The organism is Dysgonomonas sp. BGC7 (assembly GCF_001261735.1).
Classification (GTDB): domain Bacteria; phylum Bacteroidota; class Bacteroidia; order Bacteroidales; family Dysgonomonadaceae; genus Dysgonomonas.
This window is the reverse complement of the sequence record NZ_CVRP01000010.1, coordinates 57,672-173,014: the sequence shown is the minus strand read 5'-3', so window position 1 is coordinate 173,014 and position 115,343 is coordinate 57,672. Positions and strand designations below refer to the sequence as shown.

The window sequence follows — 115,343 nt, the reverse complement described above, 5'->3', positions numbered from 1 at the left end:
ATAATTAAGGAAGAGAGTATGATAAAACGGATTATAAATTTTTATAAAATAAGTACCCCTTCCCCATTTTTTATAGGAAACAAAGAAGAACTAACGAAAAAATATAAGCGATTGCGCATTTCGAGTTTTCTGGCTGCTACTATTGGTTATAGTCTCTATTACGTATGTCGTACCAGCCTGAATGTTGTAAAAAAGCCTATATTGGAGAGTGGGGCACTAGATGCGAGTCAGTTAGGTGTTGTTGGATCTGTATTGTTATTTTCATATGCCATTGGAAAATTCATAAACGGTTTTTTGGCTGACTATAGTAATATAAAACGATTTATGGCTACAGGCCTAATAATCTCAACGGCAGCAAACTTGATAGTTGGCTTGCTGGGACTTGCTGAAATGTCTACAACAGCTATTTCTACATTTACTTTTTTCGTTGCTTTTGCTGTCATGTGGGGTATAAACGGATGGAGTCAGGCCATGGGCGCAGCTCCGGCTATAATTTCGCTATCGCGTTGGTTTCCTCTGAAAGAAAGAGGAACATATTATGGCTTTTTTAGTGCCAGCCATAACTTAGGAGAATTTCTGTCTTTTATTTTTGTAGGAGCCATAGTTGGCCTTTTAGGCTGGCAATGGGGATTTATAGGCTCATCTGTAGCAGGAGTTCTAGGAGTACTGATTATTATTTGTTTTTTGCATGATACACCCCAAAGTAGAGGTCTTCCTGCTGTCGAAGTTCTCGCAGATGAAACTGTCGATTCCTCAGAAGGTAATAAAAAAAAACAAACAACAAAAGAGGTACAGAAAGCTGTACTCAAAAATCCATTAGTGTGGGTATTGGCTCTTTCCAGTGCTTTTATGTATATAAGCCGCTATGCTATAAATGGATGGGGAGTCCTATTCTTACAAGAAGCAAAAGGCTATTCTTTGGCTACAGCTACTCAAATAATATCTATTAACGCTTTATTAGGTGTTATAGGAACTATCTTTTCAGGATGGATATCAGATAAACTATTTAAAGGAAATCGTAATATTCCTGCTTTTCTTTTTGGGATATTAAACACCTTATCCCTATGTCTGTTTCTATATTCAGGGGATAATATATATATCAATATGTTGAGTATGATTCTATTTGGTACAGCTATTGGTGTTTTAATATGCTTTTTAGGAGGTTTGATGGCAGTAGATATTGTACCAAGAAATGCCAGCGGTGCGGCTCTGGGTATTGTAGGTATAGCCAGTTATATAGGTGCAGGAATACAGGATATTATTAGCGGATGGCTTATAGACTCTAACAAGACAATTGTAAATGGTGTTGAATCATATAACTTCACTCAGGCAGGAATCTTTTGGATAATAGCATCTATACTTTCTTTTGTTTTGATACTATGTGTTTGGAAGAAGAATGAAAAAAATAAGGTTTCGGATACTGAATAATTTTATATCTAAAGAAAGTTAATAATAACAAATCCTGCCTGATATATCAATTTATTAGGCAGGGTTGTTTGTCTTGAATATAATAATAGATTAATATGTATATATAAACAAAATAAGTAAAAGTATTAACGAATACAGCAAAGGTAAAATCGCCTTTTTAGATTAATTTTGTTACTCGAAAAAGGATTATCCTTTTTGTATCAAGGCATTTCTGTTAACCCGAATTAATAATAAGATATGAAAAGACAAAAACGACATTATTTTATCCACTATTTTCTAAGGCTGATAATTATAGGACTGGCTTTTTCTTATTCGTGCAATTCTATTAAGGGAACTACAGTGGAAAGTTATAGAATAGAATCTTCGTATAAGAAAAAAGTATTCGATCCTCTTACTATATTCAAAGATCTTTCCTGCTCCGAATTAAAGAGTAATATTACAGACAAAGAGATAAAGAAAATACCGGAGGATTTGTATAAAGATATTGCAACTAAAATTAAATCTGGTAATTATCAGGATAAAGAATATCGTATACAATCTTATCGACCATATCAAAATCCGAAAATATCAGCTGCCAGAACAAAAACTATGCACACATGGGGAGTATTGGACAACGTAACAGGAATATATATAGAAAATCCTGAAGACGAGGTTTGTATTCTAGTTGGAGATACATACGGACAGATAGTAAGGCTCAGAGTACAAGATTATACACAACCCTGGGGTGGCAATACGTTTGAGTTGAAAACAGGTATGAACAGAATAAAACCCGGTACAGGTCTTTGTTATATACTTATTTTTCAGGACGAATATATTCCTTTGAATGCTCGAAGTGAAATAGAGAAAAGTGAAATTAATTCTAAGAAAGTGAATATTCACTTTCTTACAGGAAGTGTAAATGGATATTATGATATTTCTAAAAATGAAGTAAAAGATTCTGAGATTCTTTTAAGTAAAGCTAAGTACTCTTATTTCGACGTGAAAGGAAAATATAGTCAGCTAGTATGGTATACCGAAGACTTTAAGGAAGCCAATACAAATCTTTATAAGACTATTGAAAGCCTCGATCAATTAATTGGTTTAGAAATAGACTTCGCGGGATTATTTAAATATGGCAAACCATACAGTACGCGAATGTTCTTTATGCCTTCTGTATCGGGAACAGGCAATCCGAATGCAACAGTAGAAAGGGTTATTTTTCCCAGATCATATAAAAACTTCTTTGCCAACCCCAGCAGTGATACATTTATGAATCGCATATGGGGATTAGCACACGAAGTAGGACATTGTAGTCAGTCTAATCCGGGTATGAGATGGGGAGGAATGGGAGAAGTAGGCAACAATATGTTTTCCATGTATGTAAAAACACAATTATTTGGCTACGAAAAAAGCAATATGCTTGTAGAAGGATATTATGATAAGGCACAAAGTCTTATTATTGAAAAAAAACTGGCTCATGCAAATCCTAGCATTGCAAACAAACATTTTGAAAGGCTTGTTCCCTTTTGGCAATTACATTTATATACGACCAATGTGAAAGGCTATAAAGATTTATACAAAGACCTTTATGAGCACTATAGAACAACTCCGAATATTGGTACTACATTCGAAAATAGTGGTGAGCTACAGTTAGATTTTGTTCGTACTGTTTGTAATCTTTCAAAAATAAACCTGCTGGACTTTTTTAGAAAATGGGGTTTTCTTACACCTATTGATGTTGTAGTAAATGATTATGGTAAAAGGACTCTGAAAATAACGCAGCAAGATATTGATGCGTTAATAGCTGAGATTGAAGCAAAAAACTATGAAAAACCTACAACGGATATTACAGCTATACGAGACAATAACTTCTTTCAGTTTTAATAAGATAAAGGACTTGGATTAAAACCCATATATAATAAGGTTGAAAGTTGAAATAAATTTTCAACCTTTTATTCTTATCATACTTTATAAACTTTACAACTTCGCTCAAATGTTAATTGCAGTTCCTATTATTCAGTATTATTTCTTTCTATAAGCAGTAGAGTAACTATTTAGTGATGAGTATAAAAATAACATTTATTTAATATTTCAATAAAACTTCAAAAATATGGCATAGGAGATTTTATATTCAAAAAGAATTCATATATTTGCACCTCGGATTCCTGGAACTAAAAATCTTTTACATATAAAGATTAGTAAATATCCAATTACTGTTTATTATATTTCATTATAGCAATCCAATTTACAACTCCTAATTTGATTTATTCTTGTAAATTGTGTCGTATATAGTAATTAATATATGAAAAATTTGGGGATGAAGGAATCAAAATAAAACCTATAAACTCTTGATATAATACATATTTTATCTTCAAAATAAACTTGTGTAAAAAACTACAGGAAAATATATAACTCCTTTTCAAACGAAAATGATTAAATCAATATAATTTAATAAGATATACACATGCGTATATACAACATTCTGGAGCTTAACGAAAAGCTCACAATTGAACTAAGAACTATTGCAAAAGAATTAGGTATCAGACGTCCGGATGCTTATAAAAAAGATGAACTTATTTATAAAATACTTGACGAACAGGCCATTTTAGAAGCTCGGAACAAAAACTCAGAAAGTTACCAGAGCGAAGATAGAATAGAACAGCAACAAAAAAAATCTCATACAGCTGCATCTAAAGCTAAGCAGAAAAAGCAGAACGCAGAAAAAAAACAAGACGTTCCGGCTCCTGTAGCTGCAAAGCCAAAAGAAAAAGTTCAGGCTGAACAACCTAAAAAAGAAGAATCAAAACAGCCAAAACAGGAAAATAAGATAGAGAAGACAGTTTCAGCTCCTGAGAAAAAAGAAGCAACACCTATAGTTGCACCAACTACTGCTCCTGTGGCAGAAAAGCCTTCTCAAAAAGAGATTATTAAAAAGAATAGCACAGAGACAAAAGAGGTTAAAGAAGAAAAAACAGAGCAACAACAAAAGCCTCAGCCTGCACCAGTTAGTAAACCAACCCAGCTAGTATTCCGATCGAATAAAGTTAGAGAAGTTCAGCAAGAAGAACCCGTTCCGGGACTACCTTTGTTGGCTCCGCTCGAGGTGGATGCAGATGTTATCCCTGTGGAAATAGTTACTCCTGAAATTCCTGTTAAAAACAATAAACAGACTCAGCAACAACACAATAACCATTCAAATAATAATAATAATCAGAAAAATAATAACCAGTCGCAAGAAAAGACATTCGATTTCGAAGGCATCTTGAATGCTACCGGAGTTCTTGAAATAATGCAGGAAGGTTATGGCTTTTTACGTTCTTCTGATTATAACTATATGTCATCTCCGGATGATGTATATATTTCACAGTCTCAAATTCGCCTATTCGGGTTAAAGACCGGTGATATAGTGGAAGGTCCTATACGTCCTCCTAAAGAATCTGAGAAGTTTTTCCCTTTAGTAAAAGTTGATAGAATTAACGGGCGTACTCCTGATGAAGTACGTGACAGAGTGCCATTTGATCATTTAAAACCTCTTTTCCCTAATGAAAAGTTTAAACTGACAAAGGGTAGAAACGATAATTTATCTTGTCGTGTTGTCGACTTATTCTCTCCAATAGGAAAAGGACAGCGTGGTCTGATTGTAGCACAGCCAAAGACTGGTAAAACTACATTGTTGAAAGATATAGCCAATGCCATAGCGAGCAATCATCCTGAAGTGTATATGATAGTGCTTCTTATAGATGAGCGCCCCGAAGAGGTAACAGATATGGAACGTAGCGTAAATGCAGAAGTTATCGCTTCTACATTTGATGAACCGGCTGACCGTCATGTGAAAATAGCTGAGATCGTACTAAATAAATCTAAACGTATGGTTGAATGCGGACACGATGTCGTTATTCTTCTCGACTCTATTACACGCTTGGCTCGTGCATACAATACTGTACAGCCGGCATCGGGTAAAGTGCTGACAGGTGGGGTGGATGCAAATGCTCTACACAAGCCGAAACGTTTCTTTGGTGCTGCGCGAAATATCGAGAATGGAGGTTCTCTTACAATAATTGCTACTGCTTTAACTGAAACAGGTTCTAAGATGGATGATGTAATCTTCGAAGAATTTAAGGGTACAGGTAATATGGAATTACAACTTGATCGTAAATTATCTAACAAACGAATATTCCCGGCTGTTGATACTATTGCCTCAAGTACTCGCCGCGACGATTTACTTCTTGATAATGATACTCTTAGCAGAATGTGGGTATTGAGAAACTTCCTATCGGATATGAATTCGGTAGAAGCTATGCAATTTCTTGAAGGCCGATTGAGAAAGACTATAAATAATGAAGAATTTCTAATATCAATGAATGATTGATTAGATAGATTTTATTAGTAAAATATCGAAAGCAAGGGAAAAAAGAATAACTTTACCCTTGCTTTTTTATTTTAATTAATTCTAAATAAACAATAATGAGTCATTCGCACGACAATGATAAACATAGTCACAATCACTCCCATGATCATAAACACAATGCTAATAAGAAAGCTTTATCTATAAGCTTTGTCCTTATTGCAGGCTTTATGTTTGTTGAATTTATTGGAGGATATCTGACCAATAGCTTAGCCCTAATTTCTGATGCCGGACATATGCTGAGCGATGCTGTTGCTTTGGGCTTAAGCCTAAGTGCTTTAATATTTGGAGCAAAAGCAGCAACATCATCAAAAACGTATGGTTATAAACGCTTCGAAATACTAGCCGCATTACTTAATGGTATTGTCCTCGTCTTGCTTTCTATATTTATTTTTAAAGAAGCTATAGATCGCCTGTCGTCTCCGCCACAAGTAATAGGGCAGGGGATGATGATTATTTCGACCATTGGATTGATAATAAATATTATAGTAGCATATATATTACACTCGAAAGGTTCTACCGAAGACAACTTGAATGTAAAAAGTGCTTTTCTACATGTTATAGGTGATCTGTTAGGTTCGGTAGGAGCCATAATAGCCGCAATATTGATAATGCTATTTGGCTGGTATATAGCAGATCCTATAGCCAGTATGATAGTTTCAGTATTAGTCTTGTATAGTGGTTGGAATGTGCTAAAAGACTCTGTGAATATACTCATGGAAGCCAAACCTTCAAATATAGATACACAAGATGTTATCAATCTTCTAAGATCAATAGACGATGTAGAAAGTGTGCACGATCTCCATATATGGATGATTACATCTGATTTCGCTGTTATGACAGTTCACCTAAAGGTGAAAAAAGAAGCCAATAGAGATCAAATTTTAGAGAAAGCAAAACAGTATATTACTGAAAAATTTGGAATTCAACATGTAACCATCCAAATAGAGGGAGAAGACGCTTGTTTATGCGAAATTAATTGTAATTAAATAATTAATATATCTTACTTAAGACAAGCATCTCTGAAAACTGTTCTATCATCTTGGCATATGTTCTTTTTAGGGTTTCGTATTCACTTGGTTGGTATATGTTTTTCTTGAAGATACTATTTGCACTAATTATTACTTTGTCTGCATCTTGATATAATATATAGTCCACTTTCATTAAAGCATCGTTATATGAAAAAGGTTCTGGCATATGATCCACTTTATATCCTTTGGGAATATTAATAACAGACTTATATCCCAAAGAACGGGAATATACCATATCTACATGCAGTGATCGGCTTGTTTGCTTAAATATATTGTCAGTAGGCGATAGATTACAAAATGGGTGAATGAATAGTCTATCAGAAGAACTCTCAACGGGTGAGTCAAATGTAAATAAAAATTGAAATGGCTTATTGAGTTCCGATACTTCTCCTCCAATTTTAATATCATTTTTTGGGGTTATATTATGATTATCTTTGAGGTATTTCAATAGGTTTTCTGATTTTCCTAAATAAGTAGATCGATAGCTATATGCTCTGAAACCTGTAGCAGCAAAAGAAGCATCAACTTCCATTTTATTCTCTTCCGGAATAAGATTTATTGTAAAAGATTTTAGATCCAAAGACATTCCTTTTTGATATATCACACTCCATTCTTCTGTTTTAGGCTTAACAACCAAACCTTCTACATTTATACAACGCTCAGGCACATCCGAGAAGTACAGTAAAGGTTCTGTTGCATCTATATTGTATATCTTTCCGTCGATTTTTGCCTGAACAAGAACATAGTTTAAAAATTGACTAAAAGGATATTCTTTTCTAATAAACCCATTTTCACGGGTACTCAATGCCACCGGATATGCGTCTATACCAGCTGCATTGAGCATACCTGTCAAAAATAAGTTTATATTGGCTACATTACCCGTTTTTCTTTTCAAAAAGTCTGACAAGCTTAATTCTGCAAATTTTCCATACCGTCCATTCCAGTTATAATTATGCTTTACATATTCAACGATCCTTTTAGCCTGATCTAATTGAGAAGTAGCTGTTATATTTAGTTCTGGCAGTATTTTTTTTGCTTCTTTTTCTGATTTTTTTATATATTTTCCAAGGTTGTCGTTTTTCAAGAAACTCTCATTCATGGCTGTCCATGTTGTCATAATATCTTTGCTACCTCCCCGAGGATAATACAATTTAGATAGCTGAAAATTGATACCTATCATATAATCTTCATTCGACGTTATATATTCTTCATCTCTGAATGCAGGTAAATTTTTCATTCCAAAAGTGTATATCATTTCACGATAGACTAGGTTCCCAAATCTCAAGTCTTCTGTCATAGCACTACTCTTAAACTCATCCAGCTTGTCACTTCCTTTCAGTATATATACATATTCATAATATGGAATAGCTCTATAATTTAGTTTGCTGTAGACAACCGGTATTTTTCTTTGAAAACTCCAAGGACGCATATAGAAATAAAAAGGAGTCAATATTGTGTAATTTAGCTCTATTACAGAACCTTCTTTTACATTAGGCAGTGCTATTTTTTTTACATAAAGCTTATCCGATACTTTTTCTTCAAAAATATTCTTTTTATCTAGCGTAGTTTTTATTAATTGTCCACCCTCATAATTATAAATTATAGCTTCCAGTTCCTGTATAGACTCCCAATCACGATTTTCTATATAATATGGAATTTCGAAGTTGGCATAATCCAGTCCTGCCGGCTTTAAAATCTTTATCTTGGTCCTCTTCTTCATTCTCAGAAGAAAGCCTCTGTTTTCATCTCCTATGAAACGATAATCTCCCAAATCATACAATACTACAGCTTCAGCATCTTTGTCTTTATCATATTCGGTCATACTCATTTCATACTGAGTTACCTGTCCTTCATCTTGAGTGTATTTTTCCTGTGCATTAATTAGTACAGATGCAAAGATGAAGAAAAATAAAAAAGTCAGTGTGTTTTTCATATAGATTCTAAATAGTAGTTATTTCTTTCGTGTCTGTTGATCGCAGTCGTAAATTTATAAAAGTCACCATATTGTTCCAATGGATACCGTCCTGCAAATATTGTTATAGATTTATGAACTATCAATTTATTGTCTTTTAATTCAAAATGTTGAGAGTATTCTCCATATTTCGATCTAATGTGTGTATTCTCCGGTACTTTAGATATATTAATTCCTGTCAGATCATACTCCAGTATATCTTTATAACATAATGGATAATTTATTTGAACACTTCTTGTTCTATTTTCGGGAGACTCATAAGTATCAAGATCAATAGGGAAAGGGGATAACAATATGTTATTTCCATATCTCTTATGCAGATTTTGCATTTTAAGCTCCGCATCCATACTTATTTTAACACTATCTCTGCTGTCCTTTAAAAACTTGAAATCAAGAAGATCGTAAGTTCCCGACAATATAGATCTTCTTATATATTTATCTACTGTATTTTTGTCTACATCAGAGGTTAAGTAATTCAACAACTCATAATTATCGCCCCTCTCTATGGCCGAAAGTTTAACTGATGAAGTATTTATGTTTATATATATTTTACGAGTACACAATACATCGTCATTAGACAATTTGGGGATAGAGATCAAACGACTATGTTCTTTATCTGTCAGTAAGGCTCTTCTTCCCTGAATTGATGTACTTATATATCCAAACGGAGTGTTTTTTGATGTACATTCCATATATATTGTATCTTTTGCAAAAGGAATGGTTAATATTACATGATTGAAAGCCTGATAAGGAAAACTATCACTGACATCATTTATTTGAGATGATGCGTTTATTAGTGTGTAATAAGATTTTATTCCAGCATATTCGAGAGCAGCTTTCATATAGTTAGATAGAGCCTTGCAATCTCCATATCTATTAGTACATACATAACTGGCTGGATATGTCTGTAACCCACCTATATCTATGTTAACATTTATGTACCTCATATTATCCTGAAGATAATAATATAGAATTCGGGCTCTATCTTTCTCTTCTGTAGCATCTTTTAATAATACATCTATTCTAATCTTTTCGCTTGGCAATAGATCATTTTTTTTCTCATTTAACCTATATACCCAATTACCAAAATTTTGCCATGTATTGAATTTACCTTCTATCCCGTATCGAAAATCTAAAGGTATAACTCGTATGAGTGGAGCATTCGAAACGTTAGGAGATGTGTTTATTTCGTCTTTTTGAGGAATCTTATAATTATAACTCCAGGTATATCTGACAGTACTTAATAATGTATCTATAAGAGGAGAAATAACATTTTTCTGAAAGAATCTTATAGGTTCTTCTCTCAGAGACTCTACTATTAATAAACCGTCTCGTACAGGTTCTTTTGTCCTGGATAGATCAATGTTTTCTATAATGAGAAATTTATTAATCACTGTCTTTATCGTATAAAATATTTGATAGGGATAACTATTATGTTTCAATTCGAAAGATTTTATGAAATGGTCTTCATAAAGAGAAATATCAGAAATATTGCTACGATCCTCTATTTCTTTGTTTCTCAATTTTCTAATTATATTGCCGGACAAGTCTTTAATATAGGCATTCTCTACCGAAACTTTCATGCCTTTCTTGTAAGGAATATATATCTTTGCATCATAATCTCCTGTGCGGTTATTTATTTGTAAAACAACAGAGTCAGTCCTTTCTATTTTTTCTCCTTTGACAGCGATAAAGGACACTTTTCTTAGAATTTCACTTCTCGTAGTTTGCGAAAAACAATTAAGAACAAACAGTGTAAAGAAGCACATTAGAAAGGTGTTTTTCATTCAGGTCCGATTTAAGATATTTTTACAAATATAGGAAAATGATAGAGATAAAACTTAAATATTTATATAATTTGGATAAGCCTAATTTATTCCGCAAAAATTATAATAAAAGCGCCTGTAATAACAATAGTTTTTATAACTTTGTCCTCCTAAAAATTAGGATATTAACACACCATGTCTTCAGAGAAAAAAATTAGAACAGCGCTAGTCTCAGTCTATCATAAAGATGGCTTAGATGAAATTTTAAAACAGTTGGATTCTTTAGGTGTCCACTTCGTATCTACAGGTGGAACAAAGAGTTTTATAGAGTCATTAGGCCTTCCTTGTGAGGCTGTAGAAGATACTACCGGCTATCCTTCGATATTGGGAGGTAGAGTAAAAACTCTTCACCCTAAAATATTTGGAGGTATTCTGTGCCGCAGAGAGCTTCCTGAAGATATGAAGCAAATAAAAGCATACGATATACATGAGATAGATTTAGTTATCGTAGACCTGTATCCGTTCGAAGAAACTGTAGCTTCAGGTGCTGATGAGCAAGACATTATAGAAAAAATTGATATAGGCGGTATATCTCTCATCAGAGCTGCTGCAAAAAATTTCAAAGATGTTATAATTGTTGCTTCAAAACAACAATATGCTCCATTAAAAGAACTTTTAGACTCAAAAGGCGGCAAGTCTGATTTGGCAGACCGTAAGTTCTTTGCAAAAGAAGCATTTTCTGTTTCTTCATCATACGATACAGCCATATTTAATTATATGGATAATAATGAAGGTTCTGTATTCCGTTATGCAGAAGATAATGCAATGCACCTTCGTTATGGTGAAAATCCACACCAAAAAGGAACTTTCTATGGGAAATTTAACGATATTTTCGAACAGCTGCATGGTCGTGAAATATCATACAACAATCTGCTCGACATAGAATCGGCAGTAAGCCTTATTAGTGAATTTGATGAAACTACAGTTGCTATCTTAAAGCATAACAATGCTTGTGGAATAGCCTCAAGATCTACTACAGTAGAGGCATGGAAAGATGCTTTGGCAGGAGATCCGGTTTCTGCATTTGGCGGTATTATTGTTAGTAATGCAAAAATAGATAAGGAAACAGCCGAAGAGATCAATAAAATATTCTTCGAAATCATAATTGCACCCGAATACGATAAAGAAAGTCTCGAAATATTGGAACAAAAGAAAAATCGTATTATCTTAGTGCAGAAGCAACCAATATCCGATACAACACAATTCAGATCGTTGTTGAATGGTGTTTTGGTACAGGAAAAAGATTTGAGTATACAAACAGCTGAAGACCTAAAGTTGGTGACAAACCGTTCATTGCAGGGATCGGAACTTGAAGATTTACTTTTTGCTAATAAGCTTGTAAAGCATACAAAATCGAATGCAATAATTTTAGTGAAAGATAAGCAGCTATGTGCCGGAGGCACAGGTCAAACATCTCGTGTGGATGCGCTTAAACAAGCTATAGAAAAAGCAGACGCTTTCAACTTTAATCTTAATGGAGCGATAATGGCTTCCGATGCATTTTTCCCATTTCCTGACTGTGTAGAAATTGCAGGAAAAGCAGGAATTACTGCAGTCGTACAACCGGGCGGCTCGATAAATGACAAACTATCTATCGAATATTGTAACGAGCACAATATTTCGATGGTAGTAACAGGCATACGGCACTTTAAACATTAATTGGATTGAAATAGGATTCGCAAAATAAATTGAAAATATGGGACTATTCTCGTTTACTCAGGAAATAGCGATGGATCTTGGCACCGCCAATACCATCATCATACATAATGGAAAAATAGTTGTAGACCAACCTTCCGTAGTCGCATTAGAACGGAAATCGGGAAAGGTAATCGCAGTAGGGGAGAAAGCTCGCCAAATGCACGGGAAAACCCACGAAGATATACGTACAGTAAGACCACTTAAAGATGGAGTGATAGCAGACTTTACTGCTGCAGAACAAATGATCAGAGGTCTGATCAAAATGTTTAATAACAGAAGTCGTCTATTCTCACCGTCTCTTCGTATCGTTATATGTATACCGTCAGGAAGTACTGAGGTAGAAACACGGGCTATTCGCGACTCGGCAGAACATGCCGGAGGACGCGATGTATATATGATATATGAGCCTATGGCTGCGGCTTTAGGTATCGGTATAGATGTAGAGGCACCCGAGGGAAACATGATAGTTGATATAGGTGGAGGTACCACCGAAATTGCAGTAATTTCGCTGGGTGGTATTGTTTCTAACAAATCAATAAAAATAGCAGGGGACGACCTGACTGAAGATATTCAGGAGTATATGGGGCGTCAGCATAATATAAAAGTAGGCGAGCGTACTGCTGAAAATATTAAAATAGCCGTAGGGGCAGCTCTTACAGAATTACCTGAGGATGAAGTTCCTGAAGATTTTGTTGTACATGGTCCTAACAGAATGACTTCCCTGCCAATGGATATACCTGTGTCGTATCAAGAAATGGCACACTGTCTTGATAAATCTATTTCGAAAATGGATTCGGCTATACTTAGTGCTTTGGAGCAAACGCCACCGGAATTATATGCGGATATTGTAAGAAACGGAATTTACCTTACCGGAGGAGGAGCTTTATTAAGAGGACTTAGTAAACGTTTTACTGATAGAATTGGTATTCAGTTTCATGTAGCAGAAGATCCACTTCACGCTGTAGCTAAAGGAACCGGTATCGCACTAAAAAATATTGAGAAATTTAATTTCTTAATGAGATAAGTTTTGCTTATTTCTTTTGTGTCGATATTGTATTACCATATATATAGAAGAATATAGATAAAAACAAATTATGAGAAACTTAATTAATTTCCTATTAAAGAACAGCTCATGGTTTGTTTTTATATTTCTCGAAATAATTTGTTTTTACTTCATTTTTAGTGGGAACTCTTATCAGAAAAGTGTTTTCCTAAATTCTACAAATGAGGTGACCGGACGAGTTTATTCGATATCGGGAAGTATATCTTCTTATTTTGGTCTCAAAAAAGAAAATCAGGAACTCCTTCAAAAGAATTCCGAATTACAGACCGAGTTATCAGAACTAAGAAGTTATTTATTCTCTGTAGAAACAGACTCATTGAAAGCGAATGCTTTTCTTAACGATTCAGTTAATAGGAAAATAAATTCACATTATATTATTGCCCGCGTAGAGAAAAATAGTACTTCTATGATTGAGAACTATATAATAATCAACAAAGGCAAAAATGATGGAGTAACAGATGATATGGGAGTAGTATCTCAGCAAGGCATTGTTGGTGTTGTCAGATCTGCCAGTCCTAATTATGCAATAGTTCAGCCTATCTTGAATCCTCATAGTAAATTTAGTTGCAAAATTAAAAATTCCAGTGCAGATGGTATTTTGATATGGGAGGGTGGGGATTCTAGGTATGCCCGTCTGACAGAATATCCTAAATACGAAAAAATAGAAAAGGGTGATACTATAGTAACCAGTGGCTTTTCAGATTTTTTTCCGGCAGGACTTCAGGTTGGAACTGTAGAAGAGTATCAGAGCGAAGTTGACGATAATTTCTATAGTATAAAGATAAAATTATTTACAGATTTTGGAACTTTGAAAAATGTACTCCTTCTGAAAAGTAATACAGATGAGATAAAAGAATTGGAAAACAAAGTAAAGAATGCTAAAAAGTAATGCGATAAAATATATTATAATATTTGTTCTACTTGTTTTGCTACAAGTATTAGTGCTTAACCGAATTTCGTTTTTGGGCTATGCTGTTCCTTTTGTATATATATATTTTATCATAAAACTTCCCGTTGGCTGTAACAGGAATCTTACTACTTTTTTTGGTTTCTTGATTGGGCTTATAATAGATCTATTTTGTAATACTCCCGGCATAAATGCTGCGGCAAGTACGTTCATAGGATTTATATGTAAGCCATCGCAGAAATTATTTTTCATGACAGATGACTATAATGGCCAAACTCCTAGCTTTAGGTTACTAAGAAGCTCTTTCATGAAATATGCTGTTTTTCTGACATTGATACATCATATAATTTTAGTTTCTATAGAATCATTTTCTTACTTTAATATAAAATTGATTCTGCTACGAATTATTTTATCTGTAATACTCTCATCAATACTCATTTTCGCATTTGAAGGATTCTCTCTTAAGAAGAAAAGCTCATGGCAAAAAGCGGCTTAGACCTTTCTAAAAGACAATATATCATAGGCGGTATAGCCTGTGGTATAATTTTGATATATATAGTACAATTATTCTATCTTCAAATAATAAAAAGTGAATATAAAGAATCTGCCGATGGCAATGCTTTCTTTAATAGAACTTTATATCCTTCGAGAGGTATAATATCTGATAGAAAGGATCGACTTTTAGTATATAACCAACCGACATACGATCTGGTATATATTCCTAGAGAAGTAGGGTCTTTCGATACATTGGATATGTGTAAAGTCATAGATTATACAAAGGAACAGTTTGATAAGCGTATAAGAGATATAAAAGATCGCCGATTAAATCCTGGCTATTCCACATATACTATGCAAACATTTACTACACAGCTCACATCTCAGGAGAGTGGTTTGCTACAGGAAAAACTTTATAAATTTCCGGGGTTTTATATACAGAAAAGAACGTTGCGCCAATATACTCATCCTAATGCTGGTTTGTTACTAGGATATGTGGCAGAAGTAAGTAAAAGTCAACTAGAAAAAGATAGCTACTATGTAAGAGGTGATTATGGAGGGAAATCCGGTATAGAATCATCGTACGAGAAACATCTAAGGGGAGAAAAAGGAGTTGAAATTTTATTGCGCGATGCTCATGGGCGTATACAAGGTAAATACGAAAATGGAAAACATGATATAGCTCCCGCTTCAGGTAAGAATCTTACTTTATCTATTGATATTGAGCTTCAGGCATACGGAGAATATTTGATGCAAAATAAAGTAGGTAGTATAGTTATGATTGAACCATCGACAGGAGAAGTATTATGTATGGTTACATCACCAACTTACGATCCGTCTATGTTATTAGGGCGAGATTTTAGTAAAAACTATCTTGAATTGGAAAATAACCCTGTAAAGCCTCTCTTAAACAGACCAATACAAGGAATGTATCCTCCCGGATCGACTTTTAAAACTACTCAAGGTTTAATCTTTTTAGAAGAAGATATTATTACAGAGAATACAATGTATTCTTGTGCTGGTGGCTATCCTCCATTAGGAGGACGTCCGAAATGTCACCCACACGGATCGCCATTACCTCTGATTCCTGCTATAGCAACATCTTGTAATTCATACTTTTGCTATGGGCTTACGGCTATGCTAGGAAATAGAAAAAAATATGGGAGTACTCCCGAAGCCTTCGAAATATGGAAAAATCACATAGTGGATATGGGTTTTGGATATACATTAGGTGTTGACCTTCCATCCGAAAAGAGAGGATTTATACCTAATAGCAAGTTCTATACCCGTGCTTTTAAGAAAGATACTTGGAGTGCTTCTAATATTATTTCCATTGCTATTGGACAAGGAGAAGTCACAGCAACACCTTTACAGGTTGCCAATCTTGCTGCTACTATTGCAAACAGAGGTTATTATTATGCTCCACATGTAGTAAGAGAAATACAAGATACACCTCTGGATAGTATTTATACTCACAAACACAGTACCGGTATAAAAAAACAACACTATGAGGCTATTGTAGAAGGTATGGCCCGTGCTGTGACGGGCGGTACATGTAGAGGAGCAAATCTATTGCCTGATATAGAAGTATGTGGCAAGACTGGAACTGCTGAAAATCCTCATGGAAGAGACCACTCTATTTTTATGGGGTTTGCTCCTAAAGATAAACCTCAGGTAGCTATATTTGTCATAGTCGAGAATGGAGGATTTGGTGCTACTAATGGTGTACCTATCGGGCGTTTGATGCTTCAAAAATATCTGAAAGGCGAAATTAATCCTAACGACAAAGGGTTGGAAAGTATGATTGCCAGTAGAATTATAATGCCGCAAGTGTTTTATAATTGGACTCGCAGTAATAATAGAAATACTGAAATTGTTAGACCTGCAAATACTCAGTCAACGGATGCAGCTATAGAACCTTTTAAACCGGGAGAAAGCGAATAAGATGTATCAAAGGGAAGACGAAAATATAAAAAAGAGCCTCGATTGGTTTACAATTACGCTGTATATCATACTTATACTTGGAGGATGGTTTAGCATATATGGCGCTAGTTACCAATATGAGCATGCTACAAGTATGTTCGATCTGTCGGGCCGTGCAGGCATGCAACTTATCTGGATGGGAACATCTCTGATTCTGGGCTTTATCATACTGAAACTAGATAGCAATATTTATGATATTCTTGCATATTATATATATGCCGCTTTTATTTTATTACTGCTCCTTACTGTAGTAGTTGCCACAGATACAAGGGGATCGCGATCGTGGCTTAAGATAACGGAAACTATACAAATTCAGCCAGCAGAGTTTGCGAAATTTGCTGTTGCTTTAGCTTTAGCCAGATTACTTAATACATACAATTTTAAATTATTAACTCCTAAGAATCTTCTGTTAGTGGCAGGTATAATTATTTTGCCGATGCTGCTTATCATACTACAAAAAGAAACAGGTTCTGCACTTGTTTATACAGCATTTATCCTGATGTTATATAGAGAGGGATTACCAGGTGTCGTATTATTTATTGGAGTGTCAGCTGTTTTATTTTTTGTAGTCGGACTAAAATATTCAGAAACAGATATTGGCATATTATCAACCGGTGAATTTATTACTATAATTTTGATTATCATTATCAGCTCTATACTCTTATTTAGCTATAAGCAGGATGGTGTTGCTACCCGAAATATATTAATCTCTACAGCCGGATTCTTCGGGATTTCTTATCTTATATCAGAAATGGGAGTAGATATCGATTTCGGGATATTAGCTCTTATAGCTCTTGCTGCATTAGTTGTATATCTGTTGTTTCTTGCGAAAAAGCATTGGTCTAAAGTACATGCTCTAGTAGCTGTATTTGCTATTGGAGGCTTACTTTTTGTAAGTTCGGTAGATTATTTATTTAGTGATGTTATGCAACCTCACCAACAGATGCGTATAAAGGTTACACTCGGAATGGAAGATGATCCTATGGGGGCTGGTTACAATGTGAACCAGTCGAAAATAGCGATCGGATCGGGCGGGCTACTCGGAAAAGGGTATTTAAATGGTACACAAACAAAGTTAAAATATGTACCCGAACAAGATACTGACTTCATTTTCTGCACAGTAGGAGAGGAGCAGGGGTTTGTTGGTTCTGTAATAGTCTTACTCTTGTTTTTTATACTAATACTTAGATTAATATATCTGGCCGAGAGGCAGAAAAATACTTTCGGACGAGTCTATGGTTATTGTGTAGCTTGTATATTTTTATTTCACTTGTCCATCAATGTAGGAATGGTTATTGGTTTAACCCCTGTTATTGGTATTCCTCTACCTTTCTTCAGTTACGGAGGGTCTTCATTGTGGGGATTTACTATTCTGCTATTTATATTCCTACGAATAGATATGGCAAGAAAACGTAGATAACTATCTATTATAAGTTTTTAGAAAACTAGCTAACTCTTCGAAATTATTGAATTGAGAAACAGCCCCTGTTTTTGCTATTTGAATACTCATAGACTGACAATTAATAGCCTTTAAAATAAATAAGCTATCAGATCTTTCTTCTGCTACACTATAATCATTTCTTTCCAGCATATTTTTCGACCAATGATATAGTGTATCATCGGCTTCAATAAATACTTTTCTATCACTCTGTCTCTTAGGAAAGAAATTACCTGTGTTTCTATTGAATATAATGTTATCACCTTTAAAGAAATGATCCATAGATCCTGATAAGACAATATCCTCCGTAATACCACTTGTAAGTCCATGCTCCCGTGACAATAACCATAATCGGTCGGATAGGAGTAAGGCCATGTCGATATCGTGAGTAGATAGTAGTATCGTTTTATTCTGATACATAGCCAAATGGTGAAGTAAATTCATAATTTCTATACGACTCTCTATATCTAGAAATGCGGTAGGCTCATCGAGAAGGACAATAGGACACTCTTGTGACAAAGCCTTGGCTATCATAACTTTTTGTCTCTCTCCATCTGACAATTCTGCTACATAGGAATTTGCTTTATGAGAAATACCTACATCGGCCATAGACTTCTCCACTACTTCTTTATCGTATTTGCCCAACTGTCCGAAAAATCCGGTGTATGGATATCTACCCAATTCGACCAGTTCACGAACAAGTAGGCCTCCTGTCGATGTTTTATCTGTAAGAACAAGACCTATTATTTGAGATAACTCTTTTTCGGAATAATGAGTCATATTCCGATCTGTAAGAAAAATATCTCCGGCAAGTATTGGCTGTGATTTACTGATAGTTCGGAGTAAAGTCGATTTTCCTGCTCCATTTGCACCTAACAAGCAAACCATTTCTCCTGCATACAAATTGAAAGACAGATTTTTATAGAGCATATTTTGATCTCTATGTTTACCCGCATTATAGCCTATGCCGATATTTTTTGCTGATATAATAGCTTCTTTGCTCATATAGACTCAATGAAAATATTGAATTTTCTTCTGGTTGATAATGACATATATAATGACAGGCGCGCCAAAGATCGGTGTAATGGCATTAAGGGGCAGCATTCCCGAATCGCCGGGCAACACACTTACCAGATTGCACAAAAGAGCAATGCACGAACCTGCTAATATGGTTACAGGCAATAGCCACTTATGATTGGATGTGCCCAATAATAATCTCGCTATATGGGGTACAGCCAGACCAATAAATGCTATCGGGCCGCAGAAAGCACAAGTAATGGCCGTAAGCATCCCGGCACATAATAACAGTAAGAAGCGTATTAATTTTACATTCACACCAAGATTGGTGGCATATTTTTCGCCCAGCAATAATGCATTGAGCGGCTTGACTAATAGAATAGCCAACAATAATCCGGCGGTTACTACAGCACAATAGAAAGGTAATTGTTCTCGGGCAACTCCTGCAAAATTACCCATTCCCCACAACATAAATGAATAGGCATTTTCGTTCGTACTCCAAAATTTGAGTATAGATATTATAGAAGAAGTAAGATAACCAACCATAATACCTATGATAAGAAGCATTACACTATTTTTTATAATAGAAGCAAATCCCATTATTATAGCAAGTATCACGGTAGCTCCAATAAAAGCACCTGCTACAATAGAAAGAGAATATGACAAATCGAATCCGGCTACAGACCCAACTGTACCTCCCAATAATAGGATAACCAATGCAACTCCCAAGTTCGCTCCGGCACTTATGCCTAATATTCCGGCATCGGCTAATGGATTTCGAAAAGCTGTTTGTAGCAACAAACCAGAGACAGCAATTGCTCCACCCGTAAATAAGGCTGTTACGGCTTGTGGTATTCTCGAATCTACTATAATATATGTCCATGCTTCTTTTTCCACCTTATTTCCCAACAGTATATCGAGTATAGCATTGTATGGAATAGAGACAGATCCCAAAAATAAGTTAGCTACGAACAGTAATAAAATACCTAATGTAAATATGAAGATATATAATATACCCTTATTCATCGACACTTTTTAATATATGTTCTTTTAAGAAAAGCCCTTCTGAGTAAGAAGGGCTTTAGTATTTTTTTAGTACAATACTTTATACTTATCTCCTGTCTCTTTTACTACGCGCTGATAAAAATCTTTAGGATATCCTACACGCTGTGGAGAAGATGGCTCTCCATGTTCGTTACGGATAAACTCCCCATCTTTCTCTTTACGCACTATTCCATCCATATATTTTATAATGAGGAATTCTCCTAGTTTTTTCCATTTGTCGAAAGCATATTGAGCTTCTTTTTGACTATATTCGGTCAGATATTTAACTGCTTGTTCTGGTGATTTTTTATACAACTCCAAAGCAGCTTTATCTGTTTCGCCTTGTTCTAAGATGAATTTAGTTTCGAGCTCTTTCTGTACTTTCGCTAAATCGGTATGCATATAATCATATTTGTTATATACCATGTTTGATACCCAGTTTTGAATCCAAAAACTAGAAGTCCAAGAAAAAGTATAGAGATCACCATTGCCCACACGATAACACTCGGGAGTCTCTGTAATAGAGCAATATACAGGTGTATACACTGTTTGAGCAGCATCGTCCGTACCGAACCAAAGTACACCACCAATAGGATTGGGTAACCAAGAGCGCATTTCAGATACAAATGTGAATGCTGTTTGCTGAGTAGCTATTGGGCGTTCGTTACAATATTGTATAGAATCCGATTCCCATGTAAGAGGAGCCCAACGGTAAGGTGACTTGAAAGGCCCTGCACCAATATCGTTATTCCAGTCCAATTCTGTACCTTCATAATGATCTCTCATCATTGTTTGCAAATCTGTCAATGATAATTTTTTGTCAGGCTTTATATATAGAGGCATAGGTTCCTGTGTTTTTCCCTGCGCATACGTTACATATTTAGCCATGTCTTTATTGTAACGATTAAAGAAACTCCATACACGTGCTTCACAAAAACGTTGTCCTCCAAAATCTAAAGGATTGTAAGCTTTTGCAAAACTAAAATCTTCATCTTTTCCTGTATAGTATCCTTTTTCTTTTGCAAAGCTTATAACATCTTTCGAGTAAACACAATTGCTAGGATCGTTTAATGGGAATTGTTGTATTCGTGCCTGATTAGCATGGGCCGAAACACAATCGTCGGGAATACGCATAGCAACCCATACAGCTCCTTTATTTTCTTTTCCTTTTCCTATCATTTCCAAGACCCACACTTCGTTAGGATCACCAATAGAAAAAGATTCTCCTCCACTATAGTATCCATACTCAGCTACCAGATCTGTCATCACCTTAATAGCTTCCTTTGCCGTTTTAGCTCGTTGCAAAGTAATATATATAAGACTACCATAATCCATGATGCCATTCGTGTCTTCTAATTCTTCTCTACCACCAAAGGTCGTTTCAGCTATAGTAAGTTGATGCTCATTCATATTTCCCACAACATTATATGTTTGCAAGGCCTGAGCTATTTCCCCTAAATATTTACCTGAATCCCACTCATAAACTTTTAGTTTCTCTCCCTTTGAATATTTTTTGGCAGGCCAATGGTATAGCTCGCCAAATAAAGCATAAGAGTCAGCAGAATATGTAATCATAGTAGACCCATTGAGAGACGCGTTTTTCCCAACTAAAAAATTTGTGCACGCAAATACGCAAATCTGAGAGACTAAAAAAAACGATGTGAATAATAAAATTTTCCTCATTGTTAAATTTTTTACATTATAGGAGTAAAGATACTTTTTTATTTATAAATACAGAAATAATGTATAAATATACATTTGAATAAACGGGGAATCTTGTATACAAAAGTAAATAAACAAAAAGGGTAAACATAAATACACCATGAATACATATGTATACTACAGGTGATGGCATAAAGTAAAGAGTATATACTTTTGTTTCTGTTATTGTATATTACAAATGTATATACGACTTTCAGCCTTTAATACATATAATTTAAGTATAAAATAATCATATATATCAGATACTTATATATAAATATAAAAGTTTAAGTTTAATAAATAAAGGTTATGTAATGCAAAATATGCTTCTAAGGCTTATTATAAGTATATTTAAATGATATAAAGTTCTATTTATAAGTAATATAACTAAATAATATAAAGTAATAGTATATGTGAAAATAATCAAATATACTTTTGTTTACAATAACAGACTAAACAAATGTATCAAGCAGGATACATTTGTAAACAACAAAAGTAAATGGACCTGATTTCCATTTGTAAAATATATTATATACATTTGTTCTATTATAATTTACAATTGATGAAAGACAGGATTAAACAAATAATGGATTATGAACAGCTTACTCCTTCAGCTTTTGCAGATAAACTGCAATTAGGAAGAGCTGTAATGTCTCACATATTGAATGGACGTAACAATCCTAGTTTGGATGTTGTTACCCGTATATTATCAAAAATGAGTTACATTAATTCAGATTGGCTACTTACAGGAACTGGTAAAATGCTTAAATCCGAATTGGATAATGAGAATAAGGTATCCAGTCAGATTTCTACTTCTAATAATATCCAATCAGCAGCACCAAATTCGTTGGATTTATTCTCTCAGAATTATGTATCTCCTCCCATTAGTCAGGATATACCAGAATATCGCAAGGAAAATATAGTTGAGAAAGCAGAAAAAGAGGATAAAAATATTGTAGATGAGACTATTATATATAAAAAATTACCGGAACGGAAAATAACTAAAATAATTATTTATTACTCGGATAATACATTCGAAACTTTTAATGCCGATAATAATCCTTTATAAATAAAAAATCAGAAAAGATTCGTTAGTAACAAACCTTTCCTGATTAAGCTTTCTTTATTTTATTTAAATAAGCTGTTTTATTATGCTTTTTCTAACTCTATTGTAAAATGTCGTAATATATCAGCTTCCCATTTTATTTTAAATCCTCGTTTAATGTCATTACGGCGATCATATATATTTTTTAGAGCAACAGCTACTACATTCATATGATTATCTGTATAAACACGACGAGGAATGGCTAATCGTAACAAATCGAGTCCTTCAAATCGGTTTTCGCGAGTTACGGGATCTCTATCTGCTAGTAAATAGCCTATTTCACATCCTCTGATACCCGCTTCCAGATACAATTCGACTGCAAGCGTTTGTGCAGGAAACTGATCTTTAGGGATGTTAGGCAACAATTTGTCCGCATCCACAAATATTGCATGTCCTCCCACAGGGCGTTGATATGGGATATTATACTCATCCAGTTTTTTGCCTAGATATCCTACTTGTTTGATGCGAGTTTCTAAATTTTCGAACTCGGTATTTTCTTCAAGCCCTATAGCTAAAGCATTCATATCTCGTCCGTTCATCCCTCCGTATGTAATAAAACCTTCGTAAACGATTCCTTTTATTTTACACATATCGTACCAATCCTTTTTGTTTGTTGCAAAAAAGCCTCCCATATTCACTATAGCATCTTTTTTTGCACTCATAGTCATTCCATCAGCATAAGAGAACATCTCAAGGCATATTTCTTTTATTGTTTTAGTCTCATATCCCCCTTCTCTCATCTTTATAAAATAAGCATTTTCAGCAAAGCGAGCAGAATCCAAAATAACAGGTTTTCCATATTTATTTGCCAATATGCGCACTTCTCTTAGGTTATCCATCGACACAGGCTGTCCACCTGCTGTATTATTAGTAATAGTGACTATTACAAATGGAATTTGGTCTCCATATTTGATAAACGCCTTTTCTAACTTTTCTATATCAACATTTCCTTTAAACGGTATTTCCAGTTGTGTATCTCTAGCTTCATCTATAGTGCAATCTAAAGCTATAGCCTTGCGCGATTCTATATGACCTTTAGTTGTATCGAAATGAGAATTTCCGGGACATACATCTCCTTCTTTTATTAAGCACGAAAACAAGACATTCTCGGCCGCTCGTCCCTGATGGGTAGGTAATACATAATCAAAGCCTGTTATACGTGTTATTGTATCTCTCATCTTATAATAAGAAGAAGCACCGGCATAACTCTCATCTCCAACCATCATTCCTGCCCATTGGCTATCACTCATAGCACCTGTACCCGAATCGGTGAGCAAATCAATATATACCTGTTCAGCTCTTAACTGAAACATATTATACTTAGCCTCTTCTATCCACAACTCACGTTCCGAGCGGCTACTTTTTCGGATAGGCTCAATCATCTTTATTTTCCATGATTCTGCAAATGGTAGTTCCATAAATAATAGATTTTAATATACAAGTTGTTATTCTCTCAAATATTCTTAATGAATAGAAATATTTAGACTTATTACACTTTCAAACAACATATTATTATCATTCTGTCAAACAAACTGACTACAATCTCTTTGTTTTCTAACTCTTTTATATCATAAAGATAATTATTTTTTAACCAATAATTAAAGTTGTATAGGAATTTTCTAGTCAACCCAAACTTTATTACCTTTGTACTCAGCAAAACGCAGAGAGTATCTATATCATCTAAAAACTTAGGATTAAATGAAGAAAATGCTGGATTTAGTTGTAACAGAAAATAACCAACTAAACCAAAACTATTGCCTCATAAAACTTACCACTTCAGATAATACACAGCTGCCCGACATGCAACCCGGACAGTTTGTAGAAGTAAGAGTAGATGGTTCTCCTTCTACTTATCTACGACGTCCGATTTCGGTAAACTATATAGATAAGGAGAAAAATGAATTGTGGCTTTTGGTACAAGCAATTGGAGACGGCACTCGAAAAATGTGCGAATATAAAAAAGGAGATATAATAAATCTGCTTCTTCCATTGGGAAATACATTTTCTATACCTCAAGATTTATCAACTGACAGAGAGTTCTTGTTAGTTGGTGGTGGTGTAGGTACTGCTCCAATGTTATTCTTAGGCTCATGTCTGAAAGAAAAAGGATTTTCTCCTAAATTCTTGCTTGGAGCCAGATCTAAGAACGATTTGTTACAACTAGACGATTTTGCCAAATATGGAGAGGTATTCTGTACTACAGAAGATGGTAGTTTTGGCGAAAAAGGATATGTAACAAACCACTCGGTACTAACAAAAAGTAAATTTTCGACAATTTATACTTGTGGTCCAAAACCTATGATGATGGCTGTAGCCAAGTATGCTACAGAAAATAAAATATCATGCGAAGTATCGCTCGAAAACATGATGGCATGCGGGTTTGGAGTATGTTTATGTTGCGTAGAGAAAACTCGCGAAGGGAATATCTGTGTATGCACGGAAGGTCCCGTATTTAATATAGAAAAGTTGACATGGACAAACTAAGAGTAAACATAGGTAAACTGGATTTGAAGAATCCCGTTATGACAGCATCTGGTACTTTTGGCTATGGAAAAGAGTATTCCGACTTTATTGACCTATCACGAATAGGTGGAATTTTCGTAAAAGGAACTACCATTCGAGAACGTCAGGGGAATGATTATCCACGTATGGCAGAAACACCTTCGGGTATGTTAAACGCTGTGGGACTGCAAAATAAGGGTATAGATTACTTTGTTTCGAATATATATCCGGACATAAAAGATTTTGATACAAATGTTATTGTGAATGTATCAGGGTCTACTATCGAAGATTATGTAGAATGTACCGAAAAACTGATAGAATTAGATAAAATACCCGCTATAGAGTTGAATATCTCTTGTCCGAATGTAAAAGAAGGAGGTATGGCATTTGGTGTTTGTGCCGAATCGGCAGCCGAAGTGACAAAAGCTGTGCGGAAAGTCTGGGATAGGACTTTGATTGTAAAATTGTCCCCAAATGTTACAGATGTCACAGAAATAGCAAAAGCTGTAGAGGGAGAAGGAGCTGATTCTCTTTCGTTAATAAACACTTTGCTTGGTATGGCTATTAACATAAACTCACAACGCCCCGTTTTATCGACTGTAACAGGTGGTTTATCAGGTCCGTGTGTAAAACCTGTAGCATTAAGGATGGTGTGGCAAACATATAATGCTGTAAAAATTCCTCTTATAGGTATGGGAGGCATATCCTGCTGGCAAGATGCTATAGAGTTTATTCTGGCAGGCTCATCCGCTATTCAGATTGGGACACATAATTTTATTGATCCGACTATATCGGTAAAAGTAGTAGACGGTATTGCCGAATACTTGGATAAGAATAACATAAGCTCGGTTAGGGAACTCGTAGGAGCTTTAAAAATATAAGTGTAAATCACTTTATATACTTAACAAAAGAGAATATCTTGTTAAACATCTTTTTGATATAACAACATAAACTTAGTAGATATAAATAAAAAACAGGCTGGAAAATCATCTTCCAGCCTGTTTTTTTATAATATGGCAGCTTATTTTATATGACCAACCGCCTGAACTATTGTAATTTCTTGTTTTTCTGTTAGTTTCAACACCTCATGTAACCCCGGTCTGGTAAATGAAGCACGAACAACAGACCCCAATCCTGTAGAAGCACAGTACAGATAAACATTCTGAGCTATAAACCCGCTATCTATGAATCCAGCTTCACGATTAGAAGCTTTGTCCAGGTTTGCAACATATATAAGAGACAACGAAGCATTCTCTGATATAGCAGGTTGTCCAAGAGCTTTTCTCAAATCGCCTTTTTCTATAAGTTTCAGTATATTCTCTTTAGCATCGTAAAGATAAACACCTGTACTAAGCATTACATATACATCCATTTCCTGCTTATTCTGAGATGTAGGTACAGTCCGCTTATCCTCTCTATTAAAGCCATTTGCAGCCCATAAAAGATCAGACAAGTCCTGTGCAGATAAGTCCTTTTTTACAAAAGTACGATGCGACTGTCTTTCATTCAAAGCCTCCATCAGTGGCTTTCCTCCAGATTTAGATGGAGATTGCAGCTTTATATCTTGTGCTGATAAACAATACATTACACCTAGTAAAGCAAGCAATAATAATCCTTTTTTCATAATTAATTTCTTTTTGATTTTATCATAAACAAAATTAAAAAAAATGGACATTTTGACGATATATACCTATTCTTTTTAATTAAAATTCACAACATATCGAAATATTCGTTACATCTTGTTTATTGTTCTATCAGCATATCTCTTATCTTTGTCTGGTAAATAGAATAACAGATGCGTAGACTCATATTCCTTATACTGATTTTTATAGGCTTCTCTAATATTTCTAAAGCTGAAAACGATAATCGTTTCGATCAGACAATAATATTAAGCGATACATCTCAAATAAGCTTACTTACGAGCAACCCTTGGGAAGGAGCTATATATGCCTTGTTTGGTCATACGGCTATCCGGATCAAAGACCCTGTAAAGAATATAGACATAGTCTACAACTACGGTATATTTAATTTCAATGCACCAAACTTCATATTACGTTTTGTAAAAGGAGAAACTGATTATATGGTTGCATCTGTTCCATATCAGTATTATATCGAAGAATATAGAGAGAGGGGGGTCGGAGTTATTGAACAGGTTTTTAATCTGACACAAAAAGAAAAACAAGAAATACTCAATGCGCTGTTCATCAACGCAATGCCTGAGAATAGAATATATCGTTACAATTACTTTTACGATAACTGTTCTACCCGCCCAAGAGATATAATAGCAAAATATGTGGATGGAACAATAAAATATGCACCAACTGACAAAATTCAGACATACAGAGATCTTGTACGCGAATGTACCAACATTCAGCCATGGTCGCGATTTGGTATAGATTTGGTAATTGGTGCAGAAGCTGATAAAACCATTACAGACAGGCAAAAAGACTTTCTTCCTCTTTATTTACTGAATGCTTACACAGGTGCTGTTGTAGAAAATACAGATGGAGAAAAAAGAGAATTGGTAAACAGTGAAAATGTACTACTTACAACACAAGGTACACCGACTCTTCAGTCCTCAATAGATCAGCCTCTACTTATAGGATCTTTATTATTAGTATTCATAATTCTTATTTCGGTATTAATATATAGAAAGAAAATATTTACACTTAGTAAAGTGTTCGATACCATTTTGTTTCTTGTAGCCGGCTTGAGTGGATGTATTATATTCTTTTTGATGTTCTTTTCTGAGCACCCATGTACCAATCCTAACTGGAATATAGTGTGGTTAAACCCACTTCAATTGATAGTTGCTATTTTATTCTTTGTAAAATCACTCTCAAAGTATTTATATTATTATCATTTTATTAACTTTGTGGCACTTTTGGCTTTTCTTTTGGCATGGTCTTTGATCCCACAACAATTAGAAATAGCATTTATTCCTTACATCTTGTCTATAGTAGTAAGATCTGGAATGAATATTTTACAATATAAAAAACTAAATAAGAAAGCTGTATATAGCTTACCAAGAGCAAAATGATAAGAATAATAACCTCATTAGTCGCAGTATTAACTATTACATCAGTTCAGGCACAAACTTCGGTGCGTGAAACTCCAAAGCTAGTAATAGGTATTACTATAGATCAGCTTCGGGGCGATTATCTTGAGCTATTCCAAAATACTTTTTCAGAAAGAGGATTTAAGCGTCTTTTAAATGAAGGATTAATATATCAGAATATAAAGTTCGATTTTCCAAATGTGGACGATGCTTCTGCTATAGCGACCATATATACCGGAACTATTCCTTTCTATCATGGTATAGTAGGAAATAAAAAGTATCTGGCGGTAAAACAGCAAGAAGTTACAACATTCTCAGATCCTTCGTATCTAGGCAATTATACACAAGATAAAGTTTCTCCATTGGCTTTAAAGACATCGACCATTACTGATGAGTTAAAAATTGCTTCGAGAGGATCTTCCGATGTATACTCCTTTACTCCGAATATATCGCAGGCACTAATTACTGCGGGTATATTTGGCAATACAGCATTTTGGGTAGATGACTATACAGGTAAGTGGGCATCCAGTACCTATTATAAGAACTTTTATTGGACAGTAGATCAGGAAAACAGAAGTGGATCGGACTTTGCAGTAAAAGCATGGGGAATGCAATGGAGACCATTGTTGGACGTAAAATCATACAAAGCTTTTCCTTTTATGCAGAGTGTAGCCTCTTTTTCACATCCCATGGGAACTGACAAGGAGACATATATATTGGCTAAACAAACTCCTGCTGTAAATGGAAACATTAGAAGTACAGCAATGAAAGTGCTGGCAAAGGCTGAATTAGGAAGACGTATCAGCCCCGATTTTCTATCTCTAACTTTTTATGCCGGAAACTATGCCAAAACATCTGACTATTCTATCGAGATACAAGATACATATGCTCGTCTCGACCGGGAAATAGAAATGCTCCTCGATGAAGTAGAGAAAACTGTTGGACTCAAAAACACATTAATATTTGTAACATCTACAGGGTATTACAATTCTAATGAACCTGTTTATACCGGAGATCAGGCTCTACCCGAAAATAAGTTTTACATAAATAGATGTGAAGCTTTGCTCAATATGTACTTGATGGCCATATATGGAAAAGATAACAAATGGGTAGATAAGTTCCATAACGGGCAGATATATCTCAATAGAGAGCTTATAAAACAAAAAGAAATCTCACTGCAAGAGATACAAAACAAAGCAGCTGAATTTGTCTTCGAATTTACCGGAGTACAAGAAGTGTATACCTCTTTCCAATTGCAGCATGGGCAATGGAACCCCGTAATGGAATATTACAGAAACGGATATACCCGGGAAACATCGGGAGACTTATTTGTAGAATTGCAACCGGGATATAAAGTAGTAAACGAACAAGATGCTTCGTTTAAGGAAAAACAAGTAAGAAGTAATGCTATAGTCTGCCCTGTTATATTCTTCGGAAATGGAATTAAAGCTGAAAAAGTAAAACGTACTATTAAAGCAACCGAGATAGCGCCTACTGTGTCGTACATTATGCGTATTCGGTCTCCAAATGCAGCAAAAGAAGAAGCTTTATCAGAATTACTTTAAAAGAAGAAGAAAAAACAATAAGAAATAAAACAAATATAAATATATGGGATTCGCTGATTTTTTAACATCACTATTCGGAAATAAATCTCAAAGAGACTTGAAGGAGATCAATCCGTATGTAGACCGTATCAAAACTGTATACCCTGAAATAGAGCGTTTATCGCATGACGAATTGCGAGCAAAAACAGCCGAAATCAGACAGCAGATACAAGATTATGTAGCTACTGAAAAAACACAGATAGAAGAACTGAAGGCTAAAGCTGAAACATTGGAAATAGACCAGCGTGAAGAGCTTTGGGCGGAAGTCGACAAATTGGAAAAAACAGTTACAGACAAATATGAGGAAGTATTAGATAAAGTGCTTCCCGAAGTATTTTCTATAGTAAAAGATACTGCTCGCCGTTTTACTCAGAATGAAGAGATTGTAGTAACAGCAACAGATTTCGACAGAGAGTTAGCCGAAAGCCACGACTTTGTAGAGATAGATGGAGACAAAGCCATATACTACAAACATTGGTTAGCCGGAGGTAATGAAATTACATGGGACATGATTCATTACGATGTACAGTTGTTCGGAGGGGTTGTTCTTCATAAAGGAAAAATTGCAGAAATGGCTACAGGAGAAGGAAAAACTCTTGTCGGTACACTCCCTGTATTTTTAAATGCCCTTACCGGAAACGGAGTACATGTAGTGACAGTGAATGATTATCTGGCAAAACGTGACTCGGAATGGATGGGACCTATCTATATGTTCAATGGGTTATCTGTAGACTGCATAGATAAACATCAACCAAACTCGGAAGGACGTCGCAAGGCCTATCAGGCTGATATTACATTTGGTACCAATAATGAATTTGGCTTCGACTATTTGCGTGATAATATGGCTATTAATCCATCAGACCTTGTACAGCGTAAACACAACTATGCTATTGTCGACGAGGTAGACTCCGTATTGATAGACGATGCACGTACACCTTTGATTATATCCGGACCAATACCAAAAGGAGAAGAACAACTTTTCGAAGAGTTTCGTCCTAGAGTAGAAATCATTGTAAAAGCACAAAGAGATCTTTGTACTAAGCTACTGGCTGAAGCAAAAGCTAAAATGGCCTCTGATGATAAGGAAGAACAAAAGAAAGGAAGTTTTGTACTGTATCAATCATTTAAAGGTTTACCTAAAAATAAACCTCTCATCAAATTCTTGAGTGAGCCGGGAATAAAAGCATCTATGTTGAAGACAGAAGAAGAATACATGGGTGAGCAAATGCGTCGTATGCACGAGGTTACAGATGATTTGTACTTTGTTATCGATGAAAAAAACAACAGTATAGAGCTGACAGACAAAGGTATTGACCTTCTGACAGGAAATTCGGACGACCCTCTTTTCTTTGTTCTTCCCGATATAGGCTCTCAACTTTCAGAGTTAGAAAATACATCACTGAATGATGGTGAAAAAGCTGCAAAGAAAGATGAATTAATGCAGAACTATTCTGTTAAATCGGAACGAGTACATACCGTAAATCAGTTACTTAAAGCATATGCATTATTTGAAATAGATGATGAATATGTTGTTGTAGATAATAAAGTAATGATTGTGGATGAGCAGACCGGACGTATTATGGACGGACGCCGATACTCAGATGGACTTCACCAAGCTATAGAAGCTAAAGAGCGAGTGAAAGTAGAAGCTGCAACACAAACATTTGCGACTATTACTCTGCAAAATTATTTCCGTATGTATCATAAACTATCAGGGATGACAGGTACAGCAGAAACAGAAGCAGGCGAATTGTGGAATATCTACAAACTCGATGTAGTGGTTATTCCGACCAACAGACCTATCGCACGTAACGATATGAATGACCGTATATATAAAACAAAACGTGAAAAATATACTGCGGTTATACAAGAAATAGAAAAACTGGTAGAAGAAGGACGTGCAGTACTAGTTGGTACAACATCAGTCGAAATATCCGAACTACTTGGCAAGATGCTTACCATGCGTAAAATCAAGCATAATGTACTGAATGCTAAACTACATCAACGAGAAGCAGAGGTAGTTGCTTTAGCCGGACAACCTGGTGCTGTAACCATTGCAACCAATATGGCTGGTCGTGGTACTGACATCAAGCTGGCTCCAAGTGTGAAAGAAGCAGGTGGTTTGGCTATTATAGGTACAGAAAGACATGAGTCTCGCCGTGTAGACCGTCAGTTGAGAGGTCGTGCAGGACGTCAGGGGGACCCGGGTTCTTCAGTATTCTACATATCTCTGGAAGACAATTTGATGCGTTTATTTGCATCGGAACGTATTGCCGGAATGATGGATCGTATGGGCTTTAAAGAAGGCGAAATGCTTGAGCATAACATGCTTAGTAAGTCGGTAGAACGTGCACAAAAGAAAGTCGAAGAAAACAACTTCGGTATTCGTAAACGCTTACTTGAATATGATGATGTAATGAACTCTCAACGTGAGGTTATTTACAAGCGTCGTCGTCATGCGCTTATGGGTGAACGTATTGGAATAGATATTGTAAATATGTTCTATGATACAGCAGTAAGTTTGGTCGAACAATATGCAGACAATCAGGATTACGAAGGTCTAAAAATAGATTCTCTACGTGTTTTAGCCATCGAATTGCCATTCGATGAAGCTACTTTCCGTTCTACTAAAGCCGATACTCTAGTGGATATAATTTACGACACAGCAGTTAAAAACTTCAAACAGAAAATGGATCGCCTTGCCGAAATAGCAAATCCTGTAATCAAACAAGTGTTTGAAGAACAAGGAGATAAATTTGAAAATATACTTATTCCTATAACAGACGGAAAACGAGTGTATAATATCTCATGTAACCTAAAAGAAGCATATAATTCTCAATCGAAAGATATTATAAAGTCATTTGAAAAAGCGATTGTATTGCATACTATTGACGAAGAATGGAAAGAACACCTTCGTGAAATGGATGATTTACGCCAATCGGTACAAAATGCGAGCTACGAGCAAAAAGATCCACTTTTGATCTACAAATTAGAATCATTCACTTTGTTCAAATCAATGCTAAACAGTGTGAACAATAAGGCTGTTACTATCCTTATGCGTGGTCAGATACCTGTACGCGAACCAGAACAAGTACGTCAGGCTGCTCCGGAACAAAAAACAGACTACAGTCGCTATCGTACCGAAAAGACTGATGTAGATCAGGAAAATGCAGGACAGAGATCTTCACAACCATCACAGGAATCTGACAGGCAAAAGATAGCTCCCGTACATGTAGATAAGACACCTGGACGAAACGATCCTTGTTTCTGTGGTAGTGGTAAGAAGTATAAAAGCTGTCATGGAAAAGGAGAATAATCAACTCTAAAATAACTAAGACAACAGGTTTTACTATTCTATTATTTTCACCTGTTACTTCAAATATAAAAAGCCCGATAACTTTAGGTTTTATCGGGCTTTTTTGTGAGATTAAATTTTCTTAATAGAAAGAAAATTTATATCTTAGCATGTTTTTTGGAGGCTGCAAAAAGCCTCGTTTGAAACACTTTTACAAACTATTTGAGAATAAAAAATTTATCTTAAAATATAATGGCAGAAGCAGAGGATAGAATTATCAAAATTAACATCGAGGATGAAATGAAATCGGCCTACATTGACTATTCAATGTCGGTGATTGTATCTCGTGCATTACCAGATGTTAGAGACGGATTTAAACCTGTTCACCGTCGTATACTATACGGTATGAGTGAATTAGGTAATGCATCTAATAAACCACACAAAAAATCTGCAAGAATTGTAGGGGAAGTCTTAGGTAAATACCACCCTCATGGAGATTCATCAGTTTATTTTGCTATGGTGCGTATGGCTCAGGAATGGAGTATGCGCTATCTTTTAGTAGACGGACAAGGTAATATGGGGAGTGTCGATGGCGATAGCCCTGCAGCAATGCGTTATACCGAAGCCAGATTGAGCCGTTTGGCGGAAGAAATGCTAAAAGACATAGAAAAAGAGACTGTCGATTTTCAGTTAAACTTTGACGATACCTTAAAAGAGCCAACAGTTTTACCCACAAGGATACCGAATCTTCTTATAAATGGAGCCTCAGGGATTGCCGTAGGTATGGCGACGAATATGCCTCCGCATAATATGACAGAGGTTATTAATGCAATTATAGCATACATCGAAGATAAAGATATTGATATCGAAGGCTTAATGCAATACATAAAAGCTCCTGACTTTCCTTCTGGTGGGTATATTTATGGATATCAAGGTGTTAAAGATGCTTTTGAGACAGGGCGTGGACGTGTGGTAATGCGTGGCCGTGCTGAAATAGAAATGGAAGGTAACCATGAGAAAATTATCATTTCCGAAATTCCATATTTGGTCAATAAAGCTGAGTTAATTAAACATATAGCAGACCTTGTAGGAGAAAAAAGACTTGAAGGCATCAGCAATGTAAATGATGAATCGGATCGTCAGGGTATGCGTATCGTTGTAGATGTAAAACGAGATGCGAATGCCAATGTCGTTTTAAATAAATTATATAAGCTTACTGCCTTACAATCTTCGTTCAGTGTAAACAATATCGCCCTTGTAAAAGGACGCCCTAGAACATTGAACCTCATGGATATGATCTCTTTCTTTGTAGAACATAGAATAGATGTCGTAATTCGTAGAGCAACATACGACCTAAGAAAAGCAGAAGAAAGAGCCCATATATTAGAAGGATTGATTATTGCATCTGACAATATTGATGAAGTCATTGCAATTATCAGAGGCTCTAAATCGCCACAGGAAGCAATTGAAGGTCTCATAGAAAAATTCAATCTTTCAGAAATACAGGCCCGTGCAATCGTAGAAATGCGTTTGCGCCAACTAACAGGACTAGAACAAGACAAACTTCGTAACGAATATGGAGAAGTGCAAAAACTTATAGCTTATTTGAATGAAATTCTATCTAATGAAGAACTGCGTATGACAGTTATCAAAGATGAATTGATTGAAATAAGAGACAAATATGGAGACGAACGACGTACTGAAATAGTATATGCCTCCGAAGAGCTAAATCCGGAAGATTTTTATGCAAATGATGAGATGATATTAACTATTTCTCATTTAGGATATATTAAACGTACACCTCTTTCTGAATTCAGATCTCAAAATAGAGGTGGAGTAGGAGCTAAGGGTTCGGAGACACGCGACGCAGACTTCATCGAACATATATATCCGGCATCTATGCACAACTACATGCTTCTTTTCACACAGAAAGGAAAATGTTATTGGTTGCGCGTGTTCGACATACCGGAAGGTACTAAAAACTCGAAAGGGAGAGCTATCCAGAACTTGTTGAATATAGAATCTGACGACAAAGTAACAGCATTTGTAAGAGTTAGAGGATTTAGTGATTCTGACTTTATCAACAGCCATTATTTAATGTTCTGTACTCAACAGGGAGTAATTAAGAAAACAAGTCTTGAAGCATATTCGCGTCCTCGTCAGAATGGAGTAAATGCTATTACAATTCGTGAAGATGATAAAGTAATAGAAGTATTAATGACTGATGGTGATAGTGAAATTCTACTAGCTAATCGTAATGGTCGAGCCATTCGTTTCCACGAATCCGAAGTGCGTGTTATGGGACGTACAGCTACAGGTGTACGTGGTATGAGAATAGACGACGATGGACAAGATCAGGTTATAGGCATGTTAGCTATGTCGAAAGATGCTCAAAAGACTGATACCATAATGGTTGTATCGGAGCAAGGATATGGTAAACGTACTAATCTGAATGATAAAGACGATGATGGTAATGAAATATTGGACGAAAATGGAGAAACTATACCGGTATATCGTATTACTAGCAGAGGTGGAAAAGGTGTTAAGACTCTGAATATTACAGACAAGACGGGAAAACTTGTTTCTATTAACAGTGTAACGGACGAGAACGATTTAATGATAATTAACAAGTCTGGTATCGCAATTCGTCTAAAAGTTTCAGATATTCGCACTATGGGACGTGCTACACAGGGAGTAAGACTCATTAATTTAGGCAAAAGAAATGATGAAATAGCATCAGTTTGTAAAGTTGAATCAGAACCGAATATCGACGAAAACGATTTAGGAGAAGAGTATACAGATAATACAGAAGAATTGTCTTAAATATAAAAAAGTAACAAATTAAAAAAACAGGTAAATATGAAGAAAGTAATATTAGTAACATCGCTATGCATGCTAGCTGCTTTTTCTTTTGCTCAAAAGAAGGCAGTAAAAGATGCTAAATCTGCGATGAAAAGCAACATTAATGAAGCTAGAGAATTGATAAAACCTGCTCTTACTAATTCGGAAACTGCTGAAGATCCTGAAACATGGAAATTGGCCGGAGATATAGAGTACAAAGCTTTTGATGATCAGCGTACTCTGGAAATGCAAAAGGAAATTACCGGTAAAGGAGGTAATGAAGAAGCTATGTATGTAGGTTTGTACAATATGTACGATCCATATATAAAAGCTGATGAATTGGGACAAGTGCCAAATGAAAAAGGACAAGTTAAAAATAAAGTAAGAAAAGATATCGTTAAGAATATGAGAGATGGCCATAGATTTTATATCAATGGAGGAGTATTCTATAATGACAAACAAGATTATAAAAAAGCCGCAGACTTTTTCGAAAGATATTGGGAATTGCCAACTTTGGCTATGTTTGAAGACTCTAAATCAGATTTCAACACACAAGATTCTACATATCAAACTATTAAGTATTATGCAGTAATTAGTTCTATACAATCGAAAGATCATCCTCGTTCTGTAAAATTATTAAAAAGATTAGCTTCAGAACCTTATATATCAAATAGCACATATAAAGAAAGTGATATATATGAGCTACTTGCAAGCGAATATCAACAATTAGAGGATAGTGTAGCTTTTGTAACAACTTTACGTGAAGGTGCTGAGAAATTCCCTAGTAATAAATATTTTACACCAAATCTAATTAATGAATTTATTAGAGGAGGAAAAACAAACGAAGCTATAGCTTACCTTGATCAGGCTATTGCTAATGATCCTGCTAATACTTGTGACTTAATGAGTGTAAAAGCATCATTATATGCAGAACAAAAAGCTTATGATAAGGCTGAACCTGCATATCTAAGCGCTGTGGCGGCTGATGCAAATTGCGAAAGAGCACTGGAAGGTATTGGGGTATTATATGTATTACAAGCTCAGGATATTAAAGATAAGGCTGGACAAACAACTAATAGAAGAGAACAGGCAGAACTAGATAAAACAACATCTGAATTGTATTTAAAAGCTCTTCCATATCTTGAAAAATATCGCGATATATTAAAAGCTAAAAATGCAGATAAGTTGGATATTAGACCAGCTCTAATGAAACTACAAAATGTATATTATAATTTAAGCTTGCTTAATGTAGACAAATCAGCAGAACTAGATGCTATTGATAAAGAATTAGCAAATTAATTATATAATTTCCATTTTAGGAGCGCTTGAGATAACTTCTCAGGCGCTTTTATTTTCTATGTGGTTCTTTTCTGACAATGTGTAAAATACAGTCTTATCTCAAATAAACATATATGTTATATAATTACTATTATGTTTAATATCAAAGATAAGAAATCTTTACTATCTTTCTTTTTTTTCGTATATTTACATCAAGAATATTATATCCATAAATAAAAAGCAAATATGGACCATATAGAGAATGATGATCAGTTTCATGGATTACGTGTGAATAAAGGAATTGGTGAACAACCAACAGTTAATCCGTATCTGAATAGTTTCAAAAAATATAAAAGGAAAACATATTCAGCATCAGAATATGTAGAAGGTATATTAAAAGGTAATATATCTATTTTAGGACAAGCTGTAACTCTTGTAGAGAGCTCGAAACCAGAGCATCAGGTTATAGCACAGGAAGTTATAGAAAAATGCCTTCCATATACCGGTAATTCAATTAGAATAGGAATTACCGGTGTACCCGGTGCAGGAAAAAGTACATCTATAGACTCTTTTGGTATGCATATACTCAAAGGGAATAATAAATTGGCAGTATTAGCAATAGATCCTTCGAGCGAGGTAACCAAAGGTAGTATACTTGGTGATAAAACCCGTATGGAAAGGTTATCCACAGAGGCAAACGCATTTATCCGCCCCTCTCCTTCTGCCGGATCATTGGGTGGAGTTGCCCGCAAAACAAGAGAGACTATTATACTTTGTGAAGCTGCCGGATTTAATCGAATTATAGTAGAAACCGTTGGTGTAGGACAATCTGAAACTGCAGTACACTCGATGGTAGACTTTTTCTTATTAATTCAGCTAGCAGGAACCGGAGATGAATTGCAAGGAATAAAAAGAGGTATTATGGAAATGGCTGATGGCATAATCATAAACAAAGCAGATGGAACAAATATAGAAAAAGCAAAACTAGCTCAATCTCATTTTCAAAATGCTTTGCACCTGTTTCCCCTACCCGACTCCGGCTGGTCTCCGAAAGTATTAACATATTCTGGATACTATGATATTGGTGTTGACGAAGTGTTAAATATGATAGATGAATATATTGACTTTGTCAAAAAGAGTGGATATTTTGACCATCGGAGAAATAGCCAGTCCAGATATTGGATGTATGAGACTATAAATGAGAAATTAAAGAATAATTTTTATAATAATCTTAAAGTACAGCAAGGGTTAAAGGTCTATGAACAAGATGTTTTGAACTCTAGGTTAAGTTCGTTTGCCGCAGCAAGTAAAGTATTAGATATATATTTCAAAGACTTATAGTTAATAGTTATATCTGAAAATATGCAATGATAGAGGATGATTATCGGAAGTTTTATAAAAAGTTACTCGATAGGCATTAATAGCCTCTTTCTAGTAAATAAAAAGCATATTATTAGCATCTAAAAGATCAATTTTAGGGCAGAATTAATTATATTTGCACACATTTAATCTAAAAATAATTTCGTTGTTGAATTAACATAATAAAATCATGGAAAAACCATATGCTATTGGAATTGATATTGGCGGTACAAACTCTGTATTTGGCGTAGTAGACAAAAGAGGACATATCATCAATCAAGGCTCTATAAAAACTGGTTCTTATAAAGAAATAAACGAATATGTAACTCATCTGTCAGCAGGTGTACAGGAGATTATAGATCAGGTAGGAGGCTCGGGTAATATCAAAGGTATTGGTGTAGGTGCTCCTAACGGAAACTTTTTCACTGGTTGTATAGAGTTTGCCCCTAATCTACCTTGGAAAGGAGTTATTCCATTAGCACAGATGCTAACCGATAAATTAAATGTTCCCGTAGCTTTAACGAACGATGCTAATGCTGCTGCCATTGGGGAGATGACCTACGGTGCTGCTCGAGGAATGAAAGATTTTATAGTTATTACGTTGGGTACCGGAGTTGGTAGCGGTATTGTTGTCAACGGACAGCTTGTATATGGACATGATGGTTTTGCCGGAGAATTAGGCCATACAACAGCTATACGCGAAGGACGCATGTGTGGATGTGGTAAAAAAGGGTGTCTCGAAACTTATAGTTCTGCTACCGGGGTTGCCCGTACTGCAAGAGAATATCTTGAAACAAAAAAAGATTCTAGTTTATTGAGAGAATTAGACGCTTCAGAGATAACATCGAAAGATGTATATGATGCAGCAATAAAAGGAGATAAGCTGGCTAAAGAAATATTTGAATTTACAGGACAAGTTCTTGGAGAATCATTTGCAGATTTTGTAGCATTCTCTAGTCCTGAAGCCATAATTTTATTTGGAGGATTAACCAAATCCGGTAAATTTATATTTGACCCTGTTCGTAAATATATGGAAGAAAACATGCTTCCAATATACAGAAATAAGATAAAACTATTGATGTCTGAGCTTAAAGAAAGTGATGCCGCTGTACTGGGAGCCAGTGCTTTGGGATGGGAAGTGAAGGATTATTAATCATTTATTTTTTATACTTATACAGCCTGTAATTTTATTATTTTACAGGCTGCTTTGTTTTACCATACATATTTTCTAATAAGCCCTATTTTATTAACTTTGTAGCTGGATAAATAAAGAAACCTATATTCAGAATATGAGTGATCAACGGTATAACCAACGTGGCGTTTCGGCATCGAAAGAAGATGTACATAATGCAATAAAAAATATAGATAAAGGAATTTTCCCAAAAGCATTTTGCAAAATAGTACCTGATATACTAGGTAACAATCCGGAATATTGCAATATTATGCATGCAGATGGAGCTGGTACTAAGTCTTCTTTAGCTTATTTGTACTGGAAAGAGACAGGAGACATATCTGTATGGAAGGGAATAGCTCAAGATGCTCTGATAATGAATATAGATGATCTTTTATGTGTAGGCGCTACAGACAATATCCTTTTATCATCCACTATTGGTCGGAATAAGATGCTTATCCCAGGAGAAGTTATATCAGCTATTATCAACGGTACAAATGATCTTTGTGAAGAACTTTCCCAATTAGGAGTAAATATATATCCTACAGGAGGCGAAACTGCTGATGTCGGTGATTTGGTTCGCACTATCATTGTAGACAGTACTGTAACATGTCGGATGAAACGTGCGGATGTAATATCTAACGACAAGATACAAGGTGGAGATGTTATAGTAGGACTATCTTCTTGTGGTCAGTCTACATATGAGAAGGAATATAACGGAGGTATGGGTAGTAATGGCCTCACATCTGCTCGCCATGATGTTTTCGCTAACTATCTGGCTCATAAATATCCTGAGAGTTATGATTCGTCTATACCTTCAGATCTGGTTTATTCTGGTAAGATGAAACTAACTGATGAGATAGAAGGTTTGGAAATTGATGCAGGTAAACTAGTCCTCTCCCCTACCCGCACCTATGCTCCTGTAATAAAACAAATTCTAGAAAGCCTACGTTCTGTAGTACACGGAATGGTACACTGCTCGGGTGGAGCACAAACAAAAGTATTGCACTTTGTAGAAAATGTAAAAATAACGAAGAACAATCTATTCCCTGTTCCGCCTTTGTTTAAACTGATACAAGAACAATCCGGCACAGATTGGAAAGAGATGTATAAAGTATTTAATATGGGGCATCGGATGGAAATATATTTGCCACAAGAATATGCACAAGAAGTTATTTCAATATCAAAATCGTTTAATATAGATGCTCAAGTAGTAGGATATGTAGAGAAATCAAATAAAACTGAACTATTTATAGAAAGCGAATGCGGTATATTTGCTTATTAATTCATATTGATTATAAATAATAACATCACATTTAACTTCTCTTAATATCATCGTAATTGAATAGCTATTATATTTGCAATAGAGTATAATATATGTCTAATTGAAAAAAACTGAAGTATGAAGAAAGTAATAATGTCTATGGTTATGTGTGTTGCTTTGATGGCATCAACTGCTGTAATGGCTCAGGACGCTAAACCTAAAAAAGGTGAATGTTGTAAAGAAAAAACTGAGTGTACTAAAGAAAAGAAAGATTCTGCGACAAAAGAAAAAGACACATCAAAAGATAAAAAAGCTTGTACAAAAGACAATACTAAGTCTTGTTGCAAGAAGGATAAAAAATAATTATTTTTTATATAAACAAAAAAGGATCTCATACTGGGATCCTTTTTTGTTTTAATCATATGAGTAGGTAAGAAATATTCTATAACCGACGTATTATCTAGCCAATAAGTCTAATATTATCTCTCTTTTAACACATTTGATTTCCAGATTAACAGTTAAACTAAATGCAATAAAAAAAAAGGAATATTAAATCATGCCTAAATCTAAATATCTAAATTATGAACCAAATGAAGATATAACTGTTAATATAACTTGAGTTCGAACAAAGATTCTCATCTGTCAGAATAATGACTATATTTTTCTCTAGAATAATGCAATATAACAATGGTTGCGTGAACTATTTCTATTAACAGTTGTTTAGGCAATAGACTCTTTAAAATAATACATTTATATTAACTTCATTTTTATCATCATGCCATATAAAAGGCTTTATCTTAATACAATACTTGATCTAGAAAAAATAATCAATAAAAAATATCAAATAATATTTTCAATAACCTATACAATACAACAAGCTGATTATCACATATATTTATAGATATTACAGTATGAAATAAAATAATGCTACAAATAAGCTATATAAAAAGATTCATACATCTTTAGAGAATGTCTTTTATATAAAGACAAAAAATCGCTTCATAAAAATAAATATATAGATAACAAAAATGTCAAAAAAGTTAACAGAACTATATCTTGAGGCAAAAAATGCATTATAGAAACTATCAAAACAAATAAATGAATATTCAGCCCCAATAACCCACAGATATATACAATTTAAATTAATTAAATACAATATTAGAAAACAACTTAGAAATAATACTCAGAAAAAGGCTGCATACTCCCTGCTTCAATCTTTATTTTTGTAATAATTGACACTGAAACATTCAAAATTAGATACAAAAAAGGATTGCCGGACTTCTTTAAACACTGAGATTATCAAAAAAGTCTTTTTCCTATATTTTATTTGAATATTAATATCAAAAAAAGGAAGTTAAATGAATAATGTAGATTCTAAGCAAGTAAAGGGAATAAATGTGCATGATGAGTTAATTAAAACGATTAGAACAGCAATTACAGAAAAAGACGACTTATCTAAATCCGAAAAAGAAAGAATAGCATCAGTTCTTGCCGATATACTATGTCTGGGAAAAGAGTCAGTATACAGAAGATTGAGGGGGGAAGTACGTTTTTCGTTCGAAGAAGTTGCACTTATTTCACAAGCATTAAATTTTTCTATAGACAATATTGTAGGAGCACAGTCTGATGAAAAGGCTATTTTCGAACTAAATAGAACAGATGCTTATCAGATTAATACTGATTACAAGAAAAGACTTGAAGAATATATAAAATTGGTAAGAAAAGTAAATAAATATCCCGACTCTAAATTAAAATGCGCATTCAATAATTTACCTCTTTTCTTTTATCTTCATTATGATAACTTATCCAAATTCAGACTTTTTAAATGGGCATATCAGATAAAGAGAATTCCTTTATTGCCATTTAAAGATTTTATAATAGACAGAGATATAATAAGTGCACAAAAGATTTTTATAACAGAACTAAAAAAGATAAAACATTCAGGAATAATAATTAGTCAGGATATATTTTCTGCTCTTATCAGGGAAATTAATTATTTTTTCAATCTTAATCTACTTGATGATGAAGATATGAACACATTGAAAGGAGAGCTACTGTATCTACTTGAAGAAATGGAGTTACAGTCTATATCCGGAACCTATGGAAACAATACTGAAATATATTTATATCTCTCTAATGTAAATATAGAAGCGTCATATATATTGATCGGAAATAATAATAGGTACCATTCTCATCTTGAGCTATATGGTATAAATGGAATAAGCTCGTTAGACAAGAACGTATGTAATGCGCATAATGAATGGATTGAGTCCTTAAAACGATACTCTACTCTCATTACATTTGGAGGGGAAATGCAAAGGCATAAATTTTTTCAGGAACAAAGAAAAATCGTAAATTCATTAACGTAATAATTTTATTAGTGAAAATATATTACTTATAAATAATATATTTTCATTAATAAAGGGGCTAGAAATAGCCCCTTTATTAATTATATATCAAATAATAAATATGACATATAGAATAGATAATTATATTTAACAATCTTATTTACAGATACATAAACAACAAAAACACATTTATACAATTAATAAAATCAATACACTTATAATAATTATCTATCAACATCTCTTTGTGTATAAATATAAACTATATATCTTCGTGTCAGTTAAATAAAATTTATAAGTTTAGTATTAATATAAAAAAACATTATTATGCAACCAATCATTAATTTACAATTACCTGAATTTAAAGTACAAGCTTACCACAATGGATCATTCAAAACTGTTACCAATGAAGATGTAAAAGGCAAATGGGCTATTTTCTTTTTCTATCCAGCCGATTTCACATTCGTATGTCCTACTGAATTAGTAGATGTTGCCGAAAAATATGACTATCTGCAATCTTTAGGAGTGGAAGTATATTCTGTAAGTACAGACTCTCATTTTGTACATAAAGCCTGGCATGATGCATCAGATAGTATTCGCAAGATCAAATATCCAATGTTGGCAGATACCGTAGGCGTTCTTAGTCGTGCATTTGGTGTTATGATCGAAGAAGAAGGTATGGCTTACAGAGGAACCTTCCTTATCAATCCGGAAGGACAGGTTAAAATTGCTGAAATACATGACAATGGCATTGGACGTAATGCAGATGAGCTTGTTCGTAAAGTAGAAGCTGCTCAGTTTGTAGCAACTCACGATGGAGAGGTGTGTCCTGCAAAATGGAAAAAAGGTGCTGAGACATTGAAGCCTAGCATAGATTTGGTCGGTAAGATCTAAAATAATAAAGACCGGTGAGTAAACCGGTCTTCTTTTTTTATTAAACAACAATATATACGACAATATGTTAGATACATCTTTAAAAGAACAATTACAATCAATTTTTGCAGATCTTAAAGCTCAATATACATTCGACATCGTTGTTTCCTCTCAACATGAAAGCAGAAATGAGCTACTGGAATTGCTCGGCGATGTTGTATCCAGTTCTCCTAAGCTATCTAGTCGAATAAAAGAGGGTAATGGGCTCGAATTTTCCATACTAAGAGATGATAAGGATACAGGTATCAAATTTAGAGGTATACCTAATGGTCATGAATTTACCTCTTTATTACTTGCTATATTGAATAGTGACGGTAAAGGGAAAAATATCCCTGACGACTTTATTATGCAACGAGTGAGAGCTCTGAAAGGCCTCATTCAACTAACCACGTATGTATCACTCACATGTACTAATTGCCCAGACATTGTTCAAGCACTTAATATAATAGCTGTATCTAATCCGAGTATAACACACGAAATGGTAGATGGAGCAATCAATGAACAAGAGGTAGATGCATTGAAACTTCAAGGAGTTCCTGCCGTTTTTGCTGATGGAAAACTTATACATGTAGGACGTGGTGATTTTGCTGAGTTACTTGCAAAACTGGAAGAAAAATATGGATCAGAAACACAAGATTCAGAGTCTGTAATTAGAGATTATGATGTAGTAGTGGTCGGAGGAGGTCCTGCCGGATCAGCCGCAGCCATATATTCAGCACGAAAAGGATTGAAAGTAGCTTTACTTGCCGAACGTATAGGAGGGCAAGTTAAAGAAACTGTAGGTATAGAAAATCTTATATCTGTAAGCAAAACAACTGGAGAAGAATTATCTGCTAACTTAAAAAAACATATGCAGGACTACCCTATCGACCTTTTAGAGCATCGAAAAGTAGAAAAAGTAGAAGTAGAAGACAATCATAAAATTGTATATGTAAATGGTGGAGAAAAATTTAAAACACCAGCTCTTATTATTGCAACAGGAGCTAGCTGGCGTAAGCTCAATGTTCCGGGCGAATCCGAATACATAGGAAAAGGAGTTGCATTTTGTCCACATTGCGATGGACCTTTCTATAAGGGTAAACATGTAGCTGTAGTAGGTGGTGGAAATTCGGGTATAGAGGCTGCTATAGATTTAGCGGGAATATGTTCGAAGGTAACCGTGTTTGAATTCATGGAAGAGCTAAAAGCCGATAATGTATTACAGGAAAAAGCTAAAAGCCTTCCGAATGTGGAGATAATACTCAACTCTCAGACAACAGAAGTACTGGGTAATGAAAAAGTGACAGGCATAAAAATTAAAGATAGAGGTACACAGCAAGAGCGTGTAATAGAGCTTGATGGTATTTTTGTACAAATTGGTTTAGCTGCAAACAGCAGCGTATTCAAAGATCTGGTTGCTACCAACCGCTTTGGAGAAATTGAAATCGACGACCATTGCAGAACTAATATTTCGGGAGTTTATGCAGCGGGCGACGTCACTACAGTACCTTACAAACAAATAATTATATCAATGGGAGAAGGTGCTAAAGCTTCCCTCGCAGCATTCGAAGATCGTATAAGAGGTAATACTTGGAATGTAATAGATTAATTATAAAAATAAAAAAGGAAGAGTAATATTACTCTTCCTTTTTTATTTTATAGTTTTCTGAAAGGAGGCTTTACAACTTCTGCTTTCAAATTTTTATTTCTTATTTTTATATAGATGGGTGTATTTAGCTTTGTATACTCAGGCTTTATATACCCTAACCCTACCCCAATTTTGGCTGTGGGAGACATAGTACCGGAGGTAACAATACCTATTTTTTCATCATTTTCATTTACGATATCATATCCATGACGAGGAATACCTTTTTCTAACATATGAAAACCACATAATTTGCGAATAACTCCTTCTTTCTTCTGTTTTTCTAAGATAGCGCGTGCTGTAAAGTCCTTATTTTCTACAAACTTAGTTATCCATCCCAACCCCGCTTCTATTGGGGTAGTAGTATCATCCAAATCATTTCCATAAAGACAAAATCCCATTTCGAGACGAAGCGTATCGCGGGCACCTAGTCCAATAGGTTTAATACCAAATTCTTCTCCTGCTTCAAATATCGCATTCCAGATATCTTCACCATATTGAGGATAAAAATATATTTCAAAACCTCCTGCTCCAGTATATCCTGTATTGGATATTATAACATTATCCAAAGCTGATCCTTTCAGGCTCCCAATAACAAAAGAATAATAAGGAACTTTAGTCAGATCTATTTTAGTCAGTTTCTGCAATGTTTCTAATGCCTTAGGGCCTTGTATAGCTAATTGTGCTATATTCTCCGAAGAATTTTCCAGATCTGCAGATTCCTCATTATGCTCTGTAAGCCATTTCCAGTCTTTTTCTATGTTTGATGCATTTACTACAAGCATATATTTGTCGGGCTCGTAGTGATAAATTATAATATCATCAACTATCCCCCCCTGATCATTCACGATTGTAGAATATTGTGCCTTCCCTATTTCCAAAGTAGAAATATCGTTACTCATCAATCTTTGAATAAAAGCCTGAGCCCTTGGACCTTTCACCCATATTTCACCCATATGTGATACATCGAACACCCCGACTCCGGTACATACTGTCATATGTTCGTCAATAATTCCGGAGTATTCGATTGGCATATTATAGCCTGCAAATTCGTGCATTTTTGCGCCAAGTGCAATGTGAATGTCTGTAAATGGTGTTTTTTTCATTTTGGTATTTAAGTATTAAAGTATAAATTATTATTTCTGAACTACAAGTTCTGCGATTTTCACTATTACACTAACTGCCTTTTCCATAGATTGTACAGGTACAAATTCGTAACGTCCATGAAAATTATGGCCTCCTGCAAAGATATTGGGGCATGGTAGCCCTTTAAATGATAGTTGAGCACCATCTGTACCTCCTCTAATCGGTTTTACTATAGGAGTCACCCCTACCATATTCATTGCTTCGAAAGCAATATCTACAATATGTTTAACAGGTTCAACCTTTTCTCGCATATTATAATATTGGTCTTTTATCTCTACAGTTGTACTATTCGGATATATTTTATTTATATAATCTACAGCCTCTAACAGCTGTTTCTTCCTGTTTTCGAACAAATTACGGTCGTGATCTCTGATAATATAACCAACTGTTGCCGCATCTACAGTTCCTGAAACATTAGTCAGATGAAAGAAGCCCTCGTAGCCTGTTGTATGCTCAGGTCTTTCGTTGGCAGGCAACAATGAAATCAGTTTATTTGCAACAAGTAAAGCATTAATCATTTTTCCTTTGGCATACCCTGGGTGTACACTCCGTCCTTGAATATTAATCTTTACTCCGGCAGCATTAAAATTCTCGTATTCTAACTCCCCTACCGGCCCTCCATCCATAGTGTATGCCCATTCGCATCCAAACTTTTCTACATCAAATTTATGAGCACCCAATCCTATTTCTTCGTCAGGATTGAAAGCTATACGAATTTTCCCATGTTTTATTTCCGGATGATCCTTTAGATACTTAATCGCAGTAATAATTTCAGCGATACCGGCTTTGTCATCTGCTCCAAGCAGAGTATTACCATCTGTAACAATAAGATCTTGCCCTATATAATCCAGCATTTCAGGAAAATCGTTAGGCGAAAGAGTCACCTCATTATTCAGTGGTATATTTTTTCCATCATAATTCTTTACAATGCGTGGATTTACATTCTTTCCTGTTAAATCCGGGCTTGTATCAAGATGTGATATAAATCCGATAGTAGGTACAGTTTTATCTGTATTAGCAGGAAGTGTAGCCATCAGATAGGCATTGTCATCAAGAGAAACATCTTCTAATCCCAACTCTTTTAATTCTTTTTCAAGCTCTCTAGCCAAAACCATCTGTCCCGATGTGCTCGGAGTTATACCTGTTTCTGTGTCCGATTCGGTATCAAATCTCACATATTTAAGAAAACGATCTGTTACTGTCATAATCTTTATTTTATTTATATTTTTTATATGAAAACTATAATTTATAACGCTTTGATATCTAGACTTTTCTTTCTACAAAAGACTTTCATACAAATATAGTAAAAGGAAATCAATGGAAAAAATCGAATTCATATTTTGTGGATAAGAAAAATTTATCTACTTTTGTCGCGGGTAAGTCCTATACGGTCAGCTCCCGATTAATCCCCCAGGGTTTGATCGCAGCAAGGGCCGTCGGTTGTAGCGACGCGATATAGTAAGCTTGCCCACTTGCCTCTTTAGCTCAGTTGGCCAGAGCACGTGATTTGTAATCTCGGGGTCGTTGGTTCGAATCCGACAAGAGGCTCAAAAAGACCACCTTTTTATAAGGTGGTCTTTTTCGTTTTTATCCTGAAAAATTATTCTTTTAATAGTATTATATTTGAAAATATTTACATTTTTTTTAACTTTGAAATAAAGATAGTTTATCTAAAAAAGACACTATAATAAAACTACTATAAATCTAAGATTTTTATTCACATAGATAGACTAGAATTTAGACATCTATTGAATATATTTTTATTATGAAAAAAGCTTTGTTTATTGCAATTTGTACATTATTGTACAGTTCTGTTTTGTTTTCACAGGGTGGTATGTGGGTACCATCTTCGATAAAAGAGCGCATAAAAGATATGAAAGCAAAAGGCTTTAAGCTTTCGGCTGAAGATATTTATGACATTGAGAAGGCATCGTATAAAGATGCTGTTGTAATATTCGGATCGGGCTGTACAGGCGAAATGGTATCACCAGATGGGCTCATGCTAACTAATCATCATTGTGGCTTTTCCGAACTTCAAAAACACAGCTCTGTAGAACACGATTATCTTAAAGACGGATTCTGGGCTATGAAAAAAGAAGATGAGTTACCTAATCCGGGGCTGACTGCTAAATTTCTTATCAGAATGGAAGATGTCACCGATATGGTTCTGACCGGAACAGAAGGACATAATGTAGAAGAAGAGAAAGCTATTAAAAGAAAGAATATAGATAAAGTCGTACAAAAATTTACAGAAGGAACAAAATATATAGCCGAAGTAAAACCTATCTATTATGGCAATCAGTATTATATTTATGTATATGAAGTTTATGAAGACATTCGTATAGTTGGAGCACCGCCTTCTTCTATTGGTAAATTTGGAGGCGAAACGGACAATTGGATGTGGCCACGGCATACAGGTGATTTTATGTATTTCAGAGTATATGCAGGAAAGGATAACAAGCCTGCCCCCTACTCTAAGGACAATGTTCCATATAAACCGAAAAAATACTTTAATATTTCAACTAAAGGAATCAAAGAAAGTGATTTTACCATGATATATGGTTATCCGGCACGTACACAACAATATTTATTTTCCAGCGGAGTCGATGATATTCTTAATTACTCGAATCCTGCAAAAATAAAATTAAGAACTATGCGGTTAGACGAAATACGTCAAGTTCGCAAATCAGATCCGGCTATTAGAATTGCCTATGCTTATAAAGAAGCCAATATTGCTAATGCATGGAAAAAGTGGCAAGGAGAAAGCCTTGGACTTAGCAGACTAAAAACGATAGACAAAAAGATAGCTTATGAAGAAGCTTTCGATAAATGGGCAAATACAAAACCTGAGTATAAAAATGTAATCGCCGATTTGAAAACACAATATAGCTTGATTCATGATTATGCACTTGTACAAGACTATTACAAAGAGGCAATCATGGCAATAGAGTTATTACAAGCTGTGGATATAGCTAATAAGTGGCTGAGTAACTCTTCTTCTGCGGCAATACCGAAAATACAATCAGATTTCTACCATGATTATTACCCTGAGGTAGATAGAAAAATAGCAAAGAAACTTCTTGCAGAGTATATGAATAAGATTCCTCCGGCATTTATTCCTCAAGATGTAATCACCGAGGTTCAGCTAGCAGGAAGTGTAGATAAGTATATTGACAATTTGTTTGCTACATCTTTGTTTGTCACTGAAGATAGATTAAAAGCAGGGATAACGAACGGAGCTATTTTTGCTGAAGATCCTGCTATAAAACTTTATTTAGCTTTCAGAAAGATGTATGAAACTAATGTCAGAAAATATTTACAAGAATATAATACAAATATAGAAGCTCTTCAAAAAACGTTTGTTCGTGGACAGCAGGAATACGAAAAAGAGCAAAAAACAGGTAAAACTTTTTTTCCTGATGCAAATCATACACTAAGAATAGCTTATGGCGCAATAAGTGGATATTCTCCGGAAGATGCAGTGTGGTATATGCCTATATCTACACTAGATGGACTTATAGCTAAAGATAATCCGCTTGATTACGATTTTGATATTCCCCAAAAACTACGCGACATATATTCTACATCCAATTATGGAAGATGGGATGTTAACGGAACAGTTCCTGTTTGTTTTTTAGCAAGTAATCATACAAGTGGTGGCAATAGTGGCAGTCCGGTATTAAACAGTAAGGGGGAACTGATTGGAATCAATTTCGATAGAACATGGACTAGTACGATGAGCGATATTGAATTCGATCCTGAAATGTGTCGTAATATAGGACTCGACATCCGTTATGTTTTGTTTATAACCGACAAAATCGGTGGTGCTAAACATTTAATTGATGAAATGGAGATAATCGAATAGTCAGAGATACTTTTATATTATTAAGAATAAAATATAATTCTTCTTCAAATCTCCTTATGTGTAAAATACAGGGTGCATTTGAAGAAGAATTCTTTTATAGAGACACTCATATTGACAGGAAATTAGAAGCGGTTAAATAAGTTGAGTCGTGTATTATTCAGAATAGTTACCGCTATTTACTCTATTTCGGTATATTTCATCCATATTTTCCAAGGCCCAATCCGATAGAGACAAAATATGAGGCAGTAAAGTCTTTGACAATTCAGTTAAGTTGTATTCTACTCGTGGAGGAACTTCAGGATAAACAGTTCGGTTTACAAGTCCATCATTTTCCAGCGATTTTAATGTTTGTGACAATACTTTAGAAGATATATCTCCTAGATACTTGGCCAATTCATTAAACCGAATTGTCCCTTTCGTATCTAGTAATATTAATATAAGGATAGACCATTTGTCTCCTATGGTAGAAAGAATCTGTTTTGCAGGGCATTTCTCATTACTCAGATGCTTTTCGAAGTTAGCTTCTTTTAGATTATCCATCCTATATTTTTTTATGTATCGCAAAGTTAGATTATTTATTCCAATAGCCGGAACTTTTTATAGATGGATTTTGATATGAATATAAAATAAGAGCCTGTTTTAAATTTATGAATAATACAATCGATTCTCAAAAATTAAAACAGACTCTTGCTTTTAGTTATCCATCATAATACTGATGGTTATTACAATATAAATTATAGTTTAATATCCTAATCTTACAAGGATATCTTTCGCATTCTCTGGGATAGGCGCACCTAGACGTTTTCCTTTCGAACGATAAAAATTTACAGATTCTATACCTATATTGGTAAACATACCTTCACACAACTGATAGTATTTTTCCATTGTCTTTTCTTTATCGAAAGTATATGGGTGTATATACATGCCCGATGAATGGATTAGCTCGGATCTCCATCCACTAACCAGATCTGCATAGGTACTTGAACTACCTTCTCCTTCAGTGATTTCTTCGGCTATAGATGGTCCCATAAATTGAGCCCCATTATCTACTCCATAGTTAATCCATTTTGCAAATTCTTCTTTAGTATCAGCCACCATACTATAGTCCGGATCATTAGGATCGAGCCATAATAGTAAACATAGAGGGACTTTACTTGCAAATTGTTTGTTCAATGTTGTCAAGCTTTCACGTGAAAATGTTTGGAATACTACCTTTCCATTAGTATTACCTACATTTATCTTACTGTTTTTGTAAAATTCATTATCAGAAGAAGGTTTGGTTGCAACATTCCATCCCAGTACATCTAATTCATCGTACAATTTTTTCTCAATATCTTGTCCCGGATTTAGTCTAGGCTCTTTTGTTTCTGCATATATTCCGGGTACATTTCCGTGCCATTGATCATCCGAGGTATAACTAATTGTGCCATCTATGCCATAGACAAGACGATTACCCTCCGCTATTTTTACAAGATCTTTGAGTGTCAAAATCTTAAGACCTGCATATGAAGGTCTCCACTCATTTTTGTGATCTTCATTGTTGAACCAAGAGCCAGCATCAAGCTGACGTAACTCGGCTAATGTAAAGTCTTTTACAAGAAACTTAGGATTAGTTGCTGTTCCAACATTTTTTTCAGGAAACTTCTGCATGGCATTTGTTTTGGCATGTATGTTATCATCATGAACTATAACAATAATACCATCTTTTGATAATTGAAGATCAGCCTCCAAGTAGTCTACCCCAGCTTCGCGAGCCCATCGGTATGCAGCCTCAGTCGACTCCGGAGCCCAAAATGCCGTGCCTCGGTGACCTACTATTGCATCTTTAGGTGCATAATTTCTTACTTTAATCATGTCCTCCGATAAAGTTTTAATTTCTACCTCAGTGCCTCCTCCATTATTGTCGTCATCACTACATGCTGTAATAAGCATCAAACTGTTTAAACATACCAAGATGTACATCAATGATTTAATCTTCGTCTTCATGGTCGATTTATTTATTTGTTATTAAGAAATATATACCAACAAACCGAATTGGTTTGTTTCTAATAGTCTGTCTAAGATGAGAGATAAATAAAAATATGTTTTTTCTTAATTCTTATCCGGAGATCATTTAATTAAAGTTATTCGAATAATAAGTGTAAAACATCAATATCGAAATAAATCGTAACAAATTTATAAATAAATGAACTGTTTACAAATATTTTCGAAATAATTATAAGTGTGTTATAATAAATTTTAATGTTATGCTCTATTCATTTACTTCTATTTCTTCCATATATCAAGGATATATATAACTTTGTTCCTATAATATGAAATTAGTTAATTAAAGTTAAATGTAAATTTTGTTGTTTTTATAAATCTCAAATTATCTGCATTACTAACTTTCAGGTAACTGCGTTACTCTCTGGTAATCTCTTTTTTACTTATACTTTATGTAATAAATTTGCTCTCCATAAGAGACCAATAACCCTGATGTATTTAAGGGTAAATTACAAATAACAAAAAAGAAGAAAGTAATATGAAGTATTTAGAAAAAAACATTGATTTAGGATTGCTTATACTACGCATAAGCATTGCAGGTTTAATGCTATTACATGGGGTATCTAAACTATTGCATGGGGCAGGATTTATCGAACAAGTAGTGGTTGGTGCCGGATTACCTTCATTTATAGCTTATGGAGTTTATTTAGGAGAAGTTATAGCTCCATTATTTATTCTCTTTGGCTACGGTACACGAGTAGCCTCAATTATATTTGCAGGAAACTGTTTAGTTGCTGCTCTCTTAGTTCATTCTCAGGATATCTTCTCTCTAAATGAACAAGGAGGATGGTCTGTAGAACTGCTTGGATTATTTTTCTTCGGAGCAATAGCTCTTATTTTTACAGGAGGAGGAAAATATGCAGTAAGCAGTAAACATATTTGGGATTAAAGACTTTTTAGAATTAAATATTAAACAAACAATTAAAAGATAAAGGAAATGAAAAAGATATTTATTATTGCAGCATTGGCGTTAAGCTCACTAGCAGTATATTCGCAAACAACATGGACAAATGATCCCGCACACTCTCGTTTAGGCTTCGTCGTAAAACATCTTACTGTATCTGAAATAGACGGACGATTTGCAGATTTCTCAGTAAAGGTTACAACATCCAAAGCAGATTATTCTGATGCCCAAATAGAAGTTACAGCAAAAGTAGCAAGTATTGATACTGATGTTGAAGCTCGTGACAATCACTTACGTTCAGCAGATTTCTTTGATGCAGACAAATACCCTACTTTGACGTTTAAAAGTACATCATTGAAAAAGACAGCAAAGAATAAGGGAAAACTATATGGTAATCTTACATTTCATGGTATAACTAAGCCTATAGTACTAGATGTTCAGTATTTTGGTTCAGTAGTTAACTCTATGAATAATGCTCAAACCGCAGGATTTCAGATCATAGGAGAAATAAAAAGATCAGATTTCGACCTTGGCAGTAAGTACCCCGAAGCTATGATCAGCAATAAAATAAAAATCGTTGCAAATGCAGAGTTCAGTCCTAATAAATAATAATAGTTATAGTATAAACTTACATATATAATATTGTCATATAATGAAAACAGTAATAGTTCTTGCACATCCCAATATAGAACAGTCTTACGTTAATAAGTCATGGTTAGAAGCGCTGAGTAAGACTAATCCCGAGATAGAAGTGCATGATTTATACAGGAAATATCCGGATTGGAAGATAGATATATCAGCAGAACAGGCTCTCCTAATAGGATATGAAAGAATTATTTTCCAATATCCTTTTCAGTGGTACAACATGCCGCCGCTATTGAAGAAATGGATCGACGAAGTCTTTCTGCAAGGATGGGCCTATGGTCAAGGAGGCGAAAATCTTATCAATAAAGAGATCGGAGTCGCAGTGTCTACAGCAGGAGTTAGCGATGTATATACCGAATCTGTTTTTGGCTCTGTAGAACAGTTACTGAAACCAATGGCATCTACTGCTAAATTTGTAGGAGCTAAATATATAGGACATCACCATTTTCTTGGAGCATATACACCCGATGCCAGCGAAAGATTATTGGCAAATCAAAAAGAATATATCCAATTCGTAACAAAATAATATAGACATTCGGGAGATTAAAATCCGATTCTCCCGAATACTTTTTATCCTCTTAAATTAAAAGCAATGACTATAAACGATTTACATAAAAGCGTATCATCGCAGCGAGATACTCCTATAATGCCAATATTATTTATAGGACATGGATCACCCATGAACGCAATCGAAGACAATGAATTTTCTAAAATGTGGACAGAGTTAGGCAGTAGCCTACCTATACCTCGTGCGATTGTATGTATTTCGGCTCATTGGGAAACAAGAGGAACATTTGTTACAACAGAAAATCAGCCAAAAACTATACACGACTTCTCTGGATTCCCTCGCGAGCTATATCTTCAGAAATATCCATCGCCGGGTGCTCCTTTATTAGCACAGGATGTGATAGATAATATACAAACAACCCACATAGAAGGAGAAAATAAGTGGGGATTAGATCATGGTACATGGACAATATTAAAATATACCTATCCGCAAGCCAGCATACCCGTAATACAGATAAGTATAGACCATTATAAAAATACACAATGGCACTATGATCTTGGTAAAGAACTAGCTTTTCTTCGTACCAAAGGTGTTTTAGTTATTGGTAGTGGCAACATGATACATAATCTTCGAATGATGCGAATAGCAGGAGATGACTTCAATGCTGAATATGGTTATGATTGGGCTTTCGACATAAATAATATTATCAAAAACAACCTGATCGAGGGTAATGTAAAGTCTTTGATAAACTATCATTCGTTACATAAAGATGCTAGCCTTGCAATACCAACACCTGAACATTATATTCCAATGTTGTATATATTAGGAATGAAAAGTAAAAATGAAAGGATAAGGATATTTAATGACAAAGTTATTGCTGCATCGCTGAATATGACGTCTTTTATTGTAGAAAATTAGAAAAATAAAAGGATGAAAACTAAAAGCAAATTAAATGATGTTTGTCCTGTAAGGTCTGTTTTAGATGGCATAGGAGGTAAATGGTCTATACTCATATTAGATATTTTAGGCGAAAGGGGAACATTACGCTTTAGTGAAATCAGTAAAGCCTTAGGAGATATTTCGCAAAAAATGCTTACATCCACTTTGCGCCTACTAGAAGCAGATGGCATTGTTTCTCGAAAAATGTATGCAGAAATACCTCCACGTGTTGAATACGAACTTACAGAATTAGGCCATGATTTATTGCCCAATATCCGTAGTCTGATACAGTGGAGTTATAAGAATATTGAAATAATAAAGAAAAACAGAAAGGCATTTGAAGATAATCTTTAATAGATAGATATTCCATCAAATGATAATCTATATCATAGAAACATTTAACACATAAGGATGTAATCAATGTAGACTTCTTCCCATGCCTGTCTTCTATGATATCCAGTAGAGTGACTCTTGCCTGTGAGTCAAAAGCTTGTAAGCCAAAGTCATCGAGTATAAGCAGGTCTGTGTTCTCTCTATCCTTTTAAGTTCAGTCAGGTTAGTACCTTTGGCTTTGGCCAGTTTAAGTTGTCCCTTCAATTTGGCTGTTGAAGCATATAGCACCCTGTATCCCATCTGACAAGCATGAAAGCCTAATGCCGATGCCAAATAGCTTTTAGATGCCAGATAGCTTTTACCTGTTCCTGTACTGCCTGTAATAAACAGATCCTTGTGTTCCTTGATAAAGTCCAACGAAGCCAGCCTGCGTACTTCATTCTTATCCAAACCCCTTTCTACCGAGTAGTCGAGCTGTTCCAGAGATGCCTTAAAAGCCTTATACATATCAAATAAGCGCATCTGGCATAACTTATTCAATGTTTGATTGTTCATGATTTATTTTTAATTTAAATGTTTACTGATAATAGTCTTTACCTCTGATATTTTTATGATTGGGTATACGTGCAGCTTCATCTTCAAGCTTTACCTATCCAGACGCTTGTTCAGTATCTCTTCTATTACCCTGTAACCGTATTGTCCAAAGGATTGGGCGCAGCGGCAGGCGTCCATCAGACGTTCGTTACCTACACGCCGGGAGAAACTCAGTATGCCCGAACAAGACTTGTAGGCCTGCTCTGGATATATTTTTCCCTCCAGAACTTTGGCTATGTACTCCACCACATCCTCATGTATATCCATGGCCTGGGCGATGAACTTCTCGGCAGACCACTCGGTCAGTAACTGGTGTTGGTTGTATACCGATATTTACGTCTGTTGCGCACATGCTGGGCAATGAGCTCATGCCGGTAGTAAACTTCGACAGACTGCGACGAGTAAAGGACTTTGACTGTTTTACCGATGTATTTATAGGGCACACTATAATAATGGGTATCCACCCCTAAACGTATATATCCGTTCTTCCAGACGGTAAGTTGAGCCTGTTCCTTTAACTCATAGCGGATCGGGTTCAGGTCCTGCAACACATCAGGCTCAATCTCCTCGAACTGCCCTCTGCGGCTGTACTCCCGTTTATACATAGGTGTGTTGTTGTGTATCTCCAAAGCGACCCGGATAGCAGCATTCAACGAACTCAGGTGATAGAAAATACGCTTGTCCAGTTTGGTAAAGATTGTTTTATATACCAGCTTTACAGCGCCTTCGACCAGGGACTTATCATGTGGCTTGTAGGTCCTTGCCGGAAGCACAGTCATTGAGTTATGCTCGGCAAAGCAAGCGAAGGACTCGTTCAATACCGCTTCATATTTACTGCCCTTGGTTACGGCAGTTCTCAGGTTGTCGGGCACAACGCCCTCAAAATAGATAAGGGAGTTCTCACAAACCCGTATCAGGTCTCCTTTCTTCTGGCAGGATACTGCATCCCAGTATAGCAACAAAGACTTCTACTTCTGTCTTGGTTCCGTCACCATTATCCAAATGTAGTTTTTGAGGTGAAAACAGAACACATAATGAATGATGAAGATGATGAAAATTCAGATAATATAGATTAACTTATTAATGTGAGTTTTTTCTATAAAGGTGTGGAAGGTACTTTTATTGGGTTCTATTTATTAAATCAATAATATTAAATGGAGTCCATTTATTATTTGATAATATATCTAAAATACTAGCGTTTACTCTTAATCGTTGATTTATAATTATATCATCACAATAAAGATGTTTTGGACATGCAACTAAATGATATAAACCATTATCTCTCAATCCCAAATGTGTTTTATCAAAAGAGAAAAAACCTTTTTTTGTCATATCCTTAAAATCACTTAAGTAATACTCTAACTCCTCTTCTTTTTCTAATTGTATATATTCTTGAAGAAATGGGTTTAGTTCTATTTCATTATTATCAAACATTTGGGGAGCCTGTAGTGCAACATTTAAATTATTTTCATTTAAATCATTATTCTGAATAATAATATTCGGTATTATACCACCACCTGATGCAGCATGTATATTAATGAATTTTTCATCATAAACAAACCAATCAATATCTCTGGTGTATATTTCAAAAATAGAATAAGCCATATTTTATTTGTCAAAGGTTTCTATACAATTTCTACATATCGGGACAATCTGATTTGTTCTTGGACGTATAGCTTTTGAAAATTGAATATCTCCTAATATTAAAGATTTACTTTTTCGATGACTTGATGACTTCTCAAGACTTTATTTGAAGCTGAAATCTCCGCACAACATCCTAAATAATTTCCATTTATAAGGATCATTAATGATCAGGCAGAAAAAGAAAAAGCATTCAAGGCTCTATCTGACAGAAATTACAATTTCTTTAGAATTGAGTTTGATATGTTTGATAAGCAGTCTTTTATAAATAAAGATATGGCTCAGATAAGAACCATTGGGGATATTTTAGATAATTATTTGGAATTATATAGTTTTTGGGTAAAAGAAATGAGTCGGGTTGTATTATTAAACCAACTTGTAATGAGTAAAGATATGACTCCAAAACAATATATGATCGCCAGAGTCTTAGAAATAGATGGATATGTCTCATTTGAAGTCAATTGCCTTAAAAGAGGCACGGCTAATGCTAGAAGTAGATTATTAAACGAAGCTTTAGAAGTCATTTGTCAGTTTAGTAGTCTTCGAAAATACAATACAATGAAATTCAAGATAGATATCCTTAAGAACTTGAGACGAATTAAAAATAAAGAGGAAAAACTTGATATAGACGCTTTGTCGAAAATACTCTTTAAAACGGAGGATGCTATTAATAGAAAATAATTATACTATATATAATATCCTGTAAATATATAAACCCCTGTATTAAGAAGTAAAATAGAGTTATGATATTCGCAATATACCCTTTGCGCATTATAGAGATAGTCATTGAGAAAAAAACCTAGTACAAGGAATATATTATTGGCCCTTATTGCGAATAGCTAATTATATTGCGAATCCACTATCTAACCACTATAAGAAACCTTGAAGTGCAAAGATTACAATATTGAAGCGCAATAAGGCATACTATTATGGTTGGCTTGTATGAAATATAGCAAACACTATTCGCCAGTAACTAACACTATAATATGGTCTGGTTATAGATTGGTGATAAATGTTTAATCTCTAGAGTCTGTAAAGTATCGAGAGCTATAAGTAAGCACTGTAATTATGATAGAGATTGAAATATATCTTGAAATAAGAAAAATATTAAAACTTATTCAGTAACTATATTTATAGATTGAGCGATAAGGCATATTCCTTGCTTGCTATTGATGTCTATATATGAAATCGAAGGTAGATATAGAAATTGAAGAAATAAAGCCTGTAAAGGATATTCTTTCGTTGGACGATTCAGTCTATTTCTAAGGATGAGTGGAACGAAACCTTAGAAGGGTTTTAATACGAAGTATAGATTGAATTTTCTCGCCCAGTTTTAAAGCGAAATTCAAGCTTTCTTTCTCCTGCGCCTATCGAGGTCGTTTTCGATAGATAAATGCTGTAAACTGAGAGTAAAGATATAATATGAGCAATATAGACAGTAATTGAACTTTATCTATATTCTTCGGTTTTGAACTATCTCAAAATCCGTTTTAAGAAGAAAGCAAGGTACTCCTCTCAGAACTTTATGTATGTCTATTCCATCTTCAATGAAAAAGAAATTTGCACTTGTCTTGAAAATATCCCACTCCTCTGTTATTTCTTCAACTTCATATTTCCTTAGAGCCAGACTATCGAAGGTTATTCTAAGACAATTGGTTTTACCTATACGACAGGACTTAAGATTCCATAAATTATAAACGAGATTTCTGTCAATATTTTCAGGAAAATATATGTCTGTTCTTACAAATTTTTCGTTTTCGTAAAATAAAGATCACCTAAGAATGTGTCTTCTGGCTCATATTTTCGTCTGATAGTTACCATAAGAAGTAATTGCTAAGATTAAGAGGTAAATATAACAAAAAGGTTTAAATTCTTATAAAGATTCAGATAAATGTCAGTTCTAAAGAAATGCTATCTATTCCCTATATGCCCAATATGCGCCTTCTAAAAATAGGCAAACAGATAAATATTTAATAATAAACAAGTTGCTAAATTAATTTAAAGCTCCTTATTTGAATATTTATCTGGTTCTTTTCTAAGCAAATCTAACCATTGCATATACATTTCTTCTGGCATTTGTCGATAGCCTGATTTATGGAGTTCAACATATAAGGATTCCATTTCTGAATACATATCTTTTATGGATTGGTCTGTAAAAAGGGATTCGGGGCTTTTCAGGTTCTTAGCTTTCATTAGCGAATGAATATAATGCTTCTGTGCTTCGGCTTTGGTAAGGATGGCTTTTACGTTTGTAGGATGGTATTCTAAAACCTTATTACAGCATTTGATAACAAATTCGGGGTTATCCTTTCCATATTTATGTTGATAGCCTTGCGCTAAATCTACTAGGCAATTTGCTACGGCTTGTTTGTTACTGAGGGTATCCATATACAGACTATTGCGTATAGCATCTATTGTAACGTATCCCGAAGCGATTATCCATGCGTCAATAGGAAATGTTCCGCTCGTCAGTTCCGTATTGTACCAGCCTGATTTCTCTGAAAACAATTTGATATAGATATGGTTGGGCGCAAAGGCAAGATGACAGGGTATATTAAACTGATCGGCAAGTATCTTATATAAATAAGGTAATGAATGACAGTTGCCTTTACCTTTTTCTAACAATTTAGATACAAACATCTTTGCCCAGTCTGTTTGTCCTAAAGGGTCTTCAAAGTCATAGGTTAATGGCTTATGTTCATAGATAAGCATTGAATCGACAGGAATTAATACTGTATCTGTCAGAACCTTAAATATAGCTGCATGTTTGGTAATTATTTCTTTATCTCGGTCTATATAAGTTATTAATTGGGATTGGGAGAGTCCATTTATTAATCTGCAAAGAGTTTCGTATTCCTCACTTATCATTTGAGTATCTAATCTACCATCATAATAAGCATATTCTGTAAATAATACTGCATCTTTGAAGTTTAGCTCTGTCTTATCTGAAAGCATATTTTCTATATGAGAATAGGCTTGCTCACAGTATGCTTGTTGTGGATAAACTTCTAAATTACAACTATTTACGATTAATATAAATAAAATTCTCTTTATCATGCTATTTTATTCATCAATAGTATTAGTATTATTTTTTTTGCCATTCTCCTAGATTATCGAGAATCGCAGTCTCAAATATTTCACAAACTTCTTTCTTTCTTTCTTTAGTTACAGATTCAATTGTATGAAATTTTGCGCTATCTGTTTTTGCAAACTCTATAAATCCATACAATCCTATTGTAGAATTTTCTCGATAATTATCTTTTTGATGTAAATTTATTATGGTCGATAATATAACTCTGTCTGTAGCAATATAAAATGAAGCATAGTAAAAATTAAGATTGTCTACCTCAGTAGTTGTCTTTATGTTGTACTTCTCTGAGAAAGAACTTATTTTATTAATTAAAGTATCAACATCTGTATGTAGGATATAATATTTTGCATTGCTATAACTACCTGCCCCCCAATTACAGCTATCCCATCCAATTGTCAAAATTAATATAATAAGTATTGCTATGTTTTTTTTCATTTCCATTATCTATTATTTGCCAAATGTAGCCCTAATTCTTTTAGATTGATAGATCCAATTAAACAATATTGCTGTAGCTATAGACCTCCCCCTATCTTTTAAAGATGTTCCTGGATATATTGCATTTGCGATATTAGAACCAACTAAAAACAGATCAGCATCTCTTACTTTCGTATTAAAAAAAGCATCTGTTGAACCCGCTGCCCCTGCTTTATCATAAAGATTATCATGCACTATTGAGCCGTATTCACTCCTATTTCTTGGTTTATATTCATAAGAATATTTAGATTCAATATCCAATGCAGAGTTGCCATATGTCATAGGATTATCTCCTCCTGTATAGCTTGTACCAAGTAGGTTCCCATGAAGAGTTTCTGCATTTACACTATTATCACTTGTCCCAAATATAGTAAAATCCTTTCCGTATATAATATTATCATCAGCCATAAGATTACCATGAGCATCAACTACAGCTCCATATTCATTATTGCTACTTCCATCATTAAAAAAAGTAAATTGAGCTGTCATTTCGCCTTTACTATTATATCTTGTCATACTAGAACCGCTTGATAGATGCATGACAAAATTATCAGTCCCATATTTATTATTTGCATCTTCTTGTGAACGAATATTTCTGTCATAGTAATACTCAGTAACCCCCCATCAACGATACGGACTACCCAATCCATCCCAGTCGGATCAGTTCTTATTATCGGATTATTGCCTACATATACATACGGTGACCAACTATAATACTTCTCCGCCAATGGGTCAACCGTCAGGAAACGGCTTGTTGCTTCTGCCCTGTAAGCTAGTTTTGTAGTATCTTCTTCAAGGAATTTAACCACTTTGTTAGTCAGTGTATTGATTAATACCGTGCCTACCTGCATGACTTCTTCATTGTAAAAGGTTTCCTTGTACTTCCCTTTACTTAACGTAAGCGGTTCTTTTCTAACACCATGCTTTTTGAATATATCCTCTTGCGCCTGCGTGACTAAGCAGGTGACAAACAAAATGATTAAAAATAATGCTGCCTTTTTCACATATAGTCTGATTTAAGTTATTCCATTAATCGTAATGCACTTTTATACCTAATATCGTGTTCTCTTCTTTCTTTTTCTTTATTGACCGAATTAAGCCAGTTTTCATAGACTTCTTTCGGCATCTCAACGAATCCTATTTCATCTAATTTTCGGTATACATTATTTCTTTCCTCATACAATTTATAAATATAAGGATAATTTACTTTCAATGTATCTGGGGGAGGGCTACCTACCTGATGGGCTGCGTGTGACAGGTGTATAGAGTGATAGTTGGATTTCATTGCAAGTGCTGATGTATTTGTCGGTGCATATGCTAAAACAGAGTCTATACATTGGATTACAAACTTATCATATCCATATTTATGGATATATCCCGAAGCTAAATCCGACAGGCATTGTGCTATTACTTGTTCTTTTGTCTGTGGTTGCATATACACGCCATGTTTTATAGCTGCTGCATTGATAAACCCAGAACCGATAATAAAAGCATCTGTTGTCATTACTCCCTGTGTTAATTCAAGGTTATGCCAGTTGTTATTCTTGTCTTTAAACTTGATATAGGAATGTTGGGGAGAAAAAGCTAAGCTTGCTTCTGCTCCGACTTTTTCGCAAAGAATAAGATAGAGTAATGGCAGGGAATGACATTGCCCTTTATGTGAGGATAAAAGCTTGGTAACGAATAGTTTTGAAAAATCCTGTTCTCCTTGAAAGTCGTCAAAATCATATTGCATAGGAAAAGAAGTGGAGGCTCTTTCTTTCATCGGAAATTTTACGCTCAAGGTATCAGCCATAACCCGATATAACATAATATTCTTTGTTATCGGATTATTCCAATTTAAACCGTCCTGTCTTGCTTTTAATCGTGAAATATTAGTCATCTGGGAAATATTCTCCTCATATATCTTTTTATCTAATAATCCCTCAAAATAGGCATTCTCTACAGCGAATACTGCATCTTTAAGATTAAATGGTGTTTTACCATTCAGCATATCAAGTAGTTTTTCTGCTGTCTGGTAATAGTGTTCTGTACCTTGTGTACCAGACCAAGAGGGTAAATCGAATTGTATAGATGAATAACTAGCCAGTTCGTCTTCAAATTGATTTGGCTTTTGAGCCGTACTCATACGCTCGACAGTAAGCCTGTCTTGCTCGTACATATTCAGTTGTTGCTGACTACGATTATTGTTTATTGGAAAAGCGGGTATATTAGAAGCTGTATTATTTGGATTAGTAGTATTTCCTATAACAACGCCACGCGATATTGTAGTAGGCTGGGGTGTCTTCACTACAGATATTTGCCCGAATATATCAACTATACAAGTTGTCAATAGCAGGGATAAGGTGAAATATATCTGCATGGTATCATATATTGCACATTTAAGGCGAATTACACTCTTCTTGTAAAATTAAACATTCTTTAGAATTAATCAAAGGCTTTTGTTAAAATCTTTCTCGTATCTGAATTATTATATTGTAAGAGAATGAAAAAGCCCCGAAACTATTATGAATAATTTCTAGAACTTTATGGCTGTTTTAGCTATTTTAGATCATTTTTTGTTGCCGAAAAGTTTACTCTTTTTCTCGTGATTATCTATGAGTTTTTTAGTATCGTTAAAATATATCATGGTCGTTTTAAAATCACCGTGTCCCAGTAGATTTGATACGAAAAGATGTTGTCTATGATTTTCGAGAATGCTTGATATTTAGATAATATAAAGTTTCAATATATTCTTTATTGAGAGGAGTATAAACCATCAATCTACTGATTAATTAGCACTTGCATAAAAATATATTCCGTACCTCTCGCCGTACCTCCAAAAAATAAAAAACTCCAAAACTGTTATTAATAAACGATTTCGGAGTTTTTCTTGAGGTTCCTGGCGGATTCGAACCGCCGTAAACGGTTTTGCAGACCGGCGCCTAGCCACTCGGCCAAGGAACCTTTTTTGATTAGCGAATGCAAAGATATGAAATTTTATTTACAGACCAAGCTTTTACTATTGTTTTTACTAAAGACTTTTCAGATATAGCTCTTATAAATCGACACCATTACTTACATCTTTATTAAAATAGCTGTTATCAGGTTTAAGGACAGTCCCTATTTTCTTCTTTCCATTTATTTTAACAACTATAGGATTCGAAAAATGAATATGGCGGATATATTCTGTCTCAAAAACAGCAGGTTGATTATCTAAAAAAGCTTCATCAAATAAACCTCCATCCGAAATAAATGGATTGATAGAAAAATATCCTGCTCCAAATGACGTCAGATTCTGAAAAAAATGAGTTCCCTGACTCGGCTCTATCTTATAGTTATCAAGAGCAAGCTCGACCAAAACCTGCACATTGGATATCTGAGGCCATTTCACAGGAATACCCAACCATGAGTCGCTACTCCCCCATCGTCCCGGACCTACTAACACATAATTTGTATTCTTTTTCAGAAATTCAGCATTCAGATTATCTATTTCAACAGCAACCTGATTATTCTTTGCTGCATCGAAGCTCTTTGTTTTCACATAGACGATATCATACACATCGTTAAAAACGCCATGACCAAGAGCATTGTTGCAATGCAGAATCTCTTCTTTGGGCTCTATCTCGGATAAATCGTCCATCTGTAGTTCTTTGTTCTGAACAATAGGTCTGATCTGTAGCAGATAAAAATTTCCTTCGCCTTTATCTTTAAGGTCTGCAGCAAACTCTATTTCAACAGCGCGCCCCATCTCTTTTTGCCCTATTTCTAATATTTGTTGTAGAATTTCGGCTAAAGGGAAAACATTATGTTGAAGCACATTAACAAACGATATTATTTTACGCCCACTATCATAATAACCATCATATATTACCTGATCAACCGGATCGTATGTAGAGGAAATATATCTGATCGAATTATCTTTTTCAGCATCCTTTATGCTTAGTTTCAATAGGTTAAATCCATCATTTGTAGAAAATTCTTTTTGTATATCCTTCATATCCAGAGCATAAAAGAAACGCTGAGTATCTCTCAATGCCAAATCTACGCTGCTCAATTGTATTATATTGTGAGGATGAGCAGGAGAGAACCTTAAACTAACACCACCTTCTACAATATATTTACCCAACCCCAATACAATATTTGCGATTCCTTCTTCCGGTTTTTCATTTCCTACTGGATAAAAGTTAAGAGAACGGGCAACACCCGAAATAGTAGGATAGAAACGATCTCCATATGTAGTACCCACGGCCTCCTGTAGTACTATTGCCATTTTCTCCTGATCTATGAGATTCTGAGTTGCAGCCATATAAGTCTTGCTATCTTTATAAAAGACCGATGCATATACTGCTTTGATTGCTTTACTTAGCAAACGTAACATCTCATACTTATCAGCAATCAACGGAATCATATAAGTAGAATATACTCCTGCGAATGGCTGATAATGTGAATCCTCAAGTAAACTGGAAGAACGTACGGCAATAGGTGCATTTATTGTTTCCAAAAAAGCCATAAAGTCCTCAATCATACTATCTGGAAGGCCTGCTTTGAGAAAGTAACGAAGTATCTCTTCGTCCGGCTTATCCGACAGAGCCACAGGATATAGATCATTCACTTCCATAAACTCATCAAATATATCGGTACACAAAACCACAGTACGAGGTATCTTTACAGGAATATTACTATCTTCATTCAGCTCTAGGTGCTCTTTTACAATATTATCCATAAAAGCTATGCTACGCCCTTTTCCACCTATAGATCCATCACCCATTCGCGCAAAATTAGAGAATTCGTCGAAACGATCTCTATCATATACAGCAACTACCCCCGAATTTTTTACTTTACGATATTTTATTATCATATCATAAATAAGTTGACGAGCCTCGTCCATGCTACTATAATCATTCACATTTATTTTCTTGAGCCACTCTGCCATAGAAAACATAGCTCGGGAATAAAAAAATCTCGAAAAATGATCGTGAGAAAGATGGTATACCAACGATTCGTCGGGTATGCTAAATATATTTTTTTGTAAATCTTTCAGATTCCGAATCCGTAATATCTCCTCTTTAGTTGTAGGATTAATGATAATAAAATCTCCAAATCCGAAATTATTTATAACCTGTCTTTTCAGATCTCGGGGAAAGCTTTTTGAATTTTTATCAATGAATCCACACTCCAATTCATCTACATAGGGTTTATTTGCTATTTCGGAAGAAGCAAATACAATAGGTACAAATCTTTTTTGTGCTCTCACCCATTTAGCAAAGTGATACCCAGCCAATTTATCCTTATCTCCATTGTGAGAATAACTCATATCAGTGACAACACCCAGAATATTATTATAGTATTTAGAATAGATTTCAACGGCCTCTTCATAAGTACGTGCCAGCATAATCTTAGGCCGTCCACGCATGCGTAGCTTCTGCTGATGATCGTTCAGAGCCTCTTTCGAAAATTGCTTTGACTCTTCCATTATTATCTTGAATAACGTAGGTAATGCAGATGAGTAAAAACGTACAGAATCTTCGATAAGCAGAATGACCTGAACACCTACATTTTGTGTATCGTGCTCTATATTCATGGCATCCTCCATTAGCTTTATTATAGCAAGTAACAAATCCGGATTTCCTAGCCAACTAAAGACATAATCTACACCGGACAGATCTTCGTTCGACAATCTTTTCGTTACCTCTCTCGAGAAAGGAGTGAGAACTACAAAAGGAATCTCAGGATATAGATTTTTTATATGCTTTGCTGTTGCAAACATATCAGTCTCATCCATATTAGGCATTTGAATAATCAGCTCATAGTGATTTTCTTCCAGTTCTCTCAAAGCTTCTTCATCTGTAACTACTTGTGTAAACCGTGGAGGATAACTTAGATTGAGCGATGTATATTCATTAAATATCTGTTCATCTATCCGTCCGTCATCTTCCAGCATAAAAGAGTCGTACTTTGTTGCCACTAACAGTACATTGAAAATACGCTTAGCCATTAAGTTGGCAAATGAAGTATCTTTGAACCGGAACGCTTTTATATCGGGTAGTTTTTCCATGACGATTTTATTTATGATGAACAAATATAATGTAAAAAAAGAAGCTGGATAGTATCTTCTATCCAGCTTCTCTGTATTTTGTAAATAATTACTAACGTATGCGATTCAACGATTTCACAAGTTTTTCGTCTTTCTTTATTCTCAATATAGCCAAAACATTAAATATAAGAGCTATAAAAGGTAATACTAATGCAAACTGACAGGATGGTATCATCGATCCCGATACTATCGTTTTCATGTAATATAAGAAATAGACTGCCATAGTAATATAGTAGATGACGATTGCGACAACAGTCAGCCAACCTATATTTATCTGTAACTTACGTTTTTTATATAAGAAAATATTAATTACAGGCATTAAAAACCCTATTATACTGAATGTCAATATACCCCATGTAGGATACGATATCTTTCCTAATTCGGTTCCTATACCCCACGAGTAAAGGACTTGTACTATATCGTTTTTTCCTACAAACTCTATCAATGGAAAAAATGAAGCTATTCCCATCAATAAAGCCGCAATCAGTAAAAATATAGTCTGTATACGTTGTATCATTCTCTTATCTTAGAAGTTATCTTTATCTTTATTCGGATTTCTATAATAAAGTTTTCCTTCTGTATATTCCTGTGCAGCAATGAGGCTTGGCTTTGGTAGTTTTTCGTAGTAACGAGAGATCTCTATTTGTTCTCTGTTTTCAAAAACTTCTTCCAGATTATCATTGTATGAAGCAAACTCTTGCAACTTCTTATCCAAATCCTGCTTCATCTCCACAGAAATCTGATTAGCTCTCTTTGATATAATTCTTACTGTCTCATATACATTTCCTGTATCTTCTGACAAGCTCATCATATCTCTTGTTACTGTATTGCTGGCAGCGTTCGATTTCCTGTAATCCATATTACTTTCTAAAATTATTATATTGCTTTATTTATTTATTTCTTGTTGTACAGCTTCATTTGTAATATTATCCACCTCTTGTCCCAACATTTTTAGGGCCTGACGATAATATTTTTCCGATTCTTTTGTGTATTTTCCGCTAGGGAACATATTTTTATAGTTGAAATGCTCATCCAATAGCTCTCTATAGCGGGTATCTCTTTTGTTTTCGACACTGTAATATGCCAACTCATATCTGGAACGAACAATCAACATTTGAAATTCTTCTGCAAATACAGAGAAAGGATAACTTTTAAGGGCTTCGCGAGATGTAACAATACAAGATTCATAGTTGTTACCCATGTACAGACCTAAATTGTAATAAAGGCGTGCAGCTAAAAATTCTTTATATGCTAATTTCTCTTGCAACTTAAACATTAAGTCTTGCGCTTCGGGAGCTTTCTCACTTTGAGGAAAGTATTCTAAAAACTGCTGAAATTCCTGAATTCCTCTGATTGTACTCGTTTGATCGAGACGGGCATCAGGAGAATCTAAGTATAATCCATAGGCAGAATTATACCTTGCCAACTCTGTATAGTCTCCTTTAGGAAACTTATTATAATATCTGGCATAATACTGAGTTGCTGTAGTATAATCTTTATCGTGGAAATAAGCCTGAGCTAGCAAAAAGAGTATTTCCTGTTCTTTCGAAGACCCTGTATATGGGGTGAGTACCTCTTCTAATAAAGTTATGGTTCTACCATATTTTTTCTCGTCAAAGTATTTCTTAGCATACGTATATTTCAGTTCTGCATCGCGGCTTTTCAATATTTTATTATATTCACCACACGATGCTAATACTAATGCTAGTAATAAGGTACACAGGATTCTGATTTTCATTCTACTCAAAAATTAGTTTGCAAATTTACACAAAGCTTTTATAATTTGAAAATAAACTTTTACTATTATGTTTTTTTTGAGATAAAGGACTAATACTAACCGAACATTGCGACCACTCGCTTCACTCCGTCTACTAATCTGTCAATATCTTCTTTCGTATTGTAGAATGCTATTGATGCCCTTACCGTACCTTCTATCCCAAGCACATCCATAAGCGGTTGAGCACAATGATGACCGGTACGTACAGCTATCCCCATCTTATCAAGAAGCATTCCCATATCGTAATGATGAATATTGCCTACAAGAAAGGATACGACACTACTTTTTTTATCTGACGTTCCAAATATACGAATTCCTTCTATTTGCATCAATTTATCAGTACAATACTGTAATAACTCATCTTCATATACTTTTATTGAGTCGAGCCCTATTTTTTTTATATAATTTATTGCAGTGCCCAAAGCTATCACTCCCGGATAGTCGGGTGTTCCTGCTTCAAACTTGAATGGTAACTCATTGAAAGTAGTACCTTTAAAAGACACCTGACTAATCATTTCGCCTCCTCCTTGATAGGGAGGCATTTGATTCAACCATTTTTCTTTTCCATAAAGAACCCCTACCCCATTCGGTCCGTAAATTTTATGTCCTGAGAAAACTAAAAAGTCGCAGTCCAATTTTTGCACATCTATTTCCATATGTTGTACAGATTGCGCTGCATCTACAAGTACAGGAATATCGTTGCGATGTGCTATCTCAATAATATCCTCTATAGGATTAATAGTACCTAATACGTTAGATACATGCATTATAGAGATTAATCGGGTTTTAGGAGAAATAAGCTTCTTCATCTCTTCTAAATCCAACTCTCCTTTGTCATTTATGGGAATTACCTTAAGAGTGATCCCTCTAATAGATTCTTGCAGTTGCCACGAAACTATATTGGCATGATGTTCCATTTCGGAAATGATAATTTCATCTCCTTTATTACAGAACTGACTGCAAAAACTATGTGCTACCAGATTAATAGATTCGGTAGTCCCTTTTGTGAAAACAATCTCTCTGCTATGCTCTGCGTTTATAAAGTGCTGCACAGTCACACGAGCTTCCTCCGCCAAATCGGTTGCCCGCTGGCTTAAATAGTGTACACCACGATGCACATTGGCATTCGTGGTGTAATATATATTCTCCAATTCTTCTACCACACATCTTGGTTTCTGAGTAGTAGCTCCATTATCTAAATAAACAAGGGGCTTATCATAAACAAAGGATGAGAGTATAGGAAAATCGGCTCTTATCTTTTCTATGTTCATTTTTGTTATTTTATTTACATACTGCACAGTTTCCACAACGGGCAGATTCTCCCTTGAAGCGTTTTTCGACTAAATCAATTAACCTTTCTTTTAGCCGGGGAATACGAACATGCTCAAGAACTCCAGCTGTAAAGGCTTGCATAAGCATAAGCCGTGCCTGATCTACACCTATTCCACGCGAACGCAAATAGAACAGAGCCTCTTCGTCCAACTGGCCGGTAGTCAGTCCGTGCGAACATTTTACATCATCGGCATATATTTCCAATTGGGGCTTTGCATACATCTTAGATGTAGGAGATACGCACAAATTGTTATTTGACTGATAGGCTTGTGTTTTCTGAGCGTCTTTTTCTACAAGAATGCGACCACAGAAAGCTCCTACAGCATCGTCTTGAAGCACATATTTAAATAACTGCGTACTCGTGCAATGAGGTTTGGCATGATCGAGAAATGCGAAATTGTCTACATATTGCTCTTTATCGGCAATAACCATACCGCAAACATAAGCCTCTCCATGTGCTCCGTTAAGCTTTACATTGTAATTGTTGCGACTGCGCCCAGTATTCAATGTTATATTGTTTACCAGCACATTGGAAGACTCTTCCTGTAATACAAATGTATTTGTCAACTGTGTCACTTTCGCAGAGTTTTCCTCCAAATCGTAATAGTCTACAATCGCGTTTTTTCCTGCGTATATTTCTGTTACCTGTGTAGCCAAAAACTGAGAATCGTCTACTGTATGATCACACAAAAGAAGTTTAATCTGAGCATCGTCTTCTGCTATAATGAGAATACGGCGGTTTACAAGATAGCTGAACTCGCTTTTCAGTATATTAATCAATTGTATGGGTTCTTCGACAACGACTCCTTTAGGCACATATACGACAAAACCGTCTTGAGCAAACATTGTATTAAAGGCAATGATGCCATTATTGTTTACATCTGCTATTTGTCCGTAATATTTAGCAAACACATCAGGCTGACTTTCTGCAAACTGTGCCATACGCCCTACAAATACTCCTTTAGGATAATTTACATGCGGCTGATCTTCGGTATGGAATAAGTCGTTGAGTACGAAATATAAATTTGTTGTAAGATTCGGGATTTCACACTTATAGGCAATATAAGGATTACCTTTGAATGGTACACGGTTCAGGTTGAGTCCGAAATCGGGTATAAATTCAGCTGCAACATCGAGATACAGATAATCTTCGAGTTTTTTCGTAGGAAACCCCTGGCTAATGAATGCCTCCAAAGCCTTATCGCGAAGACTATTCATGCCCGCTACAGATTTTTGGTCTATCTTATCTCTGTATTGAGTGAATATGTCTATATATTGAGTCTCTATCATTACTGAAATTCTTTAATAATCCAATCGTAACCTTTATCTTCTAGTTCCAGAGCCAATTCAGGGCCTGCACTTTTCACTATACGTCCCTTGTACAATACGTGTACAAAGTCAGGTTTGATATAGTCAAGCAAACGTTGATAGTGCGTGATAACTACAGTAGCATTGTCTTTGCTACGCAACTTATTAACACCTGCTGCAACTATACGCAATGCATCTATATCCAAACCAGAATCGGTTTCGTCCAGAATTGCCAGTTTGGGTTCCAGCATAGCCATCTGAAATATTTCGTTACGTTTTTTTTCTCCACCCGAGAAGCCTTCGTTTACAGAGCGTCCGGCAAGGTCTTTATCTAATTCCACCAGTTCTCGTTTTTCACGCATCATCTTCAAAAAGTCTGATGCAGAAATAGGCTCAAGTTCTTTGTGCTTGCGTATCTCATTTAGCGATGCACGCATAAAATTTGTCATGCTTACGCCGGGAATTTCTACAGGATACTGGAAACTTAAAAAAAGCCCTTCACGAGCTCTGTCTTCAGGATCCATATCAAGTAAATCATGCCCTCTGAAGTCCACTTCACCTTCGGTTACTTCGAAACTTGGATTACCTACCAACACAGAAGCCAATGTGCTTTTGCCTGCTCCGTTAGGTCCCATTATGGCATGAATTTCGCCTTCATTTACTTCGAGGTTCAATCCTTTCAAAATCTCCTTACCTTCTATATTTGCATGTAAGTTTTTTATGTTTAATAAATTGGCCATTATTATTTTGCTATTGTTAAAAATTAAATTCTTAGCGTTACTCTCCTATTGAACACTAAGAAATGATATATGTTCAATTCCAAATTGCTTTCGTTGACAAAATTAACCATACAATTTGTTTATAACAAATTATCAGTTATTAATTAAATCTATATTGCTTATTGCGTCCCCAATAGAGTCTACAATATTTCCACTAGCTTCTCCTGCTACCTTTACAGTGTTCTCTAATATATCTCCTGTATGTTCTACTATAGAATCCTTTACTGAAATTATCGTTTCTGATATATTATCAAAAACACTAGTATCATCAACTGTATCCTTTGCAGTACTATTGGTTGATGGTAAATTAAGAGATTCTTTCACGATATTTATTGGAATATCCAATATATCTCCGATTGCTCCCGACAAGAAAGGATTGTTTTTCTCTTGTCTGTCTTCTTTATCACCTATATTTTCTTCTTTATTCTGCTCCATATTTGAAAACACAATGTTCAAAAGTCCATTTCAACAACGATAGGACAATGATCTGAGAAGTCAATTTCATTAAGAATACGAGCAGCATTGAGACGAGGCTTAGCAGCTTCCGATATCAAATGATAGTCTATACGCCAGCCTAAGTTTTTGCCTCTGGCTCCTGCCCTATAACTCCACCACGTATATTTCTCAGCACTTTGGTCATATACCCTGAATGTATCAATCAACCCTGTATCTACAAACTCATCAAACCATTGACGTTCTTCAGGTAAGAAGCCTGAGCTTTTGGTATGCCGTTCCGGATGGTTGATATCAATAGGTTTATGGCAGATATTGTAATCGCCACAAATTAATATTTGCGGACGTTCTTTTCTTAGTTCATTTATAAAATTAGTGAAGTCGGCAAGGAAACTCATTTTTACATCCTGACGTACGTCTCCCATTGTTCCTGACGGTATATAAACACAAATAACAGTCATATCGCCATAATCGGCTCGCAAGACTCTGCCCTCTCTATCATAAGCAGGCATGTCCATACCTGATTTTACAAAATCAGGTTTGCGCTTTGTCAAGATTCCTACTCCGCTATAGCCTTTCTTTTCTGCCGGATGAAAATAGTAATGATAACCGAGCGATTGTATGGTAAGTACATCTATTTGCTCCTCCATAGCTTTTATTTCTTGTAGGCATAGAATGTCGGGAGATTCTTTTTCCAACCAGTCGTACAAACCTTTACTTACAGCAGCACGAATGCCATTGACGTTATATGATATTATTTTCATTTCCTATATTTATGTCAGTTTATTGCCTGCATTTTCTGCGGCCTTTACTTTTTTGAAAAGATCGGATGCAAAAACGAAGTCGTTAAAATCTTCGTTAGTAGAACTCATCACTTCTCCACTAGTTCCCTGCCATTCCAGATTACCTTCTTTTATATAATTTATACGTTCGCCTATCCCCATCACGGAGTTCATATCGTGGGTATTGATTACAGTCGTTATATTATATTCCTTAGTAATATCATGGATAAGGTCATCTATAACAAGAGATGTTTGTGGATCTAACCCTGAGTTTGGTTCGTCACAAAACAAATATTTTGGATTAAGAGCTATAGCTCTGGCTATTGCAGACCGCTTCATCATACCCCCACTTATTTCCGACGGATATAAATGTCCGGCATCGGCAAGATTTACACGCTCGAGGCAAAATTGAGTACGTTTAGCCTGCTCTGCCTTCGACATTGAAGAAAACATCATTAGCGGAAAGTTTACATTCTCGAACACAGTCATAGAATCGAACAAAGCTGAGCCTTGAAATATCATACCCATTTCCTGGCGAAGAGCTTTCACTTCCTGTGGTTTCATCTTGGTCAGGTCACGTCCATCATACAGTATTTGTCCACTAGTGGGGCGCATAAGTCCTACCAGATTCTTAAGTAACACTGTTTTTCCCGATCCGCTTCGCCCTATTATCAGATTTGTTTTTCCTGCTTCGAAAAGAATACTTATATCTTTAAGAACTTCTCTGCCATCAAATGACTTATAAAGATTTTTTACTTCTATCATGACATCATCAATTGTGTAAGTAATAAGTCGGCAACCAAGATAAGAATACTACTCATAACTACAGAGTCTGTACTGGCTTTACCCACATCAAGAGAACCACCCCGGGCCGAATAGCCATAGAAAGAAGCAATAGAAGCAATAATAAAGGCAAATATTATAGTTTTTATTATTGCATACCAAACATAAAATTCTTTAAAGAAGAACTGTAGTCCGTATTGAAATGTATCTGCGGGCATCACATCCCCTAATATACATACTCCAAAGCCGCCTATCACTCCAAAAAACATACTTAAAATAACCAAAACAGGAATAAAAGCCATAAGAGCAATAATCTTAGGAAGAATAATATAATTAGCAGAATTAACTCCCATTATCTCTAAAGCATCTATTTGCTCTGTAACCTGCATTGTTCCTATTTCAGAGGCAATATTAGAACCTACCTTTCCGGCCAATATAAGACACATAATGGTGGATGAAAACTCTAATATCAAAATCTCCCGAGATACATACCCTACAGTATAGCGTGGCATAAACGGAGAATCGATATTCAATTTTATTTGCACGACAATAACGGCTCCAATAAAAAAGGATATAATAATCACTATCCAAATAGAGTTTACCCCAAGCTTATTGACCTCAGCCAAAAACTGACGAAAAAAAACATTCCACTTCTGAGGTTTAGCCAAAACCTTTTGCATAAGAAGTGTATATCGTCCTAATTTCTCAAATAAAGATGTTAAAAGCATATATTTTGAGTTCTATTACGCATTAATTTGTAAAACTAGACAAAGATACATTTTTTTTATAAAGTTCGGGATTTGTAAAAATGGATTCTGCTTTCAATAAAGATATTTTATAAAATATAAGACAAATCATCACCTCAGACAGAAGTAAAAGAAAGGGCTCTAATATTGAATAAAAATACAAACAAATCAAGACAAATTGGATGTAGCGCACAAAAATCATTTTGACACAAAATAAATCCATTTTTTATTTTTTTAATTATAATATATACTATCTTTGATGCGTATTAACCGTTCTAATATAACCATTTGCTATGAAAAAAACGATTGTAACAGGAGTTATTGGGGCCGACGTACATGCTGTGGGCAATAAAATTCTGGCATTTGCACTAGAAGATGCAGGATTTAACATTATTAATCTTGGAGTAATGGTATCGCAAGAAGAATTTATTGCAGCAGCACTAGAGACAAACGCCGATGCAATTGTGGTATCTTCCCTATATGGACATGGAGAGATTGACTGTAATGGACTGAGGGAAAAATGCGAGGAAGCAGGTCTTACGAAAATCCCTCTATTGGCCGGAGGAAATCTGGTTGTGGGAAAACAAGACTTTGCAGACGTTGAAAAACGCTTCATCTCGATGGGGTTTACCAGAGCATACCCTCCCGGAACAACAATTGAAACAACGATAAGTGATTTGAATGAACTTTTAAGTTGATTTGAATGAAATACCTGACTGCTGATTTTGGAAGCACATATACAAAACTAACAGTCATAGATTCCGAAAAACACTCGATACTAGGTACAGCTAGTGCCTTCACCACCATAGATACCGACATTATGGTGGGATTTAACAATGCACTACAAAGTCTGGAAGCGAAGATCGGAAAATTTAACTATGATCAATTACTCTGTTGCAGTAGCGCTCGGGGTGGTTTAAAAATGGTTGCGCTTGGTTTTGTACCCGAACTGACTGCAAAAGCGGCTAAAATGGCGGCCTCTAGTGCAGGTGCGAAAGTTGTAAAAGCCTACTCGTTCGAGATTTCCAAAACAGAACAAGACGAAATATATAATATAGATCCGGATCTGATACTTCTTTGTGGAGGTACGAACGGAGGAAATAAAGATGTTATTATTTCTAATGCAAAACGCTTGTGCGAAATAAACCGGGACTTCTCTATTATAATTGCAGGAAACAAAAGTGCATCACATGAGCTGGACACCATATTTAAAAAATCGGAAAAAGATTACATTATAACAGATAATGTTATGCCATCATTCAACAAGCTTGAGATTGAACCGGCAAGAAAGGCTATCAAAGAATTATTTATAAAAAAAATAGTAGAAGCAAAAGGCCTAGCTGCTATACAAAAAATATCAGCAGGAGAAGTTATACCAACACCTTTGGCTGTAATGAACGCATGCGAATTGCTAAGCAAGGGTACTAAGACAAATGCAGGCATAGGAGAATTTATGGCTATTGACCTAGGAGGCGCTACTACCGACATTTACTCTATGGCTAAAGGTGATCCTACAATGGAAAATATGCTTGTAAAAGGTTTGCCTGAACCTTTCAGCAAACGCACTGTAGAAGGTGATTTAGGCATGAGATACAGTCTAAATTCTCTATTTAGCGAACTTGATATTGACACATTCGAGACAGAAACAGGAATAGGTAAAAAAGAAGTAGCAGATTGGGTTGCCTTTTGTACAAACAATCCTAATACAATAACAGAAAGCAACTCCAAAGAGCATCTTATAGAAGAATCTCTTGCCAGAGAAGCTGTGAGTATTGCAGTAGAAAGACATTGTGGATATTGGGAAAGTACCTACTCACCCATCGGCGAAATATATTCAATCATAGGAAAAGACTTATCTGATATCCCTTTGGTTATAGGTATAGGGGGAGCTATTATAAACAGTCATCAGCCAGCTAAAATTCTAGACGGAGTAAAATACAATCCTAAAAAATATAATTGCATGAGACCCAAGAGTCCCCAATATATGCTCGACAAGAAATATATTTTTGCCTCAATGGGACTCTTAAGCATCGTAGATCCCGATCTAGCATTAGATTTAATAAAAAAAGAAACACAACTAATATAACCTGTGGAGGGGTTAAAAAAATGGAAATTAAAAACGTAAAACTTTCTAATGACAACTTCTTTGCCGAGCGCAAAGAAGTGCTTGAACAATGGCCTACAGGTAAAAATGTAGATTTTGACGAGGCAGTGAAATATCAAAATTCCATCCCGATAGGAAAACGATTCGGAGATAAGATGGAAAAAGCGAAGAAAGAAGGAATCACACTGATTCAGCCTCGTGCCGGAGTAGCCCTCTACACCGAACACATCAAACTTTTACAATATCTGGAAACAGAGGGAGAAGCAGACCTGCTGCCAAGCACTATAGATAGCTATACCCGCCTCAACAGATATAAAGAAGCTGAAATAGGTATAGAAAAGAGTAAAGAAAGTGGACGTTCTATGCTCAATGGATTTCCTGCCGTAAACTATGGAGTAGATATATGTAGAACTGTTACCTCTTCGCTTAAGAGTCCAGTACAAGTACGTCACGGAACCCCTGACGCCAGACTTTTGACAGAAATATCCATTGCGGGAGGGTTTACGTCATACGAAGGCGGTGGTATATCTTACAACATCCCTTACTCTAAAAACCATTCACTGGAAAAAACAATAGCCCATTGGCAATATTCCGATCGACTAATAGGGCTGTATGAAGAAGCAGGTATTTCTATCAACAGAGAACCTTTCGGCCCTCTCACCGGCACATTGGTACCTCCATGTATATCTAACTCTGTAGCTGTAATAGAAGCTCTATTGGCTGCAACACAAGGAGTCAAGGACATCACTGTAGGTTATGGGCAATGTGGCAACCTCATACAGGATGTTGCTGCCATAAGATCTCTTAATAATTTGACAAGAATATACCTTGATCGTTTTGGATTCCATGACGTTAAGGTTACAACAGTATTTCATCAATGGATGGGAGGCTTTCCGCAAGACGAATCCAAATCTTTTGCTGTTATCTCATGGGGTGCTGCGGCTGCCGTATTGGCCAGAGCAACAAAGGTTATAGTAAAAACTCCTCACGAAGCAATGGGTGTGCCTACTAAAGAGGCTAATGCGGCAGGGCTGAAAGCTACAAGACAATTAACTTCAATGCTCAAAGATCAAAGCTTTGTAGACATACCGGCCGTAATATCAGAAAGCCGGATTATCGAACAGGAAATGAAATGTATCTTAGATAAAGTAGAAGAATTCGGAAAAGGAGACTATGCAAAAGGAACTATTGCTGCATTCGAAGCAGGTGTAATAGATGTACCTTTTGCTCCGAGTAAATTCAATGCGGGTAAAGTAATGCCTGCACGAGACAATTCCGGAGCAATACGCTTCCTCGATCCGGGTAATATTCCTTTAACAGACGACCTTCGCATATTTCACCGACAAAAACTAGAAGAAAGAGCAGCCTACGAAAAACGAGCTATTAGCTTTCAGATGGTTATAGATGACGTATATGCGATAGGAAAAGGATTTCTTGTAGGAAGACCCAGTGACCATAAATAACAAACTTAAAACATATAACTATGAAAATTGTAGATGTAGTATGCGCTCAGGGAAAAACAGGTTTTTACTTTGACGATCAAAAAGCAATCAAAGCAGGAGCTAAAAATGATGGTTCTTTCTATAAAGGAACACCTGTTACAGAAGGTTTTACTTCAGTAAGACAAGCCGGCGAATCTATTTCTGTATTGTTTATTCTAGAAAACGGAGCTATAGCTCATGGCGACTGCGCTGCTGTACAATATTCGGGAGCAGCAGGGAGAGATCCTTTATTTTTGGCAAAAGACTTCATTCCTATTATCGAGAAAGAAATTGCTCCACTATATAAAGGAAAAGAAATAACATCATTTCGCCAGTTGGCTGATATTATAGATAAACATATCAATCCATCGACCGGAAAAGTATACCATACAGCTATCCGCTACGGAGTAACACAAGCCTGTCTTGATGCTGTAGCCAAAAGCAAATCGAAACTAATGGCTCAAGTGATAGCCGAAGAGTATGGCACTCAGATAGCTGACTCAATCACTCCTATATTTTCTCAATCGGGAGATGACAGGTACAACAATGCCGACAAAATGATAATGAAGGGTGCCGATGTTCTGCCACATGCACTTTTCAATCATGTAGAAGAAAAAGTAGGGTTGGAAGGCGAAAAAATCAAAGCTTATCTCGAATGGCTTAGAAAACGGATTCTCAAGTTTAAACCTTACGAGTCATACAACCCTGTTTTACATATAGATGTATATGGAACACTAGGAATCGTATTCGACAATAATTTTGAGAAAATAGCAGATTATATAATCTCTCTGGAAAAGATAGCCTCTCCTTTCAGGCTCAGAGTAGAAGGCCCTGTAGATATGGGAGAAAAGGAAGCGCAGATAGAAGCATTGAGTTCTATTCGTCGTTTACTTGACTCTAAAGGATCAAAAGTAGAGATAGTAGCAGACGAATGGTGCAATACACTGGAAGATATCAGAGACTTTGCAATGCGCAAAGCCGGTCATATGGCTCAGATAAAAACACCCGATCTGGGAGGTATCAACAATTCTATAGAAGCTGTTATCTATTGTAAAGAAAACAATATGGGTGCTTACTTGGGAGGAACCTGCAACGAAACTAACCGCTCTACCGAAATATGTGCCCATATAGCAATGGCTACTAATCCTATACAAATATTAGCTAAACCGGGAATGGGAGTAGATGAAGGTTATATGCTTGTGTATAACGAAATGCAACGCATATTAGCCCTTAAAAATAAATTGTAATAATCATAAAGCAATACCTAATGGAAGAAATAAGAATCCTTTCACCGACAGCAATACTTGGATATGGGTTTCCGATGGAATCCTTCTCCGAAGGTATGAAACGTAAACCTCATGTTATTGCTGTAGATGCCGGATCAACCGATCCGGGACCTTATTATCTGGGTGCAGAAAAGTCTTTTACCGACTACAACTCAGTAAAAAGAGACCTCGAAATAATGATACCCGCCGCTATAGAAGCCAACATACCTGTCATTATAGGCACAGGTGGAGGATGTGGTGGTCGACCTCACGTAGAATTTTGTATAAAAATAATAGAAGAGATAGCTCAGGAGAAAAAGCTGACCTTCAAGTTTGCTGTCATACAATCGGAGCTTGACAAAGAGCTTATAAAGAAGAAACTGGCAGAAGGAAATGTAGAGCCTCTGCATCCGGCAAAGCCTATTATCGAAAAAGATGTGGATGAAGCAGTACGTATAGTTGCACAGATGGGCGAAGAACCATACATCAAAGCATTAGAAAATGGAGCTAATGTTATCCTTGCCGGCCGATCATACGACCCATCTGTTTTTGCAGCATTGGCCATAAAAGAAGGATTCGACAAAGGACTGGCAATACATCTGGGCAAAATATTAGAATGTGCCTCCATTGCGGCGCTTCCCGGTAGCGGTAGCGACTGTATGTTCGGCTATTTACAAAAAGACAACTTTGTGCTGGAGCCGTTGTCGCCTCTGCGCAAATGTACTACCCTCTCTGTGGCAGCACACACATTGTACGAAAAAACAAATCCCTATATACTTCCGGGTCCCGGAGGAGCTATCGACTTACACAACTGTGAATTTACTCAGATAAGTGACAATAAAGTGAAAGTAACAGGAAGCAAGTTTGTTCCAACCAAGGAGTATTTTGTAAAACTTGAGGGTGTGAAAAAAGTTGGTTACAGAACTATTTCTGTTGCAGCAGTAAAAGACTCTGTGATGATAGAAAAAATAGACGAGATTGTACAAAGTGTAAAAGATAGGGTTGTAAACAATTTTGAAAGCTATGGTATCAAAGATTTCTTTCTCGACTTTAAAATATACGGAAAGAACGGAGTTATGGGATTATTTCCCGGCATAGATAACCGTGTGGCCCATGAACTAGCTATCGTAATAGAGGCTGTTGCTGCAACACAAGATCAGGCCGATACTATCTGTGGATTTGCCCGCAGCACAATGCTTCATTTTGGATACGAAGGACGTATTTCTACTGCCGGAAACTTGGCATTTCCATTTTCACCATCCGACTGTAAGGTAGGAGAAGTTTACGAATTCAATATATATCACTTGATGAAAGTAGAAGATCCTGTAAAGTATTTTCCCATTTCATATAAGCAGTTTGTAGACGGTAATTAAAAGAAGAAGTTATGGAATATAAATTAATAGATGTAGCATCGGTTATACGAAGTAAAAATTCAGGGCCTTACGAACTTACTTTTGACGTAATATTCAAGGACTTTGAAATGTATAACAAAGTGAAAGTAGCCAATGCAATTAACGAGCAGTCATTTGCCAAGTTATACAACATACCGTTGTCAAACATTATCAATCTGGTATATTTTGATCCGGCAAAAGCTGTAAAAATAACAATAGTACGTCCTATTCCGTCAGGAGCTTTGGGCGAAACAGATGTATATGGTGCTCAGCAGCATTCGCCACTAATGAACTATAAATTTCATTTATAAATTATTATGCGTAATCTCATACAGGAATATTCTGTCTTTTCTCAATACTTTGCTCCTCGAGGGAGGGAACGCTTACTTTTCTTGGGGGAGCAAATATCGCAACGTCATCTGCACTACAACGATCGCCTTATAGGTATTGTAGGAGATGCCGGTTCTGGAAAATCATCTCTTATCAAAGGGATGTTTCCGGGACTGGAATTGTCGAACGATGATGACACTTTGAATCCCCGAAAGATAATGCAGGTAAGAGATTTGGCAGAGGATATATATGATTCAACTACATATCACATAGATATGCGCTTTCAAGTAGCATTTACTCAGATGCACGAAATTGTAGATTTTGTAAAAAAAATACTGGAAAGAAAACGTAGAATTATTATCGAACACTTCGACCTGCTATTTCCTGCTTTGGGTATCAATGCCGATATTATTGTAGGTATCGGAGAAGAAATCATTGTCACTCGTCCCAGTATTTTCGGCCCTTTGCCTAAGAGTATTTATGATATAGTGCACGATTCTCTTTGGTATCGTAAAGTAGCACATACAATCGAGGACATAACAATACTTATACTGAATACAGAATTTGGTATAAGTAGTAACCTGTTCTATAGTTCTGATATGAGAAACGGGTTTGTACTGAAATTTATAAAGGAAGTAGATCTTGACTTTGCCAAATTATCGGAAAGGGTAAAACAAAAACTTTCAGAAAATCTCGATGTCAGTTATTACGATGAAGATCATATTATGATAGGAGATGTAATTGTTAAATGTGATGGGCCTCGCTTCCATATAAGGAATACGTCAGAAGTGGAGCATTTTTCTTTTATCAGAAGGTTTATAGAAGATCCCAAAACAAATACATATTGTCTTGTTGGCTGCCTGAGTGATGATGACAATATTGACATACGAAATCTAAATACGATTCATTTCTTAAAAAGACAAAGCTAAATGATAAGAACGATACAGGCCGATGATATAACCAATCTTGTAGAGAAACTGTGTATAGAAGCGAATTGCAACCTGACTGAAGATATTTTTATCTGTTTGAATAATTGTAGATCGAAAGAAAAATCCAGTTTAGGCAAAGAAATCTTAGGGACATTGATTGAAAATGCAGAAATTGCAAAGAGTGAGACCAGCCCTATCTGCCAAGATACGGGTATGGCTGTTGTATTTGTTACTATAGGACAAGATGTGCACATTGAAGGACAACTTCTTGAAAAGGCTGTAAACGAAGGTGTAAGAAGAGGTTACGAGAAAGGTTATTTGCGTAAATCCGTTGTAAAAGATCCCTTAGACAGAGTGAATACGAAAGACAATACGCCGGCGGTTATTCATTACGACATAGTAGAAGGCAATACTTTTAATATAGTGGTAGCTCCAAAGGGATTTGGTAGTGAAAATATGAGTCAGCTTAGGATGTTGAAGCCAAGTCAGGGTATAGAGGGAGTGAAAGACTTTGTTTTAAATACAATATCGGAAGCCGGAGCAAATCCTTGTCCACCAATTATAGTTGGCATTGGTATTGGCGGAACAATGGAAAAAAGTGCATATCTGAGCAAAAAAGCCTTACTCAGACCTGTCAGCGAACACAATGAGAATTCAATGCTTGCCCAACTGGAAGCTGAACTTCTGGAGTCGATCAATTCGTTAGGAATAGGCCCAGCAGGATTTGGAGGAACAACAACCGCCCTCAGTGTAAACATCCTCACCTATCCTACTCATATAGCAGGACTTCCTGTATCCGTAAATATTGGTTGTCATGCAACGAGACACGCAGAAGGTAATTTATAAGCAATTTGGTTATGGAAAATAAAAGAATAGAGATTACAACACCTTTTACTGACGATATAATAAAAAGCCTGAAATCCGGTGATATGGTCTATATATCGGGAATTGTATATACTGCCCGCGATGCAGCACATAAAAAGATGTGCGAACTACTCGATCGGGGAGAAACAATGCCTTTCGACTTTAATGGTGCAGCTATATATTACGCAGGCCCATGTCCTCCAAAACCGGGTAAACCTATTGGATCGGTAGGCCCTACTACCAGCGGCAGAATGGATTTATATACACCAAAACTTATAGAACAGGGGCTAAAAGTAATGATTGGCAAAGGGCTGAGAAGCAAAGAGGTTGTAGACAGTATTGTAAAACATAATGGTATTTATTTTGCCGCAATAGGTGGAGCCGCCGCTCTGATGGGTAAATGTGTAGAAAAAGCTGAAATCATTGCATACGAAGAACTTGGAACGGAAGCCGTGAGAAGACTAATCGTTAATAAACTACCTGTTATTGTTGCTATAGATTCTTTTGGTAATAATATGTACGAGGACGGCCGTAAAGAATATGCCAAATAAGCTCAGGATATTTATATGTTTATTTATAGCAAGCATTTAAGATAACTAATCTTGCTCACTGTACAGTTTTATAATATAATCTTCTTATTTACAAAAGAAAAGCTCCAAAAGTATCAGTTTCATTTTACTTTTAGAACTTTTCTCATATTTTACGCTATAGCATATCCTATCATAGTAGGGGTATAGAAAATTAATTATGTCGCCATTTGTTTTTCTACCATTTGAGAGAAAATACCATTTTTATTTTTCAGATCATCAGGTGTACCCATTTCAGCAATACTTCCATTATCCAATACAATGATTTTATCAGCATTAGCAATTGTTCGCATACGATGAGCGATGATTAAAACAGTTTTATTCCGTACGAGCTCCGAAATAGCAGTTTGTATTTTCGTTTCGTTCTCTACATCAAGTGAGGCTGTAGCTTCATCCAGCAAAACAATAGGAGCATCCTTCAACAAAGCTCGGGCAATGGATACCCGCTGACGCTCTCCACCCGAAAGCGTCTCACCATTTTCGCCTATTACGGTTTGATAGCCCTGTGGCATTTTACGAACAAATTCGTCGCATTGGGCAAGCTGTGCTGCACACATCACTTCTTCATCGCTGGCATCTCGCCTGCCTATCCGGATATTATCCATAACAGAAGCATTGAAAAGAACTACATCCTGAAAGACTACTGAATAATTTTTCAGTAAAGTTTCAGGTTCAACGAGACTAATATCCTGTTTACCCAGTAATATCTTCCCCGATTGAATATCCCAAAAACGAGCAGCAAGTTTGGCTGCCGTACTTTTTCCACTACCCGATGGACCGACCAATGCAGTAATTTCACCCTGTCGGGCAGTGAAAGAAATATCTTTCAATATCTGTTTACCCGATTCATAAGAAAAAGTAACATCATTAAACTCAATATTATAATCGGAAGGGTTAAAGTCTGTGTTCCCTTGCTGAATTGGTAATGCTTCCATTTCATTCATTCGGTTGATACGGATGTCAAGATAGAACAAAGCAGCCAGATTATTAAAAACTTCCGATACAGGAGCATATATCCTCGAACCTATTACCATAAAAATAAGATATGTAAATAGGTCTACATCGCCTGTTGCCAATAATTTAGCTCCAACAATAATTACACTAGCCAATCCGAGTTTCAGCAAACTTTGCGCTCCGTTTACAAGAACTCCTGTCATCAATTCACCGGTAGTCTGACTCTTCTCGTATTTTTTTATTTTTTCATCCAATTTTCCCAGATAATCTGCTTCCTGATTGTAAGATTTTATTTCCTGAACAGCTTCTAAGCCCTCTTGTATGTGTTCGCTTACATTTCGTTTATCCAGATAATTATCTCCGAAATCTTTACGTATCTTCTTTTTGGCTATTAACAAAATTGCAAATGCTAAGGGTACAACCCAAAATAGAGCCAGAGACAATTGCCAATTGTAGAAAAACATTCCGATAGCAATAAGTATAATACTGATTATCGACGCAAAAAGTTGTGGCACAGCATGTGAGAATGTATGCTCCAAATCGGTACAATCGTCCATAATAGTAGATGTAAGATCCGATAGATTCTTTTCGCCAAAGAAAGCTAAGGGAAGTTTTCTCAATTTTTCGGCCAACGATATGCGGCGGTTTGCACTTTCTTCGTACACACTGGTAAAAGTGCTTTGATATTGCCAAAGAGCTATAACATACATGACCAGCATAAAAATAAGAGCAAGAACAATGTAATAAGCTATTCCATGTATTACACTTCCCGAAGGGTTAAGTATCGGACGAAGGTAATCTTCGAGAAAAACGAAAGTAAATACAGCAGGTAACATCAATGCTATATCTAAAAGAGTTGTGAAAAATACTCCTTTACAAAAATCTTTAGCTCCTTTAACCGACAGAGCAAAACGTTGTCTTATCATATCAAGCATTGTGTGCCTCCTTTCCTATTGTCCAGCAAACCGATTGCTGGTATTCGTTCCACATATGTAAATAAATTCCTTGTCTGTTGAGCAGTTCGGTATGTGATCCTTGTTCTGCGATTTGTCCTTTGTCTATTACCAAAATATTATCCGCATCTGCAATACTGGTTAGGCGATGGGCGATTATCAAGACTGTTTTTCCTCTTGTCAGCTCTTTCAAAGCTCTATGTATCAAATGTTCATTTTCGGGGTCTGCAAATGCTGTAGCCTCGTCCAATACTACAATCGGTGCATTCTTCAAGATAGCACGAGCCAAAACGATACGCTGCTGTTCTCCTCCCGACAGATAAGTTCCCTCTACCCCAATTTTGGTTTGTAAGCCTAAAGGTTGTTTGTCTATTATCTCGCGGCATTGAGCCATATCCACAGCCAGATTTACCTCATCTATTGTTGCATTTGGATTACCATATTTTATATTCTCCAATAATGTTGTTTTAAAAAGTTTCGTATTCTGAAACACAAAAGAAATTTTATCCATCAAGTCATCCGAATCAATATCTTTTACATCAAGGCCTCCGATGGACACTTGTCCTTCACCTGCATCCCAGAAACGGGGTATAAGACGGGCAATCGTTGTTTTTCCGCTTCCCGAAGCTCCAACTAAAGCGACTGTTTTCCCTTCCGGAATACTAAAACTTATCTCATCAATAGCCTTTTGGACAGCATCGGGATAAGTGAATGAGACTTTATTAAATACTATATTATATTTTTCTATTTTTCGGGGATTCGCAGAAACAGAGAGATTGGCAAAGGATGTCAGGTTATCAAGCCGCTCCATTACTTCACTTGCTTGTCCGAAAGCCTGTTCCAGATACATACTTTTCATAATACTCTGAGAGAAGACAGGAGTTACCAGAACAAACAAAAAGAAATTAAGTAAAACAGAAGTATAATTCCCTGAATAACCGATCAATAAAATACATACAGGAGCCAGAAAGAAAACGAATCCATTGATGATTACTGTATATAACGACATCGGTTGCTTCCACATGATAGTATAGCCATACACCATATGATTGTAACTCATAATTGCCTTATGAAAGTTCTTAAATGAATAGATTGTCTGCTGAAAAACTTTGACCACAGGAATTCCTCTTACATATTCCACGGCTTCGGTATTCATTTCTTCGAGCGAAGTCATATAGTTTTTCATAAATTGCTGGGATTTACCTCCCATCATAGATGTCATAAGTATAAAAGAAATTATAATGGGTATCATACATGCTATTCCAAGCTGCCAGTCGAAAATAAATATGAGGATAATAGATACAGCAGGAATTATTATTGTAGCAGCAAGATCGGGTAGCTGATGAGCCAGAAAGCTATGGGTAATACTTGCATTGTCATCTATTATTTTCCGAATACGACCGCTGGTATTAGTATCGAAAAATCCGAGAGGCATCTTTATAACTTTTTGCATAGCTTCGCTTCGTATGTTAGACTCCACTCTGAATGCTGCAAGATGTGACGACATCAAAGCAGCATAGTATAGGATAACACCTCCGGCTGCCGATCCGGCAGCCCACCAAGCATAGGTTGTTACATCTTCGCCCGGAATACCTCCCGTTTCCAAAAGACTTTTGACTATGAGCCAAATAGAAATAAAGGGTAACATACCCGCCAATGCACTAAGTGCGGAAAGCAACATGGATACAGGAAGAAGTATCTTTCGGCTACCCATGTAGTGTTGTAGTTTTTTTAATGTATTCATACGATCATATTATATATTTACTAATTAAGTTTAACCAATAGCGAACAATGTCCTGTTTTGTTCAAAAAAGAAGGGAGGCTATCGTTAGCCTCCCTTTATATTCCTGTTAATTCGCGCCATCCGGCAATCTGAAACCGGAAGTATTCTCTGAAAAACTCCCTTATCTTATGCTTATCCATATCATGTGTTACAATTTCACCAACAATACTCACCATAAACGCGCATAGCGTATGAGTGAAAAAAGATGAAACATCATGCACTTGCGGATAATGTTTCTTCACTATTGTTTTATGATTATTTGAAACATCGGTAAGATATTCAGTCAGAATTTCCCGAAAGTTTTCCATCGTAGAACCCTGCGACTGAAAGAGCAATAATCGAATTTCTTCTTTATACTTTATAAGTAGTTGTATATATACATCTACTGTCTCTTCCTGATAAGCGAGAGTAGACATAAAATTAAAGTCTATATACTTTTCGGTATGCTTCTCTTTTACAAAAGAGGATAAATCGTCTCGGGCAGGTGATACAATTTCAAGAAATATTTCATCTTTATTTGTAAAGTAGTTATAAATATTACTCAATCCTACATTTGCTTCCTTTGCAATAGTACGCATGGAAGCATCTTTAAAGCCTTTCTGTATAAATTCCTTTCGGGCGGCTCCTAGTATAGATCTATATTTATCATCTCTTAATACTCTCACTTCAATAGAGAACAATGTTTATTATTCGAATACAAAATAACATTGTAAAAAGAGATTATACAATCACTATTTCTAGGTATTTTAACCTATTCCGATACTATTTAGTGTTGATCTTTTGTTGCTGTAACGATAATAAAAGGACGCGTAACTTTTTGTCCATCTTTGCTAATAGCATCTTCGGTCAATGTGATGTATTGTATATTTATGAAGCCCGAATTATAAAGAAACGCTTCTACTTCATCAATCTCGTAAAAAGTAAAGCCAGTTTGTGTAAAAGGCAATTTCGTTCCAAAAGACTTGGCAATAAAGCTTATACCAACTACCCCACCCTTACTTAAAATACGAAATATTTCATCAAAATATGCTTGAGGGTTGTTCCAGAAGTAAATAGTATTGACCGAAAAACAATAATCGAAAAATGAGTCTCGTAGAGATAAGGATTGAGATTCAATAGTATGCCTAAAAGTAGCTTTACCCAATTTCACTAAAGAACTATTGTTTCTATTAGCTTCTTCGACCATAGCTTCTGAAATGTCAATACCTTCATATATCAGAGTGTCTTCCTTTTCGAACAAATAAGATAAGTGCATTCCACTGCCAAACCCTATTTCAAAAACTTTTGCATAGGGGCGAATATTCAAGACATTTATTGTTTCGAATATCATATTACTGTTCGACTGATACATATTTTCTCCTACCAGACGAGCTTCTGCTCCGGCAGGGCATCGAAGTTGTGCTGACAAATCTTCACTATTGGGCTTCTCTCTCATATATTCTTTGTCTAATTTATGTATGCTCATGTATTTTGTATACCTAAGTATTCTGCCCTTTTCTTTTTCGAAAGTTTTTGAATAACCTCATCAACTGAATGATTAACCAATTCCTTAATTAACTCATTCGGCACATCACTTTCTAAAGTAATCCAATTCCACAAAAGGGTTTTAAAATCGTCAGGATTCACTCCGTTGTATTTCTCTCGTAATTCAACCGACTTATTAGGATCACATTTAAGATATACTTTAAATATACCGTCTTCCGGTTCTAATGGAATATATACAAATATTTTCCCCATTACTTTAAATACTAATATATTGCGAACCTGTAAAGAAATAGACTCTACAGAACCTTTTATAGACAGGCAATGTTCCCTAAGTTCTTCAACATTCATAAGTCTCTTTATTTATCTCTATTTACGTTTCGGTAGAATATTAACAAAGATATGTTCTTCAACTGAATTAATAGTGATTAGATTAGTAGATATAATTAGGGCTATACTTTTTTTACAGAGTATAGCCCTATTAATTTTATTTATCAGATATCTAAGTCTTATTTTATAGGAATACACAAGTCTACAACCCAAGGTGCATCGGGATCCTGAGTATCGCCTGCACAACTCACATACAGTTCATAATGGTCACATGTATCGCATTCGTAGCCTTTTTCGTTAATGACAGTATAAACTTGTGTCCAAGCCTCATGATATTCAGCCATCATTACTTCTACCTGCATCACAAAATATTTACCTCCGCTTATGGTGTAATGCTTCATTCCTGCTCCGGGTTTAATACCGGATAGGTCTTCAAGGCAAGCTTCCGACCTTAATTCTTCGACAGGAGTATACCTCGGATCGTTATGATAAACTCCTGCCATTTTAGGAGAAGCTGCCCAAAGGTTATTTTCCCCTGCCCATACAGCCAATTTCTCAAATACATCACCAATACCTGAGTAATCACCAATATGTGAGATTGCAATTGTTTTTATCGGTTCAAGGCTCTTTATTTCTGTACTATTTATTTTCATAAGTCTAATTTTTGAATGATTTGTTTAATAATATTTTTTACTTCAGTAGGTTTAACCACTGTTGTTGTATCGGCATTTGCCAATACCCATCTAGCCAGACTTTCGAGTGAATAGGCCATATATGTCTGTTCTACTCTTCTATCTGCAAGCTCTTTCTCATGTGTCAGTCCCATAAAATAACATCGGTCAGCATAATGTCTGGCAACTTCTTTACTTGTATGCAAAATAACTTCTGTCAAACATTGTGGATCGTCACATCCGAGTAGGGACTCTAAAGGCGGATGTACCTTTGTATGCTCATCACCTATTGTCTTTATATTTCTGATACGATCGAGTCTGAACATTCGATATTCCTCCCGCAAGTGGCACCAGGCCGACAGATACCAGCGAGGATGTGAATAAGTTATACCTACAGCTTCCAATGCCCGCTTACTTGTATTGTCATCAGCATTAGTATAGTCGATTTCTACAATCTGTTTATCGTTTATGCTACTTAGAATTACTTGCATCAGGTTGGGTAGGCTTTCACCTGCATTCCGGCTTTTATATACTGCAATGGTGTTATCCATATCGTGAAGGTATTTCTTATCCACAGCACGCAATGCAGCACGTATCTTATCCATTCCCTGACGAAAGTAGTTACTATTTTGGGTATCAGTAAGCTGCTCGATGATTTTTTCGGCGGTAAGGAAAGCGATTGCTTCTTCCTTTGTGAACATAAGTGAAGGCAACCTGTAACCTTCGACCAAAGAATAACCGACTCCCGAATTACCGCATATGGGTACTCCTGCTTCCGACAAGGTGCGTATATCCCTATAGATAGTACGTTGGCTCACACTGAAGCGTTCTGCCATCTCAGAAGATTTTACAATCGGACGAGATTGGAGTTGCACCAAAAGTGCCGATATGCGGTCGAGTCGGTTTAAGTCTTTGTTCACTTTGTCAATGTTATTCTATAATCAATGCCCAAAGTACGCCAAATTTATCGACAATCTCAGCATATAGTTTGGCATAAGGTGGCTGGCTAAGTTCACATTTGACTTCTCCCCCGACAGAGAGCTTTCCATAAATATATCTCAGTTGTTGTTCGGTGTCGCAGAATACTGTAATTGTATGCCCTAAAGAACCGAAGTCTGTTCTTGTTCCGGGTATTGCATCTGCCATACTGATGCCACAGCCGTTAAAGTCAAAATCACTGTGGATTATCTTGTCTTTGTATTCAGCCGGGCTTTCCATTTCCTTGTATTCTCCATAGCGACAAATTTCTCTGATAATTCCATTAAATACTCCGGCATAAAAAGTTAGTGCTTCTTCTGCATTGCCATTAAATGACAGGTAAGGTTTAATTTTCATAATTGTAATGTTTTTTAAATTTAACTACAATGCAAATATATTACCCCTGTTTGACAACAGTATGTCAGCATGTTTTTATTGTTGTATAAAAAGATCAGTATTGTATATAAAATCTATGATAAATTAGAATTATTAAAATGTAAAGCAATCCGTTTGCATTAAATATAAAGAAGAATTATTCATTTTGGAACAAAACACATCTTCGAAAGACATAAAAAAAACAAGGACACACTAGATGTATGTCCTTATTTTTATTATCAGTCGAATTAAATCCTCTAAATTATTAGAAAATATTCTATTATTAAATTTTGATGTTATATCGTATTTCTTCTTCGAAATTATTTTATACTATTGAGCAAATTAATTTTACCTTCGTTTACCAATTTGATTATTAATTCGCCAAATAAAGTATTTTGCCAGGCAAACCAAGGACGAGTAAAATTGTAATGATCATTGACATTGAATGACTCGTGCATAAATCCTGTATCAGCATCAGTTTTCATCAAAGTTTCTATACACCATTTTATTTCTTCATCTGATTGGCTGGTGAATGCTTTCATCATAATACTCATAGGCCAGGCCATATCGTATCCTATATGGGGGCCACCAATGCCTTCTCCGTCTTTTCCTTTAAAGAAATATGGGTTGTCTTCGCTCCACACAAAACGACGCGTATTCTGATAGATGGGATCATTGACGTCGATGTCGCCGAGATAAGGCATAGCAAGAAGGCTCGGTACATTGGCATCATCCATTAATAAATAATTGCCAAACCCATCTACTTCAAATGCGTAAATTTCACCATATTTAGGATGATTATATACAGCATACTTTTTTAATGCTAATTCTACTTCATTTGCTAAATCAGAGCATTCGTTAGCCAATCCTCTATTATCATTTACAGTTGTCAGTATTTCGGCTGCTTTTTTTAGTGATGACACAGCAAAAAAATTAGATGGTACAAGAAACTGTAAAGTAGTGGCATCATCGGAAGGACGGAAGGACGAGACTATCAATCCAACAGGCTTTACGGGAGCTCCTTTACCATCATTGTTTAAAGTATCCAAGGCTCTTTCTGTTTTACGCTGAAATGTATAAGGTCCCACACCGGTTTTACGTTGTTGCTCTTTTAATGTATTCAATATATTCTTAATCGCAGCTAACCATTCTTCTTGAAAGATACTTGCATCTCCTGTCTTCTTCCAATATGCATAGGCCAAACGAATAGGATAACACTGAGAGTCTATTTCCCACTTACGCTCGTGTACCCCCGGTTTCATATCAGTTATATCACTGGCCCAATGTCCGACTTCATTTGTATCGGTATAAAATGCATTTGCATACGGATCGAGATTTATAGAATTGAACTGTCGCAGGATTGTACCGACAAGCATTTCCTTTAGAGCCGCATCATCATTGGCCAATTGTATATAGGGATATACCTGAGCTCCCGAATCGCGTAACCACATGGCATGAATATCTCCTGTATACACGCTAGTATCAGGTTTTCCATCTTTTTTCTCGAAACGAACTGTTGTATCGAGTGTATTGGGATAGCAGTTTTCGAACATCCATGCTAACTTTGGATTTTTTAATAGAGCTTTTATTCTTACTATTTCCTTTTCTATAGCAGTCGATTTGAACAAACGGTCTTTGAGTGCAGGGCGTTGGCTTATATATTTGTTACTAATTACTACAGTATTGTCTTGCGGGCATTTTAGATCCATCGCATTGATAGAATTTGTAGCGATAAAGAGAGATGCAAACAAAGGAGCGAATAATAATCTTTTTTTCATATTATTTTTTGTTTATTTTTTTCCACAATTTAGTATTCGTCTCTTTCAGTTCTTTAGAGAAAGAATAAGGAGCATCTGATTCGGCGATACCTCTTTCCTTATTCGGTTCTGATGACATTACAAATTTAACAATAACTCCGTCAGTTAATTGTTTATAAGTTAAAAAGTTTTTCGTGTGGTCTTTGCCATTTACTGACATAGATTGTACATATCTGTTTTTAATGCTATTATTTTCTGATTCGATAACTACTTGTTTTCCATTTTCAAGATTAAGTGTAACTTTTTTAAATAATGGAGAACCAAGTATATATTGATCTGTACCCGGTGCTACGGGATACATACCCATTGCTGAAAATACATACCAGGCGGATGTCTGTCCATTGTCTTCATCGCCGCAATAGCCATCAGGTGCAGCATTGTAAAGCTTATCCATTACCTCGCGTACCCAATATTGAGCTTTCCACGGTTGAGCCGAATAATTATACAAATATATCATATGCTGTATAGGCTGATTGCCATGAGCATAGTTGCCCATATTCATAATCTGCATCTCTCGTATTTCGTGTATTACAGAACCATAATAACTCTCATCGAACAAAGGCGGAACACTAAATACAGAGTCCATCATTTGATTAAAACCTTTATTCCCTCCCATCAAATCAATCAATCCCTGAGGATCATGAAAAACAGACCATGTATAGTGCCAACTATTACCCTCGGTAAAAGCATCTCCCCATTTCAAGGGGTTGAATGGGGACTGGAAAGTACCATCCTCATTTTTGCCACGCATAAGTTTATGCTCGGAATCGTAAAGGTTTTTATAGTTCATTGCACGCTTTGCATATATCTCTATTTCTTTATCGGGTTTTCCTAGTCTTTTCCCAAATTGATAAATACACCAGTCATCATATGCATATTCCAAAGTACGCGCTGCATTTTCATTAATATTTACATTGTAAGGTACATAACCTAACTTGTTGTAATACTCGAATCCTAAGCGACCTGTGGACGAAACTTCGGGATGAACCGCATTTGCTCCGTGTACGACTGCTTTCCACAAAGTTTCAGCATCGTACCCTTTCAATCCTTTCAGATAAGCATCGGCTACGACCGAAGCTGAATTATTACCAACCATGCAAGGTCTATGACCCGGACTTGCCCATTCGGGAAGGAACCCGCTTTCGTTATATGTATTTACCAGACCTTCTTGTATCTTTTCGTTTATGGAAGGATACATCAGATTGAGAAAAGGAAAAAGACTGCGGAATGTATCCCAAAAGCCTGTATCGGTAAACATGTATCCGGGCAATACTTTTCCATTAAATGGACTATAATGTACAACTTCTCCTTTTGCATTATATTCATAGAAACTACGAGGAAAAAGTACTGAACGATAAAGGCAGGAGTAGAATGTTCTCAAGTTGTCGATGTTATCATCTTCAACCACAATCTTCCCCAATACCTCATTCCATTCTCTCCTGCCTTGTTCTTTCACCTCTTCAAAAGTATTGTTGCCCAGTTCTTTCAAATTAAGTTCTGCTTGTTCGAAACTGATAAAAGATGAAGCTACCCTGACATGAACAACTTCTCCTCTTTTTGTAGAAAATCCGATAATAGCTCCGGCATGATTATGCTCTAGTTCCAATAGATTTTCTTTTATATTATTATCTCCAACAGCTGCTTTATATGTAAAAGGCTTATCCATTACAATAACAAAATAGTTTTTGAAATTGTCGGGAACACCTCCGGTATTCTTTGTTGTATAACCTATGATTTTATTCTCTTCGGGAATAATTTTTACGTATGAATTGTTATCGAAAGCATCTATGACCACATACGATTTTTCCTTCTCAGGAAAAGTAAAGCGAAACATTGCCGCTCGTGACGTTGGTACTATTTCGGCAGTTACATCATGGTCTGCCAAATAGACTGAATAGTAATATGGTTTTGCAACCTCTGCTTTGTGTGAAAACCAGCTGGCACGTTCTTCGTCTTTAAATGTCAGCTTACCGGTTATAGGCATTATCGAAAATTGCCCGTAGTCATTCATCCATGGACTTGGCTGGTGGGTTTGTTTAAACCCCCTTATTTTATCCGCATTGTACATATAAGTCCATCCGTCTCCCATTCCATTGGTTTGAGGTGTCCAGAAGTTCATACCCCATGGGCGTGCTATAGCTGGATATGTATTACCTGTGGATAGTTCGCGCTTCGACATACTGCCGACAAGTGTACTCACATAATCAACCGGATCTTTGTCTATGGCTTTTATTTTATTTCCTACAACAAGGGTTATCCCCATCAATAAAATCAAAAGTCGTTTCATCTCTTATTATATTTAAAATTGTTTATCTCTTAATGTAATATATATTCTTTATTTGAATAAGTTTACTTACAATATGTCTATTAACAGAGTATAAGGCTTAGTCGTAATACTTTATAGATATACACCAAGCCTTACACCCTTATATATTGAATATTATGGAACTAAAGCCTCTTTTGCTTCATTATAATTCCATCTTCTGGTTCCACTTCCTACAGGAGTTGCATAATTTATACGTGCTGCTGCTCGTACAAAGACTGTTCTTCCTGCCGGAATAGTTCCACTCGACTGAAGAGTAATAATTTTACCAAACTGAGTATCGAATTCATCACCGCTATATTCTATTTGAGTCGACCATCGTTCGTCACGTGACCTATACCCTACAGATGAAGAGTAGCTTACAAAGAATTGAATATCCGTAAGATTCAAGAAGCTCTCACTATATCCACCCATAGGTTCTATTTTCTCACGGAATGTGTTTTTATCTACACCTCTTTTAACACGTATATGTGCGGTAACTTTACCATCTGATATCGTGGGTTCATCAACCCATTCTATTTTTAAGAAAGGCTGAACCTCAAATTTCACATTCGTAACTCCGGCAATATCGATAGTCTTGCTTTCATCTGCCAATACTGTTCCGTCTTCTGCTTTGCGAGTCAATGGAATAAATGGCCCGGTTAGTTCGATATGATAATTACCTTTAAATAATTTGGTATTTTGAAATGTTCCATCCGCCATACAATAAAAGTCATCATTGTGTTCAACATTCGTACCCCAGCTTAATTCAGTCAAGCGTACCCGAATGCCTTCACTGCCCTGATCGGTAAGTACTCTCTCTCCGGTAGCCACATCAACCACTTCTCCTTTTATTGTTTCTTCCGGTGCTTCATAATTATCTTTTTCGAGAAGATCGCATGAGCAGAGCAAAAGTGGTATACATATAAAAGTATAAAAAACTATTTTTTTCATATTGTATTTCTTTTTATCTATTTGGTTGTTGATCTATTACAGAACTCTTAGCAACCTCATTACTTGGTATTTCAAAATAATAATCGAGAGGACTATAAGAATACTTCTTTGCACTAACCCATTGGTAATGTGCATCAAAGAAGTATTTTCCTGTTGCAGTAGAAAAGAATGGGTATAGTCCGCGAAAACGGAAATCGGCATTGTTGCTATACATGTTTTTATCTCTTTTTTCGCCCCAGAAACCATCGCGTCCATCGTAATGTAATACACGCCAGCGTCTTAGATCCCATTTTGTTTTATGTTCAAAAGCTAGTTCTTTACGACGTTCTTTACGCACTATATCGCGTCCATCTTCTGTAGCAGGGATTGTAGCTGTAAGTGCAGTTGCCCCTGCACGTTCACGAATTTCGTTTACAGCATCAGTTGCTATCTGCTGTAGATCAGATCCGTCCGGAGATACTACTCCTGCCAGTTTTAGTTCGATGGCAGCTTCCGCTGCATTTAGTAAAACTTCTGCATAGCGCATAAGAATAAATGGCTGAGTCGATTTTCCATTTCCTATTTCTGCCGATGGATTTGGATTTAACCACTTACGTCCATAAAATCCGGTTACAGTAGCTTCTCCATTATCATAGAAAGGTCCATTAGCCCCGGCAGCAGTCATCTGATTACCATTGTAGTTTACAAGCTCCTGATCAGCACCTTCTCTTGAGCTTAAATACAATGTTTTAGGTGCTTGAGTATATGCTTTCAACTGTTGGTAGCGTTCTTCTGCATTGGCATAAGAGTAATTTTCAAATAATGGTTTTATTGGGGTATTACCTGTATAAACTCCACCACGAACTTCTATTTCTTTCCCTTTGAACATATCTCCCGGGAAAATAACATAAGCACGTAACCTTGGTTCTGCATTTTTAAAGAAATCCATAGGAGTATCATATAGTAAGTAGTTTCCTTCGGTATTGGAAGCGCCTGAAGTTACTTTAATTGTTCCATTTGGGTAACGATCGAAACCATCAAATAATTCTACAAAATCGAGAGTAGGACATGTTCCTGCCGATAATGGATTTCTGAATATAAAAGGAGAACTATATGCATCATAAGCATGAGCCAATGTAGGATACAGATATTCCTTTACATAGATATTTTCTTCACTACTCAGATCACTAAACATATCGACCATATTTTGATACTGGGCATCTTTATCAGTAGCATTCCATTTCTTCTTATAAAGAGAGTAACCTCCCTCAGTCATTACCTGACGTGCGGCCTTATATGCTTCTGTAAAATATTTCTTATAAGCTTCCTGCCATTTATCATTGTCGAAACCAATTACCCGTACTCCTGTCTTTTTTCCTAAACCTGTTAATCTGCCTGATACCGATTCATTATATTTTGCAACAGATCCAGCATATAGCATTGCTTGCGATTTGAAAGCAAGAGCTACATATTTGTTAGAATATCCCGACTTAAGGCTTTGAGGTTGCATCAACTCTATCGCTTTATCAAAATCATTTAAGATTTGATTCCACGTGTCTTCTTCACTTGCACGTGGAACTTCCAATGTTGATGCTTCTGCAGGATACGGAATTACTTTTGTAACCAAAGGAATGCCACCGAATCGGCGAGCCATTGCATAGAACACTGTTGCACGCACATAGTAAGCTTCACCTAAATAATGGTTGTAAACAGCTTCGGTATGGTTACTCTTATAATTAGGAAGTGTTTCTATCAAGTGGTTGGCATCACGAAGTGTTTCAAAAGCTCTGCTCCAGTAAGTTGTTCTTTCACTGGTAAATGATTTAGAAATACCATCGCGATTTACAGCCTCACCGGTTCCTTCTATTCCGGTAGCAGCCAGCCAACCATTATACTCATATCCCCATTCGGCCATATACTTGAAATCCTCGAAAGGCATATAACTATATAGCCGTGCCATATAAACATCCATTCCCGATTCGTTAGTCAGTAAATCATCATCACTGACTACATTTTTAGGGGTAATGTCTAAATCGACACACGAAGAAAGATAGACACTCCCCAATATGGATAATATAATAAATAACTTTTTCATATGTTTTTATTTGCTATTTCTTATTTTCAATATTAAAATCTAAAAACCAAGAGACAATCCTATAGTATAGGTTTTATTTATAGGATACATTCTGCCCATATCGTCATCCGGATGTTCCGGATCCACAAACTTCACTCCTGTTATAGTAAATATGTTGTAGGCATTAAAAAACACACGTAAATTAGCACCTGATAGTGATCTTAGTTTAGGTAATGTATAACCTAGTTCTGCACTTTTAAGTCGCAGGTATGCTGTACTTACACGATTAAATGCCGAATTTGTTTTTGGATAATGACCCGTATATCCATAATATCCACTTACCCATTCTGTAGCAGGATCATAAGGGTCGGCAGTAGGATCTACCGGATGCCAGCGATCCAAATATTGTTTCAGTGTTCCTCCGCCATTGGTACCCCATATAGAATAAAGTGGCTCTTTATACTCCATTGACCCTAATGCTGAGCCTTGAAATAATAAATTCAAATCGAAGTTTTTATATTGAAAGTTCATATTCAAACTGAAATTAACCCAAGGTGTTTGATCGAAAGCAAAAGGATGTTCATCCTGACTGTTGATTTCTCCATCGCCGTTCCAATCCTGATATTTATAATCGCCGGGTAATACATCTTTTTCTGTATAAATCGGATAATACCAGATATCATTCCAATTATTAAAACGTCCTGCCGATTCGTAACCAAATTGAACTCCTTGATAACGGTTGTTCAGATTATCTTTACGCCATTTATCGTAAGAATTCTTATAAGGCCCATTTTGTACTGCTGTCAGATATTTAGTACGGGTAACAGTTGCAATACCTTTTATGTTATAGGTTAAATCATTGATCTTATTTTTATGTCTCAACTCCAGTTCTAAACCAAACTGACGATCGCTATTCTTGTTCTCATTAGGAGCAGTTGCACCGATCACAGTTGGAAATTCAGACGTATTGCGAGCAAATAGCCCAGAGCGTCGTCTGTCAAAATAGTCTAAAGAGAAACCAAAGAGACTGTTCCATCCATCAAAGTCGACACCTGCGTTGAATGTTTTAGCTTCGTACCATGTTATAGCTTCATTAGGTAATGCTTTGGGAGTAACACCGGTTACAAATTGTCCTCCAAATATGTATCCGGGAGCATAATTATCATAATATCCTTGCTCCGAGTTGTTACCTGTTGCCGGATAGGTATATCCCGGTAACCATTCATAATCCCAGCTATCAGCTAAGTCGTCACCTAATATACCATAACTGGTTCTGAATTTTAATTGTTCAACAAAAGACAATGCTGATATTGACTTGAAGAAGGGTTCTTCGGAAAGACGCCATGCAGCCGATGCTGATGGGAAGAATCCCCATTTATGTCCTTTTGCAAATCGTGATGAACCATCATAACGAAACTGAGCCTCAACAATGTATCGGCTACCATAATCATAATTGAGCCTACCGATAAGTGCCGATTTAGCTTCATCATAATAATCTCCTATTTTAGAAGACATCCCTGTCATCTGTCCCTCTTCTACACCAGCCAAAAGGTGGTCTGTTCCGAATGCCAGATTCTTCAATCCATAGAAATTGTCTCCGTCATTTTTCTGAGTCTCCCATCCTATCAATCCTCCTATTTTGTGAAGCTCATTGAATGTACGGTCATAGTTTAGAACAAACTGACTTAATATCTGTTGTTTATCATAAAACTCACGCTTTATCTGACTTGGAGAACTGTCTCCATAAACTTTTTTGTCGTATGAATTCGTTTTCGAATTATAAGCATACTGATAATACTCTTTTCTAAAAATTGTATTATTGTTTGTATGGTAGTCATAACCAATCAAAGCTTTAGCAGTTAATCCTTTGAGATTACTATCCAATGTGGCGAAATCAAAATTTAATGAAGCTGATGATTGAAAACTTTTCTTCTTATATTTTCTGTAGCCTGAAATATCAGAATCGATCATTGCTACCGTATTTTGCTCCAGATCGAGTCCATCATAGTTTAGCATAGTGTTTTCAGGATCTGCATAAGCAGGATATAATACACCTTGCTTCCAGTAGTTGCGAATAATATTAACCGAACTTGCATAAGGATTATGTTGTTCATCTGCCATTCCGCTTAAGTTTACATCCAATGTTAACCCTTTTACAATCGTTGCATTAATGTTAGAGCGAAGATTGAACTTATTATAATTCAAATCTCCCGATTTGAAAAATCCTTCTTGAAAGAAGTAGCCTGCCCCAAAAAAATATTTCAATTTTTCGTTACCTCCGGAAATACTTATGTCATGCTGCGTTTGTGGAGAATAATCAGAGAATAGCAGAGAAGTCCAATCAGTAGTACGACGTGTTCCGTTACGAAAAGCATCGAACGCATCCTGTCCATAAATAATACTACCTCCATTTACATTATTCATCGACTTTTCGTTGTACAAAGTCATTGCATCATAAGCGTTGGCCAATGTAGGCATTCCCGAAGGTTTCTGAAAAGTATAAGATCCATTGTAAGAGATTTCCATCTTACCCTCTTTTCCATTTTTGGTAGTAACTAAAACAACACCATTGGCCGAACGAACACCATAAATAGCCGCAGAAGCGTCTTTCAATACAGATATATCATCAATGTCATTTGGATTAATACGCTGAAAATCTTCTATTGTACGAGGAATACCATCAATGATAACCAACGGAGTTCCCATACCTCTAATGTCAAAATTTGCACTGTATGATCCCGGCTCCGCACTTTTTTGCCATACACGCACTCCCGATATTTTACCGGTAAGCATATTCTGCGGGTTTTCGTTTTTGGTTTGCAGCATTTCCGAACCTTTTACTCCTGCTACTGCACCACTCAAAGTAACTTTCTTCTGAACACCATAGCCCACAACAACGACATCATCGAATACAACATTGTCAACGAGCATTATAACATTGATTTGAGTGCGTCCTGCTACTTTTTCTTCTTTTGTTCCAAATCCGATATAGCTGAATACCAGTGTGGCATCACTAGCAGCCTCAATAGTATAGCGTCCATCAACATCTGTAACTGTACCAGTGCTTTTATTTGCATTCTTAACTGTTATAGATACTCCTATCAATGTTTCATTGTTGTTATCAACTACTACACCCGATATCTTCTTATTCTGTGCCAAAAGAGACAATGGGGCACAAAGAATTAGAAGCATCAATAAAACTCTACTTCGAAAGTTTTTTGCGCATTGCTTTTCCATCATAATAGCAATATTTTTTAATTTATTTATTGTTCTCTAATTCGTATTTAGACAGGATAGCATATTCGGCTGCAAATGTAAACATAAACATACCTTCTATATTATTGTCATTCTTATTGTTCTCCCAGCCCGACAAAAGGTTTACCGGTAAGAGACCTTCGTATTGGAAGTTCTCATATCCATAATCAAGATTTTGCTGAAAACTATTGATATATGATTTCATATTTATATATGAAGGATATAATTCTACATAGCTGCGCATCAATACTCCATTAAACCAATTATTGAAACCACTGACATCATATGTATAATATCCTATAAGCTCTTTTCCTTTGCCGGCAAAATACTTGAAACTATCGTCACCCATTCTTTTTGCGTCTGCCAAGTATGTTGCATCTTTAGTTACTCTGTATAGGTCAGTCGCTCCTGAAATCATTGTTCCTGTATTGTATGAGTAGGCTGCGCCTTCGCTTCTTGTCAATCTGGTGTTTTTACGGTATTTCACTTGATTTACATATTCATATGCTACATCGCAACTAGGCTCACATCCTCCACGCATATCAAAAAATACACCTTCCGACATCATCAATATTTCTTTCTGCCATTGATATATCTTTTTTGCATAATTAAGATAATAGTTGCTTTTCTTAATCATTTCAGATTTTCGGGTTTTCTTATCGGTAGCATCTATATAACGATATTCGATTTCGTCCGATTTCTCAGCATACAACTCATGCAGCCACACCAGGGGACTAACAATTGGCCCATTACTACATGCATGTTTAGTTACATAACCCGGCCCCCAAGGGATACCTCCATTTTCATTTCCATTCTCATCTCGGGTTGTGTCCCATCCATCTAATACATACGAAGTCAAATATTCAGCTTTTTTCAAATATTCGGCCTTCCCTGTTAATTTATAGGCTTCTATCATTTCGCGAATAAGCCACATCTGATCGTCATACACATTCTCTATGCCCGACACATTTGCCTGACCTTTTTCATTTGCACGATTCACCCCATAAATAGACCACGACTTTTCTTGAGTAAAAGAAGTCAACGTATATGTTCCCATATAGTAATCTAAGTTAGTATACAGCTTAGACAGCAAATCTGAATAACGGCTGAAGTGCTTATCATAAAGAGTTGCGTCTCCTTGACTTTTTTGCGCTTGAAGACCGGCCAGAATAGCATTTACTGCTTCGATAGAAGAGGTATACATCCAAACACTGGCTTTTTCTCCCGAAACACTACTTGTGTATGGATTATAAAACCGTGCCATGGCCGTGCCATCTGCAACAAAATATTTAGTGAATGTATTATCTGCCAACTGTATAGATCTTTCCAAATTTTGTTTAGCAACACTTTGAGGATCCTTTGTGTCAGGAATCTCAGGTTTCTTAGGATCATCATTCGTATTATCGCTACATGCCATTGTTATGGTTGCCACAAACAAACAGCCGATTAAGGTGCTTAATATCTTTTTTATCATATTCTTAGACATTATATTATTTACTGTAAATCAATTTTATATATAGCCAGTTTATTTTCTCCTGAGTTTGGCACACAATTATAAACTCCCAATGTCAATACCACATTTTTCCCATTGAATTGTGATAAGTCGTAAACAAATGAAGCATAACCGGCAGGATCTCCTGCTCCTCCTGATTGGTGTACGAATTTCCAACATCCATCGGCTGCTGCGGATTGGCTCTGAGCATTCGCACTTTGCGGACTAAGATGCGTTACTGTTCCACTTTCTTCTACAGCACTAAGTTTGAAGTAAGTATAATTGCTGCTGAAATTACGTACACGCAAGGTCAATGTATTACGTCCTGAGGCAATAGCAAATTTAGAATACAGATATGATTCAGGAACAGTAGTGCTTATTTCCGAATCGTTGCGGGTCTTGATTATATAACCTTCGGAAGGAAATACTTCTGGGTCTTTCTTTACAGGAACAAGTGACCACTCTCCTGCAACATGACGAACATTTTTCCAAGAACGATAAGCATCTGCATAACTATCTCTATTTCCACTTACCGGACTGATGCCTGTAAATGACTTATTTGATTGAGTCATTGTAGAACGAACCATTTCTTGAGTCAGCTTCCAGCCGTTGACAACTTCTGTTCCCGGCAACCAACCCCATCCTTCAACCTTTCGGTCTGCAAAACGAATAGCACGAAGTACGAGCTGTTTGTAATAGTCTCCTTCCGATTGACGATAAATACCTATAGCTATAACAACTTCTTTTCCGACATAGGCGCTCAGGTCATATTCGAAGTCTTTATAATCACCCGAATGTAATGTATTTGTATTCCCTATCTTTACAGCCGCGGGATCACTTTGAGATAAATCTACAACTTGTACACCAAAATATGCAGGAGCATCACTGCTTGTACTGTGAGTACGAACCCTCAATGACATTATTTTGTTATCTTCTGTTATTAATTTACTACCATAAGTGTAGGAATCAAATACTTCGAGATCTGCCGGGTTACCTTGTTCCACTTTACTGTTTCTTACCTGCAAAGTAGTTCCTTCATTCTGTTCTTCCCATTGTCCTACAAAGCTGAATGTACACATATAATCTGTCGACCAGTCCCAATGAGGGTAGGCATCTCCATTTCGACCTCCTCTATACTCATTATAATACCACTTGTCGGCTTCGGCTAAATCATCGGCAGTCAATCCTCGAAGGAGCTCTACACGCCCCATGAATATCGGCTCTACTGTAGATATTTTATCAATAAAGCTACCTTTAGTAACTTTCTTAGAGATTGTAGTATATCCTTCTTTGGCAAAGGAGATGGTATAATCATTTGTTCTTATGTCTTCTATAACAAACGTACCGTCACTTCCGGTAACAGTTTGTTTCGAAGAGTTTATACTTACTGTCACTCCCGCAAAAGGAACATTATTGTTTTTTGCATTATAAACAACCCCTACAATTTGAGAGGATGCATCCAGCATCGCAACTGTTACCGCTGCTGTATTGCCACCTCCCTTAGCAAAAGTTTTGGCAGTAATAGTAGTGCTTATAGTTTCTCTACCTTTCTTGGTAAAAGTTATACTATGACTCTGAACTGTAACATTACTCACTGAAAAGAAACCTTCATTATCAGTTGTTACTACATTATCTACTCCTGATACAACAACAGAGGCTCCCTCTATGGGGTTGCCAACTTCATCTGTAACTGTCCCCGAAACTGTTCCATGCGCATAGCTTGTAGAATCATCATTGTCATCGCTACAAGAGGTAATTGCAAAAGACACAACAGTTCCCAATAAGACGGCAAACATAAATGCTCGCAAGTTTTTTATTAGTTCCATGTTTTACTTAATGGGTTAAAAAATTAGACATATTAGACATAATTAAGGATAGGTATATTACAATATGGAAAATAAAACCATTTTCTCCATATTCATTTTATGCTTTAATTTTTAATAATATTAGACAGAGATATTTTTCGAGTCCGAATGCATGGATAGACTTTCATGATATTTAATATTTTGATCAGGTATTTAATATTTTTATCAAAAGTCATATCTATCGGTTAAAATTACGGTTAAAACAGGGTTATTAACCAATAAAAAACATTAACCACTCATATTTATATAACGAAATGCCATTAATGAACGAATTGGCTTACCATAAACGATTAGTAATAAAATAAAGTTTTTTCTTTGCCGATATTTTTCTTATTTTTACTTTCATATATAATATTTATATAATTAAAACATATAGAAACAAAAGAATTTCTATCTAAAGTAATTACTAACGATTAACTGAATCTATCTTATACCCACCTCTATGAGATTTTGGCATGTATTTTTTATACTTTACATATTTGTTGTCCAATCAGCTATTGCTCAGGGGTTAAAATTTAGCGGAAATGAACAGCCAATAGATAAACGCACATCATTCGATGTGTTTAACCATAAGTCAGTATCTTTTACTGATAATTTTGATATAGATTTTTTCTTATCATTGGATTATCAGACTAGAGTCGGACATATTGTGCGAATTAAAAATAAAAACGACGATAAAATTTACAACTTTCTTTATGAAGGTCACGAAGGGCATTGTGTATTTAGATTCAACGAAGAAGGAAGAAGCAGCCTGATTGTTACAGAGATAGACAAGAATGAACTAATAAACTTTAGTTGGGTCAAAGTTAAAATTACTTTTGATCTAACAAATAATTCTATAGAATTGTCTATTCATAATCATAAATTCAGAGTAAAAAACTTAAACTTACCAAAGTTGTATGAACCCGAAATAATTTTTGGTAAAAGTGATTATATCATAGATGTTCCATCTTTTGCTATCAAACAATTGTCGATAGGAAATAATAAGAATAATTATGATTTTCCTCTTAAAGAAAATGAAGGTAGTATAGTGCACGATAGTCAAGGAGAAGCTATCGGAGAAGTTTCAAATCCTGAGTGGTTAATTAATGATGCATATCGGTGGAAGCTTATTACATCAGCCAGTTCACAATCTATAGCTGGTTCTAACTACAATGAAGCTAAAAAAGAAATATATTATTTCAATAGAGATTCTATATTTATATTTAATACTAAAACGAATGAAACAAAGAAAATAGCTTTTGAGAAAAAATGTCCTGTAGATCTTGTGTTAGCAACTAATTTTATAGATACAGAACATAATAAGCTTTATGTTTATGAAGTATATTACAACAGACCTTATACAGGATCAACCGTTGCCTGTTTAGACCTGAATTCCTACGAATGGACAGTGGAAAGCCACGACCAGCTGCAACGGGAATTACACCATCATGGTACTTTTTACAACAGCAGCAAGCAAGAACAGATAATATTTGGCGGATATGGAAATAATATGTATAGCAGCAAGTTTTATTCCTATAATGTGGATTCAGCCAAATGGAAAACTCTAGATAAATTTGGAGGGGATATAATTTTCCCTCGTTATTTTTTGTCAACTTCTTACAATGTGAAAGAAAGCTCAGCCTATATATTCGGTGGTATGGGTAATGAAGCAGGTGAACATATTGTAGGACGTAAGTATCTGTATGACTTATATAAAGTAAACTTTGAGACAAAAGCTATAACAAAACTTTGGCAAATATCATGGAAAGGAGATAATGTTGTTCCCGCCAGAAATCTAATTTTATCAGGTGATTCTTGTTTCTATGCATTATGTTATCCGGAACATGTTTCTGAGTCGTTCTTGAAACTGTACGAATTTTCGTTGAAAGACGGGGCATATCAAATACTAGGGGACTCTATTCCAATCTATTCGGATAAGATTACTACAAATGCAAAACTTTTTTATGATAAACAGCTAAGTAGTTTATTTGTCATTGTACAAGAATCTAAAGACGATATAACATCTAATATAAAGGTTTATTCTCTGGCATTCCCTCCTATTTCAGCAGAAGAACTAGGTAATTACCCTCGAAATTCAGGTTCTGTAAATATCTTTCTTATTCTCTTATTTTTAGTTGTATGTTATTCTATTGTCGGTTATTTAGTATATAGGAAATATAGAAAAAAACATATTATCAATCAAAAGTTGACTTCGGGATATCCATTCAAAGAGAAAGAAAATATAATAAGACCTAATTCAATCTATCTCTTTGGCGAATTTATGGTGTTCGACAGATCGAAGAAGGACATTACACATCTTTTTAGCACCAGGCTCAAACAAACTTTTTGTCTGATTTTAGAACACAGTAACGGGGATGGTATAACTTCTCAGCGGTTAAGCAATATCTTATGGCCGGAGAAAGCTGAAGATAAAGTTAAAAATTCGAGAGGTGTTACCATCAATCATTTACGCAAAGCCCTGAGCGAGCTTGATGGAGTAGAATTAGTTTACAACAAAGGCTATTTCAGAATTGTACAGACTGAAGAGTTTTATTGTGACTACACCAGATGTATTCAAATTATATCATCCAATATCAATATTGAGAAAGAGAAAGAAGAATTATTGACTATTTTAAATAGGGGTAAATTTCTGGAACATTCCGATCATCCGTTATTTGATTCTATTAAAGCTTCAATAGAAGGTCATCTAGAACCTCTATTATTAAATGAAATAGAAAAAAGCCATATAGCTAAGACGCATCATACAACAATAGAATTAGCCGAAGCAATATTCAATATAGATACTTTAAACGATAGCGCCTTATCGTATGAAATAAAGGCCTTATTAGGTTTAAAAATGGAAAATGAAGCCAGATTGAGATATATGTCTTTTGTCGTAGAATATAAAAAGACGATGGGAAGTGACTATCCCTATTCGTTTCAGGATTTATCTCAAGGCTAAAAACAATACAAAATGCCCTTAAAAGCTATATCTAACCTTTAAGGGCACTTTCTTTAATTTCTATCAATCTTATTACTTCCTATTTATAATAAGATGCATCAAGTAGCGTGAAGTGTGGTTCTCCTAATTTTCGCATTTTAATAAATAGTTGATTCCACATTGGAGCCCATCCACCAATGATACCCGAAAGTTTTATCATCTTTACTTCATGCAATCCTTTTGCCAATGCTATAGAACTATCTGCATGAGACTGACGAACAACAGTATTTTCATTCGATATCAATAATTTTCCATCTAGCCAAAGTTGAACAGCCAAAGTATTGATGAAATATATCCCATCTTCGGGAATATCAATATAACCGCTAAGGACAACATTGTAATTTTCATCGACAGGATATTCCCCATGTCCTTTAATCCAATGCTTAGCATCTTGAGGAGCAGCAATATATTCCGTCTCACTCGGAATCTTATTTTGTAATTGTGCGACTTTATGCATTATTCCTTGGTAATATTCGGCTTTTAGTCCCGACTTATATCCTATTTCTCTCATTACAGCCGGGGCATAAGATTGCTTTTGGTATGTAATAGTACGCACTTCCCCCTTTTTACCCGAAAGGAGGATTGAACGAGTTTTAAACACTGTATTTTCTTTTATAGAAAGAGGGCATTTATATTCTGTCGATTTTTCATTTGGTTCTGTTCCATCAGTAGTATATACAATTTTCATTGGCTCTAATGTTTCCAGAGCAACAATCGCAGAATCTACAAAAGCCACAAAATTACATGAAGGCGCACCAATATCCTGAGGTTGCGGAATAAAATAATTGATATTGTGCATATCTAAACGTACTCTGCCATTATCCAGACGACGTTCAAAATCTTTATAATCTTTACGGGATAATGCTGACCAAGCTATTTCAGCTAAAGCCAGTATACGAGGATATGTATAATTCTCTATAATTTCAGGTTCATACATATATTCCGTCCATACATTAGCTTGCACACCTAATATATGATGCTGCTTATCTTTAGCTAATTGATCGGGTACAGGATCGTAACTATAGGTAGTAGCAATCGGTATATAATTATTTCCGATACCAATCGGTGATAATTTTTCATCTGCCTGAAACGCATCTAAATACAACCATCTTCCTGGCGTCATTATAACATCATGCCCCATATTTCCTGCGGCAATTCCCCCTTCTTCGCCACGCCAGCTCATTACTGTTGCTGATGGAGCTAGTCCTCCTTCGAGAATTTCGTCCCAACCTATCATCTTTTTCCCATGTTGTGTCAAAAATTTCTCGATGCGCTGAACAAAGTAACTTTGTAATCTTTCCTCGGCTGTATGCTCCTTATCTGATCTTAATCCCAGAGCTTTGATGCGAGCCTGACATTTTGGACAAGCTTCCCATTTTGCTTTAGGAGCTTCATCTCCTCCTATGTGGAAATATTCGCTTTCGAATAAAGGGATAACTTCGGCAATCACATCTTCAAGAAACGTAAAAGTAGAATCGTTTCCTGCACAATAGATATCACTTGATACTCCCCATATTTTGCGCACCTCAAATGGGCCACCTGTACACGAAAATTCAGGATATGCTGCTAATGCAGCTACTGCATGGCCAGGAAGTTCTATTTCGGGGATAACTTCTATAAAGCGCTCTTTGGCATAAGCTACTATTTCTTTTACTTGTTCTTGAGTATAAAAGAATGGTCCGTAAACATTTCCCTCTCCTTCGGTTCGTTTTGTACTTACTTCCATTAGTTTGGGATATTTCTTAATTTCTATCCGCCATGACTGATCTTCAGTAAGATGCCAGTGAAAGGTATTTATCTTGAACATAGCCAATACATCGAGCTGCTTTTTGATGAAATCTACATCTACAAAATGACGACATACGTCCAAATGTTGTCCACGATATTCGAATCGAGGTTCGTCTTTGATTGTTACAGCAGGTATTTGCCAAGTAATATAATTTATCTGTGTTGAGCTTTCAATCTCGGCCGGTAATAATTGCATAACAGTTTGCATACCATAAAAGAGTCCTTGGGGCGTTTTAGCTTTTATGTCAACCCCTTTCTTATCAACAGTAAGCAGATAACCTTCATTATTAACATCTATATCGGTTACAACTGACAGATTGATATAATTCGCATTCGGTTTATCTTTATTCTTTTTCAGACTATATCCCGTTGAATTCTTTATTTTAGCAGTAAAATAGCTAACAATCTTATCTGTCTCTTCATTCTGCGATACAAACACAACATCCTTCGAAAGAATAAATACCCCTTCATTCTGTGTTAGTTCGAGAGGAATAGGAATAATGTTTATTCCCTCATTATATGATTTACGTTCTACCCTTTTTCCTTTACAAGAAATAACTGATAGAGCGATAACAGAAAAGACAGACAATGTCAAAATAATATCTTTCATTATATTTTCTTATTTTACAGATTAGTACATTCTTTAATTCAAAGAAAAGTGTAGCTGAAAATATTCTAATCTTTTTTTAATGTTTTATAAATAGTTTCGAGAAGACTTTTATCAATATTATAGGTGTCTTGTGTTATTTCCCAAAACATTATTCCTCCAAGTAAATTATCTTTCGCGTATTTTGTTTTTTTCTCTATTGTAGGTATTCCATCATAATATATAAGTCCGATGTTATCTTTCAGGTGAGCTTCTGGATCCGAATACTTTGACAGAATATCTGCATAAGAAAGACTTGTAGCACCTGTAGCATCATTTGAAGATTTAAATTCGTAACCATAGAAAGGAACTCCGGCTATTAATTTCTCTTTTGGTAGTTTGCGGTTTTTAAGCCAATGATTTATCGAATTGACATAGAAGTTCCAACTACTATGCGATCCTACGTTACTCCCCGACCAAGGCCCAGTTTCATCATAGATCATCAAACTAACAAAATCAAGATACTCATGCATAGTATTATTGTAGCAATTATAATAGCCCCAACCACCATTATCCCAGCTACCACTGACAGCAGCAGTTATTATTCTTTTGCTTCCTAACTTATTGCGAAGCAAGCGATATGTTTCTTCCAGAGCTGTTCGTTTAACAATATCATTACTGTTGGCTCCACCTATTCCTCCTTCCCATTCTTCAAAATCAATATCGACTCCGTCTATACCTAACGCAGTTATAGCATTTACAATATTATCTACAAGCCGGCTACGATTCTTTTCATTTAAAATAGCAGAAGAGAAGTTTGTTGTTCCTCCACCACCTATTGATAATAAAACTTTTACATTATTAAGATGTGCATCGTCAATTACCGATTTGTACTTTGTTATCTCTGTTGTGTTGAGTGATCCATCGGATTGTACTAAGCCAAATGCCAAACAAAGATGAGTTATTTTGCTCCATAGCACATTATAAGGCATCTTCCATGTTGGCAAATATGCTACAATATAAGGTTGCTGAATATGTAAGTCCGGATCGGGTTGAAGATCAGGGACTGTATTATCATTACCTGAACACGATATTGATAATATAAGTATTAAAATTAGTGACAAATATCTTTTCATAATAATCTTTCTTATAAGATAATATGGGGTATATACTGTTGAGGTATATACCCGTATTATCTAAATTAAGTAAGGATTAGTTTCCTAACGATATATTAATTTGTCTCATTAGCGATTTAGAAATCTCTTTACTGTCATTTTCTACCGACCACAGTCCAATGCCACCTATATCTTTAGTCAAAGCATAAGCTACTTTGGTCTGAATAGCAGGTAAGCCATCGTAATATATAACATCACATTCGGTATTAGCATTAACAAAAGGTTTATTCTCTATTATATTCTTTGATGGGGCATCAATATAACTAGAACAAAGGTTAGAATACGGTATATATTGTGTATATTCCGATAGATTAGCCCATGTATAGTTGGCTGGAACACCAAAGTATCTTAATCCGAATGCCGGAACGACAAGTACAATGCGCGAAGGAACAATAGGCCCCTGCCACCCCAACCAAACTCCAACTTCCTGTTCGGCATACCATTGTGCAGAGTGTGCTGTTGGACTTAAGTCTTCAGCGCCAAAAGCAAGTATGTTTATCCAATCGAATTGCGGAATATTTACAACTCCGGCCAATGAACCCCTAGTCCATCCACCAACTACTGATAATGATAACAGATAGTCATAATTGTTTCCATCAATAGTTTTAGTTGCAGGAGCAGTATTTGCTATTTGTTCATAAAACCTCTTTAGTTTTCCCGGTTCTCCAAAAGCTCCTGTTGCAGTATTGGCTTTGTCCATATAAATATTTATACCATCAAAGCCATTATCATTAGCAGTCGACAATATATCAGAAGCTAAAGAAGTATAAGTATTGTCATTAATGGCGGCATCATAAAAAGTATAACTTCCATATACAGGAGATGCGTTTAGATATGAGCCTAAAACACCTGATACTTCCAATAAAACATAAACTCCGTTATGATGTGCATATGCAACCAGTGCCGATGCATTCAAATCATCAAATATAGTTTTATCTAAGGTATATGCTCCTGCATCATTGATGTTTACTACAATCGAAGAAAGTACCAGATGAGTAATATTATCCCAATCTACATCCGATATTCCTCCTCCTTTTGCAAGGAATCCCAGAGACTTCTTCGAATAGCTTTTTGGCACAAATGGCTGAGGGCAGAGCAAAGAAGCTGTTCGTGAATTAATAACCCCGTTCCGTTCTACTTCAAATACCAGTTCTTTAGTCATATATTCGTTAACGGTAAATGAAATATTCTTTGTTGTTCCTATTACTTCTCCATCCAGAGTCCATTTATATGTCGCACCATCGGAAGGAGACACTTGTGGAGAGAATTCAACTTTTTCTCCTATCTTTCGTGCTATATTCTCTGTCCACTCCATATAGATATGAGGTAAGTCTGTGTCACCAAATTCAGGGTTGCTTGCATCATTATCCTCACAACTGTAAAATGCGAATAGAGGGAGTATAAATAGTAATATATGCTTAATATTTTTCATAAATCTAATATTTAAAAGTTACAATATTCTTTAATTCTTATCCCACCATACACGGTTTAACCAATCGTCAGTTCCACCCATTCTTGCAACTGCAGCTTTATAACCGTCAGGATTACTTGTCTGTTCCGATACAGGATATTGAACACGGCGTGGAGTTTGTCCTCCCGATTGATTTCCTGCATGATAATTATGAAACTTAACCTGATTAACAGGTAATCCGGTACGACGCCAATTTGCCCAAGTTTCGAATGGATTGAGGAAATGAAGTACCCACAGCTGAGTATTGATCTGATTTAGCTCATTTCCTGAAGTTAATATATTGCTATTCAAAAATGTTGTTAAGGTTGGTTCATTGATAGACGCTCCGAATAATGTCCATTGCCTTACTGCCGCCTCCAGTCCGGATTTGTAGTGAGAAGAGGCCGTACCGCCAACATTATATCCTCGTTGTACTGCATCTGCAAGCAAGAACTCAACTTCGGCATAACTCATGCGGATATATGGCGATCCGGGTTTACTAACAAGCTTAGATGGCTGCATATACTGTAATAGTGCTGATACTTTAGTATCAGTTCCGTT

General features: G+C 35.7%; 91 protein-coding genes, 2 tRNA genes and 1 pseudogene (2 of these 94 cut by a window edge). 44 read left to right on the top strand and 50 right to left on the bottom strand.

The features are described from left to right. The 5 genes from BGC7_RS10640 to BGC7_RS10620 all read left to right on the top strand — a co-directional run. A protein-coding gene (locus tag BGC7_RS10640; RefSeq protein ID WP_050701576.1) for a glycerophosphodiester phosphodiesterase family protein crosses the window boundary here: on the top strand, positions 1-8 show its 3' end. The gene continues 898 nt to the left of window position 1, outside the view; the window shows 8 of its 906 coding nt (coding positions 899-906); its start codon lies off the left edge, out of view; the stop codon is at positions 6-8. A 10-nt stretch (positions 9-18) separates the two neighbouring features. Beyond that, positions 19-1,428, top strand: a complete 1,410-nt coding sequence (locus tag BGC7_RS10635) for an MFS transporter (protein WP_050701575.1) — start codon at positions 19-21, stop codon at positions 1,426-1,428. A 237-nt stretch (positions 1,429-1,665) separates the two neighbouring features. After that, positions 1,666-3,291 (top strand): M60 family metallopeptidase, encoded by a 1,626-nt coding sequence (locus tag BGC7_RS10630; protein ID WP_050701574.1) that lies wholly within the window; start codon positions 1,666-1,668, stop codon positions 3,289-3,291. A 580-nt stretch (positions 3,292-3,871) separates the two neighbouring features. Next, a complete protein-coding gene (rho, locus tag BGC7_RS10625) occupies positions 3,872-5,776 on the top strand; it encodes a transcription termination factor Rho (protein ID WP_050701573.1) in 1,905 nt (634 codons plus the stop codon). A gap of 95 nt (positions 5,777-5,871) precedes the next feature. Beyond that, positions 5,872-6,801 carry a cation diffusion facilitator family transporter gene (locus BGC7_RS10620; RefSeq protein ID WP_050701572.1) on the top strand — a complete coding sequence of 310 codons (930 nt, stop codon included), beginning with the start codon at positions 5,872-5,874 and terminating at the stop codon, positions 6,799-6,801. 4 nt (positions 6,802-6,805) lie between these two features. Here the strand turns inward: BGC7_RS10620 and BGC7_RS10615 are convergent, their stop codons facing one another. Both BGC7_RS10615 and BGC7_RS10610 read right to left on the bottom strand, forming a co-directional pair. Further along, positions 6,806-8,776, bottom strand: a complete 1,971-nt coding sequence (locus BGC7_RS10615) for a DUF3857 domain-containing protein (protein ID WP_050701571.1) — start codon at positions 8,774-8,776, stop codon at positions 6,806-6,808. Then, on the bottom strand, positions 8,773-10,602 hold the full coding sequence (locus BGC7_RS10610; RefSeq protein WP_050701570.1) for a DUF3857 domain-containing protein: 1,830 nt from the start codon (positions 10,600-10,602) through the stop codon (positions 8,773-8,775). Before BGC7_RS10610 ends, BGC7_RS10615 begins: the two co-directional genes overlap by 4 nt. Before the next feature lie 174 nt (positions 10,603-10,776). Here BGC7_RS10610 and purH point away from each other — a divergent pair, with 174 nt between their 5' ends. From purH to rodA, 6 genes are all read left to right on the top strand, one after another. Beyond that, positions 10,777-12,300 (top strand): bifunctional phosphoribosylaminoimidazolecarboxamide formyltransferase/IMP cyclohydrolase, encoded by a 1,524-nt coding sequence (gene purH, locus BGC7_RS10605; protein ID WP_050701569.1) that lies wholly within the window; start codon positions 10,777-10,779, stop codon positions 12,298-12,300. 37 nt (positions 12,301-12,337) lie between these two features. Next, a complete protein-coding gene (locus tag BGC7_RS10600) occupies positions 12,338-13,363 on the top strand; it encodes a rod shape-determining protein (RefSeq protein WP_050701568.1) in 1,026 nt (341 codons plus the stop codon). A 70-nt stretch (positions 13,364-13,433) separates the two neighbouring features. Next, positions 13,434-14,291, top strand: coding sequence for a rod shape-determining protein MreC (gene mreC / locus BGC7_RS10595; protein WP_050701567.1), 858 nt, complete (start codon positions 13,434-13,436; stop codon positions 14,289-14,291). Continuing rightward, complete coding sequence (mreD, locus tag BGC7_RS10590) at positions 14,278-14,805, top strand: rod shape-determining protein MreD (RefSeq protein ID WP_050701566.1); 528 nt, start codon at positions 14,278-14,280, stop codon at positions 14,803-14,805. Before mreC ends, mreD begins: the two co-directional genes overlap by 14 nt. Continuing rightward, positions 14,787-16,748, top strand: coding sequence for a penicillin-binding protein 2 (gene mrdA, locus BGC7_RS10585; RefSeq protein WP_050701565.1), 1,962 nt, complete (start codon positions 14,787-14,789; stop codon positions 16,746-16,748). The genes mreD and mrdA overlap by 19 nt, the downstream gene beginning before the upstream one ends. A 1-nt stretch (position 16,749) precedes the next feature. Beyond that, entirely contained in the window at positions 16,750-18,207 is a 1,458-nt protein-coding gene (rodA, locus tag BGC7_RS10580; protein WP_050701564.1) for a rod shape-determining protein RodA, read from the top strand. Here rodA and BGC7_RS10575 read toward each other — a convergent pair whose 3' ends face one another. From BGC7_RS10575 to BGC7_RS10565, 3 genes are all read right to left on the bottom strand, one after another. Continuing rightward, complete coding sequence (locus tag BGC7_RS10575; protein ID WP_050701563.1) at positions 18,208-19,230, bottom strand: ABC transporter ATP-binding protein; 1,023 nt, start codon at positions 19,228-19,230, stop codon at positions 18,208-18,210. Positions 19,231-19,236: 6 nt separating this feature from the next. Continuing rightward, the gene (locus tag BGC7_RS10570; protein ID WP_050701562.1) at positions 19,237-20,268 is read right to left on the bottom strand and encodes an iron ABC transporter permease; all 1,032 of its coding nucleotides are present in this window, start codon (positions 20,266-20,268) and stop codon (positions 19,237-19,239) included. Between the two features lie 66 nt (positions 20,269-20,334). Next, positions 20,335-21,969, bottom strand: a complete 1,635-nt coding sequence (locus BGC7_RS10565; RefSeq protein WP_050701561.1) for a dipeptidase — start codon at positions 21,967-21,969, stop codon at positions 20,335-20,337. Between the two features lie 580 nt (positions 21,970-22,549). Here BGC7_RS10565 and BGC7_RS10560 point away from each other — a divergent pair. After that, positions 22,550-23,056, top strand: a complete 507-nt coding sequence (locus BGC7_RS10560; protein WP_050701560.1) for a helix-turn-helix domain-containing protein — start codon at positions 22,550-22,552, stop codon at positions 23,054-23,056. 80 nt (positions 23,057-23,136) lie between these two features. Here BGC7_RS10560 and BGC7_RS10555 read toward each other — a convergent pair whose 3' ends face one another. Further along, complete coding sequence (locus tag BGC7_RS10555; protein ID WP_050701559.1) at positions 23,137-24,510, bottom strand: tryptophanase; 1,374 nt, start codon at positions 24,508-24,510, stop codon at positions 23,137-23,139. A gap of 280 nt (positions 24,511-24,790) precedes the next feature. Between BGC7_RS10555 and BGC7_RS10550 the strand changes: the two genes are divergently transcribed. Both BGC7_RS10550 and BGC7_RS10545 read left to right on the top strand, forming a co-directional pair. Further along, on the top strand, positions 24,791-25,576 hold the full coding sequence (locus BGC7_RS10550; RefSeq protein WP_050701558.1) for a dihydroorotate dehydrogenase electron transfer subunit: 786 nt from the start codon (positions 24,791-24,793) through the stop codon (positions 25,574-25,576). After that, entirely contained in the window at positions 25,564-26,475 is a 912-nt protein-coding gene (locus tag BGC7_RS10545) for a dihydroorotate dehydrogenase (RefSeq protein WP_050701557.1), read from the top strand. The genes BGC7_RS10550 and BGC7_RS10545 overlap by 13 nt, the downstream gene beginning before the upstream one ends. A gap of 140 nt (positions 26,476-26,615) precedes the next feature. Here the strand turns inward: BGC7_RS10545 and BGC7_RS10540 are convergent, their stop codons facing one another. After that, positions 26,616-27,218 (bottom strand): SagB/ThcOx family dehydrogenase, encoded by a 603-nt coding sequence (locus BGC7_RS10540; protein WP_050701556.1) that lies wholly within the window; start codon positions 27,216-27,218, stop codon positions 26,616-26,618. Between the two features lie 171 nt (positions 27,219-27,389). On the opposite strand from BGC7_RS10540, the gene BGC7_RS10535 reads away from it, so the two are divergent. The 12 genes from BGC7_RS10535 to ahpF all read left to right on the top strand — a co-directional run bounded on the left by BGC7_RS10535 (position 27,390) and on the right by ahpF (position 46,330). Next, positions 27,390-28,634 carry a lipoprotein N-acyltransferase Lnb domain-containing protein gene (locus tag BGC7_RS10535; protein ID WP_050701555.1) on the top strand — a complete coding sequence of 415 codons (1,245 nt, stop codon included), beginning with the start codon at positions 27,390-27,392 and terminating at the stop codon, positions 28,632-28,634. After that, positions 28,631-30,217 carry an alkaline phosphatase family protein gene (locus BGC7_RS10530; protein WP_050701554.1) on the top strand — a complete coding sequence of 529 codons (1,587 nt, stop codon included), beginning with the start codon at positions 28,631-28,633 and terminating at the stop codon, positions 30,215-30,217. Before BGC7_RS10535 ends, BGC7_RS10530 begins: the two co-directional genes overlap by 4 nt. 43 nt (positions 30,218-30,260) lie before the next feature. Then, on the top strand, positions 30,261-33,572 hold the full coding sequence (gene secA / locus BGC7_RS10525; RefSeq protein ID WP_050701553.1) for a preprotein translocase subunit SecA: 3,312 nt from the start codon (positions 30,261-30,263) through the stop codon (positions 33,570-33,572). 231 nt (positions 33,573-33,803) lie between these two features. Next, a complete protein-coding gene (gene gyrA, locus BGC7_RS10520; protein ID WP_050701552.1) occupies positions 33,804-36,374 on the top strand; it encodes a DNA gyrase subunit A in 2,571 nt (856 codons plus the stop codon). A 36-nt stretch (positions 36,375-36,410) separates the two neighbouring features. Further along, complete coding sequence (locus tag BGC7_RS10515) at positions 36,411-37,691, top strand: tetratricopeptide repeat protein (protein ID WP_050701551.1); 1,281 nt, start codon at positions 36,411-36,413, stop codon at positions 37,689-37,691. A gap of 225 nt (positions 37,692-37,916) precedes the next feature. Continuing rightward, positions 37,917-39,011 (top strand): methylmalonyl Co-A mutase-associated GTPase MeaB, encoded by a 1,095-nt coding sequence (gene meaB, locus BGC7_RS10510; protein ID WP_050701550.1) that lies wholly within the window; start codon positions 37,917-37,919, stop codon positions 39,009-39,011. A 208-nt stretch (positions 39,012-39,219) separates the two neighbouring features. Further along, complete coding sequence (locus BGC7_RS10505) at positions 39,220-40,182, top strand: ROK family protein (protein ID WP_050701549.1); 963 nt, start codon at positions 39,220-39,222, stop codon at positions 40,180-40,182. A gap of 136 nt (positions 40,183-40,318) precedes the next feature. Further along, complete coding sequence (locus tag BGC7_RS10500) at positions 40,319-41,485, top strand: AIR synthase related protein (protein ID WP_050701548.1); 1,167 nt, start codon at positions 40,319-40,321, stop codon at positions 41,483-41,485. A 117-nt stretch (positions 41,486-41,602) separates the two neighbouring features. After that, positions 41,603-41,827, top strand: coding sequence for a hypothetical protein (locus tag BGC7_RS10495; RefSeq protein WP_050701547.1), 225 nt, complete (start codon positions 41,603-41,605; stop codon positions 41,825-41,827). Positions 41,828-42,822: 995 nt separating this feature from the next. Further along, positions 42,823-43,833, top strand: a complete 1,011-nt coding sequence (locus tag BGC7_RS10490; protein ID WP_050701546.1) for a hypothetical protein — start codon at positions 42,823-42,825, stop codon at positions 43,831-43,833. A gap of 303 nt (positions 43,834-44,136) precedes the next feature. Further along, entirely contained in the window at positions 44,137-44,703 is a 567-nt protein-coding gene (ahpC, locus tag BGC7_RS10485) for an alkyl hydroperoxide reductase subunit C (protein ID WP_050701545.1), read from the top strand. Positions 44,704-44,767: 64 nt separating this feature from the next. Continuing rightward, positions 44,768-46,330, top strand: a complete 1,563-nt coding sequence (ahpF, locus tag BGC7_RS10480; protein WP_050701544.1) for an alkyl hydroperoxide reductase subunit F — start codon at positions 44,768-44,770, stop codon at positions 46,328-46,330. A 47-nt stretch (positions 46,331-46,377) separates the two neighbouring features. Here the strand turns inward: ahpF and gcvT are convergent, their stop codons facing one another. Then, entirely contained in the window at positions 46,378-47,472 is a 1,095-nt protein-coding gene (gene gcvT, locus BGC7_RS10475; protein WP_050701543.1) for a glycine cleavage system aminomethyltransferase GcvT, read from the bottom strand. 30 nt (positions 47,473-47,502) lie between these two features. Then, positions 47,503-48,717, bottom strand: a complete 1,215-nt coding sequence (gene pepT, locus BGC7_RS10470) for a peptidase T (RefSeq protein WP_050701542.1) — start codon at positions 48,715-48,717, stop codon at positions 47,503-47,505. Between the two features lie 269 nt (positions 48,718-48,986). Between pepT and BGC7_RS10465 the strand changes: the two genes are divergently transcribed. Together BGC7_RS10465 and BGC7_RS10460 are read left to right on the top strand one after the other, a co-directional pair. Next, positions 48,987-49,060, top strand: a tRNA-Thr gene (locus tag BGC7_RS10465). 217 nt (positions 49,061-49,277) lie between these two features. Then, on the top strand, positions 49,278-51,377 hold the full coding sequence (locus BGC7_RS10460) for a S46 family peptidase (RefSeq protein ID WP_050701541.1): 2,100 nt from the start codon (positions 49,278-49,280) through the stop codon (positions 51,375-51,377). Between the two features lie 153 nt (positions 51,378-51,530). Here BGC7_RS10460 and BGC7_RS10455 read toward each other — a convergent pair whose 3' ends face one another. Together BGC7_RS10455 and BGC7_RS10450 are read right to left on the bottom strand one after the other, a co-directional pair. Beyond that, positions 51,531-51,917 (bottom strand): winged helix-turn-helix transcriptional regulator, encoded by a 387-nt coding sequence (locus tag BGC7_RS10455; protein ID WP_050701540.1) that lies wholly within the window; start codon positions 51,915-51,917, stop codon positions 51,531-51,533. A 201-nt stretch (positions 51,918-52,118) separates the two neighbouring features. Then, on the bottom strand, positions 52,119-53,363 hold the full coding sequence (locus BGC7_RS10450; RefSeq protein WP_082206647.1) for a glycerophosphodiester phosphodiesterase family protein: 1,245 nt from the start codon (positions 53,361-53,363) through the stop codon (positions 52,119-52,121). A gap of 535 nt (positions 53,364-53,898) precedes the next feature. Here BGC7_RS10450 and BGC7_RS10445 point away from each other — a divergent pair. From BGC7_RS10445 to BGC7_RS10425, 5 genes are all read left to right on the top strand, one after another. Next, positions 53,899-54,309 carry a DoxX family protein gene (locus tag BGC7_RS10445; RefSeq protein ID WP_050701538.1) on the top strand — a complete coding sequence of 137 codons (411 nt, stop codon included), beginning with the start codon at positions 53,899-53,901 and terminating at the stop codon, positions 54,307-54,309. 48 nt (positions 54,310-54,357) lie between these two features. Then, positions 54,358-54,933, top strand: a complete 576-nt coding sequence (locus BGC7_RS10440; RefSeq protein WP_050701537.1) for a YceI family protein — start codon at positions 54,358-54,360, stop codon at positions 54,931-54,933. Positions 54,934-54,976: 43 nt separating this feature from the next. Next, a complete protein-coding gene (locus BGC7_RS10435; RefSeq protein WP_050701536.1) occupies positions 54,977-55,495 on the top strand; it encodes an NAD(P)H-dependent oxidoreductase in 519 nt (172 codons plus the stop codon). A 66-nt stretch (positions 55,496-55,561) separates the two neighbouring features. Beyond that, on the top strand, positions 55,562-56,395 hold the full coding sequence (gene ygiD, locus BGC7_RS10430; protein ID WP_050701535.1) for a 4,5-DOPA-extradiol-dioxygenase: 834 nt from the start codon (positions 55,562-55,564) through the stop codon (positions 56,393-56,395). Between the two features lie 12 nt (positions 56,396-56,407). After that, a complete protein-coding gene (locus tag BGC7_RS10425) occupies positions 56,408-56,770 on the top strand; it encodes a winged helix-turn-helix transcriptional regulator (RefSeq protein WP_050701534.1) in 363 nt (120 codons plus the stop codon). Between the two features lie 28 nt (positions 56,771-56,798). Here the strand turns inward: BGC7_RS10425 and BGC7_RS10420 are convergent. The 3 genes and pseudogenes from BGC7_RS10420 to BGC7_RS10405 form a co-directional block, all read right to left on the bottom strand. Next, positions 56,799-57,304: pseudogene (locus tag BGC7_RS10420) on the bottom strand (ATP-binding protein); the annotation flags it as partial. 341 nt (positions 57,305-57,645) lie between these two features. After that, complete coding sequence (locus BGC7_RS10410) at positions 57,646-58,305, bottom strand: transposase (protein ID WP_185112974.1); 660 nt, start codon at positions 58,303-58,305, stop codon at positions 57,646-57,648. A gap of 157 nt (positions 58,306-58,462) precedes the next feature. Beyond that, positions 58,463-58,948 (bottom strand): hypothetical protein, encoded by a 486-nt coding sequence (locus BGC7_RS10405; protein WP_050701530.1) that lies wholly within the window; start codon positions 58,946-58,948, stop codon positions 58,463-58,465. A gap of 279 nt (positions 58,949-59,227) precedes the next feature. Here BGC7_RS10405 and BGC7_RS10400 point away from each other — a divergent pair, with 279 nt between their 5' ends. Then, positions 59,228-59,665 carry a hypothetical protein gene (locus BGC7_RS10400; protein WP_050701529.1) on the top strand — a complete coding sequence of 146 codons (438 nt, stop codon included), beginning with the start codon at positions 59,228-59,230 and terminating at the stop codon, positions 59,663-59,665. Between the two features lie 1,317 nt (positions 59,666-60,982). On the opposite strand, the gene BGC7_RS10395 is transcribed toward BGC7_RS10400, so the two are convergent. The 17 genes from BGC7_RS10395 to BGC7_RS10315 form a co-directional block, all read right to left on the bottom strand. After that, positions 60,983-62,041, bottom strand: a complete 1,059-nt coding sequence (locus BGC7_RS10395) for a hypothetical protein (RefSeq protein WP_050701528.1) — start codon at positions 62,039-62,041, stop codon at positions 60,983-60,985. Positions 62,042-62,069: 28 nt separating this feature from the next. Then, on the bottom strand, positions 62,070-62,510 hold the full coding sequence (locus tag BGC7_RS10390) for a hypothetical protein (protein ID WP_157258697.1): 441 nt from the start codon (positions 62,508-62,510) through the stop codon (positions 62,070-62,072). A 12-nt stretch (positions 62,511-62,522) separates the two neighbouring features. Next, positions 62,523-63,065, bottom strand: coding sequence for a hypothetical protein (locus BGC7_RS10385; RefSeq protein WP_050701526.1), 543 nt, complete (start codon positions 63,063-63,065; stop codon positions 62,523-62,525). Beyond that, positions 63,062-63,523, bottom strand: coding sequence for an RHS repeat domain-containing protein (locus BGC7_RS10380; RefSeq protein ID WP_157258696.1), 462 nt, complete (start codon positions 63,521-63,523; stop codon positions 63,062-63,064). Before BGC7_RS10380 ends, BGC7_RS10385 begins: the two co-directional genes overlap by 4 nt. 47 nt (positions 63,524-63,570) lie before the next feature. Continuing rightward, positions 63,571-64,911, bottom strand: a complete 1,341-nt coding sequence (locus BGC7_RS10375; protein WP_050701524.1) for a hypothetical protein — start codon at positions 64,909-64,911, stop codon at positions 63,571-63,573. Positions 64,912-65,424: 513 nt separating this feature from the next. After that, positions 65,425-65,495 (bottom strand) — tRNA-Cys (locus BGC7_RS10370). A gap of 91 nt (positions 65,496-65,586) precedes the next feature. Beyond that, entirely contained in the window at positions 65,587-68,586 is a 3,000-nt protein-coding gene (locus BGC7_RS10365; protein ID WP_050701523.1) for a PEP/pyruvate-binding domain-containing protein, read from the bottom strand. 91 nt (positions 68,587-68,677) lie between these two features. After that, positions 68,678-69,142, bottom strand: a complete 465-nt coding sequence (locus BGC7_RS10360; RefSeq protein ID WP_050701522.1) for a DUF4293 domain-containing protein — start codon at positions 69,140-69,142, stop codon at positions 68,678-68,680. A 9-nt stretch (positions 69,143-69,151) separates the two neighbouring features. Then, on the bottom strand, positions 69,152-69,484 hold the full coding sequence (locus BGC7_RS10355) for a DNA-directed RNA polymerase subunit omega (protein WP_050701521.1): 333 nt from the start codon (positions 69,482-69,484) through the stop codon (positions 69,152-69,154). Between the two features lie 27 nt (positions 69,485-69,511). Continuing rightward, complete coding sequence (locus tag BGC7_RS10350; RefSeq protein ID WP_050701520.1) at positions 69,512-70,363, bottom strand: outer membrane protein assembly factor BamD; 852 nt, start codon at positions 70,361-70,363, stop codon at positions 69,512-69,514. Between the two features lie 95 nt (positions 70,364-70,458). Then, the gene (locus tag BGC7_RS10345; RefSeq protein WP_050701773.1) at positions 70,459-71,673 is read right to left on the bottom strand and encodes an aminotransferase class V-fold PLP-dependent enzyme; all 1,215 of its coding nucleotides are present in this window, start codon (positions 71,671-71,673) and stop codon (positions 70,459-70,461) included. Between the two features lie 10 nt (positions 71,674-71,683). Continuing rightward, a complete protein-coding gene (sufD, locus tag BGC7_RS10340; RefSeq protein WP_050701519.1) occupies positions 71,684-73,024 on the bottom strand; it encodes a Fe-S cluster assembly protein SufD in 1,341 nt (446 codons plus the stop codon). Continuing rightward, complete coding sequence (gene sufC, locus BGC7_RS10335) at positions 73,024-73,782, bottom strand: Fe-S cluster assembly ATPase SufC (RefSeq protein WP_050701518.1); 759 nt, start codon at positions 73,780-73,782, stop codon at positions 73,024-73,026. The genes sufD and sufC overlap by 1 nt, the downstream gene beginning before the upstream one ends. Positions 73,783-73,914: 132 nt before the next feature. After that, positions 73,915-74,256, bottom strand: a complete 342-nt coding sequence (locus tag BGC7_RS10330) for a hypothetical protein (RefSeq protein WP_050701517.1) — start codon at positions 74,254-74,256, stop codon at positions 73,915-73,917. A 17-nt stretch (positions 74,257-74,273) separates the two neighbouring features. Further along, positions 74,274-75,038, bottom strand: coding sequence for an exodeoxyribonuclease III (locus BGC7_RS10325; RefSeq protein ID WP_050701516.1), 765 nt, complete (start codon positions 75,036-75,038; stop codon positions 74,274-74,276). Between the two features lie 9 nt (positions 75,039-75,047). Next, the gene (locus BGC7_RS10320) at positions 75,048-75,821 is read right to left on the bottom strand and encodes an ABC transporter ATP-binding protein (RefSeq protein ID WP_050701515.1); all 774 of its coding nucleotides are present in this window, start codon (positions 75,819-75,821) and stop codon (positions 75,048-75,050) included. Next, positions 75,818-76,567: an MlaE family ABC transporter permease gene (locus BGC7_RS10315; RefSeq protein WP_050701514.1), complete on the bottom strand. Its 750-nt coding sequence runs from the start codon at positions 76,565-76,567 to the stop codon at positions 75,818-75,820. Before BGC7_RS10315 ends, BGC7_RS10320 begins: the two co-directional genes overlap by 4 nt. Positions 76,568-76,878: 311 nt before the next feature. On the opposite strand from BGC7_RS10315, the gene glmS reads away from it, so the two are divergent. From glmS to BGC7_RS10270, 9 genes are read left to right on the top strand one after another with little or no spacing between them, the layout of a single operon-like run. Further along, positions 76,879-77,283 carry a methylaspartate mutase subunit S gene (gene glmS / locus BGC7_RS10310; protein WP_050701513.1) on the top strand — a complete coding sequence of 135 codons (405 nt, stop codon included), beginning with the start codon at positions 76,879-76,881 and terminating at the stop codon, positions 77,281-77,283. 5 nt (positions 77,284-77,288) lie between these two features. Continuing rightward, complete coding sequence (glmL, locus tag BGC7_RS10305; RefSeq protein WP_050701512.1) at positions 77,289-78,671, top strand: methylaspartate mutase accessory protein GlmL; 1,383 nt, start codon at positions 77,289-77,291, stop codon at positions 78,669-78,671. Between the two features lie 20 nt (positions 78,672-78,691). Then, positions 78,692-80,152 carry a methylaspartate mutase subunit E gene (locus BGC7_RS10300; protein ID WP_050701511.1) on the top strand — a complete coding sequence of 487 codons (1,461 nt, stop codon included), beginning with the start codon at positions 78,692-78,694 and terminating at the stop codon, positions 80,150-80,152. A gap of 20 nt (positions 80,153-80,172) precedes the next feature. Continuing rightward, the gene (locus BGC7_RS10295; RefSeq protein WP_050701510.1) at positions 80,173-81,417 is read left to right on the top strand and encodes a methylaspartate ammonia-lyase; all 1,245 of its coding nucleotides are present in this window, start codon (positions 80,173-80,175) and stop codon (positions 81,415-81,417) included. Positions 81,418-81,437: 20 nt separating this feature from the next. Then, positions 81,438-82,808 carry an acyclic terpene utilization AtuA family protein gene (locus BGC7_RS10290; protein ID WP_050701509.1) on the top strand — a complete coding sequence of 457 codons (1,371 nt, stop codon included), beginning with the start codon at positions 81,438-81,440 and terminating at the stop codon, positions 82,806-82,808. 11 nt (positions 82,809-82,819) lie between these two features. Beyond that, positions 82,820-83,137: a DUF4387 domain-containing protein gene (locus tag BGC7_RS10285; protein WP_050701508.1), complete on the top strand. Its 318-nt coding sequence runs from the start codon at positions 82,820-82,822 to the stop codon at positions 83,135-83,137. 6 nt (positions 83,138-83,143) lie between these two features. Next, entirely contained in the window at positions 83,144-84,085 is a 942-nt protein-coding gene (locus BGC7_RS10280) for a hypothetical protein (protein ID WP_050701507.1), read from the top strand. A gap of 3 nt (positions 84,086-84,088) precedes the next feature. Next, a complete protein-coding gene (locus tag BGC7_RS10275) occupies positions 84,089-84,931 on the top strand; it encodes a fumarate hydratase (protein ID WP_050701772.1) in 843 nt (280 codons plus the stop codon). 11 nt (positions 84,932-84,942) lie between these two features. Continuing rightward, positions 84,943-85,500, top strand: coding sequence for a Fe-S-containing hydro-lyase (locus BGC7_RS10270; RefSeq protein ID WP_050701506.1), 558 nt, complete (start codon positions 84,943-84,945; stop codon positions 85,498-85,500). 194 nt (positions 85,501-85,694) lie between these two features. Here the strand turns inward: BGC7_RS10270 and BGC7_RS10265 are convergent, their stop codons facing one another. From BGC7_RS10265 to BGC7_RS10195, 15 genes are all read right to left on the bottom strand, one after another. Then, positions 85,695-87,425 (bottom strand): ABC transporter ATP-binding protein, encoded by a 1,731-nt coding sequence (locus BGC7_RS10265; RefSeq protein WP_050701505.1) that lies wholly within the window; start codon positions 87,423-87,425, stop codon positions 85,695-85,697. Continuing rightward, a complete protein-coding gene (locus BGC7_RS10260; protein WP_050701504.1) occupies positions 87,418-89,187 on the bottom strand; it encodes an ABC transporter ATP-binding protein in 1,770 nt (589 codons plus the stop codon). The genes BGC7_RS10265 and BGC7_RS10260 overlap by 8 nt, the downstream gene beginning before the upstream one ends. A 95-nt stretch (positions 89,188-89,282) precedes the next feature. After that, positions 89,283-89,891, bottom strand: a complete 609-nt coding sequence (locus BGC7_RS18170) for a TetR/AcrR family transcriptional regulator (protein ID WP_255351465.1) — start codon at positions 89,889-89,891, stop codon at positions 89,283-89,285. Between the two features lie 101 nt (positions 89,892-89,992). Then, on the bottom strand, positions 89,993-90,691 hold the full coding sequence (locus BGC7_RS10250; RefSeq protein WP_050701503.1) for a class I SAM-dependent methyltransferase: 699 nt from the start codon (positions 90,689-90,691) through the stop codon (positions 89,993-89,995). Further along, on the bottom strand, positions 90,688-91,059 hold the full coding sequence (locus BGC7_RS10245; RefSeq protein WP_050701502.1) for an MmcQ/YjbR family DNA-binding protein: 372 nt from the start codon (positions 91,057-91,059) through the stop codon (positions 90,688-90,690). The genes BGC7_RS10250 and BGC7_RS10245 overlap by 4 nt, the downstream gene beginning before the upstream one ends. Positions 91,060-91,217: 158 nt before the next feature. After that, positions 91,218-91,691, bottom strand: a complete 474-nt coding sequence (locus BGC7_RS10240) for an AraC family transcriptional regulator (RefSeq protein ID WP_050701501.1) — start codon at positions 91,689-91,691, stop codon at positions 91,218-91,220. Next, positions 91,688-92,629, bottom strand: a complete 942-nt coding sequence (locus BGC7_RS10235) for a helix-turn-helix transcriptional regulator (RefSeq protein ID WP_050701500.1) — start codon at positions 92,627-92,629, stop codon at positions 91,688-91,690. The genes BGC7_RS10240 and BGC7_RS10235 overlap by 4 nt, the downstream gene beginning before the upstream one ends. A gap of 10 nt (positions 92,630-92,639) precedes the next feature. Continuing rightward, positions 92,640-93,044, bottom strand: coding sequence for a VOC family protein (locus tag BGC7_RS10230; protein ID WP_050701499.1), 405 nt, complete (start codon positions 93,042-93,044; stop codon positions 92,640-92,642). A 338-nt stretch (positions 93,045-93,382) separates the two neighbouring features. After that, positions 93,383-94,771 (bottom strand): glycoside hydrolase family 125 protein, encoded by a 1,389-nt coding sequence (locus BGC7_RS10225; RefSeq protein WP_242034384.1) that lies wholly within the window; start codon positions 94,769-94,771, stop codon positions 93,383-93,385. A 70-nt stretch (positions 94,772-94,841) separates the two neighbouring features. Then, positions 94,842-97,166 carry a GH92 family glycosyl hydrolase gene (locus BGC7_RS10220; protein WP_050701497.1) on the bottom strand — a complete coding sequence of 775 codons (2,325 nt, stop codon included), beginning with the start codon at positions 97,164-97,166 and terminating at the stop codon, positions 94,842-94,844. Positions 97,167-97,319: 153 nt separating this feature from the next. Beyond that, positions 97,320-98,135, bottom strand: a complete 816-nt coding sequence (locus BGC7_RS10215) for a DUF3823 domain-containing protein (protein ID WP_050701496.1) — start codon at positions 98,133-98,135, stop codon at positions 97,320-97,322. A 13-nt stretch (positions 98,136-98,148) separates the two neighbouring features. Continuing rightward, positions 98,149-100,209, bottom strand: a complete 2,061-nt coding sequence (locus BGC7_RS10210; RefSeq protein ID WP_050701495.1) for a RagB/SusD family nutrient uptake outer membrane protein — start codon at positions 100,207-100,209, stop codon at positions 98,149-98,151. Positions 100,210-100,248: 39 nt separating this feature from the next. Further along, entirely contained in the window at positions 100,249-103,428 is a 3,180-nt protein-coding gene (locus BGC7_RS10205) for a SusC/RagA family TonB-linked outer membrane protein (protein WP_050701494.1), read from the bottom strand. A 19-nt stretch (positions 103,429-103,447) separates the two neighbouring features. Next, the gene (locus BGC7_RS10200) at positions 103,448-104,917 is read right to left on the bottom strand and encodes a glycoside hydrolase family 76 protein (protein WP_082206670.1); all 1,470 of its coding nucleotides are present in this window, start codon (positions 104,915-104,917) and stop codon (positions 103,448-103,450) included. A 20-nt stretch (positions 104,918-104,937) separates the two neighbouring features. Then, positions 104,938-106,761, bottom strand: a complete 1,824-nt coding sequence (locus tag BGC7_RS10195; RefSeq protein ID WP_050701492.1) for a carboxypeptidase regulatory-like domain-containing protein — start codon at positions 106,759-106,761, stop codon at positions 104,938-104,940. A gap of 481 nt (positions 106,762-107,242) precedes the next feature. On the opposite strand from BGC7_RS10195, the gene BGC7_RS10190 reads away from it, so the two are divergent. After that, positions 107,243-109,744, top strand: coding sequence for a Kelch repeat-containing protein (locus BGC7_RS10190; RefSeq protein WP_050701491.1), 2,502 nt, complete (start codon positions 107,243-107,245; stop codon positions 109,742-109,744). 79 nt (positions 109,745-109,823) lie between these two features. Here BGC7_RS10190 and BGC7_RS10185 read toward each other — a convergent pair whose 3' ends face one another. The 4 genes from BGC7_RS10185 to BGC7_RS10170 all read right to left on the bottom strand — a co-directional run. Continuing rightward, positions 109,824-112,181 (bottom strand): family 20 glycosylhydrolase, encoded by a 2,358-nt coding sequence (locus BGC7_RS10185; protein WP_050701490.1) that lies wholly within the window; start codon positions 112,179-112,181, stop codon positions 109,824-109,826. Between the two features lie 65 nt (positions 112,182-112,246). Beyond that, a complete protein-coding gene (locus tag BGC7_RS10180; protein ID WP_082206645.1) occupies positions 112,247-113,293 on the bottom strand; it encodes a glycosyl hydrolase family 18 protein in 1,047 nt (348 codons plus the stop codon). A 76-nt stretch (positions 113,294-113,369) separates the two neighbouring features. After that, entirely contained in the window at positions 113,370-114,764 is a 1,395-nt protein-coding gene (locus BGC7_RS10175; protein ID WP_050701488.1) for a glycosyl hydrolase family 18 protein, read from the bottom strand. A 30-nt stretch (positions 114,765-114,794) separates the two neighbouring features. Further along, positions 114,795-115,343, bottom strand: the 3' end of a protein-coding gene (locus BGC7_RS10170; protein ID WP_050701487.1) for a SusD/RagB family nutrient-binding outer membrane lipoprotein. It continues 1,056 nt past the right edge of the window; 549 of the gene's 1,605 nt are visible here — the last part of the coding sequence; its start codon lies off the right edge, out of view; its stop codon occupies positions 114,795-114,797.

Coding starts and splice junctions, on each gene's coding strand:
- glmL (WP_050701512.1), top strand. CDS start 77,289: ATGAAATACCTGACTGCTGATTTTGGAAGCACATATACAAAACTAACA.
- purH (WP_050701569.1), top strand. CDS start 10,777: ATGTCTTCAGAGAAAAAAATTAGAACAGCGCTAGTCTCAGTCTATCAT.
- BGC7_RS10575 (WP_050701563.1), bottom strand. CDS start 19,230: ATGAGCAAAGAAGCTATTATATCAGCAAAAAATATCGGCATAGGCTAT.
- BGC7_RS10205 (WP_050701494.1), bottom strand. CDS start 103,428: ATGATGGAAAAGCAATGCGCAAAAAACTTTCGAAGTAGAGTTTTATTG.
- sufD (WP_050701519.1), bottom strand. CDS start 73,024: ATGATAGAGACTCAATATATAGACATATTCACTCAATACAGAGATAAG.
- mrdA (WP_050701565.1), top strand. CDS start 14,787: ATGGCAAAAAGCGGCTTAGACCTTTCTAAAAGACAATATATCATAGGC.
- BGC7_RS10600 (WP_050701568.1), top strand. CDS start 12,338: ATGGGACTATTCTCGTTTACTCAGGAAATAGCGATGGATCTTGGCACC.
- BGC7_RS10425 (WP_050701534.1), top strand. CDS start 56,408: ATGAAAACTAAAAGCAAATTAAATGATGTTTGTCCTGTAAGGTCTGTT.
- BGC7_RS10365 (WP_050701523.1), bottom strand. CDS start 68,586: ATGGAAAAACTACCCGATATAAAAGCGTTCCGGTTCAAAGATACTTCA.
- BGC7_RS10195 (WP_050701492.1), bottom strand. CDS start 106,761: ATGGAACTAATAAAAAACTTGCGAGCATTTATGTTTGCCGTCTTATTG.
- BGC7_RS10315 (WP_050701514.1), bottom strand. CDS start 76,567: ATGCTTTTAACATCTTTATTTGAGAAATTAGGACGATATACACTTCTT.
- BGC7_RS10500 (WP_050701548.1), top strand. CDS start 40,319: ATGAGTGATCAACGGTATAACCAACGTGGCGTTTCGGCATCGAAAGAA.
- BGC7_RS10280 (WP_050701507.1), top strand. CDS start 83,144: ATGCGTAATCTCATACAGGAATATTCTGTCTTTTCTCAATACTTTGCT.
- BGC7_RS10455 (WP_050701540.1), bottom strand. CDS start 51,917: ATGGATAATCTAAAAGAAGCTAACTTCGAAAAGCATCTGAGTAATGAG.
- BGC7_RS10290 (WP_050701509.1), top strand. CDS start 81,438: ATGGAAGAAATAAGAATCCTTTCACCGACAGCAATACTTGGATATGGG.
- BGC7_RS10550 (WP_050701558.1), top strand. CDS start 24,791: ATGAAGAAAATGCTGGATTTAGTTGTAACAGAAAATAACCAACTAAAC.
- BGC7_RS10390 (WP_157258697.1), bottom strand. CDS start 62,510: ATGAAAAAAAACATAGCAATACTTATTATATTAATTTTGACAATTGGA.
- gcvT (WP_050701543.1), bottom strand. CDS start 47,472: ATGAAAAAAACACCATTTACAGACATTCACATTGCACTTGGCGCAAAA.
- BGC7_RS10175 (WP_050701488.1), bottom strand. CDS start 114,764: ATGAAAAATATTAAGCATATATTACTATTTATACTCCCTCTATTCGCA.
- BGC7_RS10395 (WP_050701528.1), bottom strand. CDS start 62,041: ATGATAAAGAGAATTTTATTTATATTAATCGTAAATAGTTGTAATTTA.
- ahpF (WP_050701544.1), top strand. CDS start 44,768: ATGTTAGATACATCTTTAAAAGAACAATTACAATCAATTTTTGCAGAT.
- BGC7_RS10230 (WP_050701499.1), bottom strand. CDS start 93,044: ATGAAAATTAAACCTTACCTGTCATTTAATGGCAATGCAGAAGAAGCA.
- BGC7_RS10265 (WP_050701505.1), bottom strand. CDS start 87,425: ATGCTTGATATGATAAGACAACGTTTTGCTCTGTCGGTTAAAGGAGCT.
- BGC7_RS10490 (WP_050701546.1), top strand. CDS start 42,823: ATGAATAATGTAGATTCTAAGCAAGTAAAGGGAATAAATGTGCATGAT.
- BGC7_RS10260 (WP_050701504.1), bottom strand. CDS start 89,187: ATGAATACATTAAAAAAACTACAACACTACATGGGTAGCCGAAAGATA.
- gyrA (WP_050701552.1), top strand. CDS start 33,804: ATGGCAGAAGCAGAGGATAGAATTATCAAAATTAACATCGAGGATGAA.
- BGC7_RS10630 (WP_050701574.1), top strand. CDS start 1,666: ATGAAAAGACAAAAACGACATTATTTTATCCACTATTTTCTAAGGCTG.
- glmS (WP_050701513.1), top strand. CDS start 76,879: ATGAAAAAAACGATTGTAACAGGAGTTATTGGGGCCGACGTACATGCT.
- BGC7_RS10360 (WP_050701522.1), bottom strand. CDS start 69,142: ATGATACAACGTATACAGACTATATTTTTACTGATTGCGGCTTTATTG.
- BGC7_RS10400 (WP_050701529.1), top strand. CDS start 59,228: ATGTTTGATAAGCAGTCTTTTATAAATAAAGATATGGCTCAGATAAGA.
- BGC7_RS10530 (WP_050701554.1), top strand. CDS start 28,631: ATGATAAGAATAATAACCTCATTAGTCGCAGTATTAACTATTACATCA.
- mreC (WP_050701567.1), top strand. CDS start 13,434: ATGAGAAACTTAATTAATTTCCTATTAAAGAACAGCTCATGGTTTGTT.
- BGC7_RS10540 (WP_050701556.1), bottom strand. CDS start 27,218: ATGAAAAAAGGATTATTATTGCTTGCTTTACTAGGTGTAATGTATTGT.
- BGC7_RS10450 (WP_082206647.1), bottom strand. CDS start 53,363: ATGAAGACGAAGATTAAATCATTGATGTACATCTTGGTATGTTTAAAC.
- BGC7_RS10545 (WP_050701557.1), top strand. CDS start 25,564: ATGGACAAACTAAGAGTAAACATAGGTAAACTGGATTTGAAGAATCCC.
- mreD (WP_050701566.1), top strand. CDS start 14,278: ATGCTAAAAAGTAATGCGATAAAATATATTATAATATTTGTTCTACTT.
- BGC7_RS10505 (WP_050701549.1), top strand. CDS start 39,220: ATGGAAAAACCATATGCTATTGGAATTGATATTGGCGGTACAAACTCT.
- BGC7_RS10460 (WP_050701541.1), top strand. CDS start 49,278: ATGAAAAAAGCTTTGTTTATTGCAATTTGTACATTATTGTACAGTTCT.
- BGC7_RS10555 (WP_050701559.1), bottom strand. CDS start 24,510: ATGGAACTACCATTTGCAGAATCATGGAAAATAAAGATGATTGAGCCT.
- BGC7_RS10345 (WP_050701773.1), bottom strand. CDS start 71,673: ATGAACATAGAAAAGATAAGAGCCGATTTTCCTATACTCTCATCCTTT.
- BGC7_RS10300 (WP_050701511.1), top strand. CDS start 78,692: ATGGAAATTAAAAACGTAAAACTTTCTAATGACAACTTCTTTGCCGAG.
- BGC7_RS10210 (WP_050701495.1), bottom strand. CDS start 100,209: ATGAAAAAGTTATTTATTATATTATCCATATTGGGGAGTGTCTATCTT.
- BGC7_RS10220 (WP_050701497.1), bottom strand. CDS start 97,166: ATGAAACGACTTTTGATTTTATTGATGGGGATAACCCTTGTTGTAGGA.
- BGC7_RS10495 (WP_050701547.1), top strand. CDS start 41,603: ATGAAGAAAGTAATAATGTCTATGGTTATGTGTGTTGCTTTGATGGCA.
- BGC7_RS10185 (WP_050701490.1), bottom strand. CDS start 112,181: ATGAAAGATATTATTTTGACATTGTCTGTCTTTTCTGTTATCGCTCTA.
- sufC (WP_050701518.1), bottom strand. CDS start 73,782: ATGGCCAATTTATTAAACATAAAAAACTTACATGCAAATATAGAAGGT.
- BGC7_RS10405 (WP_050701530.1), bottom strand. CDS start 58,948: ATGGCTTATTCTATTTTTGAAATATACACCAGAGATATTGATTGGTTT.
- BGC7_RS10215 (WP_050701496.1), bottom strand. CDS start 98,135: ATGAAAAAAATAGTTTTTTATACTTTTATATGTATACCACTTTTGCTC.
- rodA (WP_050701564.1), top strand. CDS start 16,750: ATGTATCAAAGGGAAGACGAAAATATAAAAAAGAGCCTCGATTGGTTT.
- BGC7_RS10325 (WP_050701516.1), bottom strand. CDS start 75,038: ATGAAAATAATATCATATAACGTCAATGGCATTCGTGCTGCTGTAAGT.
- BGC7_RS10250 (WP_050701503.1), bottom strand. CDS start 90,691: ATGAGCATACATAAATTAGACAAAGAATATATGAGAGAGAAGCCCAAT.
- ygiD (WP_050701535.1), top strand. CDS start 55,562: ATGACTATAAACGATTTACATAAAAGCGTATCATCGCAGCGAGATACT.
- pepT (WP_050701542.1), bottom strand. CDS start 48,717: ATGACAGTAACAGATCGTTTTCTTAAATATGTGAGATTTGATACCGAA.
- BGC7_RS10570 (WP_050701562.1), bottom strand. CDS start 20,268: ATGAATAAGGGTATATTATATATCTTCATATTTACATTAGGTATTTTA.
- BGC7_RS10565 (WP_050701561.1), bottom strand. CDS start 21,969: ATGAGGAAAATTTTATTATTCACATCGTTTTTTTTAGTCTCTCAGATT.
- BGC7_RS10270 (WP_050701506.1), top strand. CDS start 84,943: ATGGAAAATAAAAGAATAGAGATTACAACACCTTTTACTGACGATATA.
- BGC7_RS10615 (WP_050701571.1), bottom strand. CDS start 8,776: ATGAAAAACACACTGACTTTTTTATTTTTCTTCATCTTTGCATCTGTA.
- BGC7_RS10350 (WP_050701520.1), bottom strand. CDS start 70,363: ATGAAAATCAGAATCCTGTGTACCTTATTACTAGCATTAGTATTAGCA.
- BGC7_RS10385 (WP_050701526.1), bottom strand. CDS start 63,065: ATGACAAGATATAATAGTAAAGGCGAAATGACAGCTCAATTTACTTTT.
- BGC7_RS10240 (WP_050701501.1), bottom strand. CDS start 91,691: ATGAAAATAAATAGTACAGAAATAAAGAGCCTTGAACCGATAAAAACA.
- BGC7_RS10190 (WP_050701491.1), top strand. CDS start 107,243: ATGAGATTTTGGCATGTATTTTTTATACTTTACATATTTGTTGTCCAA.
- BGC7_RS10200 (WP_082206670.1), bottom strand. CDS start 104,917: ATGATAAAAAAGATATTAAGCACCTTAATCGGCTGTTTGTTTGTGGCA.
- BGC7_RS10560 (WP_050701560.1), top strand. CDS start 22,550: ATGAAAGACAGGATTAAACAAATAATGGATTATGAACAGCTTACTCCT.
- BGC7_RS10330 (WP_050701517.1), bottom strand. CDS start 74,256: ATGGAGCAGAATAAAGAAGAAAATATAGGTGATAAAGAAGACAGACAA.
- BGC7_RS10440 (WP_050701537.1), top strand. CDS start 54,358: ATGAAAAAGATATTTATTATTGCAGCATTGGCGTTAAGCTCACTAGCA.
- BGC7_RS10180 (WP_082206645.1), bottom strand. CDS start 113,293: ATGAAAAGATATTTGTCACTAATTTTAATACTTATATTATCAATATCG.
- BGC7_RS10285 (WP_050701508.1), top strand. CDS start 82,820: ATGGAATATAAATTAATAGATGTAGCATCGGTTATACGAAGTAAAAAT.
- BGC7_RS10245 (WP_050701502.1), bottom strand. CDS start 91,059: ATGAATGTTGAAGAACTTAGGGAACATTGCCTGTCTATAAAAGGTTCT.
- BGC7_RS10535 (WP_050701555.1), top strand. CDS start 27,390: ATGCGTAGACTCATATTCCTTATACTGATTTTTATAGGCTTCTCTAAT.
- BGC7_RS10445 (WP_050701538.1), top strand. CDS start 53,899: ATGAAGTATTTAGAAAAAAACATTGATTTAGGATTGCTTATACTACGC.
- BGC7_RS10435 (WP_050701536.1), top strand. CDS start 54,977: ATGAAAACAGTAATAGTTCTTGCACATCCCAATATAGAACAGTCTTAC.
- BGC7_RS10320 (WP_050701515.1), bottom strand. CDS start 75,821: ATGATAGAAGTAAAAAATCTTTATAAGTCATTTGATGGCAGAGAAGTT.
- ahpC (WP_050701545.1), top strand. CDS start 44,137: ATGCAACCAATCATTAATTTACAATTACCTGAATTTAAAGTACAAGCT.
- BGC7_RS10610 (WP_050701570.1), bottom strand. CDS start 10,602: ATGAAAAACACCTTTCTAATGTGCTTCTTTACACTGTTTGTTCTTAAT.
- BGC7_RS10620 (WP_050701572.1), top strand. CDS start 5,872: ATGAGTCATTCGCACGACAATGATAAACATAGTCACAATCACTCCCAT.
- BGC7_RS10355 (WP_050701521.1), bottom strand. CDS start 69,484: ATGGATTACAGGAAATCGAACGCTGCCAGCAATACAGTAACAAGAGAT.
- meaB (WP_050701550.1), top strand. CDS start 37,917: ATGGACCATATAGAGAATGATGATCAGTTTCATGGATTACGTGTGAAT.
- secA (WP_050701553.1), top strand. CDS start 30,261: ATGGGATTCGCTGATTTTTTAACATCACTATTCGGAAATAAATCTCAA.
- BGC7_RS10515 (WP_050701551.1), top strand. CDS start 36,411: ATGAAGAAAGTAATATTAGTAACATCGCTATGCATGCTAGCTGCTTTT.
- BGC7_RS10635 (WP_050701575.1), top strand. CDS start 19: ATGATAAAACGGATTATAAATTTTTATAAAATAAGTACCCCTTCCCCA.
- rho (WP_050701573.1), top strand. CDS start 3,872: ATGCGTATATACAACATTCTGGAGCTTAACGAAAAGCTCACAATTGAA.
- BGC7_RS10375 (WP_050701524.1), bottom strand. CDS start 64,911: ATGCAGATATATTTCACCTTATCCCTGCTATTGACAACTTGTATAGTT.
- BGC7_RS10295 (WP_050701510.1), top strand. CDS start 80,173: ATGAAAATTGTAGATGTAGTATGCGCTCAGGGAAAAACAGGTTTTTAC.
- BGC7_RS10225 (WP_242034384.1), bottom strand. CDS start 94,771: ATGGATCTAAAATGCCCGCAAGACAATACTGTAGTAATTAGTAACAAA.